The sequence below is a fragment of the Streptomyces sp. NBC_01460 genome, from assembly GCF_036227405.1.
GTDB lineage: Bacteria > Actinomycetota > Actinomycetes > Streptomycetales > Streptomycetaceae > Streptomyces.
The window spans coordinates 1,032,687-1,148,029 of the sequence record NZ_CP109473.1 but is presented as its reverse complement, the minus strand read 5'-3'; the positions used below and the strand labels follow the sequence as shown (position 1 = coordinate 1,148,029).

The 115,343-nt window shown below is 70.4% G+C and carries 92 protein-coding genes, 6 pseudogenes and 1 riboswitch (2 of these 99 cut by a window edge); of the genes and pseudogenes, 52 read left to right on the top strand and 46 right to left on the bottom strand.

The window, feature by feature from the left end:
- Positions 1-327 carry the 3' portion of a fic family toxin-antitoxin system, toxin component gene (locus OG488_RS05050; RefSeq protein WP_103759995.1) on the top strand. It extends 45 nt beyond the left edge of the window, so the window shows 327 of its 372 coding nt (coding positions 46-372); its start codon lies beyond the left edge, outside the window; the stop codon is at positions 325-327.
- Between the two features lie 61 nt (positions 328-388).
- Here OG488_RS05050 and OG488_RS05045 read toward each other — a convergent pair whose 3' ends face one another.
- The 4 genes from OG488_RS05045 to bioB all read right to left on the bottom strand — a co-directional run bounded on the left by OG488_RS05045 (position 389) and on the right by bioB (position 4,308).
- Positions 389-1,084, bottom strand: a complete 696-nt coding sequence (locus tag OG488_RS05045) for a class I SAM-dependent methyltransferase (RefSeq protein ID WP_329226298.1) — start codon at positions 1,082-1,084, stop codon at positions 389-391.
- A 72-nt stretch (positions 1,085-1,156) separates the two neighbouring features.
- A complete protein-coding gene (gene bioD, locus OG488_RS05040) occupies positions 1,157-1,846 on the bottom strand; it encodes a dethiobiotin synthase (protein WP_329226297.1) in 690 nt (229 codons plus the stop codon).
- Position 1,847: 1 nt separating this feature from the next.
- A complete protein-coding gene (locus OG488_RS05035) occupies positions 1,848-3,152 on the bottom strand; it encodes an adenosylmethionine--8-amino-7-oxononanoate transaminase (protein ID WP_329226295.1) in 1,305 nt (434 codons plus the stop codon).
- A complete protein-coding gene (gene bioB / locus OG488_RS05030) occupies positions 3,145-4,308 on the bottom strand; it encodes a biotin synthase BioB (RefSeq protein ID WP_329226294.1) in 1,164 nt (387 codons plus the stop codon). Before bioB ends, OG488_RS05035 begins: the two co-directional genes overlap by 8 nt.
- Positions 4,309-4,452: 144 nt before the next feature.
- Here bioB and OG488_RS05025 point away from each other — a divergent pair, with 144 nt between their 5' ends.
- Positions 4,453-5,625: an 8-amino-7-oxononanoate synthase gene (locus OG488_RS05025; protein ID WP_329226292.1), complete on the top strand. Its 1,173-nt coding sequence runs from the start codon at positions 4,453-4,455 to the stop codon at positions 5,623-5,625.
- Here the strand turns inward: OG488_RS05025 and OG488_RS05020 are convergent.
- Positions 5,594-5,809, bottom strand: a complete 216-nt coding sequence (locus tag OG488_RS05020; RefSeq protein ID WP_329226291.1) for a DUF397 domain-containing protein — start codon at positions 5,807-5,809, stop codon at positions 5,594-5,596. The two genes, OG488_RS05025 and OG488_RS05020, sit on opposite strands and share 32 nt — an antisense overlap.
- Positions 5,737-6,699, bottom strand: a complete 963-nt coding sequence (locus OG488_RS05015; RefSeq protein WP_329226289.1) for a helix-turn-helix domain-containing protein — start codon at positions 6,697-6,699, stop codon at positions 5,737-5,739. Before OG488_RS05015 ends, OG488_RS05020 begins: the two co-directional genes overlap by 73 nt.
- Before the next feature lie 229 nt (positions 6,700-6,928).
- On the opposite strand from OG488_RS05015, the gene OG488_RS05010 reads away from it, so the two are divergent.
- Entirely contained in the window at positions 6,929-7,360 is a 432-nt protein-coding gene (locus OG488_RS05010; RefSeq protein ID WP_329226287.1) for an ATP-binding protein, read from the top strand.
- Positions 7,361-7,438: 78 nt separating this feature from the next.
- On the opposite strand, the gene OG488_RS05005 is transcribed toward OG488_RS05010, so the two are convergent.
- Positions 7,439-8,353, bottom strand: coding sequence for a LysR family transcriptional regulator (locus OG488_RS05005; RefSeq protein WP_329226285.1), 915 nt, complete (start codon positions 8,351-8,353; stop codon positions 7,439-7,441).
- A 72-nt stretch (positions 8,354-8,425) separates the two neighbouring features.
- On the opposite strand from OG488_RS05005, the gene OG488_RS05000 reads away from it, so the two are divergent.
- Positions 8,426-9,064 (top strand): LysE family translocator, encoded by a 639-nt coding sequence (locus OG488_RS05000; RefSeq protein WP_329226283.1) that lies wholly within the window; start codon positions 8,426-8,428, stop codon positions 9,062-9,064.
- An 18-nt stretch (positions 9,065-9,082) separates the two neighbouring features.
- On the opposite strand, the gene OG488_RS04995 is transcribed toward OG488_RS05000, so the two are convergent.
- The 3 genes from OG488_RS04995 to OG488_RS04985 form a co-directional block, all read right to left on the bottom strand.
- Positions 9,083-9,553, bottom strand: coding sequence for a C40 family peptidase (locus OG488_RS04995; protein WP_329226282.1), 471 nt, complete (start codon positions 9,551-9,553; stop codon positions 9,083-9,085).
- A gap of 3 nt (positions 9,554-9,556) precedes the next feature.
- A riboswitch (cyclic di-AMP (ydaO/yuaA leader) is annotated at positions 9,557-9,729 on the bottom strand.
- 390 nt (positions 9,730-10,119) lie between these two features.
- Positions 10,120-10,428 carry a hypothetical protein gene (locus tag OG488_RS04990; RefSeq protein WP_329226280.1) on the bottom strand — a complete coding sequence of 103 codons (309 nt, stop codon included), beginning with the start codon at positions 10,426-10,428 and terminating at the stop codon, positions 10,120-10,122.
- 12 nt (positions 10,429-10,440) lie between these two features.
- Entirely contained in the window at positions 10,441-11,070 is a 630-nt protein-coding gene (locus OG488_RS04985; protein WP_329226278.1) for an ATP-dependent Clp protease proteolytic subunit, read from the bottom strand.
- Positions 11,071-11,164: 94 nt separating this feature from the next.
- Between OG488_RS04985 and OG488_RS04980 the strand changes: the two genes are divergently transcribed.
- Positions 11,165-11,443: a type II toxin-antitoxin system Phd/YefM family antitoxin gene (locus OG488_RS04980; RefSeq protein ID WP_329226276.1), complete on the top strand. Its 279-nt coding sequence runs from the start codon at positions 11,165-11,167 to the stop codon at positions 11,441-11,443.
- 222 nt (positions 11,444-11,665) lie between these two features.
- On the opposite strand, the gene OG488_RS04975 is transcribed toward OG488_RS04980, so the two are convergent.
- Entirely contained in the window at positions 11,666-12,664 is a 999-nt protein-coding gene (locus OG488_RS04975; protein ID WP_329226274.1) for an ABC transporter permease, read from the bottom strand.
- A gap of 108 nt (positions 12,665-12,772) precedes the next feature.
- Between OG488_RS04975 and OG488_RS04970 the strand changes: the two genes are divergently transcribed.
- The 8 genes from OG488_RS04970 to OG488_RS04935 all read left to right on the top strand — a co-directional run bounded on the left by OG488_RS04970 (position 12,773) and on the right by OG488_RS04935 (position 19,791).
- Complete coding sequence (locus tag OG488_RS04970) at positions 12,773-13,393, top strand: TetR/AcrR family transcriptional regulator (protein WP_329226272.1); 621 nt, start codon at positions 12,773-12,775, stop codon at positions 13,391-13,393.
- 139 nt (positions 13,394-13,532) lie between these two features.
- Positions 13,533-13,835 (top strand): urease subunit gamma, encoded by a 303-nt coding sequence (locus OG488_RS04965; protein ID WP_104790628.1) that lies wholly within the window; start codon positions 13,533-13,535, stop codon positions 13,833-13,835.
- 14 nt (positions 13,836-13,849) lie between these two features.
- Complete coding sequence (locus OG488_RS04960) at positions 13,850-14,161, top strand: urease subunit beta (protein ID WP_329226270.1); 312 nt, start codon at positions 13,850-13,852, stop codon at positions 14,159-14,161.
- Complete coding sequence (locus OG488_RS04955; RefSeq protein ID WP_329226268.1) at positions 14,154-15,875, top strand: urease subunit alpha; 1,722 nt, start codon at positions 14,154-14,156, stop codon at positions 15,873-15,875. The genes OG488_RS04960 and OG488_RS04955 overlap by 8 nt, the downstream gene beginning before the upstream one ends.
- Positions 15,876-15,892: 17 nt before the next feature.
- A complete protein-coding gene (locus tag OG488_RS04950; protein WP_329226266.1) occupies positions 15,893-16,558 on the top strand; it encodes an urease accessory protein UreF in 666 nt (221 codons plus the stop codon).
- 43 nt (positions 16,559-16,601) lie between these two features.
- The gene (ureG, locus tag OG488_RS04945; RefSeq protein WP_329226265.1) at positions 16,602-17,279 is read left to right on the top strand and encodes an urease accessory protein UreG; all 678 of its coding nucleotides are present in this window, start codon (positions 16,602-16,604) and stop codon (positions 17,277-17,279) included.
- Positions 17,276-18,061: an urease accessory protein UreD gene (locus tag OG488_RS04940; RefSeq protein ID WP_329226263.1), complete on the top strand. Its 786-nt coding sequence runs from the start codon at positions 17,276-17,278 to the stop codon at positions 18,059-18,061. Before ureG ends, OG488_RS04940 begins: the two co-directional genes overlap by 4 nt.
- A gap of 152 nt (positions 18,062-18,213) precedes the next feature.
- Entirely contained in the window at positions 18,214-19,791 is a 1,578-nt protein-coding gene (locus OG488_RS04935) for an alpha/beta hydrolase (protein WP_329226261.1), read from the top strand.
- 96 nt (positions 19,792-19,887) lie between these two features.
- Here OG488_RS04935 and OG488_RS04930 read toward each other — a convergent pair whose 3' ends face one another.
- From OG488_RS04930 to OG488_RS04880, 11 genes are all read right to left on the bottom strand, one after another.
- Positions 19,888-20,916: an NAD-dependent epimerase/dehydratase family protein gene (locus OG488_RS04930; protein WP_329238439.1), complete on the bottom strand. Its 1,029-nt coding sequence runs from the start codon at positions 20,914-20,916 to the stop codon at positions 19,888-19,890.
- Between the two features lie 86 nt (positions 20,917-21,002).
- Positions 21,003-21,713 carry a lysophospholipid acyltransferase family protein gene (locus OG488_RS04925; protein ID WP_329226260.1) on the bottom strand — a complete coding sequence of 237 codons (711 nt, stop codon included), beginning with the start codon at positions 21,711-21,713 and terminating at the stop codon, positions 21,003-21,005.
- A 326-nt stretch (positions 21,714-22,039) separates the two neighbouring features.
- Positions 22,040-22,663: a cysteine hydrolase family protein gene (locus OG488_RS04920; RefSeq protein WP_329226258.1), complete on the bottom strand. Its 624-nt coding sequence runs from the start codon at positions 22,661-22,663 to the stop codon at positions 22,040-22,042.
- Between the two features lie 82 nt (positions 22,664-22,745).
- Positions 22,746-23,738 (bottom strand): GlxA family transcriptional regulator, encoded by a 993-nt coding sequence (locus OG488_RS04915; RefSeq protein WP_329226256.1) that lies wholly within the window; start codon positions 23,736-23,738, stop codon positions 22,746-22,748.
- A gap of 100 nt (positions 23,739-23,838) precedes the next feature.
- Positions 23,839-24,225, bottom strand: a complete 387-nt coding sequence (locus OG488_RS04910; RefSeq protein ID WP_329226254.1) for an SRPBCC family protein — start codon at positions 24,223-24,225, stop codon at positions 23,839-23,841.
- A 16-nt stretch (positions 24,226-24,241) separates the two neighbouring features.
- Positions 24,242-24,496, bottom strand: coding sequence for an HU family DNA-binding protein (locus OG488_RS04905; protein ID WP_329226253.1), 255 nt, complete (start codon positions 24,494-24,496; stop codon positions 24,242-24,244).
- A 185-nt stretch (positions 24,497-24,681) separates the two neighbouring features.
- A complete protein-coding gene (locus OG488_RS04900) occupies positions 24,682-24,840 on the bottom strand; it encodes a hypothetical protein (RefSeq protein WP_033301001.1) in 159 nt (52 codons plus the stop codon).
- A 66-nt stretch (positions 24,841-24,906) separates the two neighbouring features.
- Positions 24,907-25,857, bottom strand: coding sequence for a cytochrome c oxidase assembly protein (locus OG488_RS04895; protein ID WP_329226248.1), 951 nt, complete (start codon positions 25,855-25,857; stop codon positions 24,907-24,909).
- A 112-nt stretch (positions 25,858-25,969) separates the two neighbouring features.
- Entirely contained in the window at positions 25,970-26,995 is a 1,026-nt protein-coding gene (locus tag OG488_RS04890) for a 6-phosphofructokinase (protein ID WP_329226246.1), read from the bottom strand.
- A gap of 188 nt (positions 26,996-27,183) precedes the next feature.
- Positions 27,184-27,912 (bottom strand): type 1 glutamine amidotransferase, encoded by a 729-nt coding sequence (locus OG488_RS04885; RefSeq protein WP_329226244.1) that lies wholly within the window; start codon positions 27,910-27,912, stop codon positions 27,184-27,186.
- Positions 27,913-27,946: 34 nt separating this feature from the next.
- Positions 27,947-29,185: a Mur ligase family protein gene (locus OG488_RS04880; RefSeq protein WP_099172054.1), complete on the bottom strand. Its 1,239-nt coding sequence runs from the start codon at positions 29,183-29,185 to the stop codon at positions 27,947-27,949.
- Between the two features lie 114 nt (positions 29,186-29,299).
- Here OG488_RS04880 and def point away from each other — a divergent pair, with 114 nt between their 5' ends.
- The gene (gene def / locus OG488_RS04875; protein ID WP_329226243.1) at positions 29,300-29,851 is read left to right on the top strand and encodes a peptide deformylase; all 552 of its coding nucleotides are present in this window, start codon (positions 29,300-29,302) and stop codon (positions 29,849-29,851) included.
- Between the two features lie 25 nt (positions 29,852-29,876).
- Here def and OG488_RS04870 read toward each other — a convergent pair whose 3' ends face one another.
- A complete protein-coding gene (locus OG488_RS04870) occupies positions 29,877-30,527 on the bottom strand; it encodes a TetR family transcriptional regulator (protein ID WP_329226241.1) in 651 nt (216 codons plus the stop codon).
- A gap of 173 nt (positions 30,528-30,700) precedes the next feature.
- Here OG488_RS04870 and OG488_RS04865 point away from each other — a divergent pair, with 173 nt between their 5' ends.
- The gene (locus OG488_RS04865) at positions 30,701-31,927 is read left to right on the top strand and encodes an acyl-CoA dehydrogenase family protein (protein ID WP_329226239.1); all 1,227 of its coding nucleotides are present in this window, start codon (positions 30,701-30,703) and stop codon (positions 31,925-31,927) included.
- A 55-nt stretch (positions 31,928-31,982) separates the two neighbouring features.
- On the opposite strand, the gene OG488_RS04860 is transcribed toward OG488_RS04865, so the two are convergent.
- The 3 genes from OG488_RS04860 to OG488_RS04850 all read right to left on the bottom strand — a co-directional run bounded on the left by OG488_RS04860 (position 31,983) and on the right by OG488_RS04850 (position 33,651).
- On the bottom strand, positions 31,983-32,471 hold the full coding sequence (locus OG488_RS04860; protein ID WP_329226237.1) for a glutathione peroxidase: 489 nt from the start codon (positions 32,469-32,471) through the stop codon (positions 31,983-31,985).
- A 62-nt stretch (positions 32,472-32,533) separates the two neighbouring features.
- Complete coding sequence (locus OG488_RS04855) at positions 32,534-33,055, bottom strand: GNAT family N-acetyltransferase (protein ID WP_329226236.1); 522 nt, start codon at positions 33,053-33,055, stop codon at positions 32,534-32,536.
- A 20-nt stretch (positions 33,056-33,075) separates the two neighbouring features.
- Positions 33,076-33,651, bottom strand: a complete 576-nt coding sequence (locus OG488_RS04850; RefSeq protein WP_329226235.1) for a helix-turn-helix domain-containing protein — start codon at positions 33,649-33,651, stop codon at positions 33,076-33,078.
- Between the two features lie 135 nt (positions 33,652-33,786).
- On the opposite strand from OG488_RS04850, the gene OG488_RS04845 reads away from it, so the two are divergent.
- Complete coding sequence (locus OG488_RS04845; protein WP_329226233.1) at positions 33,787-34,221, top strand: DUF7144 family membrane protein; 435 nt, start codon at positions 33,787-33,789, stop codon at positions 34,219-34,221.
- On the opposite strand, the gene OG488_RS04840 is transcribed toward OG488_RS04845, so the two are convergent.
- The 3 genes from OG488_RS04840 to OG488_RS04830 form a co-directional block, all read right to left on the bottom strand.
- Entirely contained in the window at positions 34,175-35,509 is a 1,335-nt protein-coding gene (locus OG488_RS04840; protein ID WP_329226230.1) for a chloride channel protein, read from the bottom strand. The two genes, OG488_RS04845 and OG488_RS04840, sit on opposite strands and share 47 nt — an antisense overlap.
- Positions 35,510-35,640: 131 nt before the next feature.
- Entirely contained in the window at positions 35,641-37,071 is a 1,431-nt protein-coding gene (locus OG488_RS04835; protein ID WP_329226229.1) for a DUF2252 domain-containing protein, read from the bottom strand.
- A gap of 114 nt (positions 37,072-37,185) precedes the next feature.
- A complete protein-coding gene (locus OG488_RS04830) occupies positions 37,186-38,133 on the bottom strand; it encodes a DUF389 domain-containing protein (RefSeq protein WP_329226227.1) in 948 nt (315 codons plus the stop codon).
- An 87-nt stretch (positions 38,134-38,220) separates the two neighbouring features.
- Between OG488_RS04830 and OG488_RS04825 the strand changes: the two are divergent.
- Positions 38,221-38,442: pseudogene (locus OG488_RS04825) on the top strand (trehalase-like domain-containing protein); the annotation flags it as partial.
- 185 nt (positions 38,443-38,627) lie between these two features.
- On the opposite strand, the gene OG488_RS04820 reads toward OG488_RS04825, so the two are convergent.
- The gene (locus OG488_RS04820; protein WP_329238438.1) at positions 38,628-39,311 is read right to left on the bottom strand and encodes a hypothetical protein; all 684 of its coding nucleotides are present in this window, start codon (positions 39,309-39,311) and stop codon (positions 38,628-38,630) included.
- Between the two features lie 58 nt (positions 39,312-39,369).
- Between OG488_RS04820 and OG488_RS04815 the strand changes: the two genes are divergently transcribed.
- The gene (locus OG488_RS04815) at positions 39,370-39,597 is read left to right on the top strand and encodes a DUF6011 domain-containing protein (protein WP_329226225.1); all 228 of its coding nucleotides are present in this window, start codon (positions 39,370-39,372) and stop codon (positions 39,595-39,597) included.
- Between the two features lie 11 nt (positions 39,598-39,608).
- Here the strand turns inward: OG488_RS04815 and OG488_RS04810 are convergent, their stop codons facing one another.
- Together OG488_RS04810 and OG488_RS04805 are read right to left on the bottom strand one after the other, a co-directional pair.
- A complete protein-coding gene (locus OG488_RS04810; protein ID WP_329226223.1) occupies positions 39,609-40,484 on the bottom strand; it encodes an acyl-CoA thioesterase in 876 nt (291 codons plus the stop codon).
- Between the two features lie 34 nt (positions 40,485-40,518).
- The gene (locus tag OG488_RS04805) at positions 40,519-43,032 is read right to left on the bottom strand and encodes a DEAD/DEAH box helicase (RefSeq protein ID WP_329226222.1); all 2,514 of its coding nucleotides are present in this window, start codon (positions 43,030-43,032) and stop codon (positions 40,519-40,521) included.
- 157 nt (positions 43,033-43,189) lie between these two features.
- Here OG488_RS04805 and OG488_RS04800 point away from each other — a divergent pair, with 157 nt between their 5' ends.
- Both OG488_RS04800 and OG488_RS04795 read left to right on the top strand, forming a co-directional pair.
- Positions 43,190-43,981 (top strand): metal-dependent hydrolase, encoded by a 792-nt coding sequence (locus OG488_RS04800; RefSeq protein WP_329226221.1) that lies wholly within the window; start codon positions 43,190-43,192, stop codon positions 43,979-43,981.
- Positions 43,982-44,061: 80 nt separating this feature from the next.
- On the top strand, positions 44,062-45,597 hold the full coding sequence (locus OG488_RS04795; protein ID WP_329226220.1) for an ATP-dependent DNA ligase: 1,536 nt from the start codon (positions 44,062-44,064) through the stop codon (positions 45,595-45,597).
- Between the two features lie 54 nt (positions 45,598-45,651).
- Here OG488_RS04795 and OG488_RS04790 read toward each other — a convergent pair whose 3' ends face one another.
- From OG488_RS04790 to OG488_RS04770, 5 genes are all read right to left on the bottom strand, one after another.
- A complete protein-coding gene (locus OG488_RS04790; protein ID WP_329226219.1) occupies positions 45,652-47,013 on the bottom strand; it encodes an NAD(P)/FAD-dependent oxidoreductase in 1,362 nt (453 codons plus the stop codon).
- Between the two features lie 248 nt (positions 47,014-47,261).
- A complete protein-coding gene (locus OG488_RS04785) occupies positions 47,262-49,043 on the bottom strand; it encodes an ABC transporter ATP-binding protein (protein ID WP_329226217.1) in 1,782 nt (593 codons plus the stop codon).
- Positions 49,040-50,971 carry an ABC transporter ATP-binding protein gene (locus tag OG488_RS04780; RefSeq protein ID WP_329226215.1) on the bottom strand — a complete coding sequence of 644 codons (1,932 nt, stop codon included), beginning with the start codon at positions 50,969-50,971 and terminating at the stop codon, positions 49,040-49,042. Before OG488_RS04780 ends, OG488_RS04785 begins: the two co-directional genes overlap by 4 nt.
- Positions 50,972-51,230: 259 nt before the next feature.
- Entirely contained in the window at positions 51,231-54,173 is a 2,943-nt protein-coding gene (locus OG488_RS04775) for an FAD-binding and (Fe-S)-binding domain-containing protein (RefSeq protein WP_329226213.1), read from the bottom strand.
- A 46-nt stretch (positions 54,174-54,219) separates the two neighbouring features.
- Positions 54,220-54,666 carry a MarR family winged helix-turn-helix transcriptional regulator gene (locus OG488_RS04770; protein WP_329226211.1) on the bottom strand — a complete coding sequence of 149 codons (447 nt, stop codon included), beginning with the start codon at positions 54,664-54,666 and terminating at the stop codon, positions 54,220-54,222.
- A 175-nt stretch (positions 54,667-54,841) separates the two neighbouring features.
- Between OG488_RS04770 and OG488_RS04765 the strand changes: the two genes are divergently transcribed.
- On the top strand, positions 54,842-56,647 hold the full coding sequence (locus OG488_RS04765; protein ID WP_329226209.1) for an ABC transporter ATP-binding protein: 1,806 nt from the start codon (positions 54,842-54,844) through the stop codon (positions 56,645-56,647).
- 51 nt (positions 56,648-56,698) lie between these two features.
- Positions 56,699-57,396 (top strand): annotated as a pseudogene (locus OG488_RS04760) (hypothetical protein).
- Positions 57,397-57,466: 70 nt separating this feature from the next.
- Here OG488_RS04760 and OG488_RS04755 read toward each other — a convergent pair.
- Positions 57,467-58,543: an FAD-dependent oxidoreductase gene (locus OG488_RS04755; RefSeq protein ID WP_329226207.1), complete on the bottom strand. Its 1,077-nt coding sequence runs from the start codon at positions 58,541-58,543 to the stop codon at positions 57,467-57,469.
- A gap of 73 nt (positions 58,544-58,616) precedes the next feature.
- On the opposite strand from OG488_RS04755, the gene OG488_RS04750 reads away from it, so the two are divergent.
- The 4 genes from OG488_RS04750 to OG488_RS04735 all read left to right on the top strand — a co-directional run bounded on the left by OG488_RS04750 (position 58,617) and on the right by OG488_RS04735 (position 63,917).
- Positions 58,617-59,039 carry a secondary thiamine-phosphate synthase enzyme YjbQ gene (locus OG488_RS04750; protein WP_329226205.1) on the top strand — a complete coding sequence of 141 codons (423 nt, stop codon included), beginning with the start codon at positions 58,617-58,619 and terminating at the stop codon, positions 59,037-59,039.
- Positions 59,040-59,382: 343 nt separating this feature from the next.
- A complete protein-coding gene (locus OG488_RS04745; RefSeq protein WP_329226203.1) occupies positions 59,383-60,027 on the top strand; it encodes a recombinase family protein in 645 nt (214 codons plus the stop codon).
- Positions 60,028-60,810: 783 nt separating this feature from the next.
- Entirely contained in the window at positions 60,811-61,455 is a 645-nt protein-coding gene (locus OG488_RS04740) for a DUF4328 domain-containing protein (RefSeq protein WP_329226201.1), read from the top strand.
- 398 nt (positions 61,456-61,853) lie between these two features.
- Positions 61,854-63,917: an N-acetylmuramoyl-L-alanine amidase gene (locus OG488_RS04735; protein WP_329238435.1), complete on the top strand. Its 2,064-nt coding sequence runs from the start codon at positions 61,854-61,856 to the stop codon at positions 63,915-63,917.
- Positions 63,918-64,126: 209 nt separating this feature from the next.
- Here OG488_RS04735 and OG488_RS04730 read toward each other — a convergent pair whose 3' ends face one another.
- Positions 64,127-65,068 carry a DPP IV N-terminal domain-containing protein gene (locus OG488_RS04730; RefSeq protein WP_329226200.1) on the bottom strand — a complete coding sequence of 314 codons (942 nt, stop codon included), beginning with the start codon at positions 65,066-65,068 and terminating at the stop codon, positions 64,127-64,129.
- Positions 65,069-65,480: 412 nt separating this feature from the next.
- Between OG488_RS04730 and OG488_RS04725 the strand changes: the two genes are divergently transcribed.
- Both OG488_RS04725 and OG488_RS04720 read left to right on the top strand, forming a co-directional pair.
- Positions 65,481-65,735: a hypothetical protein gene (locus tag OG488_RS04725; protein ID WP_329226198.1), complete on the top strand. Its 255-nt coding sequence runs from the start codon at positions 65,481-65,483 to the stop codon at positions 65,733-65,735.
- Between the two features lie 109 nt (positions 65,736-65,844).
- Complete coding sequence (locus OG488_RS04720; protein ID WP_329226197.1) at positions 65,845-66,474, top strand: RNA polymerase sigma factor; 630 nt, start codon at positions 65,845-65,847, stop codon at positions 66,472-66,474.
- A gap of 1,028 nt (positions 66,475-67,502) precedes the next feature.
- Here the strand turns inward: OG488_RS04720 and OG488_RS04715 are convergent.
- Positions 67,503-68,015, bottom strand: coding sequence for an MmpS family transport accessory protein (locus OG488_RS04715; protein ID WP_329226195.1), 513 nt, complete (start codon positions 68,013-68,015; stop codon positions 67,503-67,505).
- Between the two features lie 425 nt (positions 68,016-68,440).
- Here OG488_RS04715 and OG488_RS04710 point away from each other — a divergent pair, with 425 nt between their 5' ends.
- The 4 genes and pseudogenes from OG488_RS04710 to OG488_RS04695 all read left to right on the top strand — a co-directional run.
- The gene (locus tag OG488_RS04710) at positions 68,441-77,014 is read left to right on the top strand and encodes a golvesin C-terminal-like domain-containing protein (RefSeq protein ID WP_329238433.1); all 8,574 of its coding nucleotides are present in this window, start codon (positions 68,441-68,443) and stop codon (positions 77,012-77,014) included.
- A 13-nt stretch (positions 77,015-77,027) separates the two neighbouring features.
- Positions 77,028-77,549 (top strand): SMI1/KNR4 family protein, encoded by a 522-nt coding sequence (locus OG488_RS04705; protein WP_329226193.1) that lies wholly within the window; start codon positions 77,028-77,030, stop codon positions 77,547-77,549.
- Between the two features lie 147 nt (positions 77,550-77,696).
- On the top strand, positions 77,697-77,966 hold the full coding sequence (locus OG488_RS04700; RefSeq protein WP_329226192.1) for a MafI family immunity protein: 270 nt from the start codon (positions 77,697-77,699) through the stop codon (positions 77,964-77,966).
- A gap of 40 nt (positions 77,967-78,006) precedes the next feature.
- Positions 78,007-78,420: pseudogene (locus tag OG488_RS04695) on the top strand (transposase family protein); the annotation flags it as partial.
- 166 nt (positions 78,421-78,586) lie between these two features.
- On the opposite strand, the gene OG488_RS04690 reads toward OG488_RS04695, so the two are convergent.
- Both OG488_RS04690 and OG488_RS04685 read right to left on the bottom strand, forming a co-directional pair.
- Positions 78,587-79,942, bottom strand: a complete 1,356-nt coding sequence (locus OG488_RS04690; protein ID WP_329226190.1) for a hypothetical protein — start codon at positions 79,940-79,942, stop codon at positions 78,587-78,589.
- Positions 79,943-79,997: 55 nt separating this feature from the next.
- A pseudogene (locus tag OG488_RS04685) lies at positions 79,998-80,252 on the bottom strand (helix-turn-helix transcriptional regulator); the annotation flags it as partial.
- Between the two features lie 26 nt (positions 80,253-80,278).
- On the opposite strand from OG488_RS04685, the gene OG488_RS04680 reads away from it, so the two are divergent.
- The 3 genes and pseudogenes from OG488_RS04680 (at position 80,279) to OG488_RS04670 (ending at position 82,515) form a co-directional block, all read left to right on the top strand.
- On the top strand, positions 80,279-80,545 hold the full coding sequence (locus OG488_RS04680) for a hypothetical protein (RefSeq protein ID WP_329226189.1): 267 nt from the start codon (positions 80,279-80,281) through the stop codon (positions 80,543-80,545).
- Between the two features lie 102 nt (positions 80,546-80,647).
- Positions 80,648-81,889: pseudogene (locus tag OG488_RS04675) on the top strand (DUF6571 family protein); the annotation flags it as partial.
- A 68-nt stretch (positions 81,890-81,957) separates the two neighbouring features.
- Positions 81,958-82,515 carry a hypothetical protein gene (locus tag OG488_RS04670; protein WP_329226185.1) on the top strand — a complete coding sequence of 186 codons (558 nt, stop codon included), beginning with the start codon at positions 81,958-81,960 and terminating at the stop codon, positions 82,513-82,515.
- A 1,213-nt stretch (positions 82,516-83,728) separates the two neighbouring features.
- On the opposite strand, the gene OG488_RS04665 is transcribed toward OG488_RS04670, so the two are convergent.
- Complete coding sequence (locus tag OG488_RS04665; RefSeq protein ID WP_329238431.1) at positions 83,729-84,202, bottom strand: hypothetical protein; 474 nt, start codon at positions 84,200-84,202, stop codon at positions 83,729-83,731.
- A gap of 202 nt (positions 84,203-84,404) precedes the next feature.
- Positions 84,405-84,890, bottom strand: coding sequence for a hypothetical protein (locus OG488_RS04660; protein WP_329226183.1), 486 nt, complete (start codon positions 84,888-84,890; stop codon positions 84,405-84,407).
- 125 nt (positions 84,891-85,015) lie between these two features.
- Between OG488_RS04660 and OG488_RS04655 the strand changes: the two genes are divergently transcribed.
- Positions 85,016-85,261, top strand: a complete 246-nt coding sequence (locus tag OG488_RS04655; RefSeq protein ID WP_329226181.1) for a hypothetical protein — start codon at positions 85,016-85,018, stop codon at positions 85,259-85,261.
- A 66-nt stretch (positions 85,262-85,327) separates the two neighbouring features.
- On the opposite strand, the gene OG488_RS04650 is transcribed toward OG488_RS04655, so the two are convergent.
- Positions 85,328-86,287: a GNAT family N-acetyltransferase gene (locus OG488_RS04650; RefSeq protein WP_329226179.1), complete on the bottom strand. Its 960-nt coding sequence runs from the start codon at positions 86,285-86,287 to the stop codon at positions 85,328-85,330.
- A 60-nt stretch (positions 86,288-86,347) separates the two neighbouring features.
- Here OG488_RS04650 and OG488_RS04645 point away from each other — a divergent pair, with 60 nt between their 5' ends.
- The 12 genes and pseudogenes from OG488_RS04645 to OG488_RS04590 all read left to right on the top strand — a co-directional run bounded on the left by OG488_RS04645 (position 86,348) and on the right by OG488_RS04590 (position 97,480).
- Positions 86,348-87,004: a TetR/AcrR family transcriptional regulator gene (locus tag OG488_RS04645; protein WP_329226178.1), complete on the top strand. Its 657-nt coding sequence runs from the start codon at positions 86,348-86,350 to the stop codon at positions 87,002-87,004.
- Positions 87,005-87,523: 519 nt separating this feature from the next.
- Entirely contained in the window at positions 87,524-88,753 is a 1,230-nt protein-coding gene (locus OG488_RS04640) for a restriction endonuclease (RefSeq protein ID WP_329226176.1), read from the top strand.
- A 486-nt stretch (positions 88,754-89,239) separates the two neighbouring features.
- Positions 89,240-89,362: pseudogene (locus tag OG488_RS04635) on the top strand (aldo/keto reductase); the annotation flags it as partial.
- Positions 89,363-89,608: 246 nt separating this feature from the next.
- Positions 89,609-89,794: a hypothetical protein gene (locus OG488_RS04630; protein WP_329226174.1), complete on the top strand. Its 186-nt coding sequence runs from the start codon at positions 89,609-89,611 to the stop codon at positions 89,792-89,794.
- Positions 89,791-89,994 (top strand): hypothetical protein, encoded by a 204-nt coding sequence (locus OG488_RS04625; RefSeq protein ID WP_329226172.1) that lies wholly within the window; start codon positions 89,791-89,793, stop codon positions 89,992-89,994. Before OG488_RS04630 ends, OG488_RS04625 begins: the two co-directional genes overlap by 4 nt.
- A gap of 50 nt (positions 89,995-90,044) precedes the next feature.
- On the top strand, positions 90,045-90,239 hold the full coding sequence (locus OG488_RS04620) for a hypothetical protein (RefSeq protein ID WP_329226171.1): 195 nt from the start codon (positions 90,045-90,047) through the stop codon (positions 90,237-90,239).
- Between the two features lie 43 nt (positions 90,240-90,282).
- The gene (locus OG488_RS04615; RefSeq protein WP_329226169.1) at positions 90,283-90,498 is read left to right on the top strand and encodes a hypothetical protein; all 216 of its coding nucleotides are present in this window, start codon (positions 90,283-90,285) and stop codon (positions 90,496-90,498) included.
- Between the two features lie 192 nt (positions 90,499-90,690).
- Complete coding sequence (locus OG488_RS04610; protein WP_329226168.1) at positions 90,691-92,637, top strand: alpha/beta fold hydrolase; 1,947 nt, start codon at positions 90,691-90,693, stop codon at positions 92,635-92,637.
- Positions 92,634-93,242, top strand: coding sequence for a hypothetical protein (locus tag OG488_RS04605; RefSeq protein ID WP_329226167.1), 609 nt, complete (start codon positions 92,634-92,636; stop codon positions 93,240-93,242). The genes OG488_RS04610 and OG488_RS04605 overlap by 4 nt, the downstream gene beginning before the upstream one ends.
- Positions 93,239-94,045 carry a class I SAM-dependent methyltransferase gene (locus OG488_RS04600; protein WP_329226165.1) on the top strand — a complete coding sequence of 269 codons (807 nt, stop codon included), beginning with the start codon at positions 93,239-93,241 and terminating at the stop codon, positions 94,043-94,045. The genes OG488_RS04605 and OG488_RS04600 overlap by 4 nt, the downstream gene beginning before the upstream one ends.
- Entirely contained in the window at positions 94,042-95,892 is a 1,851-nt protein-coding gene (locus tag OG488_RS04595; RefSeq protein ID WP_329226163.1) for an ABC transporter ATP-binding protein, read from the top strand. The genes OG488_RS04600 and OG488_RS04595 overlap by 4 nt, the downstream gene beginning before the upstream one ends.
- Before the next feature lie 97 nt (positions 95,893-95,989).
- Entirely contained in the window at positions 95,990-97,480 is a 1,491-nt protein-coding gene (locus OG488_RS04590) for a phytoene desaturase family protein (RefSeq protein ID WP_329226162.1), read from the top strand.
- Positions 97,481-97,625: 145 nt separating this feature from the next.
- Here the strand turns inward: OG488_RS04590 and OG488_RS04585 are convergent, their stop codons facing one another.
- A complete protein-coding gene (locus tag OG488_RS04585) occupies positions 97,626-98,630 on the bottom strand; it encodes a helix-turn-helix transcriptional regulator (RefSeq protein WP_329226160.1) in 1,005 nt (334 codons plus the stop codon).
- A gap of 163 nt (positions 98,631-98,793) precedes the next feature.
- Between OG488_RS04585 and OG488_RS04580 the strand changes: the two genes are divergently transcribed.
- From OG488_RS04580 to OG488_RS04565, 4 genes are all read left to right on the top strand, one after another.
- Complete coding sequence (locus tag OG488_RS04580) at positions 98,794-100,671, top strand: hypothetical protein (protein ID WP_329226158.1); 1,878 nt, start codon at positions 98,794-98,796, stop codon at positions 100,669-100,671.
- 414 nt (positions 100,672-101,085) lie between these two features.
- Positions 101,086-101,283 (top strand): hypothetical protein, encoded by a 198-nt coding sequence (locus tag OG488_RS04575; protein WP_329226157.1) that lies wholly within the window; start codon positions 101,086-101,088, stop codon positions 101,281-101,283.
- Between the two features lie 79 nt (positions 101,284-101,362).
- Positions 101,363-112,081: a non-ribosomal peptide synthetase gene (locus OG488_RS04570; RefSeq protein WP_329226156.1), complete on the top strand. Its 10,719-nt coding sequence runs from the start codon at positions 101,363-101,365 to the stop codon at positions 112,079-112,081.
- A 24-nt stretch (positions 112,082-112,105) separates the two neighbouring features.
- Positions 112,106-115,343, top strand: partial view of a beta-ketoacyl synthase N-terminal-like domain-containing protein gene (locus OG488_RS04565; RefSeq protein ID WP_329226155.1) — the 5' portion only. The gene runs 1,202 nt beyond the window's last position; the window shows 3,238 of its 4,440 coding nt (coding positions 1-3,238); the start codon lies at positions 112,106-112,108; its stop codon lies beyond the right edge, outside the window.

The window sequence follows — 115,343 nt, the reverse complement described above, 5'->3', positions numbered from 1 at the left end:
CACAAGACGCCCGGCGACCCTCAGGTCGTCGACTGGGGTGCGCTCGTCGCCGCTGTCAGCCGGCACGAGGCGGAGATCTTCGGCAGCCCCGTCTACAGCGACCCGCACTCCCGCGCGGCCGCCATGCTCCAGTTGCTCCTGCACGTGCCGGCGCTCGAGCACTCCAACGCGATGTTCGCCTCCGCCGTCGCCTACGGCTACCTCGTGGCCTCGGGGCTGAAGGTCATCACCTCGCCGGAGCAGGTGCGGGACCTCGCCCGACTGGTGAAGGAGGGCAAGGCCGACGTGCGGTCCATCGCCGACGAGTTGCGCCGCTGGAGCATCTGACCGGAGCGTCGAAGGTGCGTCCCGCCTGAGTGCCGGTGCGGCATACGGCCCGGAGTTCTCCTCAGCCCCTCGCCGCCGAGCTGTCCACCGCGGCGGGCCGCCGGGCCACGCCGATCACACACGGGGAGCTGGGCAGCTGCACGCCCCCGTCCGGGATGCGGAACCTGCGGCACACACCCAGCTCGAAGCCGGCCGTCTCGATCGCCGCGACGGTGTCCCGCGCCGTGTGACAGCCCCCGAAGAGCGTCGGCCAGAAGGTGCGGTCCACCGCCCGCTGCGCCGACGCCAGAGCCCCGCCCGGGGCCAGGGTGTGCTCGAAGAAGCGCAGTTCACCGCCCGGCCGCAGCACCCGCTTGATCTCCGACAGGGCCCGAGGCAGGTCCCGCACGGTGCAGAGCACCAGCGAGGCCACCGCCGCGTCGAACGCCTCGCTCTTCACGGGCAGCGCCTCGGCCGTTCCCGGCACCACGTCGACCGGAACCTCCGCGCGCAGGGCGGCACCGGCGGCCCGCTGCCGCAGGTTGCGCTCGGGCTCGATCGCGACCACTTCGGACACGGCCCCAGGGTAGTGCGCGAAGTTGAGGCCGTTCCCCGCGCCGATCTCGATGACCCGGCCCGAGAGACCTGCGAGAAGCTCGTCGCGATGCGCCGCCACACCCCCTCTGAGGTCGGCCGTCACGCTCATACGGGCGTAGAAGCGGGCGAATACCGGGTGGTGCACCGCGTCACGGGGCACAGGTGTGCTGCGTCGTCGCATGATCGGCCTCCTCGGAGGGCACGTGGATACGGCTCCACCTCGATTCTCCCCCGTATGCGCCGACTCAGCCGCTCATCGGGCCCGACGGTTCCCGCCGAGCTCCGGAAGAAGCCAACTCGCCGCCCGTGCCTGGAAGTCGGCCGGGGCCAAGGCCCCCGCCCCGGCCGGCACCGCGCCGAGCAGGGGGACTCCCGCCGCGACCGGGAGGTCGTCGACGTTGCACCGTGAGGCCAGGTCCGGCTCGGCGGGCATGCTGCCGATCACCACTCCGGGACAGACGAGCCCTCGTGTCCGCAGTGCCTCCGTCGTCAGAGCGGTGGCGTTCAGGGTCCCCAGGCCCGCGGGTGCCACCACCAGGACGGGCGCCGCCATCAGCCGCGCGGCGTCCGCGAGCGTGGCCCCCTCCTCGTCGTAGCGCACGAGCAGCCCTCCCGCGCCCTCGACCAGCACGAGGTCGTGCTCCGTCGCCAGCTTCTGAGCGGCATCGGCGATCTCGTACGGGCGTACGGGCGTGAGGCCGGCTCTGCGGGCCGCCGTCCCGGGCGCCAACGGCTCCGGGAAGCGCGCCAGTTCGACCGCCGTCACATGGGCGCCCGCCAGCCGGGACACCTCCGCCGCGTCTCCCGGCTCTCCCGGGGCGACGCCCGTCTGCGCCGGTTTGAGAACCGCGACGCGGAGGTCCCGGGCGGCGGCGGCCACCGCGGCGGTCACGATCGTCTTGCCGATCTCGGTGCCCGTACCGGTCACCACCAGGATCGTCATCTCATCCCTCCCTTGCCGCCGCGCACACGGCGCGGCAGATCCGTGCCACATCGTCGTCACCGGTCACATAGGGCGGCATCGTGTACACGAGGTCGCGGAACGGACGCAGCCACACGCCCTCGCGGACAGCGGCCCGCGTCGCTGCCGCCATGTCCACCTCGTGGTCGAGCTGCACGACCCCGATCGCGCCCAACACCCGGACGTCCTGGACGCCGGGCAGACCGGCCGCCTCGGCGAGACCGGCCCGCAGCCCCGTGCCGATCCGCTTCACCTCCAGCTCCCAGTCCTGGCCCAGCAGCAGGTCGACGGAGGCGCAGGCCACGGCCGAGGCGAGCGGATTGCCCATGAACGTCGGCCCGTGCGCCAGCACCGGCACGTCTCCGCTCGAAATGCCCTCCGCCACCCGAGTGGTGCAGAGGGTCGCCGCGAGCGTCAGATAGCCGCCGGTCAGCGCCTTGCCGACACACATGACGTCCGGCGACACCCCGGCGTGCCCGGCGGCGAACAACTGCCCGGTCCGGCCGAATCCCGTCGCGATCTCGTCGAAGACCAGCAGCACGTCGTTCGCGTCGCAGGCCTCGCGGAGCACCCGCAGATAGGCGGGGGAGTGGAAGCGCATCCCGCCCGCGCCCTGCACCACGGGTTCCACGATCACCGCCGCGAGCTCGTCGGCATGGGCGGCGACCAGCTCGCGCAGATGCTCCGCGTACGCGTCGTCCGGCTCCGCGTCGAAGCCGTCCGGGGGCGCGTCCGCGAAGATCTGCCGGGGGAGGGCCCCCGACCACAGCTCGTGCATCCCGCCCTCGGGGTCGCACACCGACATCGGCTGCCAGGTGTCCCCGTGGTACCCGCCGCGCCAGGTCAGCAGCCGGTGCTTGGCGGGCCGTCCCGCCGAACGCCAGTACTGCAGGCACATCTTCACCGCGACCTCGACGGAGACCGACCCCGAATCGGCGAGGAAGACGTGTTGCAGCGGCTCCGGAGTGATCTCCACCAGCCGGGTGGCCAGCCGGACGGCCGGCTCGTGCGTGAGCCCGCCGAACATCACATGGCTCATCCGGTCCAGCTGGCCGCGCGCGGCCTCGTTGAGCACCGGATGGTTGTAGCCGTGTACAGCCGACCACCAGGACGACATCCCGTCCACCAACTCGCGCTGTCCGTGCACCGGTTCGGCGAGCCGGAGGCGCACCCCGGACGCGGACTCCACGATCAGGGGTTCCTGCCGGCCGGGCATGGGGCCGTAAGGATGCCAGACATGGGCCCGGTCCAGGGCGCGCAGTTCCGCGGGGCTGAGCGGATCAGGCATTGGGGGCGAGATCCGTCCCGGCACCGCGACGGCGGACAGCCACCAGATCCGTACGCGCCGCCGAGGCTCCGGAAGGCTCCGGCGCCGCCTCCGCGGTGTCGCCGCACGGTGCGCAGCCGCCGTCGTGCGACCCGCAGCCCCCGGTCGCCGGCGCGCGGTGCCGGGGGAGCGTCGTGGTGTCCGCTCCCTCCACCTCGAACCCGGCGTCCGCGATCATGTCGAGGTCGGTCTGCCCGGACTGGCCCTCGCTGGTCAGGTAGTCGCCCAGGAAGATGGAGTTGACCAGATTCAGGGCCAGCGGCTGCATCGAACGCAGATGGACCTCACGGCCGCCCGCGAGACGCACCTCGACGTCCGGGCACACGAACCTGACCATCGCGAGGATGCGCAGGCAGCGCTGCGGCGTGAGGTGCCAGTCCTTCGCCAGCGGGGTCCCTTCCATGGGAATCAGGAAGTTCACCGGTACCGAGTCGGGGTCCAGATCCCGCAGCGAGAAGACGACGTCCACGAGGTCCGCGTCGGTCTCGCCCATGCCCGCGATCAGACCGGAGCACGCCGAAAGGCCGGCGGCCTGGGCCTGCTGCACGGTGTCCACCCGGTCGGCGTACGTGTGCGTGGTCGTGATGTCCCCGTACGTCCCCTCCGACGTGTTGAGGTTGTGGTTGTACGCGTCGGCGCCCGCGGACCTCAGACGGTCGGCCTGGCCCTCCGACAGCAGACCGAGGCACGCGCACACCTCGACGCCCTCGTGCTGCTCCTTGATGGCCTCGATCGTCCGCGACACCCGGTCGACGTCCCGGTCGGTCGGGCCGCGGCCGCTGGCCACCAGGCACACCCGCTTCGCGCCGCCCGCCACACCCGCGGCGGCGGCCTTCTTCGCCTCGTCCGGCTTCAGCCAGGTGTACTTGAGGATCTCGGCCTTGGAACCGAGACGCTGCGAGCAGTACGAGCAGTCCTCGGGACACAGCCCCGATTTCAGGTTCACCAGATAGTTGAGCTTGACGCGCCGGCCGAACCACTGGCGGCGCACCTTTCCGGCCGCGGCCACCACGTCGAGCAGTTCGTCGTCGGAGGTCGCCAGCACGGCGAGCGCTTCGTCACGGGTCGGCAGTTCGCGCCGCAGCCCCTTGTCCACCAGCGTGTTCAGCAGGTCCATGGCCTTGATCCTGACGTACGGCACCGCGATCGGCCAAGGAGGAACCGGACAGGAGAGCCGGTCGATGCTGTGTGTATTGCCACACCCTGGCCTGTTGCGCACCCGGTTAGGGTCTGTGAGCTGCCTACAAAAAGGGACCCGCCCATGTCCTACGCCCCGTTCGACTGGATCGACGACGAGGCCCGGCGTCGCGCCGAGGCCGGACTCGTCCGGACGCTGCGCCCCCGGCCCGCCGAGGCCGAACTGCTGGACCTCGCGAGCAACGACTACCTGGGGCTGAGCCGGAACCCCGAGGTCACTGCGGCGGCGGCCGAGGCGGCACGGACATGGGGCGCGGGTGCCACCGGCTCGCGGCTGGTCACCGGCTCCACCGCGCTGCACGCCGAGCTCGAACGCGAACTCGCCGGATTCTGCGGATTCGAAGCCGCCCTGGTCTTCTCCTCCGGCTACGCGGCCAACCTCGCCGCCCTCACGGCACTCACCGGCCGCGACTCGCTCATCGTCTCCGACGCGGGCAACCACGCCTCGATCGTCGACGGCTGCCGGCTCTCCAGGGCGGCCACCGCCGTCGTGCCGCACGCGGACCCCGAGGCCGTACGCAAAGCACTCCAGGCGCACGCCGGACGGGCGCTGGCCGTGACCGACTCGGTCTTCTCGGTGGACGGCGACGCCGCCCCGCTGGGCGGGCTCGCCGAGGCCTGCCGTGACGCGGGAGCCGCCCTCCTCGTGGACGACGCGCACGGTCTGGGGGTCCTGGGCGAAGGCGGACGGGGCGCACTCGCGGCCGCCGGACTCGCGGGCGCGGAAGGGGTCGTCGCCACGCTCACCCTCTCCAAGTCGCTCGGGAGCCAGGGCGGAGCGGTGCTCGGCCCCGCCCGGGTCATCCGGCACCTGGTCAACACGGCCCGCACGTTCATCTTCGACACCGGCCTCGCGCCGGCGGCGGCCGGCGCGGCGCTGGGGGCTCTGCGGCTGCTGCGCAGGGAGCCGGGGCGCGCGGCCAGGGCCGGGGCGGTCGCCGTCGAACTGCACGGCCGGCTCACCGCGGCCGGTCTGACCGCGGTACGCCCCGACGCCGCCGTCGTGTCGGTGCGCGCTCCGTCGGCGGAGTCCGCCGTGCGCTGGGCGGCGGACTGCCGGACGGCCGGTCTCGCGGTGGGGTGCTTCCGGCCGCCGTCGGTGCCGGACGGGATCTCCAGGCTGAGGCTCACCGCCCGGGCAGACCTGACGCAAGATCAGATCGAGGGCGCCGTGCGTACGCTCGTGGCGACGGCTCCCCGCCCGGTCAGCCGGCCGGGAGGCCGTGAAGCCCCGTGACGAAGGACGTCCATGCTGTCGCCGAGAAACGGAGCGGCGGCAGGCCGGTGTCCTTGGAGTCCCGTACGGCGAGCTGATCACCGCCGAGCTCCGCGGTCTCCACGCAGTTGTTCATCCCGGTGCTACGGCTGCTGCGCCGCCACCTGGGTGCGTGCGGTGCGTGCTGTGCGGGACGGTCGGACATCGTGCCCCCCTCGGGCAGTCTGAAGGTTCCGCCTGACCGCCGCGTCCTACTGCGGCGATGAGGTCCAGCGAACGCTCCGGCGACAGCGCGTGTCCCTGCATCGTGCGGAAGGCCGAGCTGTACGCCTCAAGGTCTTCTCTCCGCTCCAGGTAGAGACTACTCGTCAAGTGGTCAAGAACGACCACATCTAGATCAGAAGTGGTCGAAAAAGAGAGGATTACGAAAGGCCCGGTGAGGCCGATGTAGCTCCCGGCCTCGAACGGCAGTAACTGGAGCGTCACGTGAGGAAGTTGTGCCACCTCGGCCAGATGGCGCAGCTGTTCCTCCATGACCCGGGGGCCGCCGACCTCGCGCCGCAGTACGGCCTCGTCGAGCACGGCGCTGAGCCGCAGCGGACGCGGTGACCGGAGGACGCTCTGCCGGGCGAGTCTGACCTCGACCAGGGAATCGAGCTGCGCGGGTGGCAGCCCGTCCAGCGAGGACCGGGTCACGGCTCGCGCGTAGTCGGCGGTCTGCAGCAGCCCCGGGACCACCGACGTCTCGAGCGTGCGAGCGGCATCAGCCTGGGACTCCAGGCTGATGAAGTCGCGGTACTGGGGCGGGATGAGCCCGCGATAGGCGTGCCACCACCCGCTTCCCCCACCGCCCACGGAGCCGGCGAGCGCTTCGAGCAGGGACCGCAACTGTCCGTCGTCCACTCCGTAGACGTCCAGCAGCCGGGTCACGTCACGGGGCGACACCCCGCTCGTCCCCGTCTCGATCCGGCTCACCTTCGACTGGTGCCAGCCCAGCACCCCGGCGACGGCCCGGCTCGTGAGTCCCGAGGTGTGGCGCAGACCGCGCAGCTCCTCGCCGAGTTTGCGGCGGCGTACCACGGGGCCGTTGCGCATTGCGGCCTCCTCCCCTCGTGCGGTGAGCCGCCTCGGCGTGGCCGGCTCGGAAAGGGGCCAGTGTCGCGCCTGTATGCGGATCAGGGGGTGGAGTTCACCGTAATGAGCGATAGATATATGCATATCTTGGTGGATCGCCGTCATGGAGGGCGGATTCGGTGGCAGTCTGGCGCGAAGCACACTCCAGGCCGGCCGTGGGCCGGTCAGGGCGCGAAGGGACGGCGTCGCCATGGCAGACCATCAGGAAGCAACCGTCACTCTGCCGAGCGATCCGGCCTCGGTCTCCGCGGCCCGCAGACACGTGGCCCGCGTCCTCACCGAGTGGGGCCTGCCCGAGGACAGCGACACGGCCGACACCATCCTGCTGATCGTCTCGGAGCTCGCCACCAACGCCGTCCAGCACACCTTCGGTCAGTCGCCCACCTTCACCGTGGACCTCCGGCTCGACCGGGACGTCGAGTTCTACCTGGGGGTGACGGACAGTCATCCGCGCTGGCCCCAGCGACTTCCCGCCGCCGTCCGCCAGGACAACGGCCGGGGCATGGTCATCATCCGGGCCCTGGCGAAGGAGTACGGCGGCCGGCTCGGCGTCAGCCCCACCCCGGACGGGGGCAAGACCGTGTCGATCGCGCTTCCCTGGCCGGTTCCGGCGCAGGCCTGACGGTGCGGGGGAGCGGCCCGGGGGCCGTACGGACCTGACGGTGCGGACGAGCCACCCCGTGGGGCCGTGGCCGGCCGTCTACGGAGCGGAGGCACGTCCGAAGCCGCTCCGCAGGAGCGCCATCAGCGTCTCTGCCGCAGGGGTGTTCGCGTTCCCCCGGTGCACCACGGAGATCGTCCTCCGGAAAGCGGCCGGTTCCAGGCGCCGCACCGCGACCGGGGCCGGTGACATCGAGGCCACCATCTCCGGCACCACCGCCACGCCGAGGCCCGCGCTGACCAGGGCGCAGACCAGGGCGTAACCGGGCGACTCGCACACGACGGCGGGGGTGGCACCCGCCTCGGCCAGCGCACGCTCCACCCCGCGCCGTGGTGGGTGCTCCGGCGCACTGCTGATCAGCGGGCGGCCCGCCAGTTCGGCGACGGGCAGCGGCCCGCTGCCCTCGGACAGCATCTGGCCGGGCGAGGTGATCAGCACCAGGTCCTCGACGAGGAGCGGCTCGGCGGAGACCCCCGCCGGCATCGGCCCGGCGGCCGCGGGCTCGTAGGCATGGGTCAGGGCCAGGTCCACGTCGCCCGCCGCCACGGCGGCGACCCCGGCGGGCGGCTCGTAGTCCGTGACGCTCAGTTCCACGTCGGGATGGGCGCGGCGGAACGCGGTGAGCACGGGTGGCAGCAGATGGATCCCGGCCGTCACGAACGTGCCGACCCGCAGCCGGCCGCCGGACAGCCCCGCGAGCCGGGCCAGCTCGTGCCGCGCCTGGTCCATCTCGTCCAGCACACGTCTGGCCCGCCCCGCCAGCAGCTCACCGGCGGCCGTCAGCCGCGCCCCCCGGTGGTGCCGGACGAGGAGCGCGGCCCCCGCTTCCCGCTCGAGCTTGGCCAGCTGCTGCGAGAGCGCGGGCGCGGTGTAACCGAGCCGCGCGGCGGCCCGCGTGATGGAGCCGGCCTCGGCCACCGCCACCAGCGCGGCCAGCCGTGTCGGGTCGTACATTAAGCGTTCCTTTTGGCAGACCATGAAGATTGCAAGTACACGCTAAAGGGCTGATGCCGTCAGGGTGTACCCATGGACGCACAACTGCTCGCCTTCGTCGCCGTGGCCGCGGGAATGGTGGCGCTGCCCGGCGCCGACTTCACGGTGGTCGTACGCAACGCGCTCACATCCCGGAGGTCCGGGCTGGCCACAGCGGTGGGAGTCGCCGGAGGGCTCGTGGTGCACACCGCCCTGGCCGTCGCCGGACTCGCCGCCGTGCTCGTGACGATGCCCGTCCTCTTCCGTACGGTTCAGCTGCTCGGCGGCGCGTACGTGCTCTACCTCGGCCTCAGCGGCCTGTACGCGCTGTGGCGGCGGGCCGCCGCGGCAGGCGCCGGTGTGGAGGCAGGGGAGAGGGCGCCCTCCGGACTCCGGCGTTCGCTGCGCCAGGGTTTCCTGACCAACGCCCTGAACCCGAAGGCACCCGTACTCTTCCTGAGCCTGCTGCCCCAGTTCGTCCCCGACGGACAGCCGCCCCTGCCGAGGACCCTGCTGCTCGCCTCGGTGGTCGTCCTGCTCGCGCTCGTCTGGTTCCCGGCCGTGGCGCTCCTCGTCGACCGCCTGGGCCGGTGGCTGCGCCGGCCGCGCACCGCCCGTGCGATCGAGGGCGGCAGCGGCACGGCGCTCACCGCGCTGGGGCTCGTGCTGGTGACGGGGCCCCTGCTGCGCTGAGCCAGAGGTGAGGGAGGGTCAGCGGACCCTCCCGTACCAGACGCTGCCGGACCAGATCTTCTCCAGCCGGACCACCGCCCCGGTCTTCGGTGAGTGCCAGATCTTCCCGCTGCCGGCGTAGATGCCGACGTGGTACACACTGCGCCCCGCGTGGAAAAAGACCAGGTCGCCGCGTTTCCGCTGCGACCTGGAGATATGGCGGGTCTTGTTGTACTGCTGCTGGGCCGTGCGGGGCAGTTTTTTCCCCGCCTTCTTGAACGAGTAGAGCGTGAGCCCGGAACAGTCGAACCGGTGAGGGCCTGTGGCGCCATATCTGTAGGGCGCCCCCTTCTTCGACGCGGCGATCCTGAGTGCCGTCGCCGAGTGGGCGGCGGCCTCGGCGTCGTTCACGAAGCCGGGGGCCATCATGGTGGTCCCTACGGCGAATGTCAGAGCCGAGGCCGTACCGACCCGGGCGAACAGAGACGGGACATGAACCTGCGCAGTCATGCGCAACCCTTCGTCAGCCGCCTGTGAAGGATGACCTGTCGGGTTCGGGCTGGCGAAGTTGCCCGGCCGCGCGAAGCGGCTTCACCCCGAGGGCCGTCCGGATCTCCGGTCGGCCCGTTGTGCTCGGGTCCTCCACTCCTGCCGATCCACTTCTGTCGACCAGGCATCCGGACAGCGGCAGGACTCGGCGTCCGCCCGGACCGCCCCGCCGCGGTGGCGGGGGCTTGTCGTCCCAGGGATCTTTACGCACGCACTGCCGGATTTCCTGGCTGAAGTATCGGTATGTGAGAGTCGTCACGACTGATCCGATCGGGTGGACGCGTCGGGGCGAGAGCCCCGCCGGCCGGACCTGACCAGCCGTGTACCAGCAGCGGAACGATGCATTCCGTTCAGTGTCCGCGCGCATTGCGCAAGTTGGGCTGTCCCCCGGGCGGGGGAGCTCCTACGCCGAACGAGCGAGGAAAACTCATCGGTCCGCCGGGCGTGTCGTGAAACGACGGCGCCGAGGCCGATCCGGCGCCTGGTCGGGCGGCCGGACGGCCCGGCCGGTCGGGTGCCCGCACCGCTCAGCCCGTCGGGGCGGGAGGCACGGCGACCCGACCCGCGCGGCGCTCGCCGTCCAGCAGGCGCAGCGCCCTGGCCAGCGTGTCCGCGTGGATCTGCGACTCACCCCGGTCGTGCATCAGTACGAGTGCGTCACGGAGGGCGGTGGCCCTGGACGCGAGAGCCTGAGCCGCCCGGAGCGCTCCGTACGTGTCGCTGCCCCGGGCGGGATTGATGCGCCCGAGCTGGTCGAGGACTTCCAGGTAGCAGTCGACGAACTCGGCCTCCGCGCGGGTCAGTGCGGGAAGCGGCGGGAACTGGGGTGGGTGCATCGGGTGTTCACCTCACGGGGTGCGGGGCCGGGACGGCGTGCGGTTCTCCATGACGTGGTCCACCAGGCCGAACGCCAGGGCGGCCGGGGCGTCGAGGATGGTGTCCCGTTCGACGGCGGCGCTGATCTCCCGTGTCGAACGCCCCGTGTGGCGGGCCAGCATGCCCGTGAGCAGCTCGCGTTCGCGGAGCAGCTCTCGGGCCCGGATCTCGAGATCGGAGGTCTGGCCCTGCACGGGCTCGTCCAGGGCGGGTTGCTGAATGACTACCCGGGCGCCCGGCAGGGCATGTCGGCGTCCGGGTGCGCCGGCCGCGAGCAGGACCGCGGCGCCGGCGCCGGCCTGGCCGAGGCAGAACGTCTCCACCTCGCACGCGAGGAAGTGCATGGTGTCGTAGATCGACGTCATGGCGTCGAAGGAGCCCCCGGGCGAGTTGATGTAGAGGGAGAGGGGCCGGTCGGGGTCCGCGTGCTCCAGGTACATGAACTGTGCGATCAGGTCGGTCGCCGCGGTGTCGTCGACGGGTGTGCCGAGGAAGACGATCCGCTCGGACAGCAGCTTCGCGTACGGGTCCGTGCTCCGGGAGCCGTAGGCGGTGCGCTCGGTGAACTCGGGCAGGACGTGGCGGGCGGCGGGTCGGAACATGACGATGCCTTTCCTCGGATCCCCAACAGGCACAACCGTGCGCGACCCGTACGTAAAAAATGTACAGGACGTACAGAAGGTTATGATGGGGACTATGGCCTACGAGATTCCGGTGACGCAAGCACGCGCAGAGCTCGCCGAGCTCATCAACCGCGTTGTCTACGGCGGCGAGAGAGTGGTCGTGACACGTCACGGGAAGCCGCTCGTCGCACTGGTCTCGGCCGCTGATCTGCAACGACTCGAGGGCGAGGAGTCGGCGGAGGAGCAGGTGATCCGTTCGGTGTCCTCGATCCACTCGGCGCCGTCCGCTGCGGGCGAACGGGGCCGGTTCGGCATCGCCGCGGAGCACCGGGGTCACGACCGGGACGAGTGAGGGCCCCGTCGACGGCGGACGGGCGTCGGGCAACGCGCGACGAGCGGCCGACCAGGGCGACCGCCGGCAAGCGGGGGACGGGGACGGCGTAGGTGCGCGGCTGCCGGTGGCGGGCGCGCAACGGCAGGAGGCCGTCCCCGCCGCTGTGGGGGACGGAACGCGAGAAGGCCGTGTCCACCGCCGCTGTAGCGGGGGACACGGCCTCCTCCGGTGCGGAGCCGCTCAGCCGGCGAGGGCCGGTTCGCGCTCACGGCCGCCGGGTGCGGCGCTGTCCGCGGCCGGCTCCGGACGCGTGCGGCGGCCGGCCAGGACGGTGGCGATGCCGAGCAGCGCCCAGGCGGCCAGAGTCAGTGCCGGCCCGCCCCCCGCGCTCCCGTCGAAGAACGCGACCGAGCGCAGCAGGGAACCGCCCGCGCCCGGCGGCAGCCACTGACCGATCGCGCCGACCGGGTCGGGGAGCATCTCGGGTGCGCTGGTGACGCCGGAGAACGAATTGCCCAGCAGCACCATCAGCATGGCTCCCACCCCGATGCCCGGTGTGCCGACGAGGGCGGCGAGCCCCGCCACCGGAGCGCCGATCGCCAGCACGGTCAGCCCGATGACGCCCGCCTCCGTCCACCAGTCGCCCGTGATCACGCCGAGCCAGCTGTGGGTCAGGGCCGTGGCGGCGATGCCCACCAGCGCTGCCGCGCCGATCAGGGTCACGGCCCCTCGGGCGCCGCGCAGCCCGAGCATGCTCACGGCCGCTCCGGCGGCGACTCCGGCAATCGCCAGCGGCAGGATGCTCGCGCCGAGCGCACTGCCGCGGGGGTCGGCTGCCGGCGCGGCGACGACGTCCGTGACCGGGACCCCGGACCCGTCGGGCGCACCCGCCCCGGCCGCCTCGGTCAGCAACTGGGCGACGACCGGGCCGGCCGCCGACGCGGTGAGCAGCCGCGGGCCCTTCTCGGTGACCACGACCACGCCGTATACGACCCTTTCCTCGATTGCGGTGCGGGCGGCGGCCGCGTCCTCGTACCGGTGGATCTCGAAGGCTCCTTCGCGTCGCTCGAACTGCTTCTGCAGCTGATCGGCGGCCGGTGCCGCACCGGCGATGCCGACGGGGAGGTCGCGCGGCGCGATCCTGGCCGCGGGCCAGGAGAAGGCCCAGAGCGCGAGCGTCACCACCAGGGGGACGAGCAGGACGGCCGCCACCGCACGGCGGTTCGGTGCAGCAGGCATGGCGAGAGCCTCGATTCAAAGAGAAGGATCGTTCGTTTTCGATGTGCCCACTGTCGCGCCGTGCGCGGGAGCTTGTCAAGAATGAATGTTCGTTTTAGATTGCCCCGTATGGCACGCGTATCCCAGGAGCACCTCGACGCCCGCCGTCGCCAGATCCTTGTCGGGGCGGCGCACTGTTTCGCCGGCAACGGCTTCCACGGCACCTCGATGCAGGACGTGCTGAAGGAGGTCGGCCTGTCGGCAGGGGCTGTCTACCGTTACTTCACCGGCAAGGAGGACCTGGTCGCCGCCATCGCCGACGAGGCGTTCGCTGCGGTCCGCCGGGCCTTCGCGGAGGCCGCCGACATGGTCCCGCCGCCCACGCCCGACGTCCTCCTGGGGAGGGTGCTGCGCGGAGTCTTCGAGGGGCAGTTGTACGGCCTGGAGCGTCGCGCGTCCGCCATGCTCGTCGTGCAGGTGTGGTCCGAGAGCATGCGCGACGACCGCCTGGCGAAGGCGCTCGACGACGGTTACGCGGGGATGCGTGCGGCGTGGGCGGTGCTGGTGGAGGCCTACCGCGCGGCCGGCGTCATGCGCTCCGACGTGTCGGCCGACGACGTCGCCCGCACGATGATCGCCACCGCCCAGGGGTTCATCGCGCAGGAGGCGCTGTTCGGCGGGGTCGCGGTCGAGGCCCTGGAGAACGGCTTGCGCGGCCTGATGTCCATGGATCCGCAAAAGATCAGTTAACGCGCCGGAAAAACTTCCGCCCTAACGTGCAATACCTGGTCGCGGAATCCTCTTCATCGTTCAACAGAGTGTTGAAGGCGGGATAGGGTCCCGCTGCGCCCGGGGCAGGTACCGGGCGGAAGACGAAGAGGGTGGAAGCGTGCAACTGACTCCGCACGAACAGGAACGCCTGCTCATCCATGTGGCGGCCGATGTCGCAGAGAAGCGCAGGGCGCGCGGACTGCGGCTGAATCACCCCGAGGCGATCGCGCTGATCACCTCGCACCTTCTGGAAGGCGCCCGTGACGGCCGGACCGTGGCCGAACTGATGGCCTCCGGCAGGAAGGTCCTCACACGCGACGACGTCATGGACGGCATCCCCGAGATGATCCACGACGTCCAGGTCGAGGCCACCTTCCCGGACGGCACCAAGCTGGTCACCGTCCACGAGCCGATCGTCTGACGGGGGAGCAGCCGATGATTCCCGGAGAGATCCTGTACGCGCAGGAGCCGGTGGCGCTCAACGAAGGGCGCCCCGTCACCCGCCTCACCGTCCTCAACGCCGCGGACCGGCCCGTCCAGGTCGGATCGCACTACCACTTCGCCGAGGCCAACACCGGCCTGGACTTCGACCGTCGCGCAGCCCACGGGCTGCGGCTGAACATCGCCGCCGGAACCGCTGTGCGCTTCGAGCCCGGTATCCCCGTCGACGTCGAACTCGTCCCGATCGCAGGCCTGCGCATCGTCCCCGGACTGCGCGGCGACACCGGAGGTTCCCTCGATGCCTGAGCTCAGCCGCCCCGTGTACGCCGACCTGTTCGGGCCCACCACGGGCGACCGCATCCGGCTCGCCGACACCGACCTCGTCGTCGAGATCGAGGAGGACCGGTCCGGTGGTCCCGGACGGTCGGGCGACGAAGCCGTGTTCGGCGGTGGGAAGGTGATCCGCGAATCGATGGGGCAGGCGCGCACCACCCGCGCCGAGGGCGCTCCCGACACGGTCATCACCGGCGCGGTCGTCATCGACCACTGGGGCATCGTCAAGGCCGACATCGGCATTCGGGACGGCAGGATCACCGGCATCGGCAAGGCCGGGAACCCGGACACGATGGACGGCGTGCACCCCGATCTGGTGATCGGCCCGGAGACCGAGATCATCGCGGGCAACGGCAAGTTCCTCACCGCCGGAGCCATCGACGCCCACGTCCACTTCATCTCGCCGACCCTGATCGACCAGGCGCTCTCCTCCGGGATCACCACCCTCGTCGGGGGCGGCACGGGGCCGGCGGAAGGCACCAAGGCCACGACGATCACCCCGGGCCCCTGGCATCTCGCCCGGATGTTCGAGGCACTCGATGGCTACCCGGTCAACATCGGCCTGCTGGGCAAGGGCAACACCATGTCCCGAGAGGCGATGCACTCCCAACTGCGCGCCGGCGCCCTCGGCTTCAAGATCCATGAGGACTGGGGTGCGACGCCCGCCGTCATCGACGCCTGCCTGAGTGTCTGCGAGGAGACCGGCGCCCAGCTCGCCATCCACACGGACACGCTCAACGAGGCGGGATTCGTCGCGGACACGCTGGCCGCCATCGCCGGGCGCTCCATCCACGCGTACCACACCGAAGGCGCGGGCGGCGGGCACGCTCCCGACATCATCAGTGTGGTCTCGGAGCCCTACGTCCTGCCGAGCTCCACCAACCCGACCCGGCCGCACACCGTCAACACGATCGAGGAGCACCTCGACATGCTGATGGTCTGTCACCACCTCAACCCGACCGTGCCGGAGGACCTCGCCTTCGCCGAGTCACGCATCCGGCCGTCGACCATCGCGGCCGAGGACATCCTCCACGACCTGGGGGCCATCTCGATCATCTCCTCGGACTCCCAGGCGATGGGCAGGATCGGAGAGGTGATCCTCCGCACCTGGCAGACCGCCCACGTGATGAAGCGGCGACGGGGCGCCCTCCCGGGCGACGGTGCCGCGGACAACCACCGGGCACGTCGCTATGTCGCCAAATACACGATCAACCCCGCTGTCGCCCAAGGACTGGACAGCGAGATCGGGTCCGTCGAGACCGGCAAGCTCGCCGACCTCGTGCTGTGGGACCCAGCCTTCTTCGGCGTCAAGCCGCAGACGGTGATCAAGGGCGGCCAGATCGCGTACGCGCAGATGGGCGACGCGAACGCCTCGATCCCCACCCCGCAGCCGGTCATGCCCCGTCCGATGTTCGGCGCGGTGGGCCGGGCCCCGGCGGCCAACTCCTTCAATTTCGTGTCCTCGGCCGCCGTCGAGGCCGGCCTGCCCGGGCGTCTGGGGCTCGGCAAGGCGTTCGTCCCGATCACCAGCACCCGGGGGGTCACCAAGGCGGACATGCGGGAGAACGACGCCCTGCCCCGGGTCGAGGTCGACCCCGACAGCTTCGCCGTCACCATCGACGGTGATCCGGTCGAACCCGCTCCTGCCGCCGAACTGCCCATGGCTCAGCGGTACTTCCTCTTCTGAGGGCAGGACAGCACTTCATGACGACACGCGCAGCCCTGCTCGTCCTCGCCGACGGCCGGTTCCCCGCCGGTGGCCACGCCCACTCCGGTGGAGCCGAACCGGCCGTCAAGGCGGGACACATCCGCGATGCCCAGGACCTGGCCGAGTTCTGCCTGGGCAGGCTCCACACCACCGGCCTCACCTCCGCCGCGCTCGCCGCGGCGGCGGCCCACGGCCTCGACCCCCTCGCGCTCGACGAGGCCGCCGACGCCCGGACGCCCTCGCCCGCGCTCAGGAACGTCGCGCGCAGGCTCGGCCGCCAGCTGATGAGGGCGGCACGGGCCACTTGGCCCAGCCCCGAACTGGCCGCGCTCGCCGAGGCGAGACCGCGCGGCGCCCACCAGCCCGTCGTCCTCGGCCTCACGGCGCGAGCGGCGGGCCTGGGCCCCGCGGACGCCGCACACTGCGTCGCGTACGAAACGGTCAGCGGCCCGGCCACCGCGGTGGTCCGCCTCCTCTCCCTGGACCCCTTCGAGGCGACAGCGGTGCTGGCCCGCCTCGCGCCCGCCCTCGACCAGGTCGCGGAACAGGCGGCCGCGGCGGCACTGGGGGGCATCGACGCGCTACCAGCCGCCTCCGCCCCGATGCTCGACATCTCCGCCGAGGCCCACGCGGCCTGGCCGGTCCGCCTGTTCGCGTCCTGAACCACGAGCACCTCCCCCGCCCGCCCTCACCAGGAGTCGCACCATGCACCTCGACCACGCACACCACGGCCCCGCGGCCGTCAGCGCCGACGCGGCACGTCCCGACGGCACGCGTCGCGCCCTGCGCATCGGCCTCGGAGGGCCGGTCGGCTCGGGGAAGACGGCCACCGTCGCCGCCCTCTGCCGCGCGCTGCGCGACCGGATCTCCATCGCCGTCGTCACCAACGACATCTACACCCGCGAGGACGCCGCCTTCCTGCTCCGCAACGCCGTGCTGCCACCCGAGCGCATCCAGGCCGTCGAGACCGGCGCCTGCCCGCACACCGCGATCCGCGACGACATCTCCGCCAACCTCGAAGCCGTCGAGGACCTGGAGGACTCCGTGGGCCCCCTCGACCTCATCCTCGTCGAGTCCGGGGGAGACAACCTCACCGCCACCTTCTCCAAGGGACTCGTCGACGCGCAGGTCTTCGTGATCGACGTCGCGGGCGGCGACGACATCCCGCGCAAGGGCGGCCCCGGTGTCACCACCGCCGACCTCCTCGTCATCAACAAGACGGACCTCGCCCCCTACGTCGGCTCCGACCTGGACCGGATGGCCCACGACGCCGCCGCACAGCGCGGCGAACTCCCCGTGGTGTTCACCTCGCTGACCGGCGCCGACGGCGTCGCCCCCGTCGCCGACTGGGTGCGGGCGCGGCTCGCGGACTGGGCCGCATGAGCGTCACGGCCACCGCGCGGATCACGGCGGTCGCCGACGGGCGGGGATCGACGTCGCTTCCGGTGCTGGAGAGCGGCGGGCCGCTCGCCCTGCGCCGCACCAGATCCCCGGACAGCGCCCGCGCGCGGGTCACCGTGGTCGGCGCGATGAGCGCGCCGCTCGGCGGGGACCGGCTCGCCGTCGAGGTCAGGGCCGAGGACGGGGCACGGGTGACGGTGGACTCCGCCGCCGCCACCGTGGCCCTTCCGGGAGCCGGCCCCGAGGCCGGCCCCGCGACGTACGACGTGCGGCTGAGCGTGGGGGAGGGGGCGGAGCTCCACTGGCTGCCCGAGCAGCTCGTCTCCGCGTGCGGCAGCGCACTCGACATGACCACCAGGGCCGAACTCGCCGGCACCTCGCGTCTGGTGCTCCGCGAGGAACTGGTCCTGGGCCGGCACGGCGAGAGCACCGGCCGGCTCTCGTCCCGCCTGACCGTGAGAAGAGCCGGACGACCGCTGCTCGACCAGCAACTCGCCTACGGACCGGGGGCCCCCGGAGGGTGGGACGGCCCTGCCGTGCTGGACGGACACCGCGCCGTGGGACAACTGCTGCTCGTCGACCCCGCGTTCGAGGGCGGCCCGTGCGCACCGAGGCTGCTCGGACCCACTGCCGCCCTCACCCCGCTGGCGGGTCCCGCCGTCCTCGTGACGGCGCTCGCCGCCGACGCACGGCTGCTGCGCGCGGTGCTGGACGAGGCGCTGGAGGGTCTGCTGAAGGAATCAAAGGCCCTGCAGAAGGACTGAGTTCGCTCAGCGGGCAGTCGGCACCGGTTATTGGTTCGGTAAAGAACATGCGTACGCCCTGTTCTCAGCAACCCCACAGACGAAAGGATCCGCCTGGACACATGAACCACTGCGCCGCCACGGGCGGCGCATCACGCAGGGGGAGGTTCCACTTGAAGCGCACGGCAGTGCTCGGCTCGGCCGGCACTCTGATCGCGGGCACGCTCATAGCGGGGGCGATAGCCGCACCGGCCGCCGGTGCCGCCGGCCGGCACCACGGCGACCAGGAGGCACGCGGCGTCCAGACCGCGGCCGCCCGGGCCGCGCGGACCGGTATCGACTGGACGGACTGTCCGGCCGACTGGGCGATCGCCGCACCCATCCAGTGCGGATGGGTGAGCGTCCCGCTCGACTACAGCAAGCCGAACGGCAAGCAGATCAAGCTCGCGGTCGACCGGCACGTCAGCACCGGCACCAAGGACGAGCGCCAGGGCGCACTCGTCTACAACCCGGGTGGCCCCGGTGGCTCGGGGATGGCCTTCCCGAAGCGCATCGTCACCAAGAACCCGCTCTGGACGAAGGCCGCGAAGGCGTACGACTTCGTCGGCTTCGACCCGCGCGGGGTCGGCCACTCGGCGCCGATCTCCTGCATCGACCCCGAGGAGTTCGTGAAGGCCCCGAAGGCCGATCCGGTCCCGGACAGCGAGGCCGACAAGCGGGCCCAGCGCAAGCTCGCGGCCGAGTACGCCGACGGCTGCGCCGAGCGCAGCGGCGACATGCTGCCGCACATGACCACGCCCAACACCGCACGCGACCTGGATGTCATCCGCGCCGCGCTCGGCGAGAAGAAGCTCAACTTCCTGGGCGTCTCCTACGGCACCTACCTGGGCGCGGTCTACGGCACGCTCTTCCCGTCGCACGTACGCCGCATGATCGTCGACAGCGTGGTCAACCCCGCGAAGGACAACATCTGGTACGAGGCCAACCTCAACCAGGACATCGCCTTCCAGACCCGCTGGAACGACTGGAAGGCGTGGGTCGCGAAGAACGACGCGGCCTACCACATCGGTGACACGCCCGAGAAGGTCGAGCAGGCGTGGCTGACGCTGCGCGCGGCGGCCAAGAAGAACCCGATCGGCGGCGTCGTCGGCCCCGCCGAGCTCATCGGATTCTTCCAGAGCGCGCCGTACTACGACTCCGCCTGGGCACCCACCGCCCAGACCTGGAGCGACTATCTGGGCGGCGACACCCAGGCCCTGATCGACGCCGCGGCGCCCGACCTGTCGGACACCGCGGGCAACATCAGCTCGGAGAACGGCAACGCCGTCTACACGGCGGTCGAGTGCGCGGATGCCCAGTGGCCCACCAGCTGGAAGAAGTGGGACCGCGACAACACCCGTCTGCACAAAGACAACCCGTTCATGACGTGGGCCAACGCCTGGATGAACCTGCCCTGTGCGACCTGGCCGTCCAAGCAGCAGACCCCCCTGGACGTCCGCACGGGCAAGGGACTGCCCCCGGTGCTGATCGTGCAGTCCACGCGTGACGCCGCCACCCCGTACGAGGGCGCCGTCGAGCTGCACAAGCGCTTCAAGGGCTCCCGTCTCATCACCGAGAAGGATGCCGGCTCGCACGGTGTCACCGGCCTGGTCAACCCCTGCATCAACGAGCGGGTGGACACCTACCTGCTCACGGGAGAGACCGACCGGCGCGACGTGACGTGCACCCCGCACGCCACGCCGAAGCCGTGACGGCCGACTGAACGTGAGCGGGCGGCCGATGTTTCCCGGCGGTCGCCCGCTCACCCCTCCCGGCCCGGTGCACCCGCACCACCCGTCCAGGGGCGCTCACCCGCTCCGGTCGTACCACTCCAGCCAGGCGTCCTCCGCCGCGTAGTCGAAGAGGGTCTCGCCGTAGTTGCGGAGCATCTTCGGGAAGGCCTCCCTCCAGTCGCGTCCGTGGAGCCGGGCCGCCAGCCATTCGACGGTCTCCGGCAGTGACTCCTCATACCCCGTCACCGGGCGGTACCCCAGCTCCCGTTCGGCGGCCGCCATGTCGTAGACGACGGGATGAGCACCGCTCCACGGTGTGTCGCCGACGTGCCCTTCCGGTGGCGGGCCCGCCACCAGCACCGTCTCGCTCTCCCTGCCCAGCACGCCGTCGACGGCCGCGCCGATCTCGGCGACGGTGGGTGCCCCCGGGTCGCCCGCGTTGAGCACCCGTGAGGCCGGCCGTAGCGCGGCCAGCCGTATCAGCTCGGCGAGGTTGGACACATGGACCGGATGGAAGCGGCTCGCCCCCTCGTACGCGAGGACCCGCCGGCCGCGTCCGTCCAGCGCGCGCTTGACGAAGTACAGCTCGCGTGGCGTACGGCAGTGTGCCCCGTGTATCGCGCCCGCCCGCAGCAGCGTCACCGGCAACGCGTCACCGGCCGCGAGCAGTTCCCGCTCCAGGGCGACCTTGCGCGTCCCGTACGTCGCGTCGCCAGGGGGCACCGTGCGCTGTGTCTCCGGGATGGGCACCGGATACTCCGGGAAGCCGTCCGGATCGCCCTGCGTGTCGAAACTGCGCCCCTGCGGGTCCTCGTACACCGCGCCGCTGGAGATGACGACCGCGGATCCGGCCCTGTCCGCGAGCCCCGTCAGCTGCGCGGCGTGGTCCGGGCCGAAGGCGACCATGTCGACCAGGACGTCGCACCCGTCGCCGAGGGCGGACGCGAGCGCCCCCTCCTCCTCGCGGTCGAGCGCGAGCGGACGGACGCCGTCGCCCCAGGCACCGTCCCTGCCGCCGCCGCGTGATGCCGCGGTCACGTCCCAGCCGTCCTCGGCGAGAGCCCGCACGGCGGCCCGGCCGATCTGTCCCGTCGCGCCCAGCACGAACGCTCGTCCTCTGCTCATGCCGAAGACGCTACGACCGCCCGAGCGGCCGGACCAGGGAAATCGGCCCTCAGCAGATTTCCCGCTCAGCGTGGACGTCGGGGGAACTTCTTGGACTCCTCGCCCTGCGCCGCCTTCGCCTTCACCGCGTACTCGTCGACGTACTCCTGTCCGGAGAGCCCGAGAATGGCGTACATGATCTCGTCCGTCACCGCTCGGATCGCCGCCTTCTGGTCCTCCAGGCCGGCGTAGCGGGAGAAGTCCAGCGGCTCCCCGAAACGGATGGTGACCCGTTTGATGCTGGGCACCTTCTGTCCGGGCGGCTGGATCTCGAACGTGCCGACCATCGCGCAGGGGATGACCGGGACCCCCGCCCTGATCGCCATCACCGCGACCCCGACCTTGCCCTTGTACAGCCGTCCGTCGTGCGAGCGGGTGCCTTCCGGGTAGATGCCCAGCAGTTCGCCCTTGCTCAGCACCCCCAGCCCTTCACGGATGGCCGCCTGTCCCGCTTCCTTTCCGGACCGGTCGACGGGGATCTGTCCGATGCTGTGGAAGAAGGCCGCGGTCAGCTTGCCCTTGATGCCCGGGCCGGTGAAGTACTCGGCCTTCGCGAGGAACGTGATGCGGCGCTTGAGGATCGCCGGCATCAGGAAGTGGTCGGAGAACGAGAGGTGGTTGCCCGCCACGATGGCCGCGCCGTCGTCGGGAATGTGTTCCAGCCCTTCGATGCGCGGCCGGAACGTCAGCCGCAGCAAAGGGCCCAGCACGACGTACTTCAGGACGTAATAGAACACAGCTTCTCTCCTAGCCTTCCGGACCGGGCCGGTGGCCGCGTTCTGTCAGGTCACGCGTGGCGTTGTCCCTCGACCCGATCGAGCGGCCGGCCGGAAGCCGGCCTCCTCGGACGGGTACCCACTCCTCGTCGTCTCACCTGATGTGGCATCAGTCGATGGTCTGTACGGACTCGTCTGCTGGTCGGTGATCGATCGTAGCTTTGTTTCCGGTGCATACGAAGTCCTGGCGCGCAGAGGCGGCCCGGCTCGGGCCACCGGCCACCGTGACCTGGCGCGCAAACGGAAGCGGCCCTCAGGGCTGTCCCCCAGGACCGCTTCCGCACCGGTCAGCCCGGCAGGGCGTCCGTGGTCGGGACCACGGTGGCGAACACGTCGGTGAGCATGGTCAGCGCGGCGGTCTTGAGCGTGGCCGCGGGCACGAGGGTGCCGTCCGGGGCCGTGAGCGCCCGGGTCGCGGTGGCCTCGGCGACGACGGTGGGACGGTAGCCGAGGTTGAAGGCCTCCTGCGCCGTGTAGTTGACGCACATGTGCGTCATGAAGCCGGCCAGCACGAGATTCCTGCCGCTGCCCGCTCCGAAGCCGAGCCCGGACAGCGTCTTCTCGAGTCCGGTGGCGTGGAAGGCGTTGGGATGCTGCTTGACCACGACCGGTTCACCCTCCACCGGGGCGACCTCGTCGCTGATGGCGCCGACACGGGCACCGAGGTCGTACGGGGAGTTCTCGCCGCCGTCGTGCACGACATGGACGACGGGGGTACCCGCCGCACGCGCCCGGTCGAGGAGACGTGCGCCGGCCGCGAGGGCCTCCTCGGCGCCTTCCAGGGCCATCACGCCGTTCCGGTAGGTGTTCTGGAAATCGATCATGATCAGTGCGGACTCGCTCAGCCGCGGCGGGTGATTGTCCAGACCGAGAAGAGAGCGCAGGGGCGTGGACGGCTGGTTCGAGGTCATCGGGGTTCCTTCCGTAGGTGGACGGCATGGCTGTGCGGGCCCCGGTGCCTGTGCACCGGGGCCGGTCTCAAGGGGGTGGAACTCAGGCCGGCCCGGTCCTGAACTGCCGGCGGTAGGCGGAGGGCGTGGTGGCGAGCTGCCGCCTGAACGCCCGGTGCAGGGTCTCCGTCGAGCCGAGTCCGGCGGCTGCCGCGACCTGGCCCAGGGCGTGGTCGGTGCTCTCCAGGAGCCGCCTGGCCGCTTCGATCCTGGCCGCTTCGACGTAGGCTGCCGGTCCGGCCCCGGTCTCCCGGGTGAAGACACGCGCGAAGTGGCGTTCGCTCAGACGCATACGGGCCGCCAGTGCCCGGGCGGACAGGTCCGCGTCGAGATGACCGGCGATCCACGACCGCAGTTCGTCGATGTCGCGGCGGGAGGCCGCGGGGCGGCTGAGCGGTACGGAGAACTGACTCTGCCCGCCTTGCCGCTTCAGGAACATCACCAGCTGGCGTGCGACGGCCAGCGCGGTCTCCTCGCCGAGATCCTCGGCCACCAGGGCCAGTGAGAGGTCCAGGCAGGCGCTGATGCCGGCACCCGTCCACAGCCGGCCGTGATCGGCCCGGACGAAGATCGGGTCCGGATCGACGGTGACGGCCGGGTGGTCCGCGGCGAGCTGGGCGGCCGTCGACCAGTGGGTCGTCGCCGTCCTCCCGTCCAGCAGACCGGCCGCCGCCAGCAGATGGGCGCCCACACACACTGAGGCGACCCGCCTGACGTGCGGAGCGGTCGCCTTCACCCACGCCACGACCTCGGGGTCGACGCGTGCCGTGGGACCTTCGTCCGTCATGTCCGCGGCGCCGGGGACGACCAGCGTGTCCGCCCGGTCGCCGACCTCGTCGAAGGTGAGATCGGTCAGCAGCCGTACGCCCGCCGACGTCCGCACCGCACCGGCGACCGGGCCCGCGAGCTGGACCTGGTAGGGGTCGTGGCCGTCGGTCTCCCGGTTGGCCAGCGCGAAGACCTCGGCCGGGCCGGTGACGTCGAGGAGGTCGACGCCCGGGAAGACCGCGATCACGACACGGTGGGTGAGGGGCATGCCCTCATCCTCGCCGTCCCCGTCCCGGGGCCGCAATGACGGCTTCCTGTCACATCCGGACACGCGGTCCGCCCATCCCGTGCCGGGCGGCAGTCGGCCGTCAGCCCCGGACGAGGCGCCCCAGCGCCCACCGTGCCGGGCCGGCGTAGGCGGCGAGAGCGGCGGCCGGGCCCTCGATCCGCAGGGTCGTGGCCGACCCGCCGGGCCGGCGCCTGACCTCGTGGTACAGCCGCAGGCGCACCGGACCCATCCGGACCCGCCACACCCAGTGCCACCGTTCGTCGTCCACGGACTCGACGGTGAACGCAGCGGTGACGCCGAACAGGGAGACGACCTCGCCCCGGGTGCCCGCCGCGATACGTTCCGCGTCGACCCGCACCGCTCTGATCTGCGGTGACCAGGAGGGCCAGCCGGCAGGGGTGACGTAGCGCAGCCAGACGTCCTCGGGCCGCGCGGGGCCCTCCGCCCGCAGTGTCAGGACCGCCATCGGACCGGGGTCCCGCTCAGCCGGCCCGGTCGTGGACGAACTCGTTGAGCGCCTTGCCCGGCCGCAGCGAGGCCTCGCCGCCCACGTCGTGGAAGCTGCCGAAGCCCACCAGGGTGACGGCCCTGCCGTCCTTGAGTGCCTCCGCGATCACACCCGGCTCCGCGACCGTGCCGAACACGGCGTCGACGACCCGGCCGATCTCCTCGTCCGGCAGCCCGCCGCCGCCCGCCGTCTTGCGCCCGATCGCCTCGATCAGTCCGGACCTGTCCATGCGAAGTACCCACTTCCCGCCGACGACGACACGCGGCGACCGTGACCGGACGGCCTGAGCCGCCCCGCTCACGTGCCGCACCTCGTCACCATGCTGGCACCGCCGGATCACCCTCGCACCGCAGCCGTACGCCGCCCGGGCGGCGTACGGCCGGGGCCCGGGCGGCAGGCCCGCGGGCTCCCGCCTCAGGTGTCGCGGGTGGCGACCATCCCCAGGGTGGCCAGCCCGAGCACCACCCAGCCGAACCAGAGCCAGCCGTTGCTCCCCAGTGCCACCGTGTACGCCGTCACCGCGACCAGCGTGCCGACCGTGAGCACTCCCATGGTTTTCGTGGATCCAGGCATGAGCGCACGCTCCTCATCGGCCGCACGGCCGTTGAAGCCATGGTCACCCCTGGGGCGTGCCCACCGCTACTGTCCGCGTGCCTGCAATGAGGCGAGATAGGCGTTGTACGCCTTCAGTTCCTGGTCGCCGTCCCGGTCGGCGGCCCGGTCGGAGCGCTTGGCGGTCCGCTGCTCGGAGCGGTACCACTGGAAGACCAGGGCGATCAGCACCAGCACGGACGGGATCTCGCTGAACGCCCAGGCGATGCCGCCCGCCGCGGACTGGTCGCCCAGCGCGTCGATACCGAGCGAGGCCGGCGGGTTCTCGTACGCCTTCACCATGGGCTGGGTGGCCATCATCAGCGCGATCCCGAAGAACGCGTGGAACGGCATGCCCGCGAAGAGCTCCAGCATCCTCATCACGTATCCGGGCCTGTGCGGGCCGGGGTCCACGCCCATGATCGGCCAGAAGAACACCACACCGACGGCGAGGAAGTGCACCATCATCGCGATGTGGCCCGCCTTCGACTCCATCAGGAAGTCGAACAGTGGAGTGAAGTACAGCCCGTACAGGCTCGCGATGAAGAGCGGAATGGTGAACGCCGGATGCGTGATGATCTTCATGTAGCGGCTGTGGAGCAGCTTGAGCAGCAGTTCGCGCGGGCCCGTGCGCGTGCGTCCCGCCACCGGCAGCGCCCGCAGCGCCAACGTCACCGGGGCCCCCAGCAGCAGGAGGATCGGCGACACCATGCTGATCACCATGTGCTGCACCATGTGCACGCTGAACATGACCATGCCGTAGTCGTTGAGACCCGTACACATCACCAGGGCGATGGACAGCACACCGAGGACGAAGAACACGATCCGGTTGACCGGCCAGTCGTCACCCCGCGCGCGCAGCCGCAGAACCCCGTAGCCGTACAGGACGAGGGCGGCCACGCAGCCGATCAGGAAGAACGGGTCCGCGGAGAACTCGAGCCCGCGTCCCAGCGTGAACGGCGGCAGATCCATGTTCGTGCCGTGCCCGCTGTGATCCATCTGTTCACTCCCGCTGGGGACGTCCCCGATTCGCGCCGGTTGTCCGGTCCAGACTAGAACCGCCCCCGGCCGCGGGTGCGGCCGGGGGCGGTACTCAGGAGTGTCACGGAGGTCAGAGGACGACCTGGGCCTCGGCGTACCGCTCGGCCGGGACCGTCTTGAGGGTCTCCACGGCCGCCGCGAGCGGGACCATCGTGATGTCCGTGCCGCGCAGCGCCGTCATCATGCCGAACTCGCCGCGGTGAGCCGCCTCCACCGCGTGCCAGCCGAAACGGGTGGCCAGGACGCGGTCGTACGCGGTCGGGGTGCCGCCTCGCTGCACGTGGCCGAGGATCACCGGGCGGGCCTCCTTGCCGAGGCGCTGCTCCAGCTCGCCGGAGAGCTGCGTCGCCACACCGGCGAAGCGCTCGTGGCCGTAGATGTCCGTCTTGCCCTGGCTGAACTCCATGGAGCCCTCGCGGGGCTTGGCGCCCTCCGCCACGACGACGATCGCGAACTTCTTGCCGTCCGAGAAGCGCCGGCCGACCACTTCGGTCAGCTCGTCGATGTCGAACGGCCGCTCGGGTACGACGATGGCGTGCGCGCCGGCCGCCATGCCCGAGTGCAGCGCGATCCAGCCGGTGTGCCGCCCCATGACCTCGACGATCAGCACCCGCTGGTGCGACTCGGCCGTCGTCTTCAGCCGGTCGAGCGCCTCGGTCGCGACACCGACGGCCGTGTCGAAGCCGAAGGTCACGTCGGTGGAGGCGATGTCGTTGTCGATGGTCTTGGGGACGCCGACGATGGGCAGACCCGCCTCGGAGAGCAGGTTGGCCGCCTTCAGCGTGCCCTCGCCGCCGATCGGGATGATCGCGTCCAGGCCGAGATCGGCGACGTGGCCCTTCGCGCGCTCCACGCCGTCACGCAGGTGCGCGGGCTGGACGCGGGAGGAGCCGAGGATCGTGCCGCCGCGGGCGAGGATGCCGCCGACCGCGTCGAGGTCGAGCTTGCGGTAGTCGCACTCGAGGAGGCCCCTCCACCCGTCGTGGAAGCCGATGACCTCGTCGCCGTGGTCGACCACCGCACGGTGCACGACGGAACGGATGACGGCGTTGAGGCCGGGGCAGTCGCCGCCGGAGGTGAGCACACCAATTCGCATTGCCCGGGAAACCTTTGCAACGTGGGCCGACGCCGGACCACGTCGTCCGGTTGGATCCCCGCCACCCTACCGGGGCGGGGTGTCCGGACCGAACCCACTGTCCGACTGCTGGACGGCCACCTGATGTACACCGGTCCCACACGCACGGGCCGGCCCCTCGACGAGGGGCCGGCCCGTGCGTGATCGGGTCAGGCGGGCTGGGTCGCCGCGGCGATCCGCTCGGCGCGCAGCGCCTCGTACCACCGGTCGTCGCTCGGCGGCAGCGCGTTCACGTCCAGCGCCAGCTTCAGCAGGTGGTCCGCGATCAGCGGATTGCGCGCCAGGACCGGACCGTGCATGTACGTGCCGAACACGGTGTCGTTGTACGCGCCCTCCGTGCCGTCCCCCGTGCCGTTGCCACCGCCGAACCGCACCCGGGCGAACGGACGCGCCGACGGGCCGAGGTGGGTGATGCCCTGGTGGTTCTCGAAGCCGGTCAGCGGCGGCAGGCCCAGGTTCGGGTCGATGTCCCCGAGCACGTCGCCGACGCACCGGGCACCCTCGCCACGGGTCGAGACGACGTCGAGCAGCCCGAGGCCGGGCTCGCGCTCGCCGAGGTCGTTGATGAACTCGTGACCGAGGATCTGGTAGCCCGCGCAGACCGAGAAGATGATCGCGCCGTTGGACGCGGCCCGGCTCAGTCCGCCGTCCCGGCGCAGGCGCTCCGCCGCGAGCCGCTGCGGCCGGTCCTCACCGCCGCCGATGAGGTAGATGTCGCCCGACGTCGGGATGGGCTGGTCGCTGCGCACGTCCACGCGCGACACGTCGAGGCCGCGCTGGCGCGCCCGGCGCTCCACCACCAGGGCGTTGCCCTGGTCGCCGTAGGTGCTGAGGAGGTCGGGGTAGACCCACACCAGCCGCAGGCTGTTGTTGCTCATGCTTCGTCCTCTCCGGGGGTTGCCCGCGCGGGGGTCAGTTGCCGACACGACGGCGCAGATCCTGGAAGGCGGTGTAGTTGGCGATGACCTCGATGCGGCCGGGCGGAGCCATCTGGACGGCCTCGTCCAGGGTCTCGCAGACACGGAAGTCGAGACCGGCGACCTCGAGCCGGACCGCCAGGTCCAGCTTGCGGTCGCCGAGCACGAAGATCGGGTGACCGTAGAGCTGGGTGTAGTCGACGTCCCACAGCCACGAGGTGTCCGTGCCGTCGGCGCCGCGTGCGTTCACCGAGAGGATGACCGGAGTGGGCGGCGGGTCGATCAGGGAGAACGTCTCGAGCCAGCCCGCCGGGTTCTTCGCCAGCAGGAGCCTGAGCTCGCGGCCGAGGAAGGTGACGACGTCGTAGCGGCCCGCCACGGCCTGCACCTGGTACATGCGCTCCAGGGCGACCTGCGGCGGTACGCCGAAGACCGCGGCCACGGCGGCCGAGCTCGTGGCGTTGGCCTTGTTGGCCCGGCCCGGCAGCTGCAGGTGGATCGGCCACGCCGAACCGTGCGGGTCCAGGACGTAGTCGCCGTTCAGCGCCCAGCTGGGGGCGGGACGGCGGAAGCCGCACTCGCCGCAGAACCAGTCGTCGCCGGGGCGCTGCATCACACCGCCGCAGGACGGGCAGGACCAGGCGTCGTCCTTCCACGCCTGCCCCGCCGCCACCCACACCACGTTGGGGGAGGACGAGGCGGCCCACACGATCAGCGGGTCGTCGGCGTTGGCCACGATCACGGCCTTGGAGCCCGACAGGCCCTCACGCCACTTCTCGGCCAGCATCCGGGTCTCCGCCGCGCGGTCCAGCTGGTCGCGGGAGAGGTTGAGCAGCGCGATCACCTTCGGCGTCGTGTCCCGTGCCACTCCGGCGAGGTACTTCTCGTCGACCTCGATCACGCCGTAGCGCGCGTCCGAGCCCCCCGCCAGGGCGGAGGTGATCCCCGCCGGCATGTTGGCGCCGAGCGCGTTCGACACGACGGGCCCTGCGGCCCGCAGCGCCTCGGCGATCAGCCGGGTCGTCGTCGTCTTGCCGTTCGTCGCGGACACGAGGATCACGTCCAGGTGCTGCGCCAGCCGCCCGAGCAGGTCGGGGTCGAGCTTGAGCGCCACCCGGCCGCCGATCACCGATCCGCTGCCGCGCCCCGCAGCGCGCGACACCGCCGCCGCGGCCTTGCCCGCCGTCACGGCGAGCTTGGCCCGCGGCGACAACGGCTCCGTGTTGCCTGCCATCGTCCTAGATCCTCCTTGCGTAAGTCCGCACCCAGCCTATCGATGTCCGGCCCGCCGCCCGCACCTCGGCACCACGGGGAACGTGGAGGTCACGTGGAACGTACGCTTCTCCCCATGCGAAACCGCCCGATCCCCGGCAGTTCCGGACGCGTTCGTGCCATGAGCCTGTTCGGCGCCCCGGTGCTCCACGGCCCGTGCGACGACGTCACCGACTTCGGCCCGTCGCTCGCCCGGCTGGTGGAGGACCTCTTCGCCACCATGTACGCCGCGAACGGTGTCGGGCTCGCCGCGAACCAGATCGGCGTCCCGCTCAAGGTGTTCGTGTACGACTGCCCGGACGACGACGAGGTCCGGCACCTGGGCCATCTCGTCAATCCCGTACTCGTCGAGGCCGACGGCATCACCGTACGCGGACCGGAGGGTTGCCTCTCGCTTCCGGGGCTCGAAGCGGGCACCCCGCGCTTCGACCACGCGGTGGTCGAGGGCCGGACGGTGACGGGGGAGCCGGTACGGGTCACCGGCACCGGCTGGTTCGCCCGCTGCCTGCAGCACGAGTGCGACCACCTCGACGGCCGGATCTACACGGACCGGCTGACCGGCCTGCGCCGCGCCAGGGCGCTGCGCGCTGCCCGCCGGGCGCCGTGGGGGAGCGGGAGCACCGCCTGACCGGCGGTCCGGCGGCCGAGAGGTCTCAGAAGCCCTGGCCGCCGGGCCGGTCGCCCGCCTCGGCCAGCCTGCCCCAGAGCAGGTCGGCGAGGCTGCGCACCAGCTGCTCGCGCGAGCACGGACGGTCACCCAGCCACCAGTCGCCCGCCGCGTGCATCATGCCGACGATGCCGTGACCCCAGATGCGAGCCATCTGCTCACTGTCCGGACCGAGATCGACCCGCTCCACGATCACCTTGCCCAGCTCCTCGCCCAGGCGGCGCAGCAGCGGGGCCGAGTGCCGGCCGACGTCGAAACCCTGCTCCGGAGCGGGGGCGGCGTCGTCGGACGGGTGCATCAGGAAGCGGTAGACCTGTGGGCGCGCCTCGATCGCCGCGAGGTAGGTGTCCAGGGTCGCCTCGACCCGCTCGCGCCGCTCGGAGGGTGCGTCGAGTGCGGCCCGCAGGGCGCTGAGCAGGGCGTCTGTGTGGCGTTTGGCGAGCGCGCGGTAGAGGCCGCCCTTGTCGCCGAAGTGCCGGTAGAGGATGGGCTTGGTGATCCCGGCCTCCGCGGCGATCGCGTTCATCGAGGCCTGCGGGCCGTCCCTGAGCACCACCCGGTCCGCGGCTTCGAGCAGCTCCCGGCGGCGGCGTTCCGCCGCGGTCCGCTGCCGTTCGGCCCCTCTTGTGGTCTCCATGTCGTTTCTCCCGCCCCACCCGGCTGTCCTGCGATCTCGTCACGCCCGGGCAACGTAACACCCTGCTCTGTCGCACGCGGATCCGTCGCTGACCGGTTGACAGAAGCTACTTGCTGGTAACAGACTGTTGTTACCGCTAGTAACGGGTTTTCCGGACGTGCATGGAGGGAACCATGGCCGAGTTCACGCTCGAGCTCAACGACGACCAGAAGCAGGTCCGTGACTGGCTGCACGGATTCGCCGCCGAGGTGATCCGGCCGGCCGCTTCGGAGTGGGACGAGCGTGAGGAAACGCCCTGGCCCGTCATCCAGGAGGCGGCCAAGGTCGGCATCTACTCCCTCGACTTCTACGCCCAGCAGTTCTTCGACCCTACGGGCCTCGGCATCCCCATGGCCATGGAGGAGCTCTTCTGGGGCGACGCCGGTATCGCGCTGTCGATCGTCGGCACGGGCCTGGCGGCCGTCGGCGTCCTCGCCAACGGCACCGAGGAGCAGATCGGCACCTGGATCCCCCAGATGTACGGGGACGCCGACGACGTGAAGGTCGCCGCCTTCTGCTCGTCCGAGCCGGACGCCGGTTCGGACGTGGCCTCGATGCGCACCCGTGCGGTGTACGACGAGGCGAAGGACGAGTGGGTGCTCAACGGCACCAAGACCTGGGCGACCAACGGCGGTATCGCCAACGTCCACGTCGTCGTCGCGGTCGTCGACCCGGAGCTGGGCTCGAAGGGGCACGCCTCCTTCATCGTCCCGCCGGCCACCCCCGGTCTCTCGCAGGGCCAGAAGTTCAAGAAGCACGGCATCCGCGCCTCGCACACGGCCGAGGTCGTCCTCGAGGACGTCCGCGTCCCCGGCCACTGCCTGCTCGGCGGCAAGGAGAAGCTCGACGAGCGCCTCGCCCGGGCCCGCGAGCGCGCCAGGAGCGGCGGCGAGCGCGTCAAGAACGCGGCCATGGCGACCTTCGAGGCGTCGCGCCCCGCCGTCGGGGCCATGGCCGTCGGCACCGCCCGCGCCGCCTACGAGGTCGCGCTCGACTACGCGAAGACCCGGACGCAGTTCGGCCGCCCCATCATCGACAACCAGGGCATCGCCTTCCAGCTGGCGGACATGCGGACGCAGATCGACGCCGCCCGGCTGCTCGTCTGGCGCGCCTCGTGGATGGCCAGCGCCGGCAAGCCGTTCACCGCGGCCGAGGGCTCGATGTCCAAGCTGTACGCGAGCGAGACGGCGAAGACGGTCACCGCCCAGGCCGTCCAGATCCTCGGCGGGAACGGCTTCACCCGTGAGTACCCGGTCGAGCGCATGCACCGGGACGCGGCGATCTACACCATCTTCGAGGGCACGAGCGAGATCCAGCGTCTGGTGATCGCCCGCACCCTGTCGGGGATGCCCATCCGCTGACCGTGCCGCGGGGCCGGACCGTACGCCGGTCCGGCCCCGCGCGCCGTCGGTCCCGCTACTGCGGCAGGCTGGCCTCGATCAGCGCGACGACCTCGGGGGCCTCCGGCTCGGTGCGGGGGCGGATCCGGGCGACCGGCTCGCCCGCGGGGGAGATCAGGAACTTCTCGAAGTTCCACTGGACGTCGCCGGCCGCGCCCTCGGCGTCGTCGAGCTTCGTCAGCTCCGCGTACAGGGGGTGCCGGTTCTCGCCGTTGACGTCGATCTTCTCCAGCAGCGGGAAGCTGACCCCGTACGTCGCGGAGCAGAAGGTCTGGATCTCCTCGGCGGTCCCCGGCTCCTGGCCCGCGAACTGGTTGCAGGGCACTCCGAGAACGGTGAACCCGCGGTCCCCGTACTCCTTCTGGAGCCTCTCCAGTCCGGCGTACTGCGGGGTGAGTCCGCACTTGGACGCGACGTTCACCAGCAGGACCGCCGAACCCTCGTAGGCTCCCAGCGAGGTCGCTTCGCCGGTGAGCGTGCGGAGCGGGATGTCGTGCAGCGTCATGGGGATGTCTCCTCGGTAGCGTGGCGTCGCTCTCATTGTGACGGCCCCTCCGGGGCGGCGTCTCAGGGGGTGAGCGCCCGGTAGTAGAAGGTCGTCGCCCTGAGCGTGCCGTACGGGTCCGTCGCGTAGTCCGGGACGGAGCCGCACGGGGTCCAGCCCGCCGAGCGGTACAGCCGCTCGGCGTCGCTCCCCGTCTCGGTGTCCAGGACCAGCAGCGTCAGCCCCTCGGCGGCCGCGAACTCCTCGACCGCGGTGAGCAGCGCACGGCCGACCCCCCGGCCGCGGGCCGACGGCCTGACCACGAGCTTGGCGACCTCAGCGCGGTGGCGTGCGTTGGGCAGGGCCGTCCTGACCAGGGAGATCGTGCCCGCCACCCGCTCGTCGTCACGGGCGATCCAGATCTGCTGGCTCCCCGTCTCGACCGTGGTGGCCCGTCCCCGCCACCAGTCGGCGGCGGAGGCCCGGTCCAGCGGGGTGAGGAATCCGACGGAGGCCCCGCCTTCCACCGCCTCGATCAGCAGGGCCGCGAGCTCATCGGCGTACGTGACCAGTCCGGGGCCGGACATGGGGACGATCTCGGTCATGGGGCGGGGTCCTTTCACATTCACGGCAGGACGATCATCAACGCGTAGCGGACCCGCAGCGGGCCCGGGCAGTGGAAGTGGGAGGGGCCGTACAGCCGGAAGCGCAGGCAGTCGCCCTCGCGCACCGTGTGCACGGTCCCGTCGACGGTGATCTCGACCGTGCCTTCGAGCACCCAGATGTGCTGCTCCACGCCGGGCACGGGCGCGTCCTCGTACGCGATGTCCGCTCCGGCGTCGAGCGTGCCCTCGATGACCTCGGCGCGCAGCCCTGCGTGCGGCGGTGACACGGAGCGGCGTACGAAGCCCGCCCGGTCGTCCCGCCAGACCGGCTGCAGCGCGGCGGGGACCAGCTGCGGGGGTTCCGTCTCCACCTCCCTCAGCAGCCGGGACATCGTCCGCCCGTACACCGTGCAGAGCTGTCCGAGCACGGCGGTGGTGGGGCTCAGCTCGCCCCGCTCCAGCCGGGACAGGGTCGAGCGGCTCACCCCGGTGCGGCGGGCCAGCTCGTCCAGCGACCACCCGTGTTCGGTGCGGAGCGAGCCCAGACGTGCCGCGAGGCGGCCGTCGACGGTGTCCGATGCCTCTCCTTCTCTCATATCCGGGATTATATCTTTTATTGGAGAGGGCGCCCAGGGCGGTCCGGGTGCTGACCGGGTGATGGCGTGTCAGGCTGATGGGCGAGATATGAGCCGTATTGCGGCTTGTATTGCACTGTGAACGAGGAGGCCGACATGGCTGGAAGTACGAGTGGGGTACGGACGGACCACGACTCCGCCGGAGCGCGCAAGGCCGCTCCGTCCGGCTGGACCGTCTTCGCCGGCGTGATGATGATCTTCGGTGGCGCCATGGCGATCTTCGAGGGGATCGCCGCCATCGCCAAGGACGACCTGTTCGTCTCGACCCGCAACTACGTGTTCCAGTTCAGCCTGACCGGCTGGGGCTGGGTGCACCTGATCCTGGGCATCGTCGTCGTGGTCGCCGGGTTCGCCGTGTTCAGCGGGGCGGTCTGGGCGCGCGGTGTCGGAGTCGTGCTCGCCGGACTCCTCGCCCTCGCCAACTTCCTCTGGCTCCCGTACTACCCCTTCTGGTCCATCGTCCTCATCGCCATCAACGTCTTCGTCATCTGGGCGCTGTGCGCGGGGCCGCAGAGGGACGCTCGAGTCTGAGCACGAGGACGTAGGACACCACCACGGAGACGATCACGAGCGGCATGACGGTGATGCCCTCCGATCCCAGCAGGAGCGTGGCCAGCAGCACCGAGGTCATCGGCAGCCTGAGCATCGCCACACACATGGCGCCGATGCCCATCGCGAAACCCGAGGTCGCGTTCAGGCCGGGCAGGTGCGACAGCACCAGCCCGGCCGCTGCTCCGAGGAACATCGCCGGGAAGATCGGCCCGCCCCTGAAGGCGCCCAGGGACGCGGAGTAGGCGAGCGCCTTGCAGACGATGAGGACGAGAAGCGTCGTGGCGGTGTACGTCGCGTCCTGGGCGAGCAGGCCGCCCAGGTCGTCCTGACCCGAGTACAGCACCTCGGAGGCGTCCCTCCCCGTGCTCTCGGCGTAGAGCAGCGCGAGCACCCCGACGGTCAGCCCCATCACCACCGTCGTGAGCACCCGCCGCCGCTCGACGCGCCCCTGCAGGGACAGCGACAGCCTCTTGATGCCGAGGCCGGCGAGTGCGGCGGCCGCCCCCAGTGCGATGGCCCAGCCGAACTCGGCGAACGTGGGCTGGGGGGTGTGCGGCACGTGGGGGAGGGTCAGGGAGTACGTCCCCAGGCCGGTCCACGATCCCAGGCCGACGAAGATGAGCGACCCGATCCCCGAGGCGAGCAGCCCCGGCACGAGCACGAGGCCGAGCATCATCCCGGCGAGGCCGGACGCCTCCATCAGCAGGAAGGCGCCGAGCAGCGGAGATCCCAGCAGGGCGCTCACCGCGGCGAAGCTGCCCGCGGCGGCCACCATGGCGCCCGCGCTCGGCGCGATGCCGGGCTTCAGCAGCCGCGCCGCGTACACGGCCAGGCCGCCGCCGAGGGCGATCAGGGGCGCCTCCGGGCCGAGAACCGCTCCGAGCCCGAGGGTCGCCAGAGCGGCGAGCGCGACCCCGGGCAGTTCCGCGGCCGTCGGTGCCCCCGAGTTCACGAACCCCTCGGCGGGCCTGTGCCCGCCCGTTCCGGGGAGGTGACGGACGGCCAGGCCGGTCAGCAGGCCGGCCACGGCGAGCAGCGGGACCGGCCACCAGGAGGGTGTGCCGTGAAAGCCCAGCGCGCGGGGGAGGTCCTCGTAGGTCAGGGACTGGATCTCGTGGACGAGCGCGAGGAAGCCGAACGCCGCTGCGGAGATGGGCACTCCGAGGACCGCGACCATGAACAGGAGTACCACGTACCCCCGGGTGCGGATCACCGTGAGCGGATCCGGCGACTCCGTGCCGGGTGTACCGACCGGTTCGGCCGACATGGTCATGGTCTCCTCGGTGTCGGGTCCCGGCCGGGTCGAACCGCCCCGCCGGGGTCCTCACGGTGATACCACGATGTCCCCTTGTGTCTGTGATGTACCCGCTGTCGAGGGGTGGTGAATCGAGGGCCGCGTCAGCCGTCGGCCTCCTCGGCCGCCGGTAGCCGGCCCGCGGCCACCGCGTCGATCAGCGCCCGGTGGTCCCTCTCGTTCTGGTCGGCGTACCGCTCGGCGAACGTCTCCAGCGCCCGGTCGAACACGTCGCTCCGGCCCAGGTACGCCGCGATGGCGATCCGGTCACCGGACCGGGCGTGCGCGCGGGCCAGGGTCGACCCGCACAGCTCTCCGAAGGCGCCCATGCCCCGCGGCACCATCAGTTCGGGTTCGACGACGCCCTTCCAGTCGCGCAGCTGGCGCACGTAGAAGTCCCGGCGCTTCCCGTCGAAGCCGTCCACCCGCTCCCAGCCCAGGAAGATGTCGCCCGCCGCCTGCATCAGCCGCTGGCCGGCGACCACCCGCCGGCCCTGGTTCCGGTAGGTGCTCGGCCCCGCGTGCGGTGCCAGGACCGAGGTGTCCGCCTCCTTGGCCTGGAGGAAGAGGGGGTCCTCGCCGTCCCTGCCCAGCAGGAGGATGATCCAGCAGCGCGTCCCGACGCTTCCCACGCCGACGACCTTGCGGGCCATGTCCACGGGCCGGAAGTCGGCGAGCAGTGCCCTGCGGTCCGTGGGGAGGCTGCGGCCGTAGCGCTCCAGGAGCCCTCGCAGCCGGCTCTCCGTCACCAGTCGTTCGGCGTCGGGCAGCAGGTCGGCGAGCGGCACGATCAGGGGAGGATCGGCGGCGATCCGGAGCCGGCCGCCGGACACCTCGGTCAGTTTGCCGAACGCCTGGAGGCTGTCCCTGGTACGGGCCTTCGCCGTCGCCCTGGCCACCCGCCTGCGTCCCCGGGCGGCGAGCCTGTCGGTGGCCACGGTCCTGAGGCGGTCCACATCGGTCTTCGTGTACCAGACATCGAGATTGCGCATCTCCGCGAACCGGATCATCGACTCCCGGTACGACCGCACGGTCGCCCGTACGACGCGGGCCCGCTCCTTGCCGGTGAAGCCGTTGGCACGCCCCGCGATGACGAGACTCGCGGCCAGCCGCTTGAGGTCCCACTCCCAGGGGCCCGGCAGGGTCTCGTCGAAGTCGTTGATGTCGAACAGCAGGTTGCGTTCGGGCGAGGCGAGCAGCCGGAAGTTCATGAGATGCGCGTCGCCGCACAGCTGGGCCCTGATCCCGGAGTCCGGCGTCCCCGCCAGGTCGGAGGCCATGATCGCCGCGGCACCGCGGTAGAAGCGGAACGGTGACTCCGTCATGCGTCCGTACCGGATCGGGACGAGCTCCCGCAGCCGTGCCGCCGACTGGGACTCCAGGAGGCCCAGTGGGTCCGGCCGGTCGGCCGCCGGCTCGTACACGGCGTGGCCGGACCGGGGCGACAGCTTGCGCGCCGCCTTGCCGAGCGCGGCCCGTTCCTGCGGTGTCGCGCCCGGTACGGCGCGGAGCGGTGAGGTGCGTTCCTGGGGCATGGCGGCCCTCCTGGCTGCGTGCGGGGCCGCCCGGGCGGCCTGTCTCCCATCATCCGGGGCCGGGCCGGTTCCGGCCCCTCGGCCGCCTCCCGGCGCCGGAGGGGCCGTGCGGGCTCAGGCCCGGCCGTGCCGCGCCCGGCCCACGCGCCCCCAGATCACCCGCTGGCACCTGAGCGCGGCCGCGCCCACCACGATGAGCACCGCGAGGTTGACCAGGAGCTGGATGAGGGACCCCCGTGCCTCGGACCAGCTGGCAAAGGCCGTGGAGACGCTGATGGCCGCGGCCGCCGGGATGGTCGTGACGGAGATGAACACGCCGAGCAGGGCGCTCGTACGGGCCTCCGTGAGCGACACGATGCCGACGACACCGGCCAGGCCCGCGACGGCGAAGGAGAAGAAGTTCGGGGTGTTGATCAGGTCGGAGACCGGGCGCAGCCCCCGGTCGAACGCCTCCGACTGGAGGCCGAAGCCGCGGATGAGCAGGCTGAAGAGGAAGGTGACCGCGATCGTCAGCAGAAGGCCCGAGCACAGGGCGGACAGGCCGGTGCGGACCATGCCCCGGTCCCCCCGCTCGATGCCCAGGGCCACGGCGACGATCGCCCCGTACTCGGGGCCGACGACCATCGCCCCGACGATCAGGATCTGTGAGTTCGTGACGATGCCGACCGACCCGATGAGGCCCGCGATGACCAGGTAGAGGTAGAAACTCGGCGCGTACCTCCCCTCCGAGCGGATACGCGCCTCCACCTGCTCCCACACCGGCGCGCCGGCCAGCTTCCCGAGTCTGCGCGTCGCCTCCTGGGAGGCCTGCCCCGAGAACGCCATGCCGACCGGCGCGATGACGAGGGACCCCCGCACGTCGACCCCCAACTCCCGCAGGCCGCGGAGGATCTCGTTCGCGGCTCCCGTCAGCACGTCGCACGAGACGGAGTCCCCGTCGGGATTGCGCACGGTGTCGCGCTGCACGACCAGGTCCAGGACGTACGGACTGCCGGTGAGGAGCTCCTCGACCCGCCCGGTGAGGTCCGGCGGGCTGACGGCGCGGACCTGGATCATGTCCACGCGGTACCTCCCCGGGGCCGGGGGAGCGCCCGGGAGGCGTTTGCCGGATGGTGGCCTTCTCGGGGATATGCCGGAGATTGGACGGTCATGGACCGATACCCTCCCATAGCGGCGCACGGTCTGGTGGGCGACCTGCAGACGGGTGCGCTGGTTTCGGCGGAGGGGGTCGTCGACTGGTACACCGCACCCCGGTTCGACTCCCCGAGCATCTTCGCCGCGCTGCTCGACCATGACCGTGGGGGCTTCTTCGGGCTGTCGCCCGACGATCCGGACTGCTCCCGGAAGCAGCTCCACTACCCCGACACCGCCCGCTGGACCCGGGCCAGGGACACCGTCCTGGAGCAGGTCATGGAACGCGGCTGGAGCGAACGGGAACAGGCGTACGTCCAGCCCTATGGCAACTCGGCAACTTTCCGCAGGCGTTCACCCACCTGTCCCTCATCACCGCGGCCCGGACCCTCGACGAGGCACTCGACCGGCAGCGGGACTGACCGTCAGTCCTTCGCGTCGTCCCACTCCGCGCCGAGCAGCCAGCTGTCGAAGGTGCGCACCACGGCGAGGAGCGCCGCCGCCAGCCGCCGGTCGTATCCCGGCGCGTACACGAGCAGGGCGTCGTCCTTCGACCGGAACTCCAGCGGCGCCTTCCCACCGCCACGCCACACGACGCGCCGGGGACCGCGTGCCGCGTCACCGTCACCGCCGAGCAGGCTCAGCACGACGATCAGCGTCTGCAGGGGGAGGAACAGCCACCACACGCCCCACCAGAGGATCCGCCCCTTGAGGCCCACCGCCTCAGGGCCGCCCGCAGGCGTCACCGTCCAGCGGGTCCGCAGCCCCCTGCCCCGGAACGCCTTCTCCCGTACGACCGTGCCGACGAGCTCGCCGTGCGACCCGAGCACCTGGTAGGTCGCGACACCGCCCCCGGCCGACACGGTCACCAGGGTGGCCAGCCGCTCCCGGCGGTGCTCGTCCGCCCACAGGACGAAGGAGCGCGCGCCGCCGCCCCGTGCCGCCCGGTAGGCGGATATCCCGCCCGGCGGCAGCTCACGCTCGACGTACGCCACCACGGGCCCGGGCTCCGGGCCCTCCCCGCACCGCACCAGGTGGGCGACCGGTGCGGGAACGCCACTCCCGGCAGCCGGTGCCTGGTCCCGGGGCGCGCGTTCCAACCTCAGCACGGTGCTCAACCGCAGGTCTCCTTCGTCATCCGCCGTACCGGCTTGAGAGGATCCGTGCGTGGAGTCCCCCGAGCCCTTCCCAGATTTTCCCGGACCGCCGCCCGAGCCGGTCCGGGCCTCCGGCCGCCGTCCGGTGCGCTGCGCGCTGTGCGGACGCCCCCTCACCGGCACGGAGTCACGCCGTGCCGGACTCGGCCCCGCCTGCGACGCCAAACTGCATCCGCCGGGGCCGGACATCCGCAGCCGCCGCCACGAGGTGGACCAGGACCCGCTCCCGGGCACCTGACCCGCCGTGCGTCACACGCCGTCGAGCCGGCGGAACAGCCCCTCCTGCACCACGGACACGAGCAACTGGCCCTGGCGGTCGTAGATCCGCCCCCTGGCCAGCCCGCGGCCGCCCGTGGCGATCGGCGACTCCTGGTCGTAGAGGAACCACTCGTCCGCGCGGAACGGCCGGTGGAACCACATGGCGTGGTCCAGCGACGCCATGTCGAAGCCGCGCGGTCCCCACAGCGGCTCGACCGGGATCCGTACCGCGTCGAGCAGCGTCATGTCGCTCGCGTACGTCAGCGCGCACGTGTGGACGAGCGGGTCGTCACCCAGCGGGCCGACCGCACGCATCCACACCGCGCTCCGCGGGTCCGCGTCCTCGATCTCCTCCTGCGTCCAGCGCAGCCGGTCGACGTAGCGGATGTCGAAGGGCTGGCGCCGGGCCATCCGCTCCAGAGCCTCCGGCAGACCGCCCAGGTGCTCACGCACCTCGTCCGCGACGGTCGGCAGCTCGTCCGGATCGGGCACGACGCGGGCCGGCGGCAGCTGGTGCTCGAAGCCGGCCTCCTCCGGACGGTGGAAGGACGCCGTCAGGTTGAAGATCGTCCGGCCCTGCTGTACGGCGGTGACCCGGCGCGTGGTGAAGGACCGGCCGTCCCTCACCCGCTCCACGTCGTACACGATCGGGACGCCGGGCCGCCCGGGCCGCAGGAAGTACGCGTGCAGCGAGTGCACCGGACGGTCCCCGTCCGTGGTGCGGCCGGCCGCGACCAGGGCCTGGCCGGCGACCTGCCCGCCGAAGACCCGTTGCAGGGACTCCTCGGGACTGCGGCCACGGAAGATGTTGACCTCGATCCGCTCCAGGTCGAGCAGGTCGACCAGGCTGTCGGCGGGGTTCGTCATGCGGTTCTTCTCCACTCTCCTGGCCGGCGCGCCGTCACAGCTGGCCCACGGCCGTGACCCGGACGACCGCCCGGCCCTCCTCGTCGGAGGCCGCGAGATCGACCTCCGCACGAATTCCCCAGTCGTGGTCCCCCGCGGGGTCGGCGAAGGCCTGCCACACCCGCCACAGACCGTGCGCGGGGTCCTCATCGATCTTCAGCAGCTTCGGGCCGCGCGCGTCCGGGCCTGTGCCCAGGTCCTCGTGCGCGTCCCAGTAGGCGTCCATCGCCTCGCCCCACGCGTCCTCGTCCCAGCCGGCGTCGCCGTCCAGCTCGCCCAGGTCGCGGACCCGGTCCAGAGCGGCCAGCTCCACCCGGCGGAACATCGCGTTGCGCACCAGGACCCGGAAGGCGCGGGCGTTGGCCGTCACCGGCTTGACCTCGTCGGCCCGCTCCTGCGCCTGCTCGGCGGTCTCCACCTCCGGGTTGGCCAGCTGCTCCCACTCGTCCAGCAGACTGGAGTCCACCTGACGCACCATCTCGCCCAGCCAGGCGATCAGGTCCTCCAGGTCCTCGGACTTCAGGTCGTCCGGGATGGTGTGCTCGAGCGCCTTGTACGCGCTCGCCAGATAGCGCAGGACGATGCCCTCGGTGCGGGCCAGCTCGTAGTTCGAGGTGAACTCCGTGAAGGTCATGGCCCGTTCGTACATGTCGCGGATCACCGACTTCGGTGACACCGGGTGGTCGCCGACCCACGGGTGGCTCGTCCGGTACACGTCGTAGGCGTGCCAGAGCAGCTCGCTCAGCGGCTTCGGGTACGTGACCTCCTGGAGCCGCTCCATCCGCTCCTCGTACTCGACGCCGTCCGCCTTCATCTGCCCGACGGCCTCGCCCCGCGCCTTGTTCTGCTGGGCGGCCAGGATCTGCCGCGGGTCGTCGAGCGTCGACTCGACGACGGACACCATGTCCAGGGCGTACGACGGGGATTCGGCGTCCAGCAGGTCGAAGGCGGCCAGCGCGAACGTGGACAGAGGCTGGTTGAGCGCGAAGTCCTGCTGGAGATCGACGGTGAGCCGCACGATCCGGCCCTCCGCGTCGGGCGTGTCGAGCTGCTCCACCACGCCGCCGTCGAGCAGCGAGCGGTAGATCGCGATGGCCCGGCGGATGTGCCGGAGCTGGGCCCTGCGCGGCTCGTGGTTGTCCTCGAGCAGATGCCGCATCGCCGCGAAGGCGTTGCCCGGCCGGGCGATCACCGAGAGCAGCATCGTGTGCGTGACACGGAAGCGGGAGGTCAGCGGCTCGGGCTCGGACTGGATCAACTTGTCGAAGGTCGTCTCCGACCAGGCGACGAAGCCCTCGGGGGCCTTCTTGCGGACCACCTTGCGCTTCTTCTTGGGGTCGTCGCCGGCCTTCTTGACGGCCTTCTCGTTCTCGATGACGTGCTCGGGGGCCTGCGCGACGACGAAGCCCGCCGTGTCGAAGCCCGCCCGCCCGGCGCGGCCGGCGATCTGGTGGAACTCACGGGCGCGCAGCGTACGCACCCGGGTGCCGTCGTACTTGGTGAGCGCGGTGAACAGCACCGTGCGGATCGGGACGTTGACGCCGACCCCCAGGGTGTCCGTACCGCAGATCACCTTGAGCAGGCCCGCCTGGGCCAGCTTCTCGACGAGACGGCGGTACTTCGGGAGCATGCCCGCGTGGTGTACCCCGATCCCGTGCCGCACGTAGCGGGACAGGTTCTGGCCGAACTTGGTGGTGAAGCGGAAGTTGCCGATCAGGTCGGCGATCTTCTCCTTCTCCTCCTTCGTGCACATGTTGATGCTCATCAGCGACTGCGCCCGCTCGACGGCCGCGGCCTGCGTGAAGTGCACGATGTAGACGGGCGACTGCCGGGTGTCCAGCAGCTCCGTCAGCGTCTCGGTGATCGGCGTGAGCCGGTACTCGTAACTGAGGGGGACCGGACGTGTCGCCGAGCGCACCACGGAGGTGGGGCGGCCGGTGCGGCGGGTCAGGTCCTCCTCGAACATCTTGACGTCACCGAGCGTCGCCGACATCAGGACGAACTGGGCCTGCGGCAGTTCCAGGATCGGGATCTGCCAGGCCCAGCCGCGGTCGGCCTCGGCGTAGAAGTGGAACTCGTCCATCACGACCTGGCCGATGTCGGCGTACTTGCCGTCACGCAGCGCGATGGAGGCGAGCACCTCGGCGGTGCAGCAGATGACCGGGGCGTCGGCGTTGACCGAGGCGTCGCCGGTCAGCATCCCGACGTTCTCCGTGCCGAAGAGCTTGCACAGGTCGAAGAACTTCTCCGAGACCAGCGCCTTGATCGGCGCGGTGTAGAACGTGACCTTGTCCTGGGCCAGCGCCGTGAAGTGCGCACCCGCCGCGACCAGGCTCTTCCCGGAGCCCGTGGGGGTGGAAAGGATCACGTTCGCCCCGGAGACCACCTCGATCAGCGCCTCCTCCTGAGCCGGATAGAGGGTGATGCCCTGCGATTCGGTCCATGACGAGAAGGACTCGAAGAGGGCGTCCGGGTCGGCGGTCGGGGGAAGCTGATCGATAAGGGTCACGCCCCCATCTTGCCTGTCTCCTGCCCGGATGAGGGAACCGGCGGACGCGGTGAAGATCACGGACGATACGCTTCCCACTCAACTCGGCCGCCCGGCACAGGCCATGGCGGCCCGGCCTGGACACACGGCCGAATCACGATGGGGGCGGGAAACAGCCATGATGGGACCGGCACACTCTCTGTCAGGGGCAGCGGCCTGGCTGGGGGTGGGCGCCGCGGCCGCGGCCGCGGGCCACACCATGCCCTGGCCCGTCCTGGTCGTCGGAGCCCTGATCACCGCCGGTGCCGCACTGGCCCCGGACCTCGACCACAAGTCGGCCACCATCTCGCGCGCCTTCGGGCCCGTCTCCAAAGCCGTCTGCGAGATCGTCGACAAGCTCTCGTACGCGGTCTACAAGGCGACGAAGGGACCCGGCGACCCGCGCAGGACCGGCGGTCACCGCACCCTCACCCACACCTGGCTCTGGGCCGTCCTGACCGGAGGGGCGGCCTCCCTCGCGGCGATAACCGGCGGCAGGTGGGCGGTCCTGGCGATCCTCTTCGTCCACCTCGTCCTCGCGGTCGAGGGGCTCCTGTGGCGGGCGGCGCGGGTGTCCAGCGACGTCCTCGTCTGGCTGCTCGGCGCCACCAGCGCCTGGATCCTCGCGGGCGTCCTCGACAAGCCGGGACAGGGTGCGGACTGGCTGTTCACCGAGCCCGGCCAGGAGTACCTGTGGCTGGGGCTGCCGATCGTCCTCGGGGCCCTCGTCCACTGCGTCGGCGACGCGCTCACCGTCTCGGGCTGCCCGATCCTGTGGCCGATCCCGCTGGGACGCAAGCGCTGGTACCCGCTCGGCCCCCCGAAGTTCATGCGCTTCCGGGCCGGCAGCTGGGTGGAGATCAAGGTGCTGATGCCCGCCTTCATGATCCTCGGGGCAGTGGGCGCGGCCGCCGCGCTCAACGTGATCTGACGTCCGGTCCGCATGCTCCGGGGACGGCGGGTCCGCGCGCTCCGGGAGCGGCCGGACCGCCGCCGTAGGACCATGGCCGCATGCTGCTCGCCAGGCTCGCCCATGTGTCCCTGGAGGTCGCCGCGACCTCGGCCCGGACCCGGAAGACCGCACTGCTGGCCGGACTCTTCCGGGAGGCGGGGCCGGACGACGTCCCGGTCGTCATCCCCTATCTCGCAGGCCGCCTCCCGCAGGGGCGGCTCGGGATCGGCTGGAGCACGCTGCGCGTTCCGGTGACACCCGCCGACGCACCCACGCTGACCGTGGCGGAGACGGACGCGGAACTGACGGCGATCGGCGCCCTGAAGGGCCCCGGCTCGCAGGCCGCCCGTAAGGAACGCCTGGTGCGGCTGCTCGGATCCGCCACCGCGGACGAGCAGTACTTCCTGCGCGGCCTGCTCACCGGAGAGGTCCGCCAGGGAGCCCTGGACGCGGTCGCCGTCGACGCCCTGGCCGACGCTGCCGGGGCACCGCCCGTCGAGGTGCGGCGCGCCGTCATGCTCGCCGGGGCGCTGTCCCCCGTCGCCCGTGCGCTGCTCACGCAGGGCCCCGGAGCCCTCGCGTCGTTCCGGCTCACCGTCGGCCGGCCGGTCCAGCCGATGCTCGCGCACACCGCCCGCTCGGTCACCGAGGCGATCGACCGGCTGGGGCCCTGCGTCGTCGAGGAGAAGCTGGACGGCATCCGCGTCCAGGTGCACCGGGACGGAGACCGGGTGCACGTCTACACCCGGACGCTCGACGACATCAGCGAGCGGGTCCCCGAACTCGCCGAAAGGGTGTCCTCCCTCCCCGCCGGCCGGTTCATCCTCGACGGCGAGGCGATCGCGCTCGGGGCCGACGGGCGGCCCCGGCCGTTCCAGGAGACCGCCGGCCGGCTGGGCTCCCGCCGGGACGTCGCCGGTGCGGCCGAATCCGTCCCCGTGGTCCCCGTCTTCTTCGACGTGCTGTCCGTGGACGGACGCGAGCTCCTCGACCTCCCCCTCGCCGAACGCCACCGGGAGCTGGCCGCACTCGTGCCCGAACCGATGCGCGTCCGGCGCGTCGTCGTGGAGGACCCCGGGGACGCGTCGCAGCGCGAGACCGCGGTGGCGTTCTCCGAGGCCACGCTGGCCCGCGGGCACGAGGGCGTCGTGGTCAAGGGCACAGCGGCGGCGTACAGCGCGGGCCGGCGGGGAGCCACCTGGCTGAAGGTGAAACCCGTACACACCCTGGACCTCGTGGTGCTGGCCGCCGAGTGGGGCCACGGCCGACGCACCGGCAAGCTCTCCAACCTCCACCTGGGGGCACGTCGGGAGGACGGCACGTTCGCGATGCTGGGCAAGACCTTCAAAGGGCTCACGGACACCATGCTCGCCTGGCAGACCGAACGGCTCCGGGAGCTGTCCACCGGCGACGACGGGCATGTGGTGACGGTGCGCCCGGAACTCGTCGTGGAGATCGCCTACGACGGCCTCCAGAGCTCCACCCGCTATCCGGCGGGCGTGACGCTGCGGTTCGCCCGTGTCCTGCGCTACCGCGAGGACAAACGGCCCCAGGACGCGGACACGGTCGACACGGTGCTCTCGCGCCGGACATGACGCCGGCCCCCGCCCGCGCGGCGGAGGCCGGGGGAGGAGGCCGGGCCGGGCGGATCAGCCGCGGATGCCCGCCTCGGCGGTGTGCGCGCGGATCTCCTCGGGGGTGAGATAGGCGTCGGTGTACTCGAAGTCGCGCAGGGTGGCCTGCTTGCGGGCCTGGAACCCGGTGCGCACGAAGTCGTCACCGGCGATCGCGTTGAGCAGCCAGTTGGTCATCACCCGCGTCTTGGCGACGTTCGTCCGCAGCGCCGCCCAGTGGTAGCCGCGCGCGGCGGCCTGGGCCGGCATGCCCCTCAGCTCGATGCCGAGCGGCTTCGACACCGCGTCCCGGCCACCGAGGTCCACGACCAGGCCGAGGTCCTTGTGGACGTACGGCTGCAGAGCCTGGCCACGCAGGGAAGCGATGATGTTGTCCGCCAGCTTGCGGCCCTGGCGCATGGCGTGCTGAGCGGTGGGCGGGCAGATCGCCCCGTCGCCCTTGGCCAGGTCCGGTACCGCCGCGGCGTCGCCGAGCGCGAACACACCGTCGATGCCCGGCACGCTCATCTCCGGCGTCACGGCCAGCCGGCCCCGTACCGTCTCGGCGTCGAGCGTGGCGACGAGCGGACTCGCAGCCACCCCGGCGGTCCAGATCAGCGTGCGGCAGGGCAGCACCCGGCCGTCGGTGAAGGTCACCTTGTCCGGGCCGGCCTCGGCCACGGAGACCCCCAGCGAGACCTCGATGCCGCGCTTGCGCAGGATCTCGAGGGCGCTGCGGCCGAGCTTGTCGCCCAGCTCGGGCATGAGCTTGGGCGCGATGTCGATGAGGTGCCACTTGATCAGCTTGGGGTCCAGCCGGGGGTAGTGCTTCACGGCGTTGGTGGTCAGCAACTGCAGGCACGCGGCCGTCTCCGTGCCGGCGTACCCGCCGCCCACCACCACGAACTGCAGCCGCGACGCCCGCTCCTCCTCGTCGTGGCTGGCATCGGCCAGGTCCAGCTGGGAGATGACGTGGTCCCGGATGTACGCCGCCTCGGCCAGCGTCTTCATGCCCCGGGCGTTGTCCACCAGCCCTGGGATGTCGAAGGTCCGGGTGACGCTGCCGGCGGCCAGCACGATGTGGTCGTACGGCTCGTACACGATCTCGTCCGTGATCTTGCGGACCACACAGATCTTCGCCTTCGTGTCCACTCCGATGGCCCCGCCCGGCACGATCCGGGTGCGGTGGCGCCGGCTGCGGCGCAGGGAGACGGCGACCGACTGGGGGGTGAGCACCCCGGAGGCGACCTGAGGGAGCAGTGGCAGGTAGAGCTGGTACGAGAACGGGGTGACGAGAGCGATCTCCGCCTCGCCGGGCGCGAGGCTGCGCTCCAGCCGGCGCACGCACTCGACCCCGGCAAAGCCGGCGCCGACAACGAGAATCCTGGGTCGTGCCACGGTGTGCGTCCCTTCTCGGGCTTACGCGGTCATCGCTCGCCTGCCCCGGATCCGGAGCCAGTCACTCCCTCATCCTCACCGGAGGGGACCGAGTTCGCCTCTTGTGACCGCGCGGCCCCCCGATGGGCCGTCGGTGGCCTCATGGCCGGCCAGCTCCGGGTGCGGTGCGCACCGGGCGGCCGACGCCGCATGACCGCCCAACCCTGGGGCGGCCGGCAGAGCAGCCGCCTCCAGGGTCCTGGGCCCGCTCAGCCGTGCCAGGAGCGCCAGAGCGCCGCGTACGCGCCGTCGGCGGCCACCAGCTCGTCGTGACTGCCCAGTTCGCTGATCCGGCCGTCCTCCACGACAGCGATCACATCCGCGTCGTGTGCCGTGTGCAGGCGGTGCGCGATCGCGATGACCGTACGGCCCTCCAGCACCCGCGCCAGTGAACGCTCCAGATGACGCGCGGCCCGCGGGTCGAGCAGCGAGGTCGCCTCGTCCAGGACCAGCGTGTGCGGGTCCGCCAGGACGAGGCGGGCCAGGGCGATCTGCTGCGCCTGTGCCGGAGTGAGGGCCAGACCGCCCGAGCCGACCTCCGTGTCCAGCCCCTCGTCGAACGCCTTCGCCCAGCCGTCCGCGTCCACGGCCGCGAGCGAGGCCCACAGCTCCGCGTCCTCGGCGTCCGTACGGGCGAGCAGGAGGTTGTCCCGGAGCGAGCCCACGAACACGTGGTGCTCCTGGTTGACCAGCGCCACATGGGTCCGTACGCGCTCCGCCGTCATCCCGGACAGCTCGGCACCGCCCAGTGAGACCGAGCCCGTCCGGGGCGCGTAGATCCCGGCCAGCAGCCTCCCCAGCGTGGACTTGCCCGCACCGGACGGTCCGACCAGCGCGAGCCGTGTGCCCGGGGCGACGTCCAGCGACACCTCGTGCAGGACGTCGACGCCCTCGCGGTAGCCGAAGCGCACGGTCTCCGCCCGCACGTCCCGTCCGTCGGGAGAGACACCGGCGTCACCCGCCTCGGGTTCGATCTCCCGTACGCCGACGAGCCTCGCCAGAGACACCTGGGCGACCTGCAGCTCGTCGTACCAGCGCAGGATCAGACCGATCGGGTCCACCATCATCTGCGCCAGCAGCGCCCCCGTCGTCAGCTGCCCGACCGTGATCCAGTCCTCCATCACGAACCAGCCGCCCAGCAGCAGCACCGCGCCGAGAATGGTCACGTACGTGGTGTTGATGACCGGGAAGAGCACCGAGCGCAGGAAAAGGGTGTACCGCTCCCAGGCCGTCCACTCCGCGACCCGCCGGTCCGACAGGGCGATCCTGCGGGCCCCCAGCCGGTGGGACTCGACGGTCCGCCCCGCGTCCACGGTCTCGGCCAGCACGGCCGCCACCGCCGCGTACCCGGCTGCCTCCGAGCGGTACGCGGACGGCGCCCGCCGGAAGTACCAGCGGCAGCCGACGACCAGCACCGGAAGCGCGATCAGCGCCGCGAGGGCCAGCGGCGGGGCGGTGACGGTCAGCGCGCCGAGCAGCAGCCCGGCCCAGACCACGCCGATCGCCAGCTGCGGCACCGCCTCACGCATCGCGTTGGCCAGCCGGTCGATGTCCGTCGTGATCCTGGACAGCAGGTCCCCGGTGCCGGCCCGCTCCAGGACGCCGGGCGGCAGCCCGACCGACCGTACGAGGAAGTCCTCGCGCAGATCGGCGAGCATCTCCTCACCGAGCATCGCGCCACGCAGCCGCATCGTCCGCGTGAACACGGTCTGCACGACCAGCGCCAGGGCGAACACCCCCGCGGTGCGCTCCAGGTGGAGGTCGGTGACCCCGTTCGAGAGGTCCTCGACCAGGCCGCCCAGGAGGTACGGCCCGGTGATCGAAGCGATCACCGCGACCGCGTTGACCGCGATGAGCACGGCGAACGGCCTGCGGTGGCGCCGCAGCAGAGCGCGCACATAGGTCCGTACGGTCGTCGGTGCACCGACCGGCAGGGTCGTCGACGACTCCGGTGCGGCCGGGTCGTACACCGGTGGTGCCAGGCCGATCATGCTCTCTCCTCGATTTCCTCGGCCGCACGGGCCATCTCCTCGACCGCCGGGGCCGGCCGGAGGCCGTCGATCGCGGCGAGTCCGTCGTGGGCGGCCGGTGCCGCGGCCTCCTCGTCGGTCTCACGGGTCACCACCGCCCGGTACAGCGGCTCGTCCCTCAGCAGCTCGCGGTGGGTGCCCGCCGCCACGACCGTGCCCTTGTGGAGGAGCACGACGCGGTCCGCCAGGTCCAGCAGCAGCGGGGACGAGGCGAAGGCCACCGTCGTACGGCCCCGGCGCAACTGCTCGATGCCGGCCGCGACCCTGGCCTCCGTGTGGGAGTCGACGGCGGACGTCGGCTCGTCGAGCACCAGCGCCTCCGGGTCGGTGACCAGCGAACGGGCCAGTGCGAGGCGCTGCCGCTGGCCACCGGACAGCGACCTGCCCCGCTCGGTGATCCGGGTGTTCATCGGGTCGCCGTCCGCGTCGACGGACGCCTGGGCCAGGGCGTCCAGCACGTCACCGCACCGGGCGGCAGCGAGCGCCTCCTCGGCCGTCACGGAGCCCGAGGACGGGACGTCCAGCAGCTCCCGGAGCGTCCCGGAGAGCAGCACCGGGTCCTTGTCCTGGACCAGGACCGCGGTCCGTGCCGAGGCGAGCGGCAGCTCGTCCAGCGGAACACCGCCGAGCAGCACCGAGGGGACGGGCCCGGACGTGCCGTCCGGGTCTGAGTGATGGTCTGAGTGCGGGTCGGCGTGCGGTTCTGCGTGCGGGTCGGCCCGCGCTGCGGAGGGCGGCTCCGCGTGTCCGCCGAGCCGCTCCGCCAGCCGTCCCGCTTCGTCGGGATCGCCGCAGACCACAGCGGTGAACAGGCCCTGAGGCGCCATCAGTCCGGTCACCGGGTCGTACAGATCGCCCCGGGGGATCACGGCGTCCGCCGTCGACCGGCGTGTGGTGCGGCGCAGGGACAGCACCCGGACCGCACGCTGGGCGGACGGCCGCGAGAAGGAGTACGCCATGGCGATCTCCTCCACGTTGCGAAGGGGGAAGAGCATCAGGGTCGCCGCGCTGTACACGGTGACCAGCTGGCCGACGTCGATCAGACCGTCCCGGGCCAGCGTGGCGCCGTACCAGACCAGCGAGATCAGCAGGACTCCCGGCAGGAACACCTGGATCGCCGAGATGAGCGCCCACATCCGCGCACTGCGCACGGCTGCCTTGCGGACCTCCTGGGAGGCGCGCCGGTAGCGTCCGAGGAACAGCTCCTCACCGCCGATGCCGCGGAGCACCCGGAGCCCTGCCACCGTGTCGGACGCCAGCTCCGTGGCCTTGCCCGCCTTCTCCCGCTGCAGGTCCGCCCGTCGGGTGGCCCGGGGGAGCAGGGGCAGGACGGCCAGGGCCAGCACAGGGGTGGCGATCGCGACCAGCACACCGAGCGAGGGCAGGTAGACGACGAGCCCGACGCAGATCAGCACGAGTGCCGTCGCGGCGGCCAGGAAGCGCGACAGGGCCTCGACGAACCAGCCGATCTTCTCGACATCGCCCGTACTCACCGCCACCACTTCGCCGGCCGCCACCCTCCGGGTCAGCGCGGAGCCCAGCTCGGCCGTCCTGCGGGCCAGCAGCTGCTGCACCCGCGCCGCGGCGGTGATCCAGTTGGTGACCGCCGTCCGGTGGAGCATGGTGTCGCCCACGGCGATGAGGACGCCGAGGACCACGAGAAGAACACCGGCCGTCGCGAGGTCCCGGCCGGAATCGTCGATGACGGCCTGCACCGCCAGGCCGACGGCGAGGGGGAGGCCCGCGATCGCGCAGTGGTGGAGCAGCCCCCAGGAGAGGGATCTGAGCTGGCCCGCGAGCTGACGTCGCCCGAGCCAGATCAGGAAGCGGGGGCCTGACCGTACGTCGGGATCGCCTGGATCCGAGTACGGAAGATCGCGAATCTGCATGACGTCCCAAAGAATCGGAAGCGGAGATCCGTGGCGGACCTCATGGAACAGTGGGGGGACCAAACCGTGCAAGGTTCGCTTCCTGCCCCTGTCCGGGGCAACCGATTATTTCCGGCCTCCGGAATCCCAGCCGCGCTCCAGGGGAGGTGCGGGGCCGGGGCGTCGCGACGCCGGAGGTGGCGGGTGCGGCCGGGTTGTCCGGCTCCAAGGGGGCGGGCGGTCTTGGCCTTCCGTCTTCTCGCGCTCTCCGCCCGCCTGCTCAGAGGACGGGCCGGGTCGCGCGCTCGAGTTCGATGAGCGCCGAGTGGTAGCGGTGTCCGGTCGCCCGGTCCATCCCGATCTCGCACATCCGGTTCGCCGACAGATAGGCGTCGTACTCCCGGGTGTTGACCTCCGCAGCCTCCTTGGCGGTCGCCGAGTCGGTGAGCTCCTTGTGCAGCATGCCCCGGTCCCCGGCGAACCCGCAGCAGCCCGCGTCGTCCGGCACGACGACCTCCTCGGCACACGCCTCGGCCACCGTACGCAGCTGTGCCACGTCACCCAGATGCTCCATCGAGCAGGTGGGGTGCAGGACGGCGGAATCCGTCCTGCGGAACACGGTCAGCGAGGGGAGCAGCTCGTCGGCGGCCCACACCAGCGAGTCGACGACCTTCAACTCCCGGTGCAGCGCGCGGTTGTCCTCGGTGAGGTAGGGCACGACCTCGTGCGCCAGGCCCAGGGTGCACGACGACGCGTCGACGACCAGAGGAAGCGAGCCGCCCGCTGTCCAGCCCCAGGCGGCCTCCACGATGCGGTTGGCCATCACCGCGTTGGCGGTGTCGTACCCCTTGGAGTGCCAGATCGTCGCGCAGCAGGTCCCGGCCACGTCCTCGGGGATCCACACGGGCCTGCCCGCCCGCGCGGACAAGGAGACGACGGACTCGGCGAGGGACAGCGCTCCCGCATCCGCCGGGCCGGTGAAGATGCGGTTCACACAGGCCGGGTAGTAGACGGCGCTCGCACCCGCCCGGGTGGTCGGCGGCAGGGAGCGGGAGGCGGCTCCGGGGATCTCCGGCAGCCATTCGGGCACCAGATCCGGGTCCACCGCCTTGCGGGCGATCCGCGTCACGGCCTCGAGCAGCCGGTCACCGGCGTGGCGTGTGACGAGTCCGGCCACACCGAGGGCGACACGGGCCGAAGCCTCGACGACCTTGAAGTGCCGTGCCGTCAGAGCCGCCACGCGCTCCTCACGCGGGGAGTGCCGATGGTGGCGGAAGTCCTTCATCATCGCCCCGGTGTCGATGCCGACCGGGCACGCCAACTTGCACGTGGAGTCACCCGCACAGGTGTCGACCGCGTCGTAGCCGTAGGCGTCCAGCAGTCCTGACTCCACCGGCGAGCCTGGCTGCTGCCGCATCATCTCCCGGCGCAGCACGATCCGTTGACGCGGTGTCGTGGTCAGGTCCTCGCTCGGGCAGGTCGGCTCGCAGAAGCCGCACTCGATGCAGGGGTCGGCGACCGGTTCGATCTTGGGAATGGTCTTGAGCCCGCGCAGATGTGCCTTCGGGTCCCGGTCGAGCACGATCCGGGGTGCCAGCACCCCGTCGGGGTCGATGGCCTGCTTCGTACGCCACATCAGCTCCGTCGCCGTGGGGCCCCACTCCCGTTCCAGGAACGGTGCGATGTTGCGTCCGGTGGCGTGCTCCGCCTTCAGCGACCCGTCGAACCGGTCGACGACGAGTGTGCAGAACTCGTCCATGAACGCGGCGTACCGGTCGACATCGGCCGGGTTCGCGGCGTCGAAGGCGAGCAGGAAGTGCAGGTTTCCGTGCGCCGCGTGGCCTGCGACGGCGGCGTCGAAGCCGTGGACCGCCTGCAGGGCGAGCAGCGCCTCGCAGGCCTCCGAGAGCCTGGACGGCGGAACGGCGAAGTCCTCGGTGATCAGGGTCGTGCCCGAGGGGCGGGAGCCGCCGACGGCGGTGACGAACGCCTTGCGCGCCTTCCAGTAGCCGGAGACGGTGGCGGCGTCCCGGGTGAACGCGTTGGTGACGGAGACGGCCGGAGCGACCAGATCGAGGTCGGCGACGACCGAGGCCGCCACCCGTTCGCAGGCGGCCAGCGCACTCTCGTCCGGGGCACGGAACTCCACCAGGAGCGCTGTCGTCCCCAGGGGGAGCGCCGCCCAGTCGGAGGGGACACCGTCGACCCGGACCGAGGCGCGCAGGGTGTTGCCGTCCATCAGCTCGACGGCCGTCGCTCCCGCCTCGTTGAACCGTGGTACCGCTGCCGCCGCCGCGGTGAGCGAAGGGAAGAACAGCAGCGCGGAGGAGACCCGGCGGTCCAGGGGAAGCGTGTCGAAGACGACCTCCGAGATGAAACCGAACGTGCCCTCGGAGCCGACCATCAGGCCCCGGAGGATCTCCACGGGTGTCGATCCGTCGAGGAACGCGTCGAGGCGGTAGCCGTTGGTGTTCTTGATCTCGTACTTGGCGCGGATCCGCGCGGTGAGCCGCTCATCGGCCTCGATCTCCGCCTTGAGGGCCAGCAGCTCGTCGCACAGGTGCGGTTCCGCGTGACGCAGCAGCTCGTCGGCGCCCGGTTCACCCGTGTCGACCACGGTGCCGCTCGGCAGGACGAAGGTCAGCGAGGAGACCGTACGGTACGAGTTCCTGGTGATCCCCGCGGTCATCCCCGAGGCGTTGTTCGCCACGACCCCGCCGATGGTGCAGGCGATGGCACTGGCGGGGTCGGGCCCCAGGATCCGGCCGTGCCGGGCGAGGGCGGCGTTGGCGCGCATGACAGTGGTACCGGGCCGGATCCTGGCCCGTGCGCCGTCGTCCAGGACCTCGATCCCCGTCCAGTGCCGGCGTACGTCGACGAGGATGTCCTCACCCTGCGCCTGCCCGTTGAGGCTGGTGCCGGCGGCCCGGAAGACGACGCCCCGGCCGTTGCCGTGCGCGTAGGAGAGGATGGCCGAGATGTCGTCGAGGTCCTCCGGGACCAGCACGACCTGCGGGAGGAAGCGGTAGGGGCTGGCGTCCGAGGCGTACCGCACCAGGTCGGACACCTTCCACAGCACTTTCTCGGGACCGAGCAGGGCCGTCAGACCGGCCCGCAGCTCCGCCGGGGTCCCCGACGCCTTCGAGTCCGGCACCCGATCGGGGGGCGGCGTCCGTGCCGTACGCGGGCGCAGGGCTTCCGGCTTCGGCTCCAGCAGCGGCATGTCAGGATCCCCTCGACGGTGCGGTGCGGTGGCCGCACCGCGTGCCTCAGCAGCGGCGGCGCTCCGGCATCCCGTCGACCAGAGCGGTGAGCAGCCCGCCGAGCACCTCACGCTGTTCGGCGGTCAATGGAGCCAGGATCTCCTCCGCGGCTGCCTTCCGCGCGTCGCGCATCGAACGGAGCACCGCCCGGCCCTCCTCGGTGATCTCGATCCGGATCACCCTGCGATTGGTCGGATCCGGGGCACGGCGCACCCGGCCGCTCGCCTCCAGGCCGTCGACCAGGGTCGTCACCGCGCGCGGGACGACGTCCAGCCGCTCGGCGAGATCGGCCATCCGGGGCGGACCGTCGTAGTGCGCGGTCGTGCGCAGCAGGCGGAACTGGGCCGGGGTGATGCCTATCGGCTCCAGCTGCCGGCCCTGGATGCGCTGAAGCCTGCGGGTGAGCCGCAGCAACTGCTCGGCCAGCATGCCATCGGAGTCGGGGGAGTCCATACGGGAACAATATCAGGACCTGGTTCATTGTGAATAGAGGTAACAATGAGCTAGGCTCCCCAAAGCGGCTCGTGGGCCGGACTCCGAAGGCCCGTCGGCCGCGAGGGCCGTCCCGCACGCCCCGCACGCCCCGCACGCCCCGCACCCCTTCCACCGCACACGCTCGAAGGAGCTCATGAAACCCGACGAACCCGACTGGACACCGCCGGCGTCAGACACCGGGCAGCCACCCGCCGAGCTGCGCCGCATCTTCAGGCTCTTCCGCCCCTACCGCGCCAGACTCACCGTGGTGGGGCTGCTGGTCGGCGCGTCCTCGCTCGTGTCGGTCGCCTCACCGTTCCTGCTGCGCGAGATCCTGGACACCGCGATCCCCCAGGGGCGCACGGGGCTGCTCACGCTGCTCGCGCTCGGCATGATCCTCACCGCCGTGATGAACAGCGTCTTCGGTGTCCTGCAGACCCTGATCTCCACGACGGTCGGCCAGCGCGTCATGCACGACCTGCGCACCGCCGTCTACACCCAGCTGCAGCGGATGCCGCTCGCCTTCTTCACCCGGACCCGCACCGGTGAGGTCCAGTCCCGCATCGCCAACGACATCGGCGGGATGCAGGCGACGGTCACCTCCACGGCTACCTCCCTGGTCTCCAACCTCACCTCCGTCGTCGCCACCGTGGTCGCCATGCTCGCGCTGGACTGGCGGCTCACCGTCGTCTCGCTCCTCCTGCTGCCGGTCTTCGTCTGGATCAGCCGTCGTGTCGGCCGGGAGCGGAAGAAGATCACCACCCAGCGCCAGAAGCAGATGGCCGCGATGGCGGCCACGGTCACCGAATCACTCTCGGTCAGCGGGATCCTGCTCGGCCGGACCATGGGACGCTCCGACTCGCTCACCAAGGCCTTCTCCGAGGAGTCGGAGCGCCTGGTCGACCTCGAAGTGCGCTCCAGCATGGCCGGGCGCTGGCGGATGTCGACCATCGGGATCGTGATGGCCGCCATGCCGGCGGTCATCTACTGGGCGGCCGGCCTCACCCTCCAGTCGGGTGTCACAGCCGTCTCCATCGGCACGCTGGTCGCCTTCGTCTCGCTCCAGCAGGGCCTCTTCCGGCCGGCCGTGAGCCTGCTCTCCACCGGTGTGCAGATGCAGACGTCCCTCGCCCTGTTCGCGCGCATCTTCGAGTACCTCGATCTCGACGTGGACATCACCGAGCCGGAGAAGCCCGTCCGGCTGGAGAAGATCCGCGGCGACCTCGCCTTCGAGGACGTCACCTTCGCCTACGACGCGAAGAGCGGCCCGACCCTGAGCGGCATCGACGTGACCGTGCCCGCGGGGAACAGCCTGGCCGTGGTCGGCCCCACCGGATCGGGTAAGTCCACGCTCAGCTACCTGGTTCCGCGGCTGTACGACGTCACCGGGGGCAGGGTCACGATCGACGGGGTCGATGTCCGCGACCTGGACTTCGACACCCTCGCCCGGGCCGTCGGCGTGGTCTCCCAGGAGACCTACCTCTTCCACGCCTCGGTCGCCGAGAACCTCCGCTTCGCCAAACCGGACGCCACCGACGAGGAGATCGAGGCCGCGGCCCGCACCGCGCAGATCCACGCGCACATCGCCGGGCTGCCCGACGGCTACGACACCCTCGTCGGCGAACGCGGGTACCGGTTCTCGGGCGGTGAGAAGCAGAGGCTGGCCATTGCCCGGACGATCCTCCGGGACCCGCCGGTGCTGATCCTCGACGAGGCGACCAGCGCCCTGGACACCCGTACGGAACACGCTGTACAGCAAGCCATCGACGCCCTGTCGAAGGGCCGTACCACCCTGACCATCGCGCACCGGCTCTCCACCGTCCGGGACGCGGACCAGATCGTCGTCCTGGACGACGGCCGCGCGGCCGAGCGCGGAACGCACGAGGAACTGCTCGCCCAGGGCGGGCGCTACGCCGCCCTGATCCACGGCGACAGCCAGCCGGCCCCCGTCGCGACCTGAAGCGTCGACCCGGCTGCGGAGCGGCACGGAGGTCCGGCATGATCGCCACCCATGAGAGCACTGCTCGGGGGTACAACTCCCCGGATTCAGGCGAATGGCCCCTGGACGACCGGATCGACGCCTGGACGAATGACGACGGTGATGTGCTGTCGGTGCACTGCTTCGACCTGCCACCGGACCTTCCGGCCGCACTGGACGAGGGCCCCGCGCTACGCGAGACCCTCACCCACTGGACGGCGCAGGCGGGCGGCGGACTCATCGAGGCATTGGTGAAGAGGCTCGGTGAGCTGCCCGCGCTGCGGCAGATACTCAAGCTGCCGCTGCCCCACCAGGCCCATGGGTAGGTGTTCATCGGCAGTTTCACGGTGCCCCGCCAGGAGTGCAGCACCGTGGTGAAGATCCAGGCTCCCGAACGCGGGACGACAGGGACGCGGGAGGCCGTGGTCATGGCCCAGGTCGGCCCCGAGGCGTACGTCCGGCCGCACCCCTAGGCCCCCGATGTGCAGGGTGGCCTCCCTTTCCACGCGGCCGACCACGCCCGGTGGGACGCGGAGTTCCCCGGCCACCCGCTCACCCGGGTACGTCGCACGCTCGACGCCCTCGCGGAGGCGGTCACCCCGGACCCGTCCTTCGCGAGCCTGCCCCCGTTCACCGGCCCCGCTCTCAGGGGCCCCGGGGTTGAGACACGGACGCACGGCAGCGCCGCCGCACCCGTGGGACGGGGAGCGGCGGTGCTGCCGGGGTGCTGAGACGGTCGGACGAGTCAACTCACGAAGTGGACGACGACGGTAAGCAGGTCGGTCAGGAGGTCCATCGGTCTCAGACGGGCACGCGGTCCAGCAGGCGGGTGACCGAGCGGACCGCCGCCCGGCCGGCCCGGTTCGCGCCGATCGTGCTCGCGGAGGGGCCGTACCCGACCAGGTGCACGCGTGCGTCCCGCACCGACCTCGTGTCCTCGACGCGGATGCCGCCGCCCGGCTCGCGGAGTCTCAGGGGTGCCAGGTGATCGACGGCGGCGCGGAAGCCGGTCGCCCAGAGGATCACGTCGGCGTCCACCGTGCTGCCGTCGGGCCAGGCCACCCCGCCCGGGGTGATCCGCTCGAACATGGGAAGCCGGTCGAGGATCCCCTGCTCGCGAGCGCGGCGCACGGCGTCGTTGAGCGGGAGCCCGGTCACGCTCACCACGCTCTGCGGAGGGAGCCCCCGGCGTACGCGCTCCTCCACCATGGCCACCGCGGCCCGGCCCTGGTCCTCGCTGAACGGCCCCTCCCGGAACACCGGGGGCCGCCGCGTCACCCAGTACGTCTCGGAGGCCGTCCCGGCGAGCTCCATCAGGTGCTGGGTCCCGGACGCGCCACCGCCGACCACGATCACGCGAAGGCCCGCGAACCCGTCCGGCCCCGGATAGTCCGCCGTGTGCAACTGCCGGCCCCTGAAGGTCTCCTGGCCCGGATAGCGCGGCCAGAACGGCCGGTCCCAGGTACCTGTGGCGTTGATCAGCGCGCGGGTGGCGTACGCACCCTCGGAGGTCTCGACGAGCAGCCGCCCACCGTCGCCCTCGCGCACGGCGCTCACCTCGACCGGGCGGTGCACGCGCAGGTCGAAGCGCCTCTCGTACGCGTCGAAGTACGCGCCGATCACCTCGGACGAGGGGCGGCTGTCGTCGGCGCCCGTCAGCTCCATACCGGGCAGGGAGTGCATGCCGTGCACCTTGCCGTACGTGAGTGAGGGCCAGCGGAACTGCCAGGCGCCACCCGGCCGGGGCGCGTGGTCCAGCACCACGAAGTCCCGGTCGGGCCCGAGGCCGGCGCGCCGCAGATGGTAGGCGGCGGACAGGCCCGCCTGCCCGGCGCCGATGACCACCACGTCCAGTTCGCGCGTCCCGAAGTCGTTCACGCTTCTACCAACCCTGGCGGGGCTCCGGATCTTCCCGGGGCGGGACGTGCCCGGACGGCGGGAGAATGGGCCCATGCCCGACACCTTCACCACGCACCTGCTGAGCGTCACCACGGGACGGACCGAGACGGTCATGGACCTGACCGAGGACTGCGCGCGGTTCCTCGCCCGCACCGCGCACGGCAGAGACGGCCTGCTCAACATCTTCGTCCCCCACGCCACTGCCGGAATCGCGATCCTGGAGACCGGGGCCGGCAGCGACGACGACCTCCTCACCGCCCTGCAGACCCTGCTCCCGGCCGACGACCGCTGGCGCCACCGCCACGGCAGCCCGGGCCACGGCCGCGACCACGTGCTCCCCGCCCTGGTGCCGCCGCACGCCACTTTGCCGGTGATCGGGGGGCAACTGGAGCTGGGGACGTGGCAGTCGGTGTGCTTGGTGGACACGAACGTGGACAATGCGGAGCGGACGGTGCGGCTGAGCTTCCTGGGCTGACCAAGATCGCTCCCAGGGGTCGTGCCGCCGATTCTCCGTACCATGCGTGCGCGAACGGAGGGAATCTTGCACGGTACGACCCCATATGCGATCGAACGCCCCTACGACGGATGCGGCAAATGCCTGCTCGGCGTGCGGCGTCTGTCGCGCGTGGAGCTGGCGCGTCGTCCCCTGAGCGTCAGCGGGAGAACGTCCTCACAGCCGCAGCGTCCGTTGGCGCGCACATCATCGGCTGGGCCGACGACTGGGAGGTCTCGGGCGCCACCGACCCCGTGTTCCGCCCGAAGCTGGGCCCCTGGCTCCGGGACGAGAGGGCCCCTACGACGGTCTCGTCGCGGCTGCCGTGGACCGGCTGGGCCGCAACGTCGTCGACTGCCTGAACACCGGATACAAGATGCGGGACGAGAAGAAGATGCTCGTCACGTACGGACACGACGGTCCGTGGGAGCTGGACGACCCGGCCGACGAGAACCGCTTCACCATGGAAGCCTGGGGCGCGCAGATGGAACTCCGCGCGATCCAGCGCCGGAACCGCGACGCCACGATCAAGATCAGGGCAGCCGGCCGGCCAAAGGGCAAGCCGTGGTACGGCTTCCAGTACGTGCGAAAGGTCATGGGCGGCAAGGTCGACCACGTGGAACTGTACCCGCATGCCTCCGAGGTGCTCCGAGATGTCGCCCGGCGCATCCTGGCCGACCCCGAGAACGTCACCACCAGCAGTGAAGCGGCCCGCCTCAACCGTGCGGGCGAGGCATCGCCCGCGGACCACCTGGCCATGATGTACGGCAAGTCTGCCGGAGGGCGGCCGTGGGCCCCGCAGAGTCTGAGGAACATCCTCATATCCGAAGCCACGCTCGGCTACCTGATGCACCAGCACAAGCCGGTGCTCGGCGAAGATGGGAATCCTGTAAGGCTCAGTGAGGGGCTGTGGGTGCCAGTGCCTGGTCCGACAACCCGGCCTCAGTCGGCCGGGGCCGGGCCCGGCTGACGGTCCACCACCGCATCGGACGGACTCGGCGGCCCGCAAAGTCCGCCATGAGTACGAGGGCAGGGCTCCTGTCACGGGTGGTCGGCCTGCGTTCAGCGGTCGCCAGCAACTGTTCGAGATCGCCAAGGTGAAGCAGCAGGGCTGCTGTCTCGGCCGTCCAGCCGGGCTCGGCAGCGAGTAGAACGCGTGTGCTGGCCAGTGACGGTGGAGGCGCTGGTCTCCAAGACGGCGATCAGAAGAGCGCGAACGTCGCGCTGCGTCGTGTGGCGATCCCACGGCTGTGAGGAATGCTTCCACGGTCCCTCGGCCTGATGTCCCGCGAGCGAGGTAAGGTCTGCGGCCTCGGCATCGACCAGGTGGGGCTCGCCCCTGCCAGCGATGGTCCTTGCGGTCGGCCGTTGCCGAGTGGGCGGCTGGGAACGGACGAGCTCAGGGGCCCGCCCGGAGCCCGTAGATCCGGTTTACGGCGGGGTGCCGAGCTCCGACGGCCCCATCGCGCTTCCAAGCGCGTCCCCGGGTAGTACACACAGTCGCGGGGGTCAGGCCCCCAGCGTTACGCCCGTCCTGGCTCGTCGCGCAGCCGGAAACCGTCTGGCGGAGCCTGGCAGCAGAGTGCCTCGTACTACCTGAAGTGGCTGGGGGTGTGACGCCTGGAACGGTGGTAGCGCTGCATGAACCGTGAACACAACCACGTACGGCGCACCCATACCTGCGCCTGCCTACCTCGCGGCGGTGCGCTCACCCGTCGGTCTGGGGGTGGCCGTCTCACTTCTGCTCGTCGCCGTGATCATCACGGACATGCTGTCCATCGCCTCGGGTGGATACCTGTACGTCCTGCTGCGCGATCTGCCGGACTCAGCGGCAGCCCTCGACGCTGTATCGCACGCTGGCAACAGACAGCTCTACTACGACCTCACCGGCATGCTTCAGAGCTTGCTCTATCTCTCGACGGGGATCGTTTACGTGTGCTGGCTCTACCGCCTGCGCGACAATGCCGAAGTCTTCGCCCCCGGCGCTCACCGACACGGTCGCAGCTGGACTGGCTGGGGCTGGCTCATCCCGGTCGTCAACCTGTGGTTCCCGCGCCGGGTCACTCTGGACATCTGGAACGCGAGCCGATCCGCGGAGTCGCAAGCAACAACCAGCCGTCCGGGCCATGGACTCATCAATCTGTGGTGGGGCTTCTGGCTCGCCGAGGGCCTCTTCGCGCTGGTCGGAGGCGTGTCCTACGAAGCGGCCGAATCCATCGACCGGACAAACGCAAGCATCGGCTTGCTCGTGCTCTCCGACGTTTTCGACATTGTCTGTGCCGTGCTCACGGTCCGACTGGTTCGCACGCTCACGCACATGCAACACATCAAGGTGATGGCCGGACGGTCCGGCCGGGGCGGGGAATCGCAGGTCCAGGTGGCACATGACATGAGATGACGGGTAAAAGCCAAAAAATTGGGTGACTTGGCGTCTCGCTCTCCGAGGGTGAATCTCGCCAAAGATCCATGGACGGCATCAGTGTCGCGTTCGCGACCAGGGCAGATGTCGTCCGTTATCGGTAATGCGGCTCGGGGCCGTGAGGAGCCGAGCCAGTCGAGTCAGTTTGGGGGTGGGGCTGCGTGAAGCAGCGTCGAATATGGGTGACTGCGGCTACGGCCGTCGCGGGGCTGGCCGGAGTGCTGGTCTTCCAGGGGGTCACCGGCAGTACGGGATCTGGTGTCCAAGCGGACGAAAGTCGGGGCCCGGTCAAGGCCTATGCCAGGACAGCGCAGTTCGCCGCGAGCGACGACGGCCGGTCCGCCGCCCTGGAGCGGCGGGACGCAGAGCCGTTCAGCATGGTGGGGGTGACGTGGACGGATCCGGCACTGCACGTCCCTGGCGCGATCGAGGTGCGAACGCGGTCGGTGGAATCGGGGCAGTGGTCCCGCTGGATGCGGCTTGATGGCGACAGTGGTCAGGGCGAGGGTGGTGCCGTACGCGGGGGCACCGAGCCGGCGTGGGTCGGCGCCTCCAACGGTGTCGAGGCACGGGTGCGTTCGGGAGCGTCGGCGTCGGCAGGACTGCCTGCGGGCTTGCGTCTGGACATGGTCGATCCCGGAGGCGGCAAGGGCACGGGCATGGAGCCTGCTGCGTTCGCCGTTGACGAGAGCGGCGAGCCTACGCCGACGGATTCGCCATCCGACTCGGGTGAGCCGACGCAGAGCACGACTCCAGCCGAGACTCCTGCGAGTAGTGGGCCGCCCACCGAGCCTCCGGTGAGCGAGCAGCCCACCACGCCACCAGCACCGAGCGATTCGACGTCGCCGCCGTCGCCGTCCGCTTCCGCGACGACGAGCCCCGTACCGACCGTGAGCGTGCCGCCCGCGCCGCCGTCGACAGCGCCGCAGCCGCCGATCACGTCACGTGCGGGCTGGGGTGCGGACGAGTCGATCAGCCCGGAGGAACCGGGGTATCTGCCCGGCGGGAAGATCAAGGCCGTGGTGGTGCACCACACCGCCGAGTCAAACACCTACACCTGTGCCAACGGCCCGGCGGTAGTGCGCGGCATCTACGCCTACCACGTTCAGCAACTGGGCTGGAAAGACCTCGGCTACAACTTCCTCGTCGACAAATGCGGCACGATCTACGAGGGACGCAAGGGCGGCATCGACCGCCCCGTACTGGGCGCGCACGCGTACGGCTTCAACACGGAAACCACGGGGATCTCGGTTCTGGGCACCTACACCGACGCCGCACCGCCCCTGGCCGCGATGACCTCGGTCGCCCGGATCGCCGCATGGAAGCTCGGCCAGTACGGTGTCGACCCGGCAGGCACCACCACTCTCACCGCAGGTGACAGCGGCCTCAACTACTTCGGCAAGACCTGGGCCAAGGGCGCGCAGCTGTCCTTCCCGGTCATCCATGGCCACCGCGACGGCTACAACACGCAGTGCCCCGGCAACGCCTTCTACGCCCAGCTCGGCACGATCCGCTCCTGGACCGCCGGCCCTGTCACCGGCCTGGCGATCAAGTCGATCACCGGTGCCGGAGTGTCCGGGACGACGTACTACACCAAGGCTCCCATCACGGTGACATGGTCGGCCACTACGCCGGCCTCATTGATCTCGAAGTACGAGCTGCTCGTCGACGGCAAGGTTGGCGCCACCGCCGCGGGCACGGCCACCTCCGCCAAGGCGACCCTCGCGGTCGGCTCTCACAAGATCAGCGTCCGTGCGGTCCACCAGTCCGGCAAGACGACCACAACAGCAACGGCGACCGTGGTCGCGGAGACCACCGCGCCGACGTTCACCACCAAGCCCGCCCTCGCCCTGCGCACCGGAACCGTCAACACCACCGGCGTCCCCATCACCCTGAGCTGGAAGGCGACCGACAACGCCGCGCTGAAGGAAGTCCGCCTGACGGCACCGGTGTCCGCCACATACGGCCCGACCACCTACGGTGCCGCCCACAGCGCGAAGTCGGGCGTGGCCACGACTTGGGCCTTGACGGCCTACGACCGAGCCGGGAACACCGGGACCGCCTCCGTCGCCGGCACCCCGACGATCCTTCAGGAGACTTCCGCCGCCCGGTCCGGCACCTGGACCACAAGGTCGTCCACCAGCTACCTGGGCGGAAAGTCCTACTCCAGTTCCGCCAAGAACGCGAGCCTCACCTGGACCTTCACCGGAAGGTCGGCAGCCTGGGTGGTCTCCCGCGCCTCCACCTCAGGGCAGGCATATGTCTACGTCGACGGAGTCAAGACCGCCACCGTCGACCTGAAGTCCTCCACCACCAAGTACCGCGACGCGATCTGGACCAAGTCCTGGACCGCAAGCGCGAAGCACACCGTCAAGATCGTCGTCGTCGGCACAAGCGGCCGCCCGGCCATCACCACCGATGGCTTGGTCTACCTCAGGTAACGGCTCGGAGCACGCCGTCCCAGGCCGGGCTCACCGTTCCGGTGTCCGGACTGGGACGGCACCGCTGTGCCCGCATCGGGGTTGTGGTCGACGACGTCGTACCTGCTGCACCTCATCGGGCCCGGTCGCGCCCCATCCCCCTCGGGCGGTTTTGCCGACCTCGGAACGGCCGGCCGCAGGTATCCCCGGGCCCGCGGCCGGCGTTCCTGCTACCTGCTCAGCCAGTCTGTCGGGGTTGTGGCTTGGTCAGTGAGGACCCGCAGGTTCTTTCCGTCGGCCGCGTCGGCGACGTAGGTGCTGCGGGTGTACTCGAGGTCGTCCGTGGCAGAGAAGGCTATGTGGGTGCCTTCGGGCGAGAAGACGGGGCCTTGGACGCTGCTGAGGGAGGTCACCCAGCTGCTGTGCAGCTCGGTGACAGCGCCGGTCACCACGTCGACCGTGTTCAGGCCGGTCTCTGTGACGTAGACGATGCGCTGCCCGTCGGGGGACCAGTCGACGGGCGTGGACACAGCGTCGCGGGCTGTGCTGATCTGGTGCATCTGCCGGGTGGCGATGTCCATGACCCAGACGTCCCTGCCGTACTGCCAGCCGTCGGGCGTCTCGTATGCGGTGGCCTTCACGAAGGCGATGCTCTGGCCGTCGGGTGAGAAGGTGCCGGCGCCGCCTGCTGCCGTGAGTACCTCCTGTCCTGTGCCGTCACTCCTGATCCACTCCAGACCGCGTGGGCTGAAGTAGACGATCCGCTTACCGTCCGGCGACCAGTCGGGGTGCCCGACATACGGGGCCTCGTTGGTTTCGGGCGCGATACCTCGGACCAGAACGTGCGGGTCGCTGCCGTCGCCGTCAGCGACCACCAGGTTCCGGGGGTAGACACAGCCTTCGGTCTGGGGAATGCAGGTGCTGCCGCGCTGGATGTACGCCGCGGCGGAGTCCTTCGGAGAGAGGGCGCCGTCCTCGGCGTCCTGCGCGAAGGTCCGGATGACGTTGCCGTTCACGGGGTCGAGCGAGATCAGCGCAGGGGAGCCGGAGGAGTAGCCGGTGGCAATGATCCAGCTGGCCGCCGTCCTCGGCTCCGCCGTGGCGGTCCCTGCTGTCGACAGAGCAGCTGCGCCGGCGATTGCTGCTGCCAGTACGGCGCGTTTGATGTGCACTTTGCCCCTCCTAGGGGGGCCGGAGTGTCCGGGCCCCAGTACATGAGCGCCGCCCGACGCGGAAACATCACGGGGGCGGCGTCAGGCACGAAGACTCTGGACCACCTGCCCCTACGCCACGTGGAGGTGTGACGTCAGCGGCCTCGGTCTCGCTTGACTGGAGGAGGGAGCGAGTTCCTCTCCGGGCGCTGATGGGCCCCCGGGACCGAACGAGGTGTGGGGGGATGCAGTGGGTTCGGGTGTAGAGCAGAAACAGCGTGTGTTGGCACGTCAGGTTCCGCAGGGAGTAGCTGAGTTCATCCGGAGGGTGGCAGTTCGGAACCGGCTGCCTCTGGACTACTCGGTTGCGAGCCTGCGTGTAGTGGATCGGATCACCGATGGGCTCCGTGCCGCTGGGCCGGACCAGGCAAGCGTGGCACGTGAGCTGTTCTGGCTCGGGGCTTACGTGGGCGAGGTGTTCGTACGGCGAGCTGGTGCCGAGTGGGTGGACTTCGACCTGACACAGCAGGAGCTCTTCGGCCAAGTGGTGGGCATTCGGATGCCTGATGGTCGCGTATGGAATCCGGTTGGCAAGGTGTCGAAACGGTTCGCAGTCGGACCGGAAGAATCCGTACAGCAGATGTACTTACTGCTTCACGGGCGTGTCACAACGAAGCCGGCGGGCTGAGCTCACCGCCGGATCTCAGCCGGAGCGGTGCAGGCAGCGGCTGTGACATTTCTGTGTGTCAGGGCGCAGAAGGAGTGGGGAAGGTTCTTGGACGATTGAAGAGGCACGTGTGCGCAGGGGTGGGGATCAGCGTCGTGCTTCGGCATACGACGCGGAGCTGGGATTGGCTGTATCACGAGCTCAGCAGGGGGATGAGGAGGCCTTCGCGACTGCCTACCGGCTCGTGCACCCGGGCCTCCTCGGGTACATGCGCGGGCTGGTCGGGGAGGATGCCGAGGACGTCGCCTCGGACGCCTGGCTGGAGATCGCAAGGGACCTGAAGCGTTTTCGGGGGGATGGTGCTGGTTTTCGGGGTTGGACGGCGACCATCGCGCGGCATCGGGCGCTGGACCACCTTCGCAAGCAGAAGCGCCGCCCCCGCACGACACTGATCGAGCGGGACGTCCTGGAACTCCCCGGGCGGACGGACACGGCGGATGAGGTGTTGGAGTCGATATCCACACAGTGGGCGATCGCACAGATCGCGCGGTTGCCGCCGGATCAGGCGGAGGCGGTGCTGTTGCGCGTGGTGGTCGCTCTGGACGGGCCCGCTGCCGCACGGGTTCTGGGCAAGCGACCGGGTGCCGTGCGGACCGCGGCCTACCGAGGGCTGAGACGATTGGCCGAACAGCTGACCTCGGGGAGCCGAGAGGAAGGCACCGTAGCCGTGGCGCCGGGCACACTGAGGGATGAGACATGAGACGCAAGGCTGAAGACGGCGACGCGGCGTTCTCCGTGCCAGAGGTCGGTGCGCTCGCTGATGCCTTGCGAGGACGCGTCGAACCAGAGGGAGCCGAGCGTGCGCTCGCGGCCTTCCGGGAATCCCGTGCTGCGGAAGACATCGGCCCGCAGCGTCCCCGAAGGCGTGACGACTGGCGCCCGTCGCGCCGTTCCCCAGCCTCTGCCTCTGCCTCTGTCAAGACGGCGCTCGGTGCCGCACTCGCGACCGTCACTCTTGGCGGCGTCGCGCTGGCGGTCGGCACCGGTGCCCTACCTGTTCCGTTCGGCGAGGCCGACGACGTCGTGGATAATCCCCAGCCGCCGCCAGGAGTGGACGCCCCGCGACTCCCCGGCAGTAGCCGGAAAGAGACGGGCCGGAGAAGTCTGCCACCGACATCGTCGCCCTCGGCACATGCTCCGGCATCCCAGAGCCAAGCGGCGCTGTGCCAGGCGTGGGGTAAAGGAAACGGCAAGCACCGAGGTAAGGCGTTTCAGCAACTGGCCGATGCCGCAGGAGGAGAGTCTGGCGTGGAGTCCTACTGCGCCGCGCTCTCCGGTGCAGGGGGGACGGCTCCGTCATCGCCTGGAAAGCCGGCCAAGAGGACGGGGCCGCCGGAGCAGCCGAAGGAGCGCCCGACGGCCTCTCCTTCACGAGATAAGAGTGCCGAGCACGCCCGCAGTTCCGGAAAGCACGGGTAGCCGTTCGAGGGGTATACCGGAGGCGAAGGTGAGTCGGGCGGCTGTACGGGAGGCACGCCGGCCCTCGCGCCGACGGAGAGCGGGACCTCTGCCGACTGGTCTCGGCCGAGTGACGAGTCGTGGGGCAGAAAATTTGTTCTGTGGGGCGCGCGGACAAGGACCACCGCACGGGATCGGGCCCGTCCGATGCGATGCGTCGCAAGCCCTCGGCGTTCGAGATCGCCGCGGCTGCCCGGGGCAGGAGGACGAGCCCGAGGGACGCGAGCGACCCGGCGACCCCAGCCGCAAGGCGGAAGGGGAACTGTGCTTTCACGTGGCTTCTTCGGAGGCTGAGGATACTGCGGGTGCGAGAAGTTCACTGCTGCAAGTGGTCCGGCCGAAGGAGCCGATGGCGGTGCCACGTTGGATGTGCTTGCCGCCGACGGCGAGGGTGCAGCTGGCCGTTCCCCCGTTCTCTCCGAGGGTGACGCTGACGATCGAGGAAGCACCGAGGGGGACGCTCACGGTCTTCTTCCACGGGAGACGGGCGTTCGTGACCACGGTCGCCCTCGCTGCACTCGGACCGCGGTAGGAGATGTCGGCCGTGCCCTCCCCGAGTACCTCGTAGGTCACGCTGGCGGCGGGCACGGCCTGCCGGGGTGACCGCGCTTCCTCGGGGTCCAGGACTCCGTACGCCACGAACCCGCCGCACGCGAGGAGTATCGCCGCCGCGACGGCGATGCCCTTGCGGTCGATGCCGCGGTCGTACCGGGCCTCGGAAATCTCTGTGGTCTCCGGGATTTCTGACTCCTCCGGGCTTACCGGAGTTCCTGTTACAGGCATGGCCACACTTTCCGTCGAGGCAAATTCGATTGGGTTATACACCATCGGAACCGATCGATGCCAGGCGATGGATAATTCGGGCAAGGTGCCTTCAATTGCCTTCGATCTGCGCAGCAAAATGCCTGGTATGTGAATGTGGTTGACGTGCCCTCGCCCCCGTGTTGAAGAATCCCCCCGCAGTGACCGGCTCATCTTTCGCGAGGCCATTTCTCCGCATGTGAAATGGCCTGGTTTGACATGTCTCGAAGTGGTTCCGGTCCAGGTCAGATCCAGTATGACCGGCGACGGAGTGCCCGCGCCGACGCATATGGATGCCCCCATTCCGCCTTGCGCGGGATGGGTTTCCGTGACGTGAGGGGAATGGCGTGAAAGTAAGATATGGGCGGGCGATAGCCTGCCTCGTGGTATCGGCGGTCGCCGGGACGATGCTCCCGCAAGTCGCCTACGCAGCACCGGTTTCGGGTGATCGCGACGAGGGTATTGCCCATGGCTTTGCGGGCTGGTTCTCGGACGACGACAAGGGGCCCGACAAGCCGGACGAGCCGTCGACCGGTGGAACGCCGGTGCTGCCGAGCCGTGAGAAGTTGCCGAAGGGCAAGGCAGCCGGTAAGGCCAAGCGTGTTGCCGAACTGACCGGGAGGCGTACGGCGAACGCCCGGTACTGGAAACTCTCCGACGGCCGGGTGCAGGCCGAGGTGTCGGCGGCGCCGACCGGCTACCGGTCGGGCAAGTCCTGGAAGGACATCGATCCGTCGGTCACCAAGACCCGTGCCGAAGGTTTCGAATTTGTCAACACAACCAATACCGCGCACAGTTGGTTCGGCTCGAGCCCTGACAAGCTGCTGAGGTTCGAGGCCGGCGACGGGCACGCGGTGACCCTGGGCCTTCAGGGCGCGGGCAAGCTCGCCCCCGTCGCCAAGGGTGACACCGTCACCTACAGGGACGCCGTGGCCGGAGCGGACCTGTCCTACCAGGTCGGCCCCGGACGGGTGAAGGAGAACATCGTCCTGGGCCGGAAGCCCACGGGCCCGGTCTCCTTCACCTTCACGCTGGATGCCGGCGGGCTGACACCGAAGCAGGGTCGGGACGGATCGGTCTCCTTCTACGGTGAGGGCGCGAATCCGGTCCTGGTGATCCCCTCGGCCTTCATGACGGACGCGAAGAAGGACGTCCGCTCGCCCTACGGGTTCGCCTACAGCAAGAAGGTCAGCCAGAAGCTGACCAGGGCGGGCAAGGGCTGGAACCTCAGGGTCACGCCCGATGCCGAGTGGCTGGCCGCAGCAGAGCGGCAGTACCCCGTGACGGTCGATCCCACGATCTCGATCGCGCCGACGCCGACGACGGCACAGGACGTGATGATCTCCTCGGACGGTCCGGGGACGAACTACGACGACAACTGGCGGTTGTCGGTCGGAAACACCAGCACAGGGTCCTCACGTGCGCTCATGCGGTTCCCACTGACCGGAGTACCGGCGGGCACGAAGCTCGACTCGGCCGATCTGAAACTGTACTACGACCAGACCCACACCACTGGTGACACCGAGGTGCAGCTGGAAGCGCACCGAGCCACGCAGCCGTGGACCGAGGGGCAGGCGACGTGGAACAGTGCCAACACCTTCACCGGTGAGTTGTCGGGCACCTCTGTTGTCGTCGATGACGGTGACACAGGGCGGACCGCTGCGGTGGGTGCGTGGCCGGCGTCGGGGAACACCGCTTACACGCAGTACGCCACGAACCAGGACTACCTCTACAACAAGGACACGGTCGCGGGAGACACATACTCCTGGCAGCCGAGCCTGCCGGAGGACGGTGACTACCAGGTCGAGACGCACAACGTCCCGGCCACCGACCGCGCCACGAACGCTCCCTACACCGTGACGTACAGCGGCGGGACGAAGGCGTACACCGTCAATCAGCAGGCCGGCACCGGCGGGGTCTGGAAGACACTGGGCACGCACCCGTTCAAGGCGGGCACTCTTGGCAAGGTCGTCCTGGGCGACGGCCCCGCCTCGACGTCTACGACCGTTCTTGCGGACGCGGTGCGTTTCACCAAGGGGGGTGTCGTCACGAAGAAGCCGGGTGAGCTCAACACCTGGCACACCTTCCCTGTCACCAAGACCGTCCAGTCCTGGATCGACGGCACGAACGCCAACAACGGATTCGTCATCAAAGCCGGTGACGAGAGCGTCAACGGGCCCAAAGGCGGACCGCGTTACGAGGGCAGCGAGTTCGGCTACGCGGGTGAGTCGGCGAACTATCCGAAGCTGGTCCTGACCTACGGCCGCCAGGGCGTCGACCTCACCGCCCCGACCACCATCCACGACACCGGTGCGGAACTGAACTGGTCCGCGTACGTGGATCCGTCGGCCCTGAGCACGGACGACGACCTGGTCGAGTACCAGGTGCACCGTTCCATCAACCAGACGTTCACCCCGTCCCCGGCCACCATGGTGGCGCCGGTGGCGCCGGGCACGACGTCGTTCACCGACACCACCGCGGCCCCGACCCGGGCCGATGATGTGGACCCGTTCGGCCGCGCGTACTACTACATGATCGCGGTGAAGACGAAGGACCGCCAGGTCCTCCCCGCGCAGACCCAGCTGGTCCGCCTCCCGAAGGCGGGCCGGACGACAAAGGTCCTGGAGGCGTCCGCCGACACCACCCTGTCCTCGGCCGAACCCTCGCTGGCCCACGACACGCTTACCGAAGGCGGCCCGCAGAACTGGATCTCCGCGGGCAACAACTCCCTCACCTACGGCAAGACCCGCGCCCTGCTGAAGTTCCCGGCCCTGAGCATCCCCGCGACCGCACGTGTGCTGGATGCGACGGTACGTCTGTGGGGCACCCAGACCAGTCAGGACGCGTCCGGAGCGGTCTACGAACTCCGGCCTTTGGCGCGGGACTTCGATGAGACGGCCACGTGGGTGAAGGCGAACGCCGCCACCACCTGGACGGCACAGGGCGGTGATGTCGGCGCGGTCGTGTCCGACAACGGGTCCAAGACCAACGACCCGGCGCGGCACGACTGGAACGTCACCTCACTCGCGCAGTCCTGGGTGAGCACCCCGACGTCCCAGAAGGGCGTCGCCATAAAAATGGCCGACGAAACCCTCAAGCAGGAACGCACCCTGTTCCTGTCCTCGGAGGGAGCCGAGCCCAAGCTCCACCCGAAGATCGTCGTCACATATATCGATTCGACGACCGCCTCGACGTACTTCGCGCCGCAGACCCCGGCCCGGATGACGCCGAACACCACCTACACGGTCGACTTCAACCTCACCAACACCACCACGACCACGTGGAAGGCCACCGACCAGGCCCTCACCTACAAGTGGGCTCTCCCCGACGGCACCGACGTCACCAACGGCGGCAACCAGATCCAGACCACCCTGCCGCGGGACGTCGCACCGGGTGACTCGGTCAGCCTCCAGGCACAGGTCAAGACCCCGATCAACTCCGATTCGGGCAACAAGCGCACCGACTACGCCCTGACCTGGGACGTCTTCAACAAGACGACCGGAACCTGGACCTCGGGCACTTCGGGCATCCCTGGCCTGCAGCAGAACGTGGCAGTGGAGGACCCGACCTCCAACCAGCTCGGCATGGAAAAGTTCTACGTATACACGGGCAAGAACACCGGCGCCGGCTCGACAGTGATGAGCGACCTGGCGTCTGGCAACAGTGTCTGGCAGTACAACGCCTTCACCAATCCTGGCCGCGGAGTCACCACGTTCGCCCGGTTCGCGTACAACAGTCTCGACACCTCCGACACGGTCTCCGGTCCCGGCTGGTCCTTCCAGGCAGCCGGCCCGATCCGGCTCGGTGCGCCGCTGGAGTTCCACCCGAAGCCGAACCCGACCGAGATCCGGCTCCCGGACGGCGACGGCACCACGCACGTCTTCCGCAAGCAGCCCGATGGCTCGTGGAAGGCCCCTGCGGGCGTCCACTACAAGCTGTCGGCGATGCCCGGTCTGGACTGTACGCCGCTGAAGGACCCGATCCCGGACGCCTGGACGATGACTCGTCCGGACGGCACCCGATTCCTGTTCGGCTGCGACGGCTACATGACCTCGCTGATCGAGAAGAACGGCAACACGCAGACCTACACATACGAGGAACGCAAGTCCAACAACAAGCCGACCAAGTTCCTCAAATACGTCACCGACCCGGCCGGCCGCCAGTCGCTGACCGTGGAGTACTACTCCAAGGCTGACGACAACAATCCGAAGATCATCGACCACATCAAGTCGATGACCGAAATCTCGGGCCGGAAGGTCACCTTCGAGTACTCCGACAAGGGCTTGCTCACGCAGCTCACCGACGGCGCCGGCTCCACTCAGCCGAAGGTCTTCGGCTTCGAGTACGACGCGACCCAGGGCAACAAGAACGTCAAGCTCGTCAAGGCCACCGACCCGCGCGGCAACGCCACGTCGCTGGCGTACAACTTCCCCCAGACCGGGGACGACCCGAAGTACCACTGGTGGACCAAGACGATCACCGACCGTCTCCGTGGCACCACCGGCTTCACCTACGCGGAGAACGCCGACAACGCCAAGTTCACCGACACCCAGGTCACGGACGCCGAGACGCGTGCCTCCGAATACGTGACCGACGACTTCGGCCGCGCCGTCCAGTCGACGAACGCCAAGTCGCAGACGATGAAGCTGTCGTGGGACGCGGACAACAACGTCATTTACACGGAGGAGAACAACGGCGCCAGGACGGCGTACTGCTACGACCAGAAGACCGGCTTCCCGCTCTGGAAGCGGGAAGCGGAGAGCAACAAGGGGGGTGTGCCGCCCCAGTCCGACTGCGCGCCGGGCAGCTACCCGGCGAACTCAGCCCAGTACGTGTACCAGACCCGTGCCGACGGCTACTCGGCCGATCTGTTCACCAAGACGTCGCCCGAGGGGCGGAAATGGCAGTTCGGATACGACACCTTCGGCAACCTGAGGGCGGTCACTGACCCGAAGGGCGTCGCCACCCCGACTGCGGGTGACTACACCACATCGTATGAGTACGACTCCTACGGCCAGCTGACCAAGGCGACCGACGCCAACGGCAACGAGGACACCAACAGCGGCTTCGGTCCCACGGGTTTCCCGACGACCATGACAGACGCACTGAAAAGGTCCTCGACCTTCGTCTACGACGAGCGGGGCCAGGTCACCGATGTCGTCGACGCGCTGGGCAAGAAGACCACGCAGACCTACGACGCTTTCGGGCGCCCGTTGGTCAAGTCCGAACCCAAGAACCAGGCCACCGGTGACCTGATCACCGCACCGGCACCCGTGTACGACCAGAACGACAACGTCACCACGTCGACGGCGCCCAACGGCGCGGTGTCCACCGCGGTGTACGACGCGACCGACCAGATGACCTCGGCGACCGCGCCGAAGTACACCACGACGTCGGACGAACGCAAGACGCTCTACACCTACGACAAGGTCGGCAACCTCAAGACGACGACCGAACCGAAGGGGGCCCTGACCGCGTCGGACGCGGGGGACTTCGTCACGACCAACTACTACAACGAGATCTACCAGCTCACCTCCGTCGTCAACGCGAACGGGGACAAGGTCAGCTACGAGTACGACAGCGTCGGCAACGCCACCAAGGTCGTCGACCCGAAGAAGAACGCCACGGCGGACACAGCCGACTACACCACCCTGTCGGCCTACGACCTCAACCACCGGGTCACCACGGTCACGGACGCCGTCGGCAAGACCAACAGGAAGTCCTACGACAAGGACAACCTGGTCGTGTCCACGACGGACGCCGAGGACAACACCACGCTCGTCACCTACGACGAGCGCGGCAAGCAGACCGAGGTGAAAGTCCCGCGCAGCGGGACCTCGCCGATCACCTACCGCACGACCCGAACCGAGTACGACCAGGTCGGCAACACCACCAAGGTGATCAGTCCGCGAGCCGTCGAAGCGGAGACGACCACGGCCTTCACCACCCGCACTGAGTACGACGCTCTGAACCGTCCCAAGCGGCAGTACCAGCCGTACGACCCCGCGGACGCACGCCACAACGACCCCAACGTCTACACCGAGACCGAGTACGACGCCGTGGGACGGGTCGCGAAGACCTCGATGCCGCCCTCGGAGGGGCAGACGATCCGCAACGTCACGACGAACGAGTACTTCGACAACGGGTGGACGAAGAGCTCCACGGATCCGTGGGACATCGCCGCCAGCTACGACTACAACGCCCTGGGCCAGCAGACGACAAGGACGCTGACATCGGCGGGCGGCTCGTCCAACCGGACGATGACGTGGTCCTTCTACCCCGACGGAAAGGTCAAGTCCCGTTCCGACGACGGTGTCCCCGTCGGCAAGTCCGTGGTCCTGGCAGACAACTCGGACAACCAGCAAACCTCCTCGACGGGGACATGGGCCACCGGGGACATCGGCGGGCAGCAGGGCTACGACCACCGCACCCACGCGGCCGGCACCGGCACCGACGCCTTCACATGGGCGCTCGACATCCCGGAGGACGGTACGTACGCCGCGTACGTGAAGTACCCGAAGGTGACCGGGGCCGCCGCCACCGCGAAGTACACGCTCTCGCACGGCACGGCGACCGAGCCGGCGGTCACCAAGGACCAGAACACCGGCGCGGGCACCTGGGTCAGCCTCGGCAGCTATACCCTCGAGCAGGGCGAGGACACCAAGCTGAAGCTGGCGCAGAACAGCGCCGGTGTCGTGGTCGCGGACGGCGTCAAACTGGTCCGTGACAACTCCGCGGAGACCGACACGGAGAAGCGAACCTACGCCTACGCCTACGACGCCAACGGCAACCTGACGACCATCGACGACACGTCGTCCGGCGCGAGGGCCGACGCCTACGCAGTCGCCTACACCGGGCTCGACCAGGTCCGGCAAGTGACCGAGTTCCTGGCCGGTCAGGAGAAGAAGGCGACGTCGTACACGTACGACGCCAACGGGCAGTCGGAGACGGTCACCCACCCCAGCCAGTTCTCCAAGTACACCTACGACCTGCGGGAAAAGGTCAAGACGGTGTCCGTCGGCAAGTCCGCCACGGACAGCGACCCCAAGGTCACCGCGTACACGTACACGGCGCGCGGCCAGAAGCTCAAGGAGACCAAGGACAACGGCAACACCGTCGACTACACCTACTACCTCGACGCCGCGCTGAAGTCGACGACGGAGAAGAAGGCGGACGGCACCACGCTGGTCGCATCCCACACCTACGCCTACGACGCCAACGGGAACAAGGCGCAGGACGTCGCGAAGAAGATGAACGCCGACAACCGTGCGGCGTACCTCGACTCCACGACAGACCTCACCTATGACCCGGCCGACCGGCTCACCAAGTCGGTCAAGACAGGCAACGGCGCCGGCACGGAGACGTACGTCCACGACGACAACGCCAACGTCATCAGCCAGGCCGTCAAGGGTGCAAGCACCACATTCCAGTACGACCGGAACAGGCTGCTGACCGGTACGACGTCGGGTGTCGACGCCGACTACGCCTACGACCCCTTCGGCCGCCAGCAGTCGGTCAGTTCCGGCGGCAAGGTCATCGAGCGGAGCGTCTACGACGGCTTCGACCATGTCGTGGAGTCCCAGAAGCTGGACGCCGACGGTGCGATGAAGTCGACGACGTACGCCTTCGACCCGCTGGACCGCACCGCGTCGAAGACGGTGGACGGCAAGACCACCGACTTCGAGTACCTGGGTCTGTCCGGCGAGGTCCTCGACGAGAAGGTCGCCGGCGCGCTGACGAAATCGTTCCAGTACAGCCCGTGGGGCGAGCGTCTGTCGCAGAGCAAGCACAATGCCGACGGCTCGACCGAAGACGGCTACTACGGCTACAACAGCCACACCGACGTCGAGACCCTGACCGACAAGAACGGCGACACCAAGGCCACCTACGGCTACACCGCCTACGGCAACAACGACGCCGCCGAGTTCACCGGCATCGACAAGCCCGAGACGGGCCAGCCGGACAAGGAGGAGTACAACCCCTACCGCTACAACGCCAAGCGCTGGGACGCCCAGTCCGGCACGTACGACATGGGCTTCCGCGACTACAGCCCGGGTCTCAACCGCTTCACCACCCGGGACATGTACAACGGTGCCCTCGCCGACATGAGTCTGGGCGCGGACCCGTACACCAGCAACCGTTACGCCTTCACGGGCGGCAACCCCACCAGCCTCGTCGAGCTGGACGGTCATGTCATCTGGTTCGCGATCCCGGCGGTCTACTGGGCGGCAGCCGCGCTGCTGGGCACCGCCGCCTACGCGTCGACTCCGCAGGGCAAGCAGGGCCTGGCGGACGCGGGGGCGGCCCTGGGCAGTCTGCTGATGCCGTCCGCGGACGAGGCCAGTTCCAGCGATTCGTCCGACGAGCCGCGTCCGGGTCCCACCCCTCAGCCATCGCCGGGCCCCGCGCCCAGGCCCGCACCGCGGACCACGGACACCAACAGCCCCACCTGCGACCCGATGCCTCTGATCGACGGGGGGCGGATTTACGGCGGCCTCGAGGAGTACACGGATCACCAGGGGAATAAGGGCTGCAGAGCGACCGGCGCCTATGCGTTCCTCACCAAGGCCGACCGCAGGTCGCGCACCGGGGCAGGCGGTATGCCGAAATGCGCCGAATGCGAACCTTCCGTTCAGCCGGACGGTATGGGAGAGATAGCTGCAGGAGGCGGGAACCCGCAGGCCGGCCACCTGATAGGTTATTGGGGCAAGGGTACCGGCCAGGACGTTCGAAACCTGGTTGCTTTGCACGGCAGGGCAAATGCGAGAATGGCGAGCAAGGTCGAATCCTTCGGATGGAAAGCCTTGAACGCGAACAATAAGCTGTTCATGTCGGTCGTGCCCGTATACGGAGACCCTCATTCGGCCGTTCCGACAACCGTGCAGGTGGGAATGACTGTATACGGACCGCAAGGGAATATCACGGACACCTACTCGTGTACTGCGATAAACTCCCCGACCGGCATCGGATCGAAGTGCTAGAAGGGGCCTAGTGGTGGCAACTCTCCCAGAGATCCAAGCCCTCTTGGGTGAACCCCAGTTCAACTGGTCGGATCCAGCGCCTTGGATCGAACTGGAGCGGGAACTCGGTATCAAATTCCCGGCAGACTTCCGTGAGATCGTGGACGCCTACGGTTCCATCTCGATCAACAAGCAACTCTATCTGAAGCATCCTGCAGGTCATCTCTTGCACAGCCTGGGAAAGAACATCAGGCTGGACCTTGAGCTCTGGCGTGAGGAGGACATGGCGGAGTTCCTGCCCAGTGCGGTCGGAGCCGGCCCTGGAGAACTGATGCCTGTGGCGACGGCCACGACAGGCGAAGCCGTTTTCCTTCGCGTTCCCGAAACCCCCTCGTCGCCTTGGCGTGTCGTGGTTCAGGAATTCGATAGTCCGGCGTGGACTCTCCATGAGATGACGTTCAGTGAGTGGTTGCTGGCGTATCTCAGGGGTGAGGACGTAACGGTGTGTTCTCGTAACCTCGCGCCTGACCGTCCGTTCTTCGAATTCCTGCCCTGAATGTGAATGCTGTGGTTTCGCTGTCCCGGTGGCAGGGGAAGCCACTGCATGGAACCTTGCCGTGACGCACAACGGAGCCCCGCCATCGCATGGCGGGGCTCCGTAGCCCGTCACGCAGTCGTTTAAGGTTGTCTCGCAACGGATGAGATGAGTCGACAGCCCTCCGTCAGACGGCGAGGAACTCGGGTAGCGGCGCTCCTTGAGGACTCGCCTCTCACTTCGGAGGCCGTCACCACGGATGTGTGCCACCTGCTCTCGCATGGCGAGGAGGAGTTGGCGTTCGACACCATGTGCTCGTGGATCTACCAGGATGCCCCGCCCATCACGCGCCAGTACCACGACCAATTGGTGGCAATGGCCGAAGAAATAGGCACCCCGACGTCCGTTCAGCGCCTCGACGAGCTGCTCGTCGACTGACACACGACCTCCGACGATCTTGCCGAGAGATGATCTCGCCATGGCTGGTGTGATCACGGCGTCGGAGCCGTCTTGGATAGCCCCGTTCACCGGGCTGAGCCCGCGCATCTTCGGGAAGCTGGTGACCGCGCTGCGCCGGGAGGGTGCGAATCCGGTACGGCGGGGCCGGCCGCTGGAAGACCGGGTGCTGCTGGTCGCCGGGTATTGGCGTACGAACTTGACCATGCGCCAACTCGCCCCACTCTTCGGAATATCGAAGTCGGCGGCCGACCGGATCATCGACCAACTCGGCCCGCTCTTCGCGCTGCAGCCCCGGCGCCGGTTCGCGAGAGATGCCGCGCTCATCGTGGACGGCACCCTGGTGCCCACCCGCGATCACAGCATCGCCGAGCAGTCCAAGAACTACCGCTACTCCACCAACCATCAGGTCATCATTGACGCCGACACCCGCCTGTTCGCTCGGCGCTTTGGTCCGCCCGTGCCCGCCCGTTCCGCCCTCTGGGCGGGCCAGTCGCCCACGGGTGGTGCGGGTGGGGTTGCCGGGGAGGTGCGGGGGTCGGCTGCCCGGCTCGTACAGGGCCGGCGCAGGGGTCGGGCCGGGCAGCATGAGGGGGCGTGCGTCAGCTCGTCGAGGGGTTGACGGTGAGGGTGGCCGTGTTGTTCGTCAGGTCGGGGTCGAAGGTGCGGACGGCAGGTTCGTAGGCGTCGTTGTAGAGGGCGGCGCGGGCGGTGGCGTTCGGGATGACCTCGTCGATGTGGAGGGTGAAGGGGAAGGTGTGGGTGGCGCGCTTGCCGGATTCGGTGAGGTAGATGGGGGTGTTGCAGCGGTAGCGGGTCTCGGACTGGGACCAGCAGGCGTCGGGGGCGGAGGCGACCGAGGTGCCGGCGGGGATGTCGATGTCGACGGTCGCGGCGGGTTCGCCCGCGCCGAGGGAGGCGACCCAGGCGGGGCCCGCGTTGTGGACGGTGACGGTGGCGGTGACGGTGTCGCCGGCCGCGCCGGAGACGGTGGAGGCGGTCAGCCGGTAGTCGGCCTGGTTGACGGTCTTCACCGTGAAGCTGCGGTACGGCTGGAGCTCGTCGGAGGGGGCGGCGGCCGGGGTGAGGTTCAGCTCCGGGCCGGCGCCCGGGGTGAAGGCGCGGCCGGTGCGGGCCTCGGCGAGCGCCTGCTCGGAGTAGGGCTGCGCCGAATAGTCGACGCGGTCGAAGAGGGCCATGTCCTTGGTGCGGAACTTCAGCGGGAGGGAGTGGTACGAGCCCGGGGTCGTCCGCTCGTCCAGGACGCAGAGGAACGTACGGCCGGTGACGGCGTTCGTGGACTCGCAGTTGGAGGGGACGGACATGCCGAGGCGGATGCCGCGGGAGGTGAAGACGGTGAGCAGGGTGCGGTCGGCGGTGCGGTTGCCCTGGTTGCCGAGGACGACGGAGGAGTCGAAGGACTGGTCGGGTGCCATGCCGGTGCGGTATTCGGCCTGGGTGAGGCCGAGCGCGGGGCCGTCGTTGACGGCGACGTAGGTCTCCCCCGGGTAGGCGTTCATGCCGCCGGCCTGAGCGGTGTAGCGGACGTAGCCGTCGTTGCCGTCGGTGGCGCCCGGCTTCGTGGTCAGGCCGATCCGCGCGGCGGGGGCGTTGGCGCCGCCGGGGAGTTCGGGGGTGGTGCAGACGGCGGTGGTCTCGTTCTCCGGGTGGCAGTTCGCGGGCCAGGTGACCTCGGCGAACGAGGCGACTCCGGAGGCGTCGACGGTGAGCGTGCCGGCCGGGACGGTGGTCGCCGTGTTGTCGTGGCTGATCTGCACGGTCAGCGACTGCGACAGTGCGGGGGAGCCGTCCTCGGACGGGCCCGCGAGGGTGATCTCGTACGGGTCGGACCAGAGCCACAGGGCGTCGGAGGCGGCCGCGGCGGGGGCCGCGGCCGGGCCGGTGACGGCGGCGAGCGCGCCGAGTGCGGCGGCGGAGGCGATGAGCGTCTTCTTCACTGGGATCAAGACAGCGGAGATCGGCGGATGGTTGTACGGGGGAGGAGGGCCGGTATCAGTCCGCCGGGTCGGCCGTGCGGTCGTCGAGGATGCCCGAGCGGGCGAGGAGGTAGCCGAGTTGGGCGCGGCTACCGCTGCCGAGGGCGGCGGAGGGTTTGGCGATGTGACCGCGGCAGGTGCGGACCTTCATGCCGAGGCGGCGGGCGATCGCTTCGTCGACGTGGCCCTCGACGAGGAGGTGGGCGATGGCCAGCTCGGGTGCCGGTGATCCCGTCGGGGCGGGCCCTGAGGGGGATTCCTCGGACCAGGGGGTGGGCTGGCAAGAGCACCCAGGCGATGGCCGACACGATTCGCGCGACCGAACGCCGCAAGCAGCACCTCACCGCCGCCTGGGCCACCCCGTTGACCATGATTCCGGCCTCTGCGGTTGGATACCTGACGATGATCTACCTGGACTGGGACGGCGTCCTCGCCGTCCTGTTCGCCTTCGCTCTGCGACGTATCTACCGCAGCAAGGGCAGCTCCTGGGCCACCGGAGCGGCCGGCGAGCGGCGCACCGCACGGATCCTCCTTCCGCTTGTCCTGTTCGGGGTGGACAGGTGATGAGCAACCTGATGCGCTGGGGCGACTACGACGACAGTTCCTGAACAGCTACGGCGACAAGCTCATGGCCACGGAGAAGAAGTTCACAGGCAACGGGCAGCACGAAGCCTGCAGCGCCTGGGGCCCGACGCGACGCTCAACCACACCGGTACGGATACCGGATGGAACCCGATGACGGGGTGCCTCAAGGCTCTCGCCAACCACCCGGACGCCGCGACATCCTTCTTCAACGACACCTTCCTCACCAAGGACGAGGACCACGACTTCACCGAGAAGAAGGACGACAGGGAGGTCAAGAATTCTCTGACCAACTTCGACTACCTCTTTGAGGAGCGCGACTGGCCCACCGACTACGACTCCGAACACGAGGAGAGCATCGCAGGACGGAACAACCTGGCGATGGCCCTCGAGGCCGCCACCACAGGTCACCCGGCCGGTGAGCTGCCGACGCTGGACACGCCGCACCACAACGCCGAGCAGACCACGCTCATGGAACGAATCGTGTCGTCCATCGGCGAGGACCCGGACAAGCGTCTGCTCGAGCACGGACACATGCTCGACAGCATGGGGCAGATCACCTCCGAGTACCTGCCGGACATCAGTCGGTACATCAGCGGCGCTGACCGGACCGACACCGACTCGACGTCGTGGGGGCAGACAAAGAAGATGTATCCGGTGGTCGGGGAAGAGGCCGTACTCGAGCCGCGAGACGTCACCAAGGTTCACTTCACCGTGGGCCAGAGCCCGGACGGCTACGCGGCGGTAGAAGTGGGCCAGAAGGCCTACATGAGCCAGCTGATGGAGTACCACCTCAATCCCGATCTGCCTGCCGGTCAGGTCGTGGACGACGACACGGAAGGTGTCGTGCGCCGAATCGCAGAGAAGTCGGGGGAGGTCTCCGGAACTCTCGCCCTGGGCCGCCAGGAGGAACTGGCGGCTGCCGGGAAGGAGAGGGACGAGGCGTACAAGGACTCGATGGACCTGGTCAAGAGCGGTATCTCGGGTGGTCTCGGTACGGAGGTCGGCGTAGGAACCTCCTTCGTCGCCACTCGCTGGATCGGAGCTGTCGCGGGTGGAGCCACCACCACCATCACCGGCACCGTCCTCGAATCCATGTTCCAGGACTTCAAGAGCACGGAACTGGAGGATACCGAGGACGCGAGGGGTGAGCTCTGGCAAGACGGCCTGAAGAACGACGGCAACCGGTCCGGCCAGGCAGCTCGGCTGGCCGCGGAAGAGCACGGCATGGTCGGCCCCGCGGACGCCGAGACGTGGGCTCGCGAAAGCGGCGCACAGGGTTTCTACAACGCCCCAGTCGATCGTCGACGGCCGTACCCCGGGTAGCCGGACAACGTCCTGACGAAGTCGCCAAGTTCCGCCCAGATTCCAAGCCGCCCTCGAGAGGTACCACCATGGCCCGCCGCCTACCGATCTCCGGATCACATTCCGGTCCTGCCTTCGCCGCCGTCGTTCTCGCCGTTTTGGCTGCCACGGTCACAGGATGTGGCGCCGATGAGGAGACCAGGGACTATTCCGTGCCAGGCGCCCTCTGCGGCATACCGTTCGACACCAAGGAGCTCACGCCGTTTCTCCCGCCGGGGAAGAAGCTCTCCGTCAAGCCCGACATCTCGCCTTCGGCGAACTGGTGCGATGTGTCCGTGGACGGAAAGCTCGCTGTCAGAACGGTTCAGAAATGGTGGCAGGGCGGGCATGACACGGCGTACTTCCTCCGCAGTCAGACCCTCGAGCGAGTGGAGAAGACCGCGGACGCGGGGCGGTACGTGTATTCCGACAACCAGGCCTTCGGCAAGACACAGGACTGCGTGGACGCGAAGTACAAGCAGGAGCTCTACACCGGAGTTCAGGCCTACGGTTCTGATCACGAGGACGCCGACGCCATGAAGCGTCTGATCGTCTCCTTCACCGAGACGGTCGAGACGTCGGATGCGTGTGACAGGTTGGCGCCATGAGGGACAAGTCGCTCAACGCCGGTGATACGTCCGATGCCGTCGGCCCATGAAGGGCGGGCGTTCAACTCACCCCGCGAGTATGGGCCGCTGCTATCCGAGAAGTGCACAGGCAGGAGCGCTGCCAGGCAGGACAGTTGTGGGCCGACCTGGCCCACAACTTCATGGGTGCCATTCGTGTGTGTAGAACCCCACCCAGTCTTGCGCTCCAAATGGCACGCGTCGACCAGCAGCAGCGGTTCCCCTCTACTCCTCGTACACGTTGGACGGGCGGCTGTAGGTCCCAGGCGGCTAGCTATCCTCGGGGTTGCCTTAACGGAGTTTGGTGGACATGAACGTGGACAATGCGGAGCGGCGGGTGCGGCTGTCGTTCCTCGGGTAGGGCTGCGTCTGGAGAGCTGCGTCCGTCGTCACTGCAGGGGTGATGTCCGCCCGTACCAATTGAGCGAGCCCCGGCTCCCCGCAGGGCTGGGCGAGCGGTGCCGCGCGGCGATGTACGCCTAGGGGAATCATGCGCCCGTGGTGCTGGACGAACACGATGGTCACTGGGGAGGGTTCGCCTGTCTTCCGAAGCCGGCCTTCGCCGCCGACCTCCGGATGCGCCGCCGTAGCTTCGCCGGTGAACTCGAACGCGGGCAGCGGCTGAATTTCTGCGGGCCTACCGTAATCTGGTTCACCCGCTCGCCGCGAGCGAGCCGAGCACAGCGCGGACTTCGATACAGCCGACCTGTGCTGGTCCACAGTCAACGCCGTCGTCAATGACTTGGCGGCGAGCAGCGTCCAGCCCTCAGTAGGGAACGGGAACGCGTCGCTGCGGTTCGGCCGTGGGCTCTCGAGTGGTTCCATTGCCGTCTGGTGGCGTGGACCGGGATAGCGCCCCCACGCCGGTGGCACTCGAAGCGTTCGGTGCAGAAAGGGGAGCGATCAAGGCCCGGGCCAGCCGAGCAAGAGCCAACCTTATGGGCCCTATGATGGCTCAGCCATGGCGCCTAGGGGACTCAGTCCGTCCAGGCCCTCGCCCGCGAGGTGCCCAGCGGTGGGCGCGGCCCGCGTTGGGTGCCTCCGCCAAACCACCGAGGGAGTCCTGGTCGTTGCCAGGCTCCCTCGCGGTGATCACCGCGACACGGTCCAACGGATGCCAGCGCGCCGAGCTTCCCGCATGCCAGGGCGTCCCCCGGCCCCTGGCGGGGCCGGGGCGCCCAACGTCCAGGGTGGGTCACGCGATGCCGGGCTCTTCCAGCGCCACCACGACCGTCACCGGAAGATCTGTGTCCTGCTGGATCACGCCGGCAGTCAGGATCCGGGCGTCAAGGGCCCACTTCGTCACCGTAATGAACTCGTCCCGGTCCGCCTCCGTCGGCTCGGCCTCGATGAGGTGGCCGACAAGCGGGGACTCCTCGACCTCGGGTAGGAAGTCGGCCAGCGCTTGCTCCCCCTGCTCGTAGACGGCCTCCAGATCGTCGAAATAACCCGACTCGTCGACATCGCGGATCCAGACGGCGAACGAGACACTGACCGTCCCACTGGTAAACGTCTGGATCCAGGCCCCGATGCTGCCCTTGTCCCACGACGTTTCCACACCGTGGCGGGGTTTACCTCCGGGTGTCCACTCCTGGGCCGAGAACCGCGCCGCCGCGCCCTCGGCAGTCAGCGGGGCGAGGCCCCGGAGCTCTTCCAGCATTGCGATCACTGCAGCCACGAACTCATTCCACTCATGCTGTTGCCGGGCACGTGATACACCTTCAGCTGCCCGCTGGCACAGGCCTCGGGGAAGGCCCTGGACAGCACTTCCATCACATGCGCGGCACCCCATTCATTGGACACCATAGAGCCGACCCCCTTGCCTCCGAGGTCCTCGATGAGGGCGGGGACTCCTCCATTCACCGATTCTGTCACCGCCGGTCCACTTCGCCTCTGTGATCCAGCCGTCCCGCGGTCCTCCGTCGAGTGGACCTCCCGGCCATCTGGCAGGATCCACTGCTGCTCGTAGCTCTGATCGGTGACGAGCCGCTGGAATCGGAACGGCGCCGTTCGAGCAGCTTGTCCGTCAGCCAGCGGTGATGGAGCAGCAGCGCAGGCACGGTCGTGCCGTTCGGCGAGGAGAGGATCTCGGACCGGGGGATCGAGCACTCGCCTTTCAGGAAGTCGATGGCGAAGCGAAGGGCCCTCTCGGTGGCGTGCGATGTCTCCTTCAGCGCGGTCTCGTCCACCTCCGCTCCGATGAGCTTGATGTGATGGGCGCCGGTGCCCACGAGGAGGCTCATGAGGCGCAGAACGGCTTCCCTGTTCAGGTCGAAGTCGCTGTCCCGTAGCTCCTGGTGAAAGGCGTCCATGGTGTCCAGGCCGGCGGACCAGCAGGCCGCGATGGCGCTGTACACGAGATCGGGGTCAACTCCCCGTCGAGAGCTGGCTGGGGGAGCCGATCGAACTGTGCACCGAGGCTGAGATCGCCTTCGCGGACCGACTGCGACGAGCGGTCTTCGGCGGCGTTCCGAGCGAGCCCATGCGTCATCTGGGCGAAAAACGAGAGGAGTTCGCCGGGGCCGTCTGGATCACGGACGACCGCGACGCGGGCGAGTACGCCGCGGCGCGCGGTATTCCCGTCAAGAGCACCGTCACCCCCATGCGCGAGGCCGCCGTGGACGGGCTCATCCATCATGTGGAGGGGCCCCGTCTCCTCCTCGGGATGGTCGCCGACGGGCGGCACATCCGTGGCGTTGCGGACCGCGCCGAGCGCTTGCTGGACTGACGGCTCACGACGGGACGTGCTTCCCGACGGACAGGTGGACGCGGGTCGGAAACGTTCGGGGGCTGTCTACTCGTCCTCCCAGGTCAGCGCGGCCATCCGCCAGCCGACGGGCGTCCGTACGAACTGGGTCGTCTTGCGGCCCGCGCCCTCGAACCGTTCGCCGTCGTGGAAGCCGGACTTGCGGTATTGGCTGATGCGGTGCGCGATCGACTCGAAGATCTCCGTCCGCTCGGAGACCTCCCACTCGGAGAACTCCGTCAGCGTCCCATCGGTGAGCAGCTTCGCCCGGGGTTCGATGAACGCGTCGAGGTCGTAGACCACGGGGCCCGTCCTGGTATTGCTGATGATCATTCCCTGAGGGATGAACACCTGCCGGATCAGGTCGACTTCGGGGCTGGAGCCGTTCGTGTTGTCGAACGCGCCGAGGAAGGTGGTCATCAGGCGGTCGAGCTCTGCCTTGTCGGCCGGTGCTGTGCTGCCGGATGCGGGCGGCCACTCGTCGGAGAGGACCGACCAGATCTCTATGTCGAGTCGCTCGCCCCGGTACTCGGTGTGCCGCCGCAGCACCCCCTCCCGGGTCAGCCCGAGGCGGCGGGCCGCTTCGATGCTTCGGGTGTTGACCGAGGAGACCCACCATTCGACGCGGCTCATCCCGCGTTCCCCGAACGCCCAGTCGATCAGTTCCCGGCACGCCTGGTTCACCAGGCCCAGGCCTTGGCCCGCTTCCTCCGCCCAGCAGCCGATCTCGCAGTTCCCCGACGCCGTGTCGAAGCGCGTGAACATCACGCCGCCGACCAAGGTGCCGTCCCGCCAGATCCCGTAGATCCGGCCCGTGTCGGTGGCCTGCCTGTCGGCGTAGCGCTGGAGGGTGGCCGTGGCGGAGGCGAGGTCGGTGCTGAAGGTCGCCCAGGGGATCCAGGGGTCGACGTTCGGGCGGGCTCGGTCGATGTGGTCGAGGAACTCCTGTGCGTGCGCGGGCTCCAGAGGGCGGAGCTGGGCGTTCACGCGGAGCGGGCGTATGAACACGGGGACCTCGGTTCGATGATGCGGGGTACGTAACGAGCGTTCGGTACGTAAGCTAGCAGCATGCCGCCACCCGCACCCGGAGACCACGAAGCCCGACGCAAGGACGTTTCCGAGGCGGTGTGGGCCGTGCTCGCAGACAAAGGGTTCGGCGGGCTGACACTGCGAGCCGTCGCCGCCGCGATGAACGGCTCGACGGGGATGCTCATGCACTACTTCCCGACCAAGCGGGCTCTGATCGCGCACGCGCTGGACCTGTTGGAGGTACGTTCCGCGGAACGCCCGCGCCGCGTGCGGCCTGCCGAGGGGCTGCCGTCGGTGCGCGCCATGCTGCTGGACATCCTGCTGCTGACGCCGGACGACACCGCCCGCAACCGCATCTGGGTCAGCTCGTGGGACCTCGCGCTTGCCGACGAGGGGCTGGCCGGCGAGCAGGCCGGGCGCTACGCACGGTTGCGGGGGATGGTCCGGCCGCATCTCGAAGCGGCCGGCCGAATGGGACAGTTGAGCGATGCGGCTGCCGACGCCGAACAACTGGCGGCTGCGGCAGTCGCGTTCACTCATGGGCTGGTCGTGCAGGCGCTCTTCGACCCCGACCGGTTCTCTGCCGACGTGCAGACCGCGATGCTCGACGACTTCCTGGCCTCGCTCGGGCGCGCAGTCGTCGCAGATCGACACCCGTCTCGACGCCCTGGGTTGCCTGGGCGCGCTGCCGGATGACCGAAGGCCGCCTTGCCAGCGCGGGGTTCGAGGGGGTGCGTGTAGAGGGAGCGGTCCGCGGCGACGGCGTGAACCGCTTCCCAGTCGGTGGACGCGGAAGCGGCACCCTTGTCCTCGCGGCCGTTGGACGTGCCCGGCAGACGCCTGGTCGCCGGCTTCGTGTTCGGCCTCGTCCAACAGTTGTGTCGCAGTGACGGTCCGGCCTCGTCCAAGAGTTGTGCCGCAGTGACGGTCCGGCCAGATCCACCGGTGTCGTCCACCCTCACGGTTCATCGCCTCCTGTTCCCCCTGCGTGGCAACGGCCTCTGGACAAGGCAGTGTTGGCTTCGTCGACACGCTGCTGGCGTGAGCTGGCTGATTCGGGTGTGGCGACGCTCCCTGTCGGCGGTCCGCACCACGGTTGACGGACATGCACCCCCGGCAAGGATGGCGCCATGGCCTATGGCCTGCCAGCCCACGTCACATCACGTCCGCGTCGGAAGTCATGTCAGACGGAGGGAGTCGCTGCAAAATAGAATGGTGTCAAGTCTCCGCAATGACCCTCGCACCTCCGCTGCCGTTCGCGGCAGCGGCTGGGTGGCCAACTCTCCACAAGCTGACCAGTTATTGGCGCGCCTGGAGCCGAACGAACGGGTCGAGCTACTGTTCACCACTCTCCGGTTCCAGGGCGCGCTGACCGGTCGACGCCTCCTTCTGTGGCGGGGCACCTTCAAGGTGGCCCACATGGAACTGAGCCGTCCCCTTACCCTCATCGAGGGCAGAGGCCCATCCCGCTTCGGCGAGGCAGTCGTGCTCGACGGCTCCGAAGGCGCGATAGAGCTCAATTCTCTCTCTCCGGCCGTGGCCAGGGCTTTGGTCAGCGCCGGGCGGCGCAGGAACGGCAACGTCTCTGGTGCGCCTCCGCACGTCGCGCAGCACGACCACGAGCTGTTCGGGATGACAGGACCGGGCCGAGGGGCACCCGGCCAGGCTCCCGCACCTCCGTATGCGGAAGGAAGCGCAAGCTCACCGGAGGGGAGGTGCCATACAGGGAGCATCCGCACATGGCAGGACGCCGAGCTCGCCGCCGCCGACCACATGCGCAGTCTCGGCTTCACCGACGCGCGGGTGACGGGTGCCGGTGCGGACGGGGGCATCGACGTGGTCGCCCGCGACGCCGTGGCGCAGGTGAAGCACTACAGCCAGCCGATCGGTGTCGGACCCATTCGAGAACTGCGGGGAGTGGCGGACTCCCACCACCACCTGCTGTTCTATGCGTCCGGTGGCTACACGGCCAGCGCCCGGCAGTTCGCCGACGAGAGAAAAGTGGCGCTGTTCACCATTCTGGAACTCGGTGACATCACTCCGCTCAACCCGGCAGCGGTTCGCCTGTCCGCTCGTCCGGCCCCGTCGGCCGGATGGAGCCGGACGATCTCCAGTCCCGACCAGGCGGCTTCGGGGCGAGGCTGGACGCCGACTGCGCGCGCGAGTCAGCGTTCCGCCGAGCTGGATGCCCAGCGGCAGACCGTGCTCCGTCTGATCACTCGCGTCCGTGCACGTACCAGTGAGGTGCACGCCCTGCCGTCCAACCGGTGCACCAAGGACCTCATCAAGGCGCTGAAGGCGGCGCACAAGCTGACGGAGCGGGCGGATTCCCTGCTGGTCAAGTCGCAGGCCGACTTCCAGACGTACGGCACGCGGAAACGGTTCATAGCCATGGCCGACGAGAAGGCCCGCGAAGCCGCCCTCAAGCTGGGGATGCGTACCTGACGGACCGGTCGTTCATCTCGTGAGGCCCAGTGCATCCCGCAGCCGCAGCTCGAAGAGCTCGCCGGGTTCCAGTGCCGGCTTGAGAACCCGCCCCTGTGCAAGCGCCCGCTGACGACAGCCCGCACACGCTGTTGCGCCGACGGGATCACGAGCTGGTGTCGAGAAGCTCGGCGCGGGCGGTCTTGCCGCCGGGCGGGTGGGATACGCAGTCCCAGTGGGTACGCAGTGGCAGCCGGTATCGCCATGCACGCCGCGTTCACGTGCCTCAAGCCCCGACAGCTCATCACCTTCTCAGGCCCCACCACCTACCTCGCCTTCACCACCTGACGCCTGCCAGGCAATCGGCGGCGGCAGGCCGACGTCCGTCGACGGGCGCCCCGGGGATTCCGTCCCTGGTGCGCCCCGGCAACGCTTGACCTGGAGTGCACTTCAAAATGCAGATTCCCCTTCGAGCCCGGACGACGGCCGAAGGGGAGGAAGAACACCATGAAGTACCGCACCATAGGCACCGACCCCGCCCACCGGCGTGAGGTGAGCGTGCTCGCGCTCGGCGCGATGCTGTTCGGTTCGCTCACCGATGAGAAAACCTCTTTCGACCTTCTCGACCGCTCATGCGCCGTTCCCGCCCTCCCCGCACCGCGTCGGCGGCGGCAGCGCCGCGCCTGCACCATCCTGCGGGCAGCCCTGCAGCCTTGTGCCAGCTGACGGCCTTCCGCCCGGCCGGTGGCCCCGCCATCGTTGACGGCACAGACGGAACGCCGCCCGGCCGGGCCCTCGGGGTCCGGGGGGCCGCGCTGCCGTACGGACCTGTGGCGGGAGCCTCCGGGTGCCGTCCAGGCTGACAGAGGAGGAAACATGCAGCAGGTCAGAACACCGGGCTGGGCCGCCGTCGGCTCGCTCGACGAGAGGACCGAGGGGCAGACCTTCGGCGGTGTGGCACCGATCGCCGCCACCCAGGTGATCGTGACGGTCGCCGCCGCCGTGGTCGTCGCCTACGCGGCCGGAGCGATCATCGGCAGCACCACCGAGCCCTCGCTGTGACCGGCACCCGGTGGGCGACGACCTCCGTATGCCCCGCCACCGCGGTCACGATGCGCGCCCTGTCCGAGAGCGACGCGGGGTACACCGGTCCGGCCGCGAGCCCGATCGCCTCGGTGCAGTTCGTCGTGGCGGAGTTCGTCGTCGGTCCGGCGATCGACGGCACCGGCGGCATCGGCGGCACCCACGAGCCGCAGCTCTGAACAACCCCGTGACACCGCCCCACACACCTTCACACCCTAGGAGGAAGTCCATGAACGCTGCCGTTTTCCAGGCCGTCCCGGCCGCGGCAAGCCCCCTGACCGAGAAGGACCCCGGTTTCACCACCACGGGCACGGCCCCCGTCGCGGCCACGCCCGTCCTCGCGACGGCCGTGTTCGCCGCCGGCTTCGTGGCGGGTGTGGCGGTCTGCGACGCGATCGGCGACACGTCGCCCGTCGAGCAGTGATCGCGGCCCCCACTCGAACCGGAACACGGACAAGGAGAGCCAGATGAATGACACTTCCTTCCTGACACGACCCGGTGCCCTCACCGATATCAGGGTCGACGACCCGCAGGGCCGGGTCATCACCACCCAAACTCCTGTCATGGCCACGCCAGCAGTGGTGTCGGGCGTGATCATCGGCGTGGCCCTGGTGAACGCGTTCGTGGCCGGGCGGGACGGCGGACCTCTCGAGCCCCCCATCGAGGTCGAACTCCTCGGCTGACACAGACGTTCGGTCCCGGCCGGAGCGGCGTGCCGCCCGGCCGGGACCGGACGGGGACGGCCGGACACCGGCCTCCCGCACCGGAGCGCATCCGTATCCGGGCAGTCCGCACGCCGAACGCCCCGTCGCCGGTCCAGCCGACGCCCACGCCGCCGGCCGCCCCTGCCCCACTTCCGCCCAGGAGTACCTTCCATGCTCGCTCGCCTCGCCAAGCTCAGAGCCTCCGGGCCCACCGCCCGGGCGGCGCTCTCGGCTCTCACCGGTCCCCTGCCCGTCTCCCGCAGCCAGGCCATCGGCGCCTCCGAACGGATCGCCGCCGTCACCTCCCTGCTGTCCAGCCTGGAGCACCTCACCACCCCGGATCAGAAACGCCCGGGCGGACTGAACGACTGGGCACTCGCCCGGTACGGGCACGCCCACTACGGCAGGCCACTGCGCAAGCTGCTCGACCTCGTCGCCGACGAGCGGACCAGCCGGTCCTTTCACGCCGCCCGGGTGGCCGCGAGCGCCGTTCTCCTGCTGCCGGGCGACAGCCGGGCCCGCGGAGCGGCCAATCTCTTCCTCGGTCTCAGCGGCGCCCTGCTCTATCCCACCCACCGTTACGGCACGGACGGCTCCGACCAGGCGTCCAACCTGGTGCAGACCGCGACCGGCCTGGCCCGGCTCGCCCCCTCGCCCGCCGCCCAGGACGCGCTGGTGTGGTACGTGGCGCTCCAGTCCAACCTGTCGTACGTCGTCTCCGGCTGGATCAAGCTCCTCGGGAAGGACTGGCGCACCGGCTCCGCCCTGACCGGTGTCATGCGGACCAGGACCTACGGGCACGAGAAGGTGTGGCGACTGACCCGCCGCCACCCCCGGTCCGCACGAGTCCTCGCCCACGGTGTGCTGGCCATGGAATGCCTGTTCCCGGTGCTGTACCTGAAGGGCGGCCTGCTGGCCCGCCCGGTGATCGCCGGCGTCGCGGTCTTCCACGTCGCCAACGGCTCCGTCATGGGGCTGGGCAGATTCATTCCGGCCTTCACCGCGATGCACCCGATGGTCGCGTACACCAGCACGCCCCGCAGCCACCCCGCCGTCGCCGGACGGGACGACCGGATGCCGGCGGCCGCGGCACTGCTCCTGGCCGGCGCCACGGCCGCGGCGGCCGTAGTGGCGGTCCACCGCAGGTTGCGGACCACCGATCACGCGTTCGGTGCCACGGTCACCACCCGCCACGGCAACGAACTGGCCTACGACGGCACGGTCAGCCGGACGGGGGAGGGCCCGGTGGCCGTCCTCGTGCACGGCCTCGGCGCCCTGCCCGCGCACTTCAGCTGGTACGCCAAGGCCCTCAACGCCGAGGGACGCCAGTGGCTGGCCTACAGCCGGGCCGGTTACGGGGCGAGCAGACGGCACGCCCCGACGCCGTACCACCTGGGTGAATCGGTGGACGACCTGGTCGACCTGATCGAGGCTGCCGTCCCGGAAGGACGCCAGGTCTCGCTGGTCGGGCATTCCCTGGGCGGTGAGCTCGCCCGACGGGCGGCAGTCCGGCTCGGCGAGCGGGTGCACTCCGTCGTCTACGTGGACAGCTCCCACCCCCAGCAGCTCGACCGGTCCAGCCAGCAGGGCGCGAACGCCCGGCACATCGAGGAGATGATCCGCTCCACGTCCGTCAGCCTGCGGGCGGGCCTCGGCGTCCTCATGCAGACTCCCGGCTGGATCCGGAACCTGCCCGCCCCGGTGCGAAGCAGGGCGATGGCCGAGTACGCGGACCATCGCGTGTGGACCGCCGCACTGCGCGAATGGCGGGCCGCGGAAAGGGACTTCCGGTCCTTCGAGGGCCCCCTGCCCCGGCTGGACGCCCACGCCCTGGTGCTGTCCGCCCAGCACACGGTCGACCGGGACCCCGACCACCTGCTCCTGCACAAGGACCTCGCCGACGCGCACCTGGAAGGCCGGACCGTCCGCAGCACCGTCGTCGAGGCCGCCGACCACGACGGCATCCTGACCGACCCGCAGCTCGCCTGCGAGGCGGCCCGCCGACTCGTGGCCTTCTTCGGCGACACCACGGCCGTGCTGCCTTCCGCCACGGCCGGACGGCCTTCCGCCACGGCAGGACGGCCCTCCGCCACGGCCGGCCAGGAGGGGGCCCGATGACCGGCACCGCTTCCGCCGCCCCGGCCGGCCGGCTGCTCGCCCGCCACTTCGGCGGCCCGGACGGCCACGTACGGCTGCTCGCCGGCCTGCTGCTGCTGGGCACCCTCTGCGCCCAGCACCCCCAGCCGACGTTCAGCAGGCTCGCCCGGCTCGACGTCTTCTCCACGCTCTTCCCGAACTGGCGCTTCTTCGCTCCGACTCCGGCCCAGCACGATCTCCAGTTCTACTGCCGCACCCTCGACGAGGCCGGAGAGACCTCCGACTGGGCGCCCGTGGAGGTCATCGCGGGGCGCAGGGCCCACCAGATCGTCTGGTTCCCCGCCCGCCGGACCGAGAAGGCCGTCTTCGACCTGGGCACCGAGGTGATGCGTCACCTCGACAAAGGGTTCGCGACGGCCCGCACCCTGCCCGGATACCGCATCCTGAGCGCCTACTTCCGGGCCGGCATCGAACGTTCGGGCGCCACCGGGATCAAGGGTTTCCAGTTCACGCTGGCCCGCAACGCCGGCTACGACGACTCCGAGGAGCCGGAGATCATCTTCGTCTCCCCCTACACCCCGATGCGTCATCCGTCCGCTCCGGCGGCAGAAAGCGAGCAGGCATGAGCACCGCGACCGCACCCTCGGACACCGCCGCCCCCACGATCGCGGACATCGGTTACGGCAGGGTCTTCGCCGACTTCTACGACCGGCTCTTCCCCCAGGACGGCTCGGCCGACCGCACGGCCGCGGCGCTGGCCGCCTGGCATCCCGGCGGGTCCGCCCTCGAACTCGGGGTGGGCACGGGCCGTATCGCCGTACCGCTCGCGCGTCTCACCGGCGAGGTCGTCGGAGTGGACTCGTCCCCGGAGATGCTCGAACGGCTGCGGACCGCCGTCGCGGAGTCCGGGGTCGCCGTGACCCCCGTGCACGGCGACATCCGCACCTACGACGACGGCGACCGCCACGGACTCGTCTACTGCGTCTGCGGCACGATGTCCCTCGTCCTCGACCCGGCGGGCCAGCGCGCCGCCGTCGCCGGTGCCGCGCGCCGTCTCGCGCCCGGGGGAACCCTCGTGGTGGAGACCCACAACCCGGGCTTCGTCCACACCCTGCACGAGGGACTCAGCCGCACCTCGTTCTTCGCGCCCTACCCCGCACCAGGGACCGGGCTCCAGACCTACTCCACGCTCCTCACCGAACAGGGGCTCTGGCACACCTCACACCTGCTGCACGAGCCCGGCGGCACCCGGATAGGAACCGAGATCACGCGGCTCACCACCCCGGAGGACATCGAGGCCTACGCGGCCGAAGCCGGACTCGAACGGGTCAGCCTCCACGGAGACTGGTCGGGCGGGCCGTTCGTCGCCGCCCAGAGCCCCGTCCACATCAGCCGGTTCGTCCGCGCCGACCGTACGGAGACGTCATGACCAGCACCACGACCGCGCCGCGTGGCCTCGTCGCGGAGCTGACCCGTGCCCAGACCCGGCTCCTGACGGGCGGGATACTGCTCGGGATCCTCGGCGTGGCATCCACCCTCGTGCAACCGAAGCTCGTCGCGCATCTCATCGAGGCGGCCGGCCGGCACGAGCCGGTCGCCCTCCTCGTCACCCTGCTGGCCGTCCTGTTCGTCGCGGACGCCGCGCTCTCCGCGACCCAGGGATGTCTCATCGGCCGGGCCGGCGAGAACATCGTCCGCGATGCCCGGGTCCTGCTCTCGGGCAGGGTGCTGCGCGCCGACCTCTCCTACCTCAACACCCAGCGGCAGGGCGACGTGCACACCCGGCTGGTGGGCGACACCGCGCTGATGAAGATCGCGCTCACCCAGAGCCTCGCGCAGATCCTCCTCAACGGGCTGATCGTGCTGGGCGGCGTGGTGATGATGGCCCTGATCGACGTCTGGCTGCTGCTGGTGACCATCGGCTGCCTCGGCGTCGCCAGCGTCGCCTCCATCGGGGTCGCCCGCGGGCTGCGCCGGGCGGCCCTGGTCAACCGCGCGGACACCGGCGAGTTCGGCGCGGACCTCCAGCGGGTGCTCGCCGCCCTGCCCACCGTGAAGGCCGCAGGCGCCGAAGGCCGCGAGGAGGACCGGCTCGCGGCGCGCGCGGACAAGGTCCGCCGGTCCGGCAACCGGGTCACCGTGCTCAACGCCTTGTTCTCGCCGGTCCTCAACGTCGGCCTGCAGGCCTCGCTGGCCGCCGTGATGGGCGTAGGCATGGCCAGGGTGGCGACCGGCTCCCTGGGCGTCGCCGACTTCACGGCCTTCACGATGTACCTCTTCTACCTCGTCTCCCCGCTGGTCCTCGTGTTCCTCTCGCTCGGCACCTACCAGCAGGGCCGGGCCGCCGTGCAGCGCGTGGACGAACTGTCCGGCATCCCGCAGGAGGACACCCCCGCTCCCGCCGCCCCCGGCCCCGAAACCGACGCCGCCCCGGGCCGGGCGCGGGACAGCGCGTCGCCCGCTCCGGAGGGCGGGCACCCGGCCGTCGAATTCCGCGACGTCCGCTTCGGCTACGGCGACCGGCCCGTCCTGGACGCGGTCTCCTTCACCGTCCCCCGGCGGGGGCTCACCGCGCTGGTCGGGGTCTCCGGCGCCGGCAAGACGACGGTCTTCCAGCTCATCGAGCGGTTCTACCGCCCTGGGCGGGGAGCCGTGCTCCTGGACGGCAAGGACATCGCGCACCTGTCACCCGCCGAGATCCGCAGCGGGGTCGGCTACGTCCAGCAGGACAGCGCCGCGATGCGCGGCACCCTCAGGGAGAACATCGTCTACGCCGCACCCGACGCCACCGAGGCCGACATCGAGGAGGCGGTCGAACTCGCCGGGCTCACCGACGTGGTCGCGGCCCTGCCGGAGGGCCTGGACACACCTCTCGGCGACCACGGCATCGGCCTCTCCGGCGGCCAGCGGCAGCGGCTCTGCGTGGCCCGGGCGCTGCTGCAGAAGCCTGCCGTGATCCTCCTCGACGAGGCCACCGCCCACCTCGACTCCGAGGCGGAGGCGGCCCTGCGCGACAGCCTGCGGCGCATCGCCCGCCGCTGTGCGGTCGTCGCCATCGCGCACCGCATCTCCACCGTGGTCGAGGCCGACCGCATCGTGGTCCTCGACGACGGCCGGGTGCGCGCCGTCGGCACCCACCCGCAACTCATCCGGGACGACGCGCTCTACGGCCGGCTGGCCGCCGCGCAGTTCGCGGACGGCGCCCGTGCCGAGGCCGCGGCCGAGGCGGCCACCGGCGTACCGTCCGGGCAGCCCACCGCGGGAGTGGCCGGATGACCCCCGCACCCGCCCGGACCGTGCCGTCGGGGACCCGGCACCGCCCGCCCGGTCCCCGCGACGGCCGGCCGGTCGCCGAGGGCACGGGACGCCCCCGGTGAGCGAAGCGGACGCGGCCGTCGTCGGCAGTGGTCCGAACGGCCTCGCCGCCGCGGTCGCCCTGGCCCGGGCCGGCCTGCGCGTCGAGGTGTACGAGGCCGCCGACACCCTGGGAGGCGGGCTGCGCGGAGCCGACCTGTTCGACTCCGGAGTGGTCCACGACATCTGCTCGGCGGTGCATCCGATGGGCATGTCCTCCCCGTTCTTCAGGGAGTTCGGCCTCGCCGAGCGGGTGGACATGCTCCGCCCGGAGATCAGCTACGCCCACCCCCTCGACGACGGGCGGTCCGCTCTGGCCTGGCACGACCTCGACGTGACCTGCGCCGGGCTCGGACCGGACGGAGCGCGCTGGCGCCGGCTGATGGAACCCCTGCTGGCGCACGGGGCGGACCTGGCCGGGCTGCTCCTGTCCGACCTGCGGCGGCCTCCCGGGCTCCGGGCCGCCCCGGCTCTGCTGAGCCGGGTCCTGCTCCACGGGACCCGGCTCGGGCCGCTCGCCTTCCGCGGCGAGGAGGCCCGGGCGCTGCTGGCCGGTGCCGCCGCGCACCTGACCGGCCCGCTGCCGTCGCTGCCCGGCGCCGCCGTCGGGCTGCTGCTGGCCCAACTCGCCCACGGGCCGGGCTGGCCGGTACCGCGCGGCGGCAGCCGCAGCATCGCGGAGGTCCTGGCCGCCGACATCCGGGCGCACGGTGGCGTCCTGCACACCGGGCGGGAGATCACCGACCTGCGGGAGCTGGGCGGTGTCCGGGTGGTGCTCCTGGACCTCTCTCCCACCGCACTGGCGTCCCTCGCCGGGGACCGGCTGCCCCCTGGTTACGCCCGGGCGCTGCGCCGCTACCGCTACGGCCCGGCGGCCGGCAAGGCCGACTTCCTCGTCTCGGAACCGATCCCCTGGGCCGCTCCCGCTGTCGGCCGGGCGGTGACCGTGCACCTCGGAGGGACGGCGCAGGAGGTCTTCCGGCAGGAGACGGCCAACGCCCGGGGCACGTCGGGCGACCGGCCCTTCGTGCTGGTGGTGGACCCGGCGGTCGCCGACCCGGGGCGTGCCCTCCCCGGGCGCCGTCCGGTGGGGGCGTACGCGCACCTCCCGCACGGCTCCACCCGCGACCCGCTCCCGCTGGTGCGGGCGGCGATCGAGCGGTACGCCCCCGGCTTCACCGACACCGTGGTCGCCGAACGTGGTGTCTCAGGCGCCGCGTTGGCCCGCTACAACCCCAACTACGTCGGCGGGGACATCGCGACGGGGGCCCTCGGCCTGCGGCAGTCCGTCTTCCGGCCCGTCGCCCGCTGGGACCCGTACCGCACCCCGTTGCCGGGGGTCTACCTCTGCTCGGCCGCCACCCCGCCGGGCCCCGGCGTGCACGGGATGTGCGGCCTGCTGGCCGCCCGGACCGCTCTGCGCCGGGAGTTCGGCCTGCGGGTGCCGCCGCTGGGGCGGACCGGGGCAGGGGCCGGCGGCGCCGACCGGGACGGAGCGGCCGCGGGCTGAGGCCTCTTCCTCGGAGCCGTGGCGCACGGGCCCTGTCGTACGCCGGTCGTCGGCGGTGGCGCGCGACGGCCGACGACCGGGGGCCGCCGACGGGCGGCCCTGTGACTGCCCGGTCCGGACGGTCACCCGGCCCCGGGCGGCACGCTCACACCCAGCCGCGCTCACGCGCGAGCAGCGCGGCCTGAGCCCGGTTGCAGGCGCCCAGCAGACTCAGTACGTCGGAGATGTGCCGCCGGTAGGTGCGGAGGGACATCCGGGCCTGCCTGGCGCCCGTCTCGTCCTTGCTGACGGCGCACATGGCGGTGATCACCAGGCGCTGGGTGTCGGTGAGCCGGGCGACCTGCCCCGTGTCCGCCGTCACCAGGTCGGCGAAGTCGGTCGCGGTGGCCCACAGCCGCTCGAAGAGGCCGACCAAGCTGCTCACCAGCCCGCTCTCCTCGGTGTACAGGGCGCCGCGCCCGGTGTCGCGGGCGTCGATGGGCACCAGCGCCGCGTGCCGGTCGTAGACGAGGACCGTCTCGCGCAGTTCGTCCGCGACCCTGATGGCGGCCCCGCCGACGTGCAGGTGCCGCATTCGGTCGAGACTCCCGGCGTCCGCGAGCGCCGTCGCCCGCACGAGGACCCGTACGCGCACCGTCCTGCTCAGCCGCCCCAGGTCGAGGTGCCGGGCATAGCCGGCGCTCTCCGGCGCCAGGGCGTCGCAGGGGTCGGCCGCGAGCACCTCCGACCGTGCGCCGAAGGCCAGTTGGCCCACCCGGGCGCGTACCTCCCGCAGGTCCTCCAGCCGGAACAGGGCGGCGGCGCCCTCTCCCGGAGCAGCGGTCCCGAGCACCGGCCCTTCATGCCGCAGGGACCGCAGGATCGGTCGTACGTCGACGAGCTGACGCATCGTCCGGTGCGCCGTGTCCAGTTGCTCCCCGGCCAGCCGGGGCACGGCGACGACGGGATCCACGGCCCAGGTGTTCGCCTCGTCCCCGTGCAGCAGGCGCAGCTCCCGGAGCCGCGCGACGGCTCGCACTCCGCTCTCCCGATCGCCGGCTGACGGCCTGGGGACCTCACCCTCCGATGTTCCGGGATTCCGCAGGAAGTGGCGGTAGACGTCCTCCTCGATGCTGGTCAGACCGAGTACGGACATGCTGTTGGTGTTCATGTGGCCCCCCTGAGAAGCTCGGTCCGGTCGCCCGGTGCGATCACCGACCCACGCTAGCCACCGCCCCCGGGCGGTGGAGTCCCACAGCGGTCTCACAGGAGTCTCAGAGGCCTGTCCGGTTCGCGGTCTTCTCGTCGCGGAGCCCGGTCAATAGGGTGTCGCCGTGATCGACGAAGGGCCTGCGGGACGCGTGGTGGGAGACGTCATGACCGAGGCGGCGGCGACCGGTGCACCGGCTCGGGCGACGCCCGACGTCCTGCGGGTGGCCATGGGCCGCCACCGGCTGGTCAACCTGACGGGGCCGCTCGGGAGCGGCAAGTCGTGGCTGGTGTCACGCCTGTCGTCGGCACGCGTGCTGGACCTGTCCCGCGCTGACGCCACGGACGCGGTGCGGGACGCGCTCGCCGAGCCCACCACCCGGTCGCTGGTGCTGGACGGCGCCGACGGCCCGGAGGCCCTCGCGGCGCTGGAGCACGTGCGGCTCCCGCGCGAAGCGCCCGCCGCACCCCTGCTTCTGGTGAGCCGACGGTCCTTACTGGCCCAGCCCGGCTGGACGCTCTCGGGAGCGGCTGTGATCGAGACCGCGCCGTGGTCCGACGACCGGATCGCCCGGCTGGCGGCCGGCGCCCAACTGGCCGACCCGGTGGCACGGGACCTGGTCGTCCGCATGGCCGGGGGCAACCCGCTGGTCGCCTGCGCGGCCTGCCGGGCCCTGCACGCGGGCGCCTCGCCGGACGCCCCCGGGGCCGTCGCCGACCAGGTCGTGCAGGAGATCACCGAGCGGCTCTCGCGCGAGCGGCCCGCCCACGGGTGGCAGCGCGCCCTGGACAAGCTCGCCGTGGTCTGGGGCGGAGACCGGGAACTCCTCGGAGAGGGCCGGGAGCTCTTCGACACCCTGGGCCGGCTCAGTCTCGTGACCCGTACGGAACTCGGTCTGACCGTCCTGGAACCGTTCCGCGCCGTGTTCGAACAGGCCCATCGGTGGCGGCAGCCCGCCGCCCACCACGGTGTACGGTCCCGCGCGCACGCCCATCGGAGGCGGCAGCTGGCCGCGGAGGCGAGCGTCGCCCGCAAGGGGCGGCTCGCCGAGGGAACCATGGCCCTCATCGACGACACCGTCATACGCGAGACGCTGTTCCCGGCGAGCGCCGGCGACGGCGCGATCCAGACCGCGACCCCGGGCGACGCCGACGACATCGGCGGGCTGATGCACCAGTGGGCCCGGCAGGGAGGCATGGACACCCGGCGCACGGAACGCCTGGTGGAACGGTGGCTGCACGACGACCCCGCCGGCTTCCGGATGGCCCGGGACCGCGACGGCCGGGCCGTGGGTGTCATGGGTCTGGTCCGCGTCGCCGACCGCACCGTCGGCAGCATGGAACCCCTGCTCCAGCAGCACACCGACCGGCTGATGGGCGGGCAGCGGGCCCGGTCCCTGGTCCTCGGGGCCGCGTACTGCCCGGAGCGCGGACTGCACGCGCGGTTGCTGCGGGACCTGCTGCACCAGGTCATGGCCAACAGCCTGCTGCTGACGGTCTCCACGCCGAGCCCGCGCTACCAGCACCTCCTGACGAGCTTACGTTTCCACCAGCACGGCACCACCACCGACGACGTCTACCGGTGCGGCCGGAAACCCGAGATCTACAGCCAGGACTTCGAGCAGGACGCGATCGCCGACTGGGTGGAGCGGCTCGCCCTCGGGCCGGGGCCGGGCGGCCCCTCGGCCACCGGCCGCGACGTGGGACAGGCACTCGCGCACCTCACCGACCTCGCCTGGCTGGCGCACAGCCCGCTGCTGCGCTCCCCGGGTACGGGGACGGCGGAGGATCTGCGGAAGGCGCTGCGGGAGGGGGTGCGCACCTTGGCGGACAGCGACGCACCCGAAGACGCCGAGGCCGGGCAGATCCTGCTGCACTACTACCTCGGACGCCGGCAGACCCATCAGCAACTGGCACTCCGGCTCCACATGAGCCGGGCCACCTACTTCCGCCGGCTCCGGCACGGACTGGACCTTCTCGGACAACGGCTGGCGGCGGACTGAGTCCTGCACACCGGTGGCGAGGGAAGTCCGCGACGGCTCCGGCCCCGAGCCGCTCCGCCGTCGATCCGAAGACCGTCCGCACGGAGCCAGGGGTGAGCGGATCTTCGAGCGCCGGTCCCGTCCGGTCGGCCGGACCGATAAGTGATGTGCCCCACATCGAGCGAACGCGAGAACACGCAACGCTCCGCAGGCCATACTGATTGTCATGACACCGACGGCCAGATCCGTGGGCGCCTGCTGTTCGATGCTGCGCGCAGGCCTCGAGCGCCCGGCCGGGATGTCGCGTTCGACCGATCTCCCGGGGCTCGTCGACACCGAGGGCGGACGGGTGGACCATGCCGGGTTCACCGATGCGGAACGCTGCCGTCAGGAGCGGGGCCGTGTGTTCGCCCGGATCCGCGCCCGCACCGGCTCGTGGCCCACTGCGGCACCCTGGTGTCCCGCGCCGATCTCGGCTCGATCCGCACGTGCGCCTGTACCCACCACGGCCGGCCCCACGACCTGGCCGACGCGCTGGTGAGCGTGCCGAAGCCGCCAGACCGTCCCGAGTCGTTCGACACCACCGCCCGGGATCCGGTCGAGCAGCTGACGCCGGATCACACGACCCATTGATCTTCGGCCCCCCGGAATCCGGAGCCGGTGCCGGTGCCGCAGCGTCATGCCCGGGTGGCGTGGCAGGAGGGAGTCCGTCATGAACCTGCTCACGCTCGCCCGCATGTACGCCGACGGTGAGATGTCGACGACGGGGGTACTGGCCGAACTCGACAGACGCGTGGACATTCCCTTGTCCGAGGGGCAGCGCGGCCTGTGGGTGCTTGCCAAGATGGAGCCGGAGACGTACGCGTACAACGTTCCCCTGTGCTTCTCGTCTGCGGACGTGGACACCGCGGCGCTTCAGGCCGCATTCCGCGACACGCTTTCCCGGCATCCGCTTCTCTCGGCCACGGTGCGCGAGACGGATGACGGACCGCGTCTGTCCCACGGAGATGCGGACGGTTTCGTCGTCGACCACGTGGACATCTCCCATGTGCCGTCCGGTCACGTGCTGAACTTCTTGAAGAAGAGCGCGAGGCGGCCGTTCGACCTGGCCGGTGACCCCTTGACCAGGCTGGCCGTCCTGCGTCGCTCCGCGTCCGAGGCCTACGTTCTGCTGGTCGTTCATCACCTCGTGATCGACGGGGTGTCGGGGCGCCTCGTCATCGACACGCTGTTCGGCTCGTACCGGGCGCGGGTCGAGGGGCGGGACGTGCCGATCGAGGTGGGATCCGCCTCATTCGGTGAGTTCGTCGCGTGGGAGCGGGACGTACTCGCCGGCGAGCGCGCTGAGGAGGACCGCGAGTTCTGGGTGCGGGAGCTCGCCGGCGCGGACGTCCTCACGGGGTTACCCTCGCAGGCGGCTCTGCCGCCTGACGCGCCTCATGTGGGCGAGGTGTACACCAGCCGGCTGCCGAACGAGCGGACCGCCGCCGTCGCGGCCTTCACCGCTTCCCATGGGATCAGCCCGGGGATCTTCTTCCTGACGGCCTTCCTGACCCTGCTGCACCGGTACACCGGCAGCGAGGACCTCGTCATCGGGATGCCGGTGGCCGGGCGCCCGACGGAACACTTCGACCGGATCGTCGGCTCCTTCGTCAACACCCTGCCCGTCCGGAGCAGGCCCGACGCCTCCGAGGAGTTCACGTCTTTCGCCCGGCGCGTACGGTCCACGGTGCTCGACGTACTCGAGCACGGGACCTACCCGTTCCACCGGATCGTGGGTGATCTCGGTGCCCGGGGCGTGAATCCGCGGTCGCCCGTTTACCAGATCGTGTACAACTATCAGGATTCCGCTCTCTCCGGATACCTGGGCGAGCGGGCCCGCGCCACCGGCGAGACGGACTTCGAGCTCGTCGACGGGCTGTACCAGCTGGGTGAGTACGACCTCACGGTGGACGTGGCTCCCGGTGACGGGTTCCTGGTGAACTGGAAGTACCACCCCGACGCCTTCTCGGCCGACGCCGTCGCGGGCATGGCACAGCATTTCGCCACCCTGGTGGACAGCATCCTCGACTCGGACGGGCAGTCGCCGACAGGCAGGCTGAAGCTGCTCGGCGACGAGGAACGGCGCCTCGTCGTCGAGGCATGGAACCGCACCGAGGCCGACTTCCCCGCGCATCGGACGTGCTGGGACCTCTTCACGGATCAGGCTGAGGCGAACCCGGACGCCCCGGCGGTCACCTGCGGGGAGCGGACTCTCACCTATCGCGAACTCGCGGACCGCAGCTCGGCGCTGGCACAGACGCTGACGCGTCAAGGCGTCGGCCCCGGGGACGTCGTAGGGGTCTGCTACGAACGGTCACTCGACCTTGTCGTGGCCCTCCTCGCCGTCATGAGGCTCGGCGCGGTGTACCTGCCCCTGGACGGCCGACTGCCGGCCGAACGCCTCTCCTACATGGTCGAGGACAGTGGCGCGGAACTCGTCGTCTGCCATGAGGCGGTGATGGACAGGCTGGCCGCCGTGGGGACGCCGAAGGCGAGACTGTATCCGACGGACCGTCAGGATGATCAGGTCGCCCAGGTGCGGGCAGAGGCGGGGGAGACGTCCGCCGACGCGCCGGACGCGCGAGCCTCGACGCCTCCAGCCGCCTACGTCATCTACACCTCGGGCAGCACGGGGAAGCCCAAGGGCGTCGTGGTCCCGCACGCCGCGCTGACCAATTTCCTGCTGGCCATGGCGGACACGCTGGGAGTGGCCTCCGACGACCGGCTGTTGGCCCTCACCACGCACAGCTTCGACATCGCCGCCCTGGAGCTCTACCTCCCGCTGATCACCGGCGGGCAGGTCTGCGTCTGTGAAGAGGCCACGGCCGCCGATGCCACGCTGCTGGCCGAGAAGGTCGCCGACTGGCGGCCCACCGTCATGCAGGCCACTCCGGCGACCTGGGCCATGCTGGTGCGCGTCGGGTGGCAGAACACCGAGGGCGTCAAGGTGCTGTGCGGCGGCGAGGCGTTACCCGACGGGCTGAAGGACCAACTCGTGGCGCGCGGCGAGGCCTGGAACCTGTACGGGCCGACGGAGACGACCATCTGGTCAGCGGCCAAGCGGCTGCGTCGTGAGGAGCCGGTGACCATCGGCAGCCCCATCGCCAACACCCAGCTGTACGTCCTCGACCAGAACATGAGTCCCCTGCCCGTCGGCGTGACCGGCGAGCTTCACATCGCAGGCGACGGGGTCGCCCTGGGCTACCACCGGAAGCCGGAGTTGACGGCCGAGCGCTTCCTGGACAACCCGTTCGCTCCCGGACGGCTGTACCGGACCGGTGACCTCGCGCGCCGGCTGCCGAACGGCGAGATCGTCGTCCTGGGCCGGATGGACAACCAGGTCAAACTGCGGGGCCACCGCATCGAACCCGGTGAGATCGAGGCGGTGCTCAACGACCGCCCGGAGATCGGCCGAAGCGTCGTGCTGCTCGAGCACGTCGGCCTGTCGGACAGGCTCACGGCCTACTGCACCGGGAACGGGGACGCACCGGTCGACGCCGCGCTGCTGCGCGCGGAACTCGCCAAGACCCTCCCCGCCTACATGGTGCCCGCCGCATTCGTGGCCCTGGACGCCTTTCCGCTCACGGCGCACGGCAAGATCGACCGGGCGAAGCTGACCGAGGCCGCCCAGGCGGTGCCGCTCCAGGCCGCCGACAGCCCGGTGGCCGCGCCTGCCATCGAGCGGCCTGACACCGAGCGGACCGTGCGCGGGATTTTCGAGGAGGTCCTCGGCGCGCGTGACGTCGATCGTGCCGCAGGCTTCTTCGACATCGGCGGAGACTCGTTCGCGGCCATCGAAGCGGTGGAGCGGATCAACCGCGCGTTCGGCTGCTCGTTGCGCCCCACCAGCGTTTTCGCACACCCGTCCGTCGCGGCGATGGCCCGGCACCTGACGGGGCTGCTGCCTGCCCGGCAGGCACCCGCTGCGCAGCCGGTCGAGCCCGAGCAGTCCCCTGATCCGCGCCGTGCCACTCCGGCGGCCGACGACGCCTCGCTCGATGACTCGATCGCGGTGATCGGCATCTCCTGCCGGTTCCCGGGAGCCATGGACCACCGCGCGTTCTGGTCCGCGCTCGTGGAAGGACGCAGCGGTGGCACGTCATGGTCAGGTGAGGAACTGCGCGCGCTCGGAGTGCCGGAGGAGCTGATCACCCGACCCGGATACGTGCCGCAGCGGTCGGTCGTGGACGGCAGGGCGGAGTTCGACGCAGCCTTCTTCGACATCTCCCCCCGCGACGCCGAGTTCATGGACCCACAGGCACGCCTGCTGTTGCAGCACGCGTGGCAGGCGCTGGAGGACGCCGGTTACCGCCCGGAGGACGTACCCGGGACCAGCGTCACGACGTCCACGAGCACGAACTTCTACCAGGCCCTGCTCCCGGCCCTGATGGCGAACGCGTCGGGCCCGCGGGTCCTGGCGAGCTCCGAGACCTACGCCGCGTGGCTGTTCGCCCAAGGCGGCACGGTGCCCACGATGATTTCCACGAAGCTGCGCCTGCGTGGCCCCAGCATGGCGGTGAGCACCAACTGCTCCTCGGCGCTGAGCGCGGTGCACGTGGCCTGCCAGGGACTCCTGGCCGGCGATGCCGACCAGGCGATCGTCGGCGCGGCCAGCCTGTTCTCCGCGGGGGAACTGGGATACGTGCACCAGCCGGGCCTGAACTTCTCGAGCGACGGGCGCAGCCGCGCGTTCTCCGACGGTGCCGACGGCATGTCCGGCGGTGAAGGTGTCGGCGTGGTCGTCCTCAAGCGCGCCCGAGAGGCGATCGCTGCCGGCGATCACATCTACTGCCTGATCCGCGGCGTCGCGGTGAACAACGACGGCGGTGACAAGGCAGGGTTCTACGCGCCCGGTGTGCGCGGCCAGACCGAGGTGATCCGCAAGGCGCTGGACAAGGCGGGCGTGGACCCGTCGACGATCAGCTACGTCGAAGCGCACGGCACGGGCACGAGGCTCGGCGATCCCATCGAGGTCGCGGCTCTGACCGAGGCCTACCGGCACCACACGGCACGCAGCCAGTACTGCGGCATCGGCTCGGTCAAGAGCAACATCGGCCACCTGGACGCGGCCGCGGGGATCGCCGGCCTCATCAAGGTGGCCCTGGCCTTGCAGAACGGAGAGGTTCCGCGGACCCTGCACTGCGACGTGCCGAGCTCGGAGATCGACTGGGACGAGTCGCCGTTCTTCGTGGCCGACCGGAATCTGCCGCTGGGCGGCGACGAGCCCGCGCGGGCCGGACTGAGCTCCTTCGGGATCGGCGGCACCAACGCGCACGCCGTACTGGAACAGGCGCCGACCGGTGCGCGGGCCCCAGGGCGCCCCGGACCCCACGCGGTGGTCCTCTCGGCCCGCGACGGGGAGCGGCTCGGCGTCCTCGCGCGGCAGCTTCTGGAGTTCCTGCCGGGGTACCGGGACGCGCGCGGCGATCTGGCGTCGCTCGCGTACACGCTGCAGGTCGGGCGGCGGGCGATGACCGAACGAGTGGTCTTCGTCGTGAACGACGTCGACGGGCTGATCGCAACCCTTCAGGAGTACGTCGAGCGCGGGGCGCGCGGAACGGTGTTCGAAGGTACGGCCCGACGGCCTGAGGACCAGCTGCTCGGCCTCTTCGATCGCCCCGGGGAACTGCGGGACCTGGTCGCCGGGTGGCTCGAACACGGGAAGTGGGAGAAGATCGCGCCCCTGTGGGTCAACGGCGTCGACGTCGATTGGCACGTCCACCACGGCGCGAACCCGCCGGTGCGGGTGAGCCTGCCGACGTATCCGTTCGCTGCGAAACGGTACTGGCCGACTGCCGAGGCGGTGTCGGTTCCCCGGGCCGCCGACCCGCTCGACGCGGGATCGTTGCTCGTGGCCGCGGCCGGGCCCGAGAGCGTCGAGACGTTCCTGGCCGGTCGCGCGTCCGCCACGGACGAGATGGACAGCCTCTCGCGCCCGCTCGTGCTCGCACAGCTCGTGGCGGCGGGTCTCTTCGACGTGCCCGTTCGTCGCGACCTGGGCGAGCTGAGCGACCTGAGCGACCTGATCGGGCAAGGGATCACGCCGTCCTTCGCCCAGTGGCTCGACCATACGGTGACCGTGCTGCTGAGCCACGGAGAACTCGTGCGTGAGGGCGAACGCGTGGCACCCAGGAAGAGTGCGCCAGGCCTCGAACAGGCGTGGCGCACCTGGCGCGCGTGGAAGGACGCCCACGCCGAAGATGCGGAGCTGGCGGCCAAGACCGGCCTGACCGAGCGCATGATCGAGGCCTTGCCCGCGATCCTGTCCGGGCGGACGAAGGCCACGGCGGTCATGTTCCCGGGCGGCTCGTTCGAGCTGGTCGAACCGGCGTACCGGGGGAACGCGACGGCCGACTACTTCAACGACGTGACGGCCGGCGCGGTGCGCGCCGAGGCGGACACCCGCCGCGGCGGGATCCGGCTGCTGGAGATCGGAGCGGGAACGGGCAGCACCAGCGAGCGCGTCTTCGCCCGGCTGAAGGGCAGCGACCTCGCCGAGTACCGCTATACGGACGTTTCGAAGGCGTTCCTGATCGACGCGGAGCGGCGGTTCGCCGGCCACGTGCCGTACGTGTCCTTCACGACCTTCGACGTGGAGCGGGAGCCCGGCGCACAGGGTCTTACCGTGGGCGACTACGACATCGTCATCGCCAACAACGTCCTGCACGCCACCGAGGACATCGTGCAGGCCGTGCGTCATGCCAGAGCACTGCTGCGGCCCGGCGGAGTCCTCGTACTCAACGAGCTGGCCCGGAACGACTGGTGGTCGCACCTGACCTTCGGGCTCCTCGAAGGGTGGTGGCGGTTCACGGACGGAAGGCGTATCCAGGGCGGACCGGCGCTGTCCTCGAACGCGTGGCGCGAAGTGTTGCGGGAGTGCGGGTTCGACACGGTTGAACTCCTGGCGGAGCCCGCCCGTGACCTGGGCCAGCAGGTACTGCTGGCGCGCGCCGGTTCGCCCGTCCCGCGCCGGGATCCGCAGCCTGTCGCGCCCGGTTCGCTCGCGGAGCACGTCCGGGTGACCGTCGAGCGGATCCTCGCCGAGACGCTGAAGCTGACCGCGGACGAACTCGCGGCCGACAAGCCCTTCGCCGACTACGGACTGGACTCGCTCACCGGCGTCTCCCTGGTGCACCGGCTCAACGCGTCGCTGAGCACCGACCTCGATCCGAGCGTGCTGTTCGAGAACCCGTCGATCAGGCGGCTGACGAGTTTCATCGTCGACGAGGAAGGCGCCGCCGTCGTGGTGCCTGAGCCTTCCGTGGTGCCCGAGCCTTCCGCGGTGCCTGAGCCTTCCGTGGTGCCTGAGCCGTATGCGGTATCCGAGCCGTCCGCGGTGCCTGAGCCGTACGCGGTATCCGGGCCGTCCGCGGTGTCCGGGCCGTCGGCCGGTGGCAGGGAGCCCGTCGCGATCGTCGGCATGAGCGGCCGGTTCCCGGGCGCCCGGGACGCCGACGAGTTCTGGGACCTGATGGCCTCCGGCCGGGACGCCGTCTCGAAGGTGTCCCGCTGGGACCTCGCGTCGCTGGGCAGCGTGTGCCTGGACGGCGGTCTCCTGGACGGTGTCGACGAGTTCGACCCGCTCTTCTTCGGGATCTCCGGTGCGGAGGCCGTCTACATGGAGCCGCAGCAGCGGCTGTTCCTCCAGGAAGCGTGGCGGGCGCTCGAGGACGCGGGCCACGCGGGCGAGTCGCTCGACCGCGACCGGTGCGGTATCTACGTGGGCTGCGCCGCGGGTGACTACCTGGACATGACGGTGCCGTCCGACTACCCGGGCCAGGCGCTGTGGGGCAACATGAACTCGCTCGTGCCGTCCCGCATCGCGTACTACCTGGACCTGCACGGGCCGGCGATCGCGGTCGACACCGCGTGCTCCAGCTCGCTGGTCTCCCTCTACCTGGCGTGCCAGGCGCTGTGGGCGGGCGAGGTCACCACGGCGATCGCGGGCGGGGTCTACGTCCAGAACTCGCCGCGGCTGTATCTGGCGGCGTCGCGGGCCGGGATGCTTTCCCCGACGGGCCGGTCCCGCTCGTTCGACCAGGCGGCCGACGGATTCGTGCCCGCCGAGGGAGTCGGTGCCCTGATCCTCAAACGGCTCTCGGACGCCGAAGCGGACGACGACCACATCCACGGCGTGATCCGCGGGATCGGGATCAACCACAACGGCACGACGAACGGGATCGTCGCGCCGAACGGGACCTCGCAGGAACGGCTGATCCGGCAGATCTATCAGGACTTCGACATCGACCCCGCGGGGATCGGGCTGGTCGAGGCACACGGCACCGGGACCAAGCTCGGCGATCCGGTGGAATTCCGGGCGCTCGACCGCGCGTTCCGCGGCTTCACGGACGCCGAGCGGTTCTGCTCGCTCGGCTCGACGAAGGCCTCCATCGGCCACGCGCAGGCCGCGGCCGGCGTGATCGGCGTCATCAAGGCACTGCTGGCGATGAGGCACGAGGTGATCCCCGGTCTGCCCCACCACACGGAGACGAACTCCAGTGTCACCTTGGCCGGCAGCCCGTTCTTCGTACACACGGAGCCGCGACGGTGGGACGTGCCGGAAGGCGGCAGGCGGCGCGCCGCGGTCACGTCGCTCGGAGCGAGCGGGACCAACGCCCACGCCGTCATCGAGCAGGCGTCGAAGCCGCCCACGCCGCCGCGGAGCAGGCAGGACGGGGCCCGGTTGATCGCGCTGTCGGCGGCGACCGAGCACGCCCTGCGTGAACAGGTGGCCCGGCTCGCGCGCCACTGCCGCGAGCACCCTGACCTCGAGGTCGGCGAGGTGAGCCACACACTCCTGCTCGGCCGCAGGCACCTGCGGCACCGATGGGCACGGGTGGTCCGGGACATCGCAGAACTGGAGAACCTGTGCACCACCTGGCTCTCCGGGCAGGACAGTCCGGCGCAGAGCGCGGACTCCAGGTTGGGGGCACTCACCCAGCGGTTCCTTGACGGTGAGGCACCGGATTTCGCCGAGTTGTTCCGCGACAGCCGCTACCGCCGCGTTCCGCTGCCGGGCTATCCCTTCGAGCGGGAACGCTATGCGCTGCCGGTCCGCGCGCCGGCGGACGATCGGCCGCGGCACGACGGGGTTGTCCTCACCGGGGACGAGTTCTACCTGCGTGAACACCAGGTGCAGGGAACCGGGATCGCCCCGGGGGCCATGCATCTGCAGTGGGTCGCCGCGACGGCGAGGCGGACCGCGAGCGACGCGGTGCGCCTGGACGACATCGTCTTCCTCCGACCCCTCGCGGTCCCGGGCGTGCCGCGCACACTGCAGGTGGCTCTTCGCGCGGAAGGCGACGTCACCCGGTTCAGCGTGTCCTCCGCAGAGTCCGCCGGAGACGACCCTGTCCTCCATTGTCAGGGCGAGGTGTCCGCTGCGGAGCCGACGGCTGCGCAGGCGCTCGATCTGCCCGCGCTGCTTCGCGATCTCCCGTCCACCGACTTCGATCCCCTGCGCTTCTACGCCGAGTGGCGGGATCGCGGCATCGCCTACGGCCCCACGTTCCAGGGGGTCGTGGCGGTGCACCGCGGCGACAACGCGGTGCTCGCCGAACTGCGGCTGCCTGGCGAGGCGTCAGGAACCATGGACGGCCTCGGTCTGCACCCGGCGCTGGTGGACGCGGCGATGCAGTGCATGCGACTGCTCGACGGCGACGATCAGGTCGGGTTGGTGTTCGCCATCAAGTCGGCCGAAGTCCTCGCCCCCGGCGCGACCACGATGTGGGCCCTGATACGTCGCGCCGAGGACACGCGCGGCGCGGAGCGGATCGACATCGACCTCGCGACCGACGACGGCACGGTGTGCCTGCGTCTGCGAGGCATCGCCGGCCGTCGAGCCGAGCAGACCCGGGACCGGGCGGACGGCGGCGCCACGTCGGACCCGTCGGACGGTGCCGTCACGCTGATGCCGGTGTGGGACCCCCTTCAGCAGACGGAATCCGTGACGTGGCCGCGGAGTCCCGAGTCGGTGGGCATCATCGCGTCCCCAGGGCAGGCGCGGGACGTTCTCGTCGCGCGTTTTCCGGGCGCGCACGTGGTCGCGGACCCGGCGCAGGCTACGCACGACGACCTGGAGACGTCCGTCCGGTCGGTCCCGGAACTCGACCATCTGATCTGGGTGGCGCCCGGAGCCGTGGACGACCGGTCCGGTGCGAGCGTCGTCGAGGGCCAGTCCAGCGGCTCGCTGCATGCCTTCCGCACGGTGAAGGCACTTCTGGCCGCAGGGTACGGCGATCGCTCGTTGGGCCTGACCCTGATCACCGAGCGGGCGCACGCCGTCCATGAGGCCGAGGTCGTCGACCCGGCGCACGCCGGTGTCGCCGGCCTGGCGGGGTCGACCGCGAAGGAGTACCCGGACTGGCGGGTGCGGGTGGTGGACGTCGAGGACCACGACGCGTCCTCTCTCGCCGCGGTGCTCGACCTGGCCGCGGACCCGGACGGGGACCTGCGCATCCACCGCGACGGCCGGTGGCACGGGCAGCGGCTGATGGCCGTTCAGCCGGCCCTGCCGACGTCGTCCCGGCTGCGGCAGGGCGGCACCTACGTCATCATCGGCGGGGCGGGCGCCCTTGGCACGGCCATCAGCGCGTACCTGATCCGCCGGTACCGCGCCCAGGTGGTGTGGCTCGGACGCAGGCCGCAGGACGCGCGAGTCGAAGCCGCCATCGCTCGGGCGACCGGCGTGGACGGACCTGCGCCGCTGTACCTGCGGTCCGACGCCACCGACCTCGCGTCCCTGCGCGCGGCGAAGGACGAGACCGTACGACGGTTCGGCGCGGTGCACGGCGTCATCCACTCGGGCCTCGTGTTCTCCGGGGCGAGCCTGGCCCGGATGAGCGAGACGCAGTTCGAGGACGTGCTGCGCGGCAAGGTCGACGCGAGCGTCCGGTGCATGCAGGTGTTCGGCGGTGACTCGCTCGATTTCGCGCTGTTCCTGTCCTCGATCAACTCCTACCTCAAAGCCATCAAGCAGGCGAACTACGCGGCCGCCTGCACGTTCCTCGATTCGTTCGCACTGACGGTGCAACGCCACCACGGCGCTGCCGGCAAGGTGCTGAACCTGGGCTACTGCTTCAACAACGCACCCACCGAGGGAGAGCGGGGCGCGGTGGTCGGAGCGCAGGCGCCGCTCATCCAGCCGGACGAGCTGACGGCGGCGATCGAACGGCTGTGCGCGGGGCCGGTCAGCAGGCTGACGTTGATGAAATTCAGTCCCGCGCTCAACAACCGGGGCATCGTTCTGGGCGACGACGACGTCATCCTCCCCACGGCCGTGCCGCCGGACGCCGTGCCCGCCGACGTCCAGGAACCGGCGGCGGCGCCGGGCGGCGAACTGGAGCGGCTACGCGCCCGCACCGCAGAGCTGACCGCGCTCGCGATCTGATCGCGGCCTTCGAAGGGACTGATCATGAAACAGCTGCTGCTCGACTTTCTCTGGTCCCATCTGCGCACGCTCGGCGCGTTCCGTGAATCCGGGCAGACTCCGGAGGCCGCACGGAAGGCGGCAGGCCTCGCGCCGGGGTACGACGCCTGGTTCGACGAGTGCCTGCGCGTCTTCGAGGGGGCCGGCTACATCGATCGGCGGGACGGCAGGATCCTGCTCGACGACGCCGTGCGGCACCGGCCGATCGGGCAGCTGTGGCGCGAGTGGGAGACGGCGAGGCCCGCGTGGCGGGAGAACCCCGACCTCGCGGCCACCCACTTACTGGTGGAGACCACCCTGCGTGCCTTCCCCGACATTCTCAGCGGACGGCGACCGGCCACCGAGGTCATCTTCCCCGGAGGATCGCTGGAGCTGGTGCAGAACGCCTACGCGACCAACCCGGCGTCAGCGTTCTTCAACCGGGTGCTGGCCGACGACCTGGTGGCGCGGCTGCGACGGCGGGCACGATCCCTGACGGCGGATGCCGCGCGGATCCTGGAGATCGGCGCCGGCACGGGTGCCACGAGCGCCGTCGTCCTGGAGGCGCTGCGGTCCGCGCGGCTGGACGTGCGCGAGTACTGCTACACCGACATATCAAGGGCCTTCCTGAACCACGCGGAGCGTACGTTCGGTGCGGGAAATCCTTCGTTGACCTGCGGAATCCTGGACATCGAGCGCCCGGTGGCGGATCAGGGCCTCACCCTCGGCGGGTACGACGCCGTGGTCGCCGCCAACGTCCTGCATGCCACCAGGGACATCCGCCACACCCTGCGCAACGCCAAGGCGCTTCTGCGGCCGGGCGGACTGCTGGTCCTGAACGAGCTGACCGCGAACAACCTGCTCAGCCAGTTCTCGTTCGGCCTCCTCGACGGATGGTGGCGCTACGAGGACCCGCACCTGCGCATCCAGGGCAGCCCGCTGCTCTCCACGGCGCACTGGCGGCACGTCCTGACGCAGGAGGGATTCCGCGCGATCGCTCTGCCCGCGCAGGATGCCGAGGACCTGGGACAGCAGATCATCGTGGCCGAGAGCGACGGCGTCGTACGACAGGCGACGGCCGTACCGCGCCCGTCCGCGCCGCAGGTGGCGCCGGTGCGCGAGAGTCCGGCGCCGGCCGTGGCCGATCACAACGCCGGGAGCGAGCCCGGAGACCGGCTGCGCGCCCACATCGAGGCAGTCGCGCTCGATGTGCTGGCAGAGGCGTTGGACATCCCGCGGACGAGGATCGGGCGGGGCGAGTCCTTCTCGAACTACGGGCTCGATTCGATCTTCGCGGTGAACGTGGCCCGGACCCTGGCCGGGACGCTCGGCATCGACCTCGACATCACCGTGCTGTTCGAGCACAACACCCTGGCCGAGCTCGGCGAGTTCATCGTCTCCGCATACGCCGAGGACCTGCGGGAGGTGCTTCCGCCGGAGCCCGCATCGCCGGATCGGGCGCCCGATCCCGTTCAGCCTCGACCTCAGCCTGCACTCGGCGAGGCCGCGCCGGACGAGGCCGCGCTCGACGGCATGGCGATCGTCGGCATGTCCGCACGCTTCCCCGGGGCCGACGACGTCGACGCGTTCTGGCGGATCGTCGAGCAGGGCGGACGGTGCATCACCGCACCGCCGGAGAAGCGTGCGGACTGGGCGTGCCACGGCGACGAGGCAGCCGCGCTGCGGGGCGGGTTCCTCGACGGGGTGCATGAATTCGATCCTCTCTTCTTCCGCATGTCGATGACCGAGGCGCGTCAGGTGACGCCGGAGCTGCGCCTGCTGTTGATGACGTCGTGGAACGCCGTCGAGGACGCGGGCTATCGGCCGTCGGAGCTGCGGAAGCGGCCCACGGGCGTGTTCGTCGCCACGACGCAGAGCGAGTACCGGCCCGCGGCCATGGACCTGATGAGCCTGCCGTCGCCCGCGATGGTGCCCAACCGGATCTCGTACCTGCTCGACCTCAACGGGCCCAGCGAGCAGTGCGACACGACGTGCTCGTCCTCGTTCGTGGCCCTGCACCGCGCGATCCGGTCCATCCGCGACGGCGAGTGCGAGCAGGCGATCGTCGGCGGGGTGAACCTGGTGATGTCGCCCGCGGGTTTCGGCGGGATGCGGGCCGCGGGGATGCTCAGCCCGCGCGGCGACGTCCGGCCGTTTCAGGAGGGCGCCGACGGAACGGCGCGCAGCGAGGGCGTCGCCGCCGTACTGATCAAACCACTGAGCCGGGCCATCGAGGACGGGGACTTCGTCCACTGCGTCGTGCGCGGCACCGGCGTGGCCCACGGCGGCAGAGGTGTGTCCTTCACGGCACCGAACATCAAGGGCATGAAGGCAGCGCTCGCGCACGCCTACGCCGACGCCGCGATCGATCCGGGCGCCGTCGACTACATCGAGACCCACGGCATGAGCTCGATGCTGGCGGACAGCGCGGAACTGGCAGCGCTCGGCGCCGGACTCCGCAGCGAGGACGACAGCGGACACGTGACGTATCTGGGCAGCGTGAAGCCCTGCATCGGGCACACGGAGGTGGTCTCCGGCCTCGCCGCGCTCGTGAAGACCGCGCAGGCGATGCGGCACGGCGTGATCCCGGCGCTCCCGGGCTTCGGACGGCTGCACCGCGACCTCTCCCTCGAGGGGACGCGGCTGCGCATCGCCACGCAGAACCTGCCATGGCCCGTGCGCACCGACGACGCCGGTCGGTCACTGCCCCGCCGCGCGAGCATGCACAGCTTCGGGATCGGCGGCGTGAACGCGCACGTCGTGCTGGAGCGGCACATCGCCTCCGCGCACCCGGACGACGCACCGGGTGCGCAGGTCCTCGTGCTCTCGGCGCAGAGTGTCGACGCTCTGCGCGAGCGGGCGCGCCGGCTGATCCATCGGCTCGCCGAAGCGGATCCCCGCTCCTGGGCGGACATCGCGTACACGTTGCAGGTCGGCCGGGAGGCGATGAGCTGCCGGCTGGCGTTCGTGGCGCAGGACACGGACGAGGCCGCTCGCATTCTGGGCGGTTGGCTCGACGGCGACCCGGACACGCTCGCCCACGTGTCGTTCGCCGACGGCGTCGATCCTGCCGCCGGCGCCGAGCACGACGGGAAGCCGACGCGGCTCGACCACGTATCGGAACACTGGGCCGCGGGCGGGTTCATGGACTGGGACCTGATGCATCGCGGCGCTCGACGCAGCCGGTTGCCACTGCCCGGGTATCCCTTCGCACGTCTGACGTGCTTCGCCGAGCAGGCGCCGC

Coding starts and splice junctions, on each gene's coding strand:
- OG488_RS05045 (WP_329226298.1), bottom strand. CDS start 1,084: ATGCGACGACGCAGCACACCTGTGCCCCGTGACGCGGTGCACCACCCG.
- bioD (WP_329226297.1), bottom strand. CDS start 1,846: ATGACGATCCTGGTGGTGACCGGTACGGGCACCGAGATCGGCAAGACG.
- OG488_RS05035 (WP_329226295.1), bottom strand. CDS start 3,152: ATGCCTGATCCGCTCAGCCCCGCGGAACTGCGCGCCCTGGACCGGGCC.
- bioB (WP_329226294.1), bottom strand. CDS start 4,308: ATGGACCTGCTGAACACGCTGGTGGACAAGGGGCTGCGGCGCGAACTG.
- OG488_RS05025 (WP_329226292.1), top strand. CDS start 4,453: ATGTCCTACGCCCCGTTCGACTGGATCGACGACGAGGCCCGGCGTCGC.
- OG488_RS05020 (WP_329226291.1), bottom strand. CDS start 5,809: ATGTCCGACCGTCCCGCACAGCACGCACCGCACGCACCCAGGTGGCGG.
- OG488_RS05015 (WP_329226289.1), bottom strand. CDS start 6,699: ATGCGCAACGGCCCCGTGGTACGCCGCCGCAAACTCGGCGAGGAGCTG.
- OG488_RS05010 (WP_329226287.1), top strand. CDS start 6,929: ATGGCAGACCATCAGGAAGCAACCGTCACTCTGCCGAGCGATCCGGCC.
- OG488_RS05005 (WP_329226285.1), bottom strand. CDS start 8,353: ATGTACGACCCGACACGGCTGGCCGCGCTGGTGGCGGTGGCCGAGGCC.
- OG488_RS05000 (WP_329226283.1), top strand. CDS start 8,426: ATGGACGCACAACTGCTCGCCTTCGTCGCCGTGGCCGCGGGAATGGTG.
- OG488_RS04995 (WP_329226282.1), bottom strand. CDS start 9,553: ATGACTGCGCAGGTTCATGTCCCGTCTCTGTTCGCCCGGGTCGGTACG.
- OG488_RS04990 (WP_329226280.1), bottom strand. CDS start 10,428: ATGCACCCACCCCAGTTCCCGCCGCTTCCCGCACTGACCCGCGCGGAG.
- OG488_RS04985 (WP_329226278.1), bottom strand. CDS start 11,070: ATGTTCCGACCCGCCGCCCGCCACGTCCTGCCCGAGTTCACCGAGCGC.
- OG488_RS04980 (WP_329226276.1), top strand. CDS start 11,165: ATGGCCTACGAGATTCCGGTGACGCAAGCACGCGCAGAGCTCGCCGAG.
- OG488_RS04975 (WP_329226274.1), bottom strand. CDS start 12,664: ATGCCTGCTGCACCGAACCGCCGTGCGGTGGCGGCCGTCCTGCTCGTC.
- OG488_RS04970 (WP_329226272.1), top strand. CDS start 12,773: ATGGCACGCGTATCCCAGGAGCACCTCGACGCCCGCCGTCGCCAGATC.
- OG488_RS04960 (WP_329226270.1), top strand. CDS start 13,850: ATGATTCCCGGAGAGATCCTGTACGCGCAGGAGCCGGTGGCGCTCAAC.
- OG488_RS04955 (WP_329226268.1), top strand. CDS start 14,154: ATGCCTGAGCTCAGCCGCCCCGTGTACGCCGACCTGTTCGGGCCCACC.
- OG488_RS04950 (WP_329226266.1), top strand. CDS start 15,893: ATGACGACACGCGCAGCCCTGCTCGTCCTCGCCGACGGCCGGTTCCCC.
- ureG (WP_329226265.1), top strand. CDS start 16,602: ATGCACCTCGACCACGCACACCACGGCCCCGCGGCCGTCAGCGCCGAC.
- OG488_RS04940 (WP_329226263.1), top strand. CDS start 17,276: ATGAGCGTCACGGCCACCGCGCGGATCACGGCGGTCGCCGACGGGCGG.
- OG488_RS04920 (WP_329226258.1), bottom strand. CDS start 22,663: ATGACCTCGAACCAGCCGTCCACGCCCCTGCGCTCTCTTCTCGGTCTG.
- OG488_RS04915 (WP_329226256.1), bottom strand. CDS start 23,738: ATGCCCCTCACCCACCGTGTCGTGATCGCGGTCTTCCCGGGCGTCGAC.
- OG488_RS04910 (WP_329226254.1), bottom strand. CDS start 24,225: ATGGCGGTCCTGACACTGCGGGCGGAGGGCCCCGCGCGGCCCGAGGAC.
- OG488_RS04905 (WP_329226253.1), bottom strand. CDS start 24,496: ATGGACAGGTCCGGACTGATCGAGGCGATCGGGCGCAAGACGGCGGGC.
- OG488_RS04900 (WP_033301001.1), bottom strand. CDS start 24,840: ATGCCTGGATCCACGAAAACCATGGGAGTGCTCACGGTCGGCACGCTG.
- OG488_RS04895 (WP_329226248.1), bottom strand. CDS start 25,857: ATGGATCACAGCGGGCACGGCACGAACATGGATCTGCCGCCGTTCACG.
- OG488_RS04890 (WP_329226246.1), bottom strand. CDS start 26,995: ATGCGAATTGGTGTGCTCACCTCCGGCGGCGACTGCCCCGGCCTCAAC.
- OG488_RS04885 (WP_329226244.1), bottom strand. CDS start 27,912: ATGAGCAACAACAGCCTGCGGCTGGTGTGGGTCTACCCCGACCTCCTC.
- OG488_RS04880 (WP_099172054.1), bottom strand. CDS start 29,185: ATGGCAGGCAACACGGAGCCGTTGTCGCCGCGGGCCAAGCTCGCCGTG.
- def (WP_329226243.1), top strand. CDS start 29,300: ATGCGAAACCGCCCGATCCCCGGCAGTTCCGGACGCGTTCGTGCCATG.
- OG488_RS04870 (WP_329226241.1), bottom strand. CDS start 30,527: ATGGAGACCACAAGAGGGGCCGAACGGCAGCGGACCGCGGCGGAACGC.
- OG488_RS04865 (WP_329226239.1), top strand. CDS start 30,701: ATGGCCGAGTTCACGCTCGAGCTCAACGACGACCAGAAGCAGGTCCGT.
- OG488_RS04860 (WP_329226237.1), bottom strand. CDS start 32,471: ATGACGCTGCACGACATCCCGCTCCGCACGCTCACCGGCGAAGCGACC.
- OG488_RS04855 (WP_329226236.1), bottom strand. CDS start 33,055: ATGACCGAGATCGTCCCCATGTCCGGCCCCGGACTGGTCACGTACGCC.
- OG488_RS04850 (WP_329226235.1), bottom strand. CDS start 33,651: ATGAGAGAAGGAGAGGCATCGGACACCGTCGACGGCCGCCTCGCGGCA.
- OG488_RS04845 (WP_329226233.1), top strand. CDS start 33,787: ATGGCTGGAAGTACGAGTGGGGTACGGACGGACCACGACTCCGCCGGA.
- OG488_RS04840 (WP_329226230.1), bottom strand. CDS start 35,509: ATGTCGGCCGAACCGGTCGGTACACCCGGCACGGAGTCGCCGGATCCG.
- OG488_RS04835 (WP_329226229.1), bottom strand. CDS start 37,071: ATGCCCCAGGAACGCACCTCACCGCTCCGCGCCGTACCGGGCGCGACA.
- OG488_RS04810 (WP_329226223.1), bottom strand. CDS start 40,484: ATGACGAACCCCGCCGACAGCCTGGTCGACCTGCTCGACCTGGAGCGG.
- OG488_RS04800 (WP_329226221.1), top strand. CDS start 43,190: ATGATGGGACCGGCACACTCTCTGTCAGGGGCAGCGGCCTGGCTGGGG.
- OG488_RS04795 (WP_329226220.1), top strand. CDS start 44,062: ATGCTGCTCGCCAGGCTCGCCCATGTGTCCCTGGAGGTCGCCGCGACC.
- OG488_RS04785 (WP_329226217.1), bottom strand. CDS start 49,043: ATGATCGGCCTGGCACCACCGGTGTACGACCCGGCCGCACCGGAGTCG.
- OG488_RS04780 (WP_329226215.1), bottom strand. CDS start 50,971: ATGCAGATTCGCGATCTTCCGTACTCGGATCCAGGCGATCCCGACGTA.
- OG488_RS04775 (WP_329226213.1), bottom strand. CDS start 54,173: ATGCCGCTGCTGGAGCCGAAGCCGGAAGCCCTGCGCCCGCGTACGGCA.
- OG488_RS04770 (WP_329226211.1), bottom strand. CDS start 54,666: ATGGACTCCCCCGACTCCGATGGCATGCTGGCCGAGCAGTTGCTGCGG.
- OG488_RS04765 (WP_329226209.1), top strand. CDS start 54,842: ATGAAACCCGACGAACCCGACTGGACACCGCCGGCGTCAGACACCGGG.
- OG488_RS04750 (WP_329226205.1), top strand. CDS start 58,617: ATGCCCGACACCTTCACCACGCACCTGCTGAGCGTCACCACGGGACGG.
- OG488_RS04735 (WP_329238435.1), top strand. CDS start 61,854: ATGGTGGGGGTGACGTGGACGGATCCGGCACTGCACGTCCCTGGCGCG.
- OG488_RS04715 (WP_329226195.1), bottom strand. CDS start 68,015: ATGCCTGTAACAGGAACTCCGGTAAGCCCGGAGGAGTCAGAAATCCCG.
- OG488_RS04710 (WP_329238433.1), top strand. CDS start 68,441: ATGCTCCCGCAAGTCGCCTACGCAGCACCGGTTTCGGGTGATCGCGAC.
- OG488_RS04700 (WP_329226192.1), top strand. CDS start 77,697: ATGAGTCGACAGCCCTCCGTCAGACGGCGAGGAACTCGGGTAGCGGCG.
- OG488_RS04680 (WP_329226189.1), top strand. CDS start 80,279: ATGGCCGACACGATTCGCGCGACCGAACGCCGCAAGCAGCACCTCACC.
- OG488_RS04670 (WP_329226185.1), top strand. CDS start 81,958: ATGGCCCGCCGCCTACCGATCTCCGGATCACATTCCGGTCCTGCCTTC.
- OG488_RS04655 (WP_329226181.1), top strand. CDS start 85,016: ATGCGTCATCTGGGCGAAAAACGAGAGGAGTTCGCCGGGGCCGTCTGG.
- OG488_RS04645 (WP_329226178.1), top strand. CDS start 86,348: ATGCCGCCACCCGCACCCGGAGACCACGAAGCCCGACGCAAGGACGTT.
- OG488_RS04630 (WP_329226174.1), top strand. CDS start 89,609: ATGCAGCAGGTCAGAACACCGGGCTGGGCCGCCGTCGGCTCGCTCGAC.
- OG488_RS04620 (WP_329226171.1), top strand. CDS start 90,045: ATGAACGCTGCCGTTTTCCAGGCCGTCCCGGCCGCGGCAAGCCCCCTG.
- OG488_RS04615 (WP_329226169.1), top strand. CDS start 90,283: ATGAATGACACTTCCTTCCTGACACGACCCGGTGCCCTCACCGATATC.
- OG488_RS04610 (WP_329226168.1), top strand. CDS start 90,691: ATGCTCGCTCGCCTCGCCAAGCTCAGAGCCTCCGGGCCCACCGCCCGG.
- OG488_RS04605 (WP_329226167.1), top strand. CDS start 92,634: ATGACCGGCACCGCTTCCGCCGCCCCGGCCGGCCGGCTGCTCGCCCGC.
- OG488_RS04600 (WP_329226165.1), top strand. CDS start 93,239: ATGAGCACCGCGACCGCACCCTCGGACACCGCCGCCCCCACGATCGCG.
- OG488_RS04595 (WP_329226163.1), top strand. CDS start 94,042: ATGACCAGCACCACGACCGCGCCGCGTGGCCTCGTCGCGGAGCTGACC.
- OG488_RS04585 (WP_329226160.1), bottom strand. CDS start 98,630: ATGAACACCAACAGCATGTCCGTACTCGGTCTGACCAGCATCGAGGAG.
- OG488_RS04570 (WP_329226156.1), top strand. CDS start 101,363: ATGAACCTGCTCACGCTCGCCCGCATGTACGCCGACGGTGAGATGTCG.